Origin of the sequence: Mucilaginibacter flavidus (assembly GCF_024055575.1) — a bacterium.
Lineage (GTDB): Bacteria > Bacteroidota > Bacteroidia > Sphingobacteriales > Sphingobacteriaceae > Mucilaginibacter > Mucilaginibacter flavidus.
In genome coordinates this window covers 115344-206324 of record NZ_JAMXOE010000010.1, presented here as the reverse complement: position 1 = coordinate 206324, position 90981 = coordinate 115344, and the positions used below count along the sequence as shown (strand labels likewise).

The window sequence follows — 90981 nt, the reverse complement described above, 5'->3', positions numbered from 1 at the left end:
TAGAAACCTTTTTTTAATTCGCAAACTTTATTTTTTTTTATTTTCTAAAGCTTGTTTCCCGCCACCTTTCTCTCTTTTCTCTCCCTCGTTTGCGGGCTGCAAAGATGTGATTTTTTTAGTTATGTGTCAAGTATTATTTTACTTGTTTTTCACTTTATTTTAATCTTCGCAAATCATTCAAAAAACAACGCCTTTTTCCAAAGCGGTCACAAATGTACACAGATTTTGGCATCCTGCAAAAAGAATTTTGCATTAGTTAAAACAATTGTTGTAACTGCTTGTAAACTACCACCTATTTCATCCATCTATTTTTAACACCGGGGCTATAACAATGGCTATTGGCTAATTTGTATCTTTGAAACAGCTATGAGTGAATATATTTTTCCTGAAAATTTTCTTGCTTCTTTAAATAACGAACCGGGTTTTGAGCGCGAAAACTTCGTGGATGCCCACGAAAATATTGCAGCGCCTACATCTATCCGCCTCAATCCTTTTAAAAAATCGGCAGTGAAAACTGGCCGGCAAGTGCCATGGCGTGCCGAAGGGTACTATTTAGACGTGCGTCCATCCTTTACTTTCGACCCGCTTTTCCATGCCGGGTGCTATTATGTACAGGAAGCGTCGTCCATGTTTATCGACCATATATATAAACACATCAACCAAAATAATGACGAGACGCAAAAGGTGCTTGACCTTTGTGCTGCCCCCGGCGGTAAAAGCACGTTGTTAAACTCGGCCATAAAAAGCACCGACCTGCTGGTATCAAACGAAATAATAAAAACGCGCGTGCCTGTTTTATGCGACAACCTTAACCGCTGGGGCACCGCCAACACCATTGTTACCAATAACGACCCGCGCGACTTTACCCGGCTTAGCGGCTTTTTTGATACCATACTGGTTGATGCGCCATGTTCGGGCTCGGGCATGTTCCGTAAAGACCCCGCCGCCATGAATGAATGGAGCGACGCAAACGTGAACCTTTGCCACCAGCGGCAGGAACGTATACTGGCCGATGTTTACCCTGCATTAAAAGAAGAAGGACACCTTATATATAGTACATGCTCCTACTCGCACCAGGAGAACGAGGAAATTGTGGATTGGCTGTGCCGGGAATACAATATGGAAAGCATCCGCATACCTATATATAAGGAGTGGGGAATTGTTGAAACGCAGTCGCCGGAGCATAAGGCCTGGGGCTACCGCTTCTACCCTGGCAGGGTTGAGGGTGAAGGCTTGTTTGCAGCATGCTTAAAAAAGAAGGAACAAACTGATGAAATGCCAATGGTTAAAACCAGGGGGCACCAGAAGCTGGCCCTACAGGAAATTGAGTTGATAAAGAAATACATTATTGAGCCCGACGCCTTTTATTATAATAAGGTGAACGACGACTGGCTGGCGATAAGCCGCGAGCACAAAGAAAGCCTGGACACTTTGCAACGACACCTATATATAAAGAAGTCGGGCGTCCGGATTGGTAAACTAATGGGCAATGATCTGATACCCGACCATGAGTTGGCATTGAGCCTATATATTAATAAGGATAGGGTGTTGCAAACTGAATTAAACCTTAACCAGGCCATCCAATACCTGCGCCGGGACAACATCGACATAAATATTACCGACAAAGGCTGGAGCTTGATGAATTTTGAAGGACAGGCTTTGGGGTGGGCTAAGCTATTGCCGAACAGGATTAATAATTATTTTCCGAAGGAGTTGAGGATATTGGCTAGCGCCCCGGCCCCCTGAAGAGGGAGTTTATTAGCACATGACTTCATACAATTAATACTTTTAGGAACTGGCTTACAGTTGGCCAAGGTGTTGCCGAACGGTATCAATAACTATTTTCTGAAGGTGCTGCGGATATTAAGTTCTTTGCAAATTTAGGATTGACTAATTCAGGTGTCTAATCCAATAGCCGTTGAGGCAACTGCTTAAGTTTTTAAAAATACTGTATTTGTATTCGCGAAAATCGTAGCCGTTTTTACGTTTCTTGATTGCCTTATAGTCTTTGTCAGTAAGCCTATTTATTTGTCTAATATTCTTAAAGGTCTCATCATAATAATTCAAAAGGATTTCCCTCACAACACCGCCTTTAACATTCTCGTCAAACACCGACTCCTCTTTACTGAATGCAAAAGTAAGGCCCTGTTCGTCAAAATAATGTTTATATTCAATATCCCAATCGCCGCTTTCACTAAATGGAATTTGTGCGATAAAGATTATTTTCCCTGCTGGGTTTTTATAAATATTATAAGTATATTCTACCTCGTCGGGCCAATTTTCATTTTTAACCGGGACTAAATTTTCCTTTCCCGGAACTTTTACAAGTATTATTACAGATTTAGTATGCTTACTAATATATTGGTCAATAGCCTCCTTATTGCCCTTTTTCTTTGCAAGAATTGAATCCGTTTGTGGCAGGCGGTATCGCACAGCATGTTCTTTTTGACCTGATAAAAATAATCCGATAATGGCTAATAGTGACAAACAATAGATTTTCATACTTGGGTGGGCCTAACTGTAATTAATAAGGCTTGGACTAAATTACGGCAATACACTCTATCGAAACCAGGATGCCGCCCGGAAATGGCATCACCTGCGGCGCACTTCTGGCAGGTGTTACATTGGGGAAAAAACTGGCGTAAGCCCTGTTGCTAATGGAAAAATCCGGATCAGACCCTGCTACCATAAACATGGTTATCTTCACCACTTTATCCATCGAGCTGCCTGCATCCTCCAAAATGGTTTTAATGTTTTTATAGGCCTGAATAATCTGTGCCTCGTAGCCGCCCTCGGCAAGTTTACCTGCAGTTATATCAACCCCTGTAGTGCCTGATACAAAAACAAAATTGCCGGCAATTACTGCCTGCGGCACAAATGCATTAGGGCGCGGGGCATTGGGGGTGTGAAAAACCTGTGGTTCCATTTGAGATTTGGTAGTTATTATCGCGGCAAAAGTATAAAAATTGGCCTCATCTTCCCGGCCTCAAAATAAAATGCTACAAGCCATTTGGTCTGCAAAATATGGCATCACCAAATGTCTTATTGTTAAAGGCGAATCTATTTCGTTTTCTTCTCGTAACTCTTTGGGTCAAGCGCTTCGGGCGACCAATTCTTAAAAAACTCCATTACTTTTTCTTTGCTGTGGCCCTTCCCTTCTTCCAGGTAGCCTGAGTTTTGGGTATGCAGGCGGGTTCCTTTATCATCCAGCACAATAAAGACAGGGAAACCAAAACGCTGCGGATAGCCAAGTTCGGCAAGCAACGCTTCGTTCTCGTTTTCTTTGCTGTAGTTTACGTGTACGATAACATAATTGGCGCGTACGTATTTATCAAGCTCGGGATCGTGAACAACCAAATCGTTAAAACGTATGCACCAGATGCACCAGTTACCGCCAATTTGCAGTAACACATTTTTGTGCTGCGCAGCAGCCTGCTTCACGGCATTGGCAATATCAGCCTTGGCATTAGCATTGGGGTGATATAATTTGGCGGTATCAGTTTGCTTAACAGTGGGCGTAGTACCTGGAATCTGCGCATGGGCGGCAAGGCCTATAGTGATGAATGCTACAATAAACAATAGTTTTTTCATGTTTTATTTATCTTGATGTAATGATTTACTAAATTCTGCAATTTAATTGATTTGTGCAACCCGGCACGTTTTGTTCGTATGAGTGCATCGCATACACCTTCGCAATCAACCGCTGAATAACGCATAGGGCCTATGCAATACGCCTCTACAATATGTTTTTCCCGCCATCCCATCGATGGTAAATGAACCTGTCAGCGACCTACCAAAAAATAACGTTTTCAACACTGTTAAATCATTGTAATCTAATTATTTAATCAACCCTTCAGCACTAGGGGGCACCTTCTCCACCCGGTGTGGAAAACTCTGCATTGGATTCCCTTATAATGAGTAATAGATTTACTCAAAACCCCAAAGTTTTTTAAACTGACACTTCTGTTTTACTACACACGCATCGATATGAGAGAAGATATTTACAAGAAAAAATCAGCCGACAACAATAAAGGATTAAAAGTTGACAGGTACTTCACTAAAGAAGGCGTCAGTGTTTTTGATTTATTTAAATTCGAAAAACGCTCATCAGTAATCCGCAATCCATCGGGCGACGCTGTATTTGAAATGAACGACGTGGAAGTGCCGGTAACCTGGAGCCAGGTTGCAACCGACATACTGGCGCAAAAGTACTTCCGTAAAGCAGGCGTTCCGCTGCCTGATGGCACCACAGGTTCGGAAAAAAGCATTAAACAGGTTGCCAACCGGATGGCAAAATGCTGGAAGGACTGGGGCATACGTTATAATTACTTTGCCACACCAAAAGACGCCGATATATTTTACGATGAAATAGTTTACACCATTACCGGGCAGCTGGCAGCGCCAAACTCGCCGCAATGGTTCAATACGGGGCTGCACAACTCATATGGTATTACCGGCAAACCACAGGGACATTACTTTGTTGACCCGACGACCGACGAGTTAAGTAAATCAACTTCGGCTTACGAGCGCCCGCAACCCCATGCCTGCTTTATACTTTCTGTTGATGACGACTTGGTGAACGAAGGCGGTATAATGGATTTATGGGTGCGCGAGGCCAGGATATTTAAATATGGTTCGGGCGTTGGTACCAACTTCTCGAAAATACGGGGCGATAACGAAAAACTTGCAGGCGGTGGTTACTCATCGGGATTGATGTCGTTTTTAAAAATAGGCGACAGGGCTGCGGGTGCCATCAAATCGGGCGGAACAACCCGACGGGCGGCCAAAATGGTTTGCCTGGATCTGGACCACCCCGAAATTGAAAGCTTTGTAAACTGGAAAGTTGAAGAAGAAAAGAAAGTGGCTGCGCTGATAGCTGCCGGTTATTCGTCCGATTATGAGGGCGAAGCTTACCGCACCGTATCTGGTCAAAATTCAAATAACTCGGTACGTATACCAAATAGCTTTTTTAAAGCCTTAAAAGATGGAAAGCCATGGGACTTAACCAGCAGGATATCCGGCAAGGCGATAAAATCGGTGGCATCACAAAAATTATGGGATGATATAGCATTTGCTGCATGGGCCTGCGCCGACCCCGGCGTTCAGTTCGACAGCACCATTAACGAGTGGCATACCTGCCCCGAAGGCGGCCGCATCAATGCCTCGAACCCCTGCTCAGAGTACATGTTTTTGGATAACACGGCCTGTAACCTGGCATCTATTAACCTTGCGCATTTTTTCGACACAAAAACACGCGTATTTGATGTAAAAGGCTTTGAACATGCCTGCCGGATATGGACGATAGTATTGGAAATATCAGTGTTGATGGCACAGTTCCCATCAAAAGAAGTTGCGCAATTATCATATGATTACCGCACCCTAGGTTTGGGCTATGCTAACCTTGGTTCGGCCCTGATGGTTAACGGCATTCCTTACGACAGTAACAAAGCCCGTGCAATTGGCGGCGCTATCACCGCTATCATGACCGGTACCGCATACGCAACTTCGGCCGAAATGGCAAGAGAACTTGGGACGTTTAAACGTTTTGAAGATAACAAACAGCATATGCTGCGTGTAATGCGCAACCACCGCTATGCTGCCTATAACAGCACCGGAAATTACGAGGGACTGGAAATAGCCCCTCCCGGAATTGAGCAGGCTGATTGCCCGGATTACCTATTATCTGCAGCCTGCAATGCTTGGGACAAAGCCGTTGAAATGGGCGAACAATATGGCTACCGCAATGCACAAACCACCGTTATTGCCCCAACCGGCACCATCGGTTTGGTGATGGATTGCGACACCACCGGCATCGAGCCTGATTTCGCTTTGGTGAAATTTAAAAAACTATCTGGCGGCGGCTACTTTAAGATAATTAACCAGGCCGTGCCCGAAGCTTTGAGCAACTTAGGTTATGCGCCACACGAAGTTACTGCCATAGTAAACTATGCAAAAGGCGCAGCCACGCTAAATGGTGCACCGCATATAAACAACGGAACTTTAAGGGCGAAAGGCTTAACCGATGATGAACTTGAGAAACTGGATAAGGGCTTAATTGCCGCTTTCGAGATCAGCTTTGCATTTAATATATGGAGCTTAGGCGAGGAATGTTTGAAACGCCTTGGCTTTACCGCTGAACAATACAACGCGCCGGACTTTAATGTGCTGCGCGGACTGGGCTTTAGCCGTAAGGAAATTGCCGAAGCCAACGAGTTCATCTGCGGCACCATGACCATTGAAGGGGCGCCGTATTTAAAACAAGAGCACTATCCGATATTTGATTGTGCCAACAAATGCGGCGCAAAAGGCGAGCGTTATATCCACTCACATGGCCACATCAAAATGATGGCGGCGGCACAGCCGTTCCTATCGGGTGCTATATCAAAAACCATTAACCTGCCCAACGAGGCCAATGTTGATGAGATAAAAGATTGCTACGAGCTATCATGGAAACTCGGCCTTAAAGCCAATGCGCTTTATCGCGACGGTTGTAAACTATCGCAGCCGCTATCCACCAAATCGGATACTAAGGAGGAAAAAGAAGAAGTTACCGAAAAGCTTGATACTGTTGAAGAAGTATTGGGCGAAGCTGCAAACGTTAAACTAAGCGATCTGACCAGCGAGCAGGTAATTGAAGCGGCCATGGCGATCATGGAAAAATCGAAAGACACCAACTTTATGCGCCAGCTGTCGCGCGTGGTCCAGAAAAAGAGCCTGCCATTTAAACGGCGTGGCTATACGCAAAAAGCAAGTATTGACGGGCAAACGGTGTTTGTTCGTACCGGTGAGTATGAAGACGGCACTTTGGGCGAAATCTTTGTCGACATGCACAAAGAGGGTGCCACCTTCCGCTCACTGATGAACTGTTTTGCCATTGCAGTTTCGGTTGGTTTGCAGTATGGCGTACCGCTGGAAGAGTATGTAGAGAAGTTTACCTTCACCAGGTTTGAGCCGGCAGGTATGGTGGTTGGCCATGCCAATATTAAAAGTGCTACCAGTATTATCGATTACATCTTCCGGATGCTGGGCTACGAATACCAGGACCGCACCGACCTTGTACACGTAGTAACCGAGCAAAAAGGCATCACCGGCAACCCGCAAATGGACAATAGCGATATTAATACAGACGAAAGCAACGTTTATGCAGCGCCTGTTGTTAATAAATTGTCAACAGAAAATGGGAATTTGAAAAAATATAGTGTAGATTTAAGCATGGGAGTGCAAAGCGATGCCCCGGCCTGCAATACCTGCGGCCATACAACCATACGCTCGGGCACTTGTTATAAGTGTTTAAATTGCGGAGCATCGATGGGATGCTCGTGAAAGAGGTGAAAGGATAAAGGTTGTGTTGAAGAAGAGAATACATAAGGTTAAAGCTGTAGTGGATAACGGATGGAAAAGCAATGACTAATGACTACTGAAAAATGACCTTTTTCAATCAGGCGTTTTGTGTTCAGTTTTATAGTTTACTTTAGTTGGCCCCGGAGTAGTTAACCGGGGCTTTTTTGTGGGGTTAAAGTTAAGTTTAGCCAGTTTATCTGCCTGAGTTAATAATCGCCTGCACCGTACCTCGCCCTGGAAAAAGGTTAGCCTTAGCGGATAATTCTACGCCACAGTAAGGGCTGATACCAAAATTACGTCCGGCTATTGATATGCTTATCTATCAATAATCAATAAGTATTTCTTCACTACAGCGCCGGCGAATTTTACGAAGTGCCAGTTTGGGTAACCTCATTTTCGGCCGATGATGCTGCCGCCTTTAACCATGTGTCGCAGTTGAGCAGTGCGTTAAATTCGGCAATAGCTGGTAATTTTAATGATATCATCAAATTAATACCCGACTCGCTCAATTCGTACGCCTGTTACAACAACCTGGTTACCGAAGCCAAAAATGACGAAGCCGCTATCGCCGGCCAGGCCACCAGCCAGGCCAATACCTTTATAACGGCCTTGCAGGCTAAACTTACGGCTGTTTATACCGCTATTAAACAGTTTCAGAAGCAAAAAATGCGACGGGCGCAAACCCGATTCTGCAGTTCAGCCAGTAGGGCAACGCATTTATCACGCTGGCAGGCAGTTTACCCGCCGAGGTGGACAGCCTTAAAAACATGGTATCGGCGACCGCTTTTGCAGCCAGCGCAAACGCCCAAAAACTTTATACCGATTTCAAGGCCTGTAACGCCATTCTGCAGGCCGATGTAAAGCTGGTATCGGGTGTTTATTATGCCGTAGCAAACCTGCTGCAGCCCATGCAGAGCAATGCCACCGCCGCCCAGCAGCTAACCGGCAGCGTTTTCGATGTAAATATTAACCAGATACCGCCGAAAGGCTACATCGATTTAAAATATTCGGGCAACCGTCAAAATGGCGACGAAATTGAAATAAAGCTGGTAACCCGCTCAAAGGATGATATCGCCAAAAACCAGCCCGGCTTAACGCTTGACGACCAGATTATTGAAATGCAGCAGATATCCTTCTATTCCGAATCTACCATTGGGGTAATTTTGGCCAGTCCGCCGGGCAGCAGCAGCCAGGTGACGCTTAAAAACAAGTTCCAGTTTGCCCCTTCCGGCAGCCTGGTAGTAAAATTTGGCAGTCGAACCAACCGGTTCTGGAATACCGTTAACCCCGGCGTAGGCTTTAATATATCCACCCCCGATTTTAACCTGGATGGCACCCCTGATGTTAGCTACGCTGGCGTGTTTACCCTATTCCATAATTCTGTGAGTGCCGGCTGGGCGTACAATACCAAAACCAGCAGCCAGTTCTGGTTCTTCGGTCTGTCGCGGCCGTTTACAACCTTTGGCCTGCCGCCCGGCATGTTGATCACCTCACCGGCACATATTCCAGGATAAGAACGCTGTTGGTGATAACCGAGTGTTTAAGCTCAAATTTCTTTAATTCCCGGTTGTCATCGAATATCTTCAATCCGCCGCCTACGGAAAGCGGATACACCATCAGCCGCAACTCGTCGACCAGGTCGTGGTGGATCAGGGCCTTTACGAGCGTGGCGCTCCCATAAACCAGGATATCGCCCCCCTCGGTTTCCTTAAGGGCCGATACATCTTTGGCCACGTCGCGAAGGATATGGCTGTTGTTCCAATCCGCTTTTTCAAGGCTCCGGGACACCACATATTTCGGATACCGGTTGATGGGGTCGGCAAATGCGTTGCCGGCTTGGGCGGGCCAGTAACCGGCGAACTGTTCATACGTGTTTTTACCCAGCAACAAGGCGTCAACGCTGGCAAGCTCGTTAATCTTGTAATCCCCTGTACCCGGGGCTTTATGGCCCGCTTGCCAACCGCCATGAGGATGAGGGGTTTCATCACCGCCCGGCGCCTCTACAACACCATCAAGGGTGATGAATTCGGTTACTATAATTTTTCGCATGATTCCTTTTTTGTAAAGGTAGCGCACGTAGTTTGCCCAAAACGGGGGAGACAGAGCCATTAAAAGGGGGGATTTGCGCCAGCAGACCGGGCTTTATTTTTGCTGTTTTCTGTCCCCGCAGGGTCTCTCGACAGAGGACCCTGTGGCGGGTTTGAAGAAATTTATGAATTAGAAAAAACTTATACAATTATTGTGATCAGCTATTTTACTTTCCATGCTCGTAAAGCGTTCCATTTTTACACGCGGAACACCCGGAACGCTGTGAAACATACTGATTATCAGGCGTTATATTTAAAACTATGGCTAAATCACGTAAATGTATTCATTCCAAATAGTGACCACCGTCATCTTCTGGTATGCCAGCAATCATTACCTATACGGTTGGTTAACCCTAAGTTTGCTATCATTTATTAATCGCAAGTCATGAAAATATTACCCCTTAACAAGTTTGCCAATTCAAAATCAATGAGTTACGTATTTTTTATTGCCGTTGCATTTTTTGTGTTAATGAGCAATAAAACCGTAGCCCAGCGTATTCCATGGAACGCGCCCCAGGTGGCTAAAGACGTAAAAAATCCGCTAAGCGGCGAAAAAACCGCCCTTATTGAGGGCAAAAGCCTGTATATGGCTAATTGCGCGCCCTGCCATGGTGATAAAGGAACAGGCAATGGCCCCGCGGCCCAGGCACTGACTCCCAAACCGGCCGACCACTCGTCAGCTGTTGTGCAAAGCGAGACAGATGGGTCATTATTTTGGAAACTTTCCGAAGGGCGTAACCCGATGCCATCCTACAAGAAAATATTGACAGACAAACAACGCTGGGAACTGGTTGACTATATCCGCACCCTTGCGAAGGCCGGCAAATAAATTACTCTCAACAGATTATAAAACACTTAAATCTGATTTTATGAAAATTCTTATAAAAAAAGCCAGGTACGTGGCTGCGGCATTTATGCTTACGCTATCCGCAAATGCCGTTGTGGCACAACAAGGCGCTATAGATACAACTGTAGTGAACCGCATAGCCGCGCTGGAGCAACAAGTAGCCGACCAAAAACCGGGCGAAAGCCATTTTATGGTAGCTGGCCTCGCAACATTTGGTTATGTTAGAAGTAAAACAACATTTACCCCTCCGGGCGGTGTAAGCCAATCAGTAAAAGCTAACAGCTTTGGCGATGCTGATCACTATGAGTTAAGCCCTATGCTGTTATGGCGCCATGGCAATAATTTATTGGTGGAATTTGAGCCATCATTTGATGGAAAAGCACTTGGGGTAAACTGGGCGAACGTATCGTATTTTGCCGCGCCGGGACTTATTATTCACGCTGGGTATTTTGTGGTTCCGTTCGGAATTTATAATAAGCGCCTGGCCGCCGGGTGGATAGACAAACTTGCAGGCGACCCCGCAGGTTTTGATTTACCCGGAACTGATTTCGGTATAGGCCTTAGTGGCGGCCTGCCTTTGGGTGATATGAAATGGAGTTACGATGTGAGCCTTACCAACGGACTGCAGCTTTTGCCCGACGGCGAGCTTCAAAACGCAGGCATAGTTGACAATAACAAGGGCAAAATGGTAAGCGGGCGTTTTTCGTTATTGCCGCTGTCAAATTCAAGTCTCGAAATTGGCGTTTCGGCATTGTATAGCGGCATAGGCGATGAAGGCTCGGGCTATAATCATCCGCAAGCAAAAATGTTTGGCGCCGACATTAATTTTGTGCGCACATTCGACCCGCTATTGGTAAACGCTAAAGCGCAATACAACAAAATTAATGTAAACAACCAAAGCTATTTCGCTCCCGACTCATCCTTGTATTCTTTTACAAATAAAACCTCTTCTTCATTCGCCCAGTTATCCGTACGACCGGTAGGGGTTTCGGGTAGTTTTTTAAAAGACGTTGAATTTGCTTTCAGGTATTCTAATTATACAACACCCAAAAGTTCGGCATGGGGACAAAATTTTCATGAAGAAGATTATGGCGTAGATTATTGGCTAAGCTGGCGGACCGTTTTAAAATTCACCTACGCACGGTCGCACGGGTTAAGCACCGCCAGCACACTTGCCGGGGGCACCCTGGGCATAACAAACACTAATAGCATTTATTTACAGTTTGCAATTGAGCTTTAAAAAGATTTTTTTATGAAAAAGTTTGAAATTAAACCTAAAACATGGTTATTGATAGCCGGTATAACTATCGTTATAGCCACCGTATCGGGCAGCTGTGTCGAAAGTAAAAAAATTGCTTTAAAAAGCGGCGCCCAGCTTTGGTCCGAAAATTGCCAGCGGTGCCACAACACACCATCGCCGACCTCGTTTTCGCACCAGGAATGGATAACAGTCGGCATGCACATGCAAACACGGGCGCAGCTTACCGATAAAGAAAGAGACAAGATAATAGCCTTTTTGTGTCAGTAAACAGCCCCTGGTAAACCTCACGGTTTGTGGCTTGCTGACAGGTAACAAACCGTGAGGTAAACGGACAAATTCGTAATATTACTCTTAGTTAAAAAGCAGCCGACCTTGACGCGGGCCAAAAGCCTGGAATCTTGCAGCAACTGAAAGATCGCTTGCGACAGCAGCGAATTGTTGCCAGTAGAAAAGGGTTGGTGAAGAAAATGGTTTAAGAAAGGTCTAGGTGAAAGCGCTAGCAACGGGCTGCATGCACCCAAAGCGTTCCATTTTCCCACGCGGAACACCCGGAACGCTGTGAAACATGCTGATTATCAAGCATTCTATTTTTGCTTAACGGCTAAATCATTGTAATTAACAAATCAACAGCTATAAAATTCCTGCCGTTGTTGGTGACAACACCATAGAGCTTATCGCATGTTGGTCACAAAACCAATATGCGAATCGACTCCGCAAAGAAGCTGGTTTATCTAATGAATGACGTTGACTATTTGCATTTTTAACCCGTTAAAGATTATTTCGGAAAAAGTTGCAAATGCCAAACAAAAGATTAGCTTTGGGTGGTCCTAACCCTTATAATATGAAACCCAAAACCAATCACACTAAACAAACATTCGCTATTGCTATTCGCCCCGTATTGGACGGGCTCACCATGTATTTTCATGAAAGCAACTCCGCACTCTTAAAAAAAGGCAGCGCCGCAAACAGGGTATTTTTATCCCTCATTATCATGGTAGCTCTTTTCATGACGGGGTGCAACAACAGCCCAAAGTCGTTATCGTCTGGCGCTTATACTACCGCTGTTGCCAAAACCGATACGCCGGCTACGGTTTTGTCGCCCGTTATTCCCGGCGATGTTCAGATTCCGGCAGGCACCAAAGTGTCGCCGATTGTTTTTTTTAACGATTACTCCTGGAAAATTTTTGTTGCCCTTACATGGCCCGCCAAACAAGGCGAAAGGGGCGTAGCCGACAGCTCAAAGAAAATTACCGACCCGGGGCCACGCGTGTTCGAAACCTATAAAACAGTATCTGAAGTATTTCAGCCGGATGCATCCGAACCTTCGGACTGGAATGTGTATGATGCTAAAAACCCGGCGCATATTACACCCGCGTTCGGCGAGATTGTGCTCGGGTCCTACAATCACCTGGATTTCCTGGGGCAGGCGGGTATGGTAGCAGGCGAGCTTAATGGTCCGGTGGCCACTTCGAATGATAAATATACCATGGTGCTTACCGGTTACAACGAAAATGAATTTAACGAGATAAAGGGCAAAAAATGGTTCTTAAAAGTAAACCTTAAAGACGGCCTTAGATTTCAAAACGGGGCAATAGATGTAAAAACTGCCTGGATGGATATGGAAGGCCTGAGCGATGCAAAGCGTGCGCGTTATTATACAACCATGGCATGGGTAATGAACCAGGACCCCAAAGGCGATTTTAAATATACGAAACGGTTAGTAGGCCTGGTAGGAATGCACATAGTGCAAAAGACCCCGACACGCCCGCAATGGATATGGTCGACATACGAGCAGGTGGATAACATTAGCGGGGAAGAAGGGGCGGAAACACCCTACAATTATAACAGGGCGGGTGCCGATACTGCCGATATTACTGGCCCGAACCCCAATGTGCTGCTGCCTTCGTTAACCTGGCCTGCTAAATTCTATAACTTGAGCCGTGCCAAACCGATTAACCAGTACACCAAAATGGCTAATGCCCGTTACCAAAAAGCGCTGAAAGATGCAGGTTCTGTGGGGGCAATATTACAAGCTGGTAATGACACAGTGGCCCACTCCCCCCAATAAGCCCGATATGAACGGCAAGGCTAAGAATACTATTCCGGGTGCTAAAAATAATGACGACCCGGCAAACCCCAGGCTAAAAAGCGACTCCACCTCTTTCGCGAACATTACGATGGAAACATACGAGCAGTCGCTTATTTCCACCGGCTGCATGAATTGCCATGATATAGCAAGAAATAACGCCGATTTTCTTTTTACCATGTTTAACCATGCAGGGCCGAAACCGGAAATTCCAAACGACCCGGTATTATTATTCAAAAGCTTACGGGCGGCGGGCCACCCGCAAAGTAAGCAGATGCAGGAACTTGAAAAACTGCTTACACCCGAACCGAAAAAAGCAAAGCACTAATTATGCCACTTATACACTAAATCTTGTTTAATAAAACCACATCATGACAAAAATTAATTCTTACAAAGAGTTGCAGGATTTCCTTACCAAGGTAATTACTGACAACGGCCAGTATGACGATACCGACGGTGCGCCACATGGCGTTTTCTGGAAAGACATGACTTATACGCAATTCACTACCGGTAATGTACCCGTGGTGGGTGGCGGCAGGCTACGCGTACTTATCCCGGGAAACCCGGACGGATCTACGCTTATCAGCATTTTGAAAGCTCCTTTTGGCGGTTACCGTCGGATGCCCGCTGTGGGCCCGCCATTTTTTACCGACGACCAGGTTGCATCGGTTGCCGATTGGATCAGCCGCAATTGCCCAGAGAACTAGTAAGAAAATATTTCCGGTAGCCCGGATAGCAAATTCAGGTATCCGGATTAGGCTCCCTGGCCGCTATCCGCTAGTCTCCGACTACGGATACACTATGCTTGTAGTCTTCGACTACAAGCATAGATAGGCAAAAACCCCTTTATTAAGCAATCTTTTTTAATAACAAGTCGGCCTGTCGCCGTTGTTGGTGTTGTCACCAACAACCGACGATTTTTGTATTGTGCACGATACGGCATCATTGTCCGCGACTTTTTGCACACCATACAGATTATCGCAAACTACACGCGTAACTAATCCGCAGTCAGGGCGGACAGCAGGTTCCACGCCCGAAAAGCGTTCCATTTTTACACGCGGAACACCCGGAACGCTGTGAAACATGCTGATTATCATGATATTGGAATAATTTCCGTATTCATGCGTGAATTTCGCTCGCAGATTTTACTCACCCGGTCGACGCTGCGCTGGACCACCCTCTCTACCGCGGGCCGTAAAGAGGGAAGAAAAAAATCAAAAAATTAAAAATTTCTCCTTCCCTCTTTTTTGCTTGGTGATCGTTGCACAACTATTGGTAACATCATACAGTCGTGAGACTGTACAGACGTTCTTTAAACTATTGATTAAAACGATAAGTGCAAGTTGGCATTATAAGACTGTTTATAAGCCCTACCAAGCCTCGATAGTTGATTAAACAGGGTTTCCAAGTCAATTATAGCTGTCGTTAGTGCAGCTATTAATGGCTTGAACTTACATTTGAGCAGTTTTTTGATATTATAAGCGACGGCAGCCATAAGCATACATTTATTGGCTTGTTTAAGTCCTTTGGCATTTATCCGATTTAGGTTCGTATAATTAATCAAGGAGCCGAATACGGGCTCGACGGTACTTGAGCGAAGCGCCTTCATCTGTTTGCCTTTTGGACTTTCCACCCGCCGCTGCATATATTCATAGAGTTGTTTGTCTGCCGAATCAACCAGCTTTTTAAACCCCTTTTTATTGGCACAAATTTCTTTAAACGGGCAGTTTTTGCAATCACTGATGTTAGACTCATAGATCCTTTTGAGGACGGTTGGATCGTCATATGCGGATTCAATGCGTTTGAAGGTCAAATGAACGCCCATTATACAAACGTACCGGTCATAATTAGCATCGTAGGTGAACCCTTCGTCTTCCCTTGAGGATTTATAGGTTCCAGGCACAGGAATGTATCCTTTCATACCATTGGCGGTTAATGCCCGTATGGCTTTACCGCTACTGTAACCTGTATCTGCCAGAATTTCTTCAACCTGAATGGCATGTTCAGCCATATTACCTGCAATCTGCGGAAGCATTATTGGCAAAGAGGTTTTATCCGCTTCGTTTCCCTTAAATGCTTGTATATAGGTAATACAATGACTCGCTGTATCCACACTCATTTGTGCCCGGTAATATAACCTCATCGGTTTACCCGGCTTGGTAGTTAAACGGGCATCGGGGTCCGAAGGGCTATAATGTGTTTGATTGACCGGCGCCACTTTTTTGTTCTTTTTATCCGGATCGCCCTGTTTATCCGGTTTGTTTCCTTCACCTTCTTTCGGCTTTTTGGGCACTACAGGCTCATCCTCGATATTATCATTCAATTCCCGGCTGAAAACAGATGCATCTTCCATCACTATCCGCTCAACCATACTTTGTTTAGCAGCATTAGCAGGTATTAAAGCACTGTCCACAGCTTGCCGTTTGCCGTTAATCATCCCGTTATTAATGCAAAGCTTCAACACTTGCTTAAACAATTCAAGGAATGTTTCCTCTCCGTAAAGCTTGCGGGTGCGGCTTAACGTAGAATGCCATGGCAATTCCTGGCCAAGGTCATAGCCGAGAAAATAAAGGATGTCCATCCGCATTCCCGATGAAACAACAATCTGGCGGTCGCTATTGATATTTTCGAGGTAACCAACGAGCATCAATTTCATAAACACAACCGGGTCAATGCTTTTTTGACCTTCCTTGCCATAATACTTCAAAGTAGTCGGGTAAAGGAAGTCTAAATCAAGCAAACTTTTTAACCGACGGTAGAAATTATCAGCCGGAACATAGTCTGAAAGCTGAAACTGTATGAACAAACTTTCCTGGTGAGTTTTCTTTCCTTGCATAGACTAATATACTAATAATCAATGTTTTAATCAATATTTCAAAGAACTTTATTTACAAGTCGACATTGACCTGCTTAGTTGTGCAACGACCACCTTGCAAAAGAGAGGGTGGTCCAGCGAAGCGTCGACCGGGTGAGTCCTCTTGAAGCGGCGTTGACGATTTTTGTATTTTCCAGGATGCCACATCATTGTCCACAACTTTTTGCACACCATGCAGATTAATCATTACATTAGTTCATCGCGGTATCAATATGAAATATAAAATCGGGAGGTATGTACTAAGGGTTTGGCTGGCAAGTGCTTTACTAACAGGTGGCTTGTTTATGTTAATTTTTGGACTCACACAGCAAACATTCCACGATTTAACATTCAGCCGTTTTATATCATACGAAGTGATTGCGATGATGTTTGTTTTTGTCAGTTTGCTTTTTTCCATCCCAGCGCAGGTAATATTTTACTATTCAGCCCGCTTGCTGGTAAACTGGGTTGACGACCCTGTGAAACAAAAAATCTGCTTTAACCTAATAGCCGTTGCTGTAATGATTGGAACATTTGCCGAGCTATTCATTAAAGAACCCGGCTACGATAAAAGCTTCTATTTCCCGCTGATGGCTGGCTATTGCGTAGTTATAAGTGGCTGCGTATGGTGGTTTAAACTGTTGCCGATAGAAGTAACACTGCCAATGCCGGCGCAACACAATGATGTGGTGTGATTATAACGGCAGCTTAGCCAATAATTTCGGGGATAGATGTGAAAATTCGCTTGATCCGGCGAATATTATAAACAGATTTGACAACCGTAAACGGGCAAATACAACCTAAGTCAGGGTTTCTTTAGCTGTTTTTTCACTGCCTCAAACGAGTCTCCCACCTCGGCAACAGCCGCCAGTAATTTAACTTTCGTAGTATTGAGTTCCTGCATCCAATAGCTTAATGCATAGTCATCACCGGTATCAATGCTTCTCGTATCCGGCATGGGGACTTTCCTTTTAACTTCCATCGGCCGAAATTACACTTTATGCGGGTCACCCAATGGGTTTTCTGCTTGTTTAATTAATGCCGCCTCACTTGCCGAAGGAATGTGCTTTTCAGTTTGATCCGGCACCGGGGTGTTCATGCCATCATTCAAAGGCACAGGTACTATTCGCTTCCTTTTTCGTTTTCCTGGTTTTTCCATTGCTTTATTGAGGACCGTCCCTGGTTCATCGGCATTATTTCGGCAGAAAGGGGGTGATAACTCGCCTGTACAAGCAAAAATAGACTGTTTTGTTTGCGCAGCGCCAATATTCCGCCGTTGTTGATGTTGTCACCAATAACCGATGTTTTTTGTATTTTGCAGGATGCCGCATGCTTGCACACGATACAGATTACGCAAAAACTAAAATACCATGAAATTCTTAGAGGTAAGTAAGGAATTAACGGAGACCGAATTAAAGGACGTTGAAAACCAATTGGATATTTCGTTTACCAACGATTTTAAGGAGCACTATTTGAAGAATAATGGTGGCTACCCTGTTAAGCGGTTTTTCCTGTGGGACGATGGAGCTAAAACAAGAATAAATCATTTTTTTTCGATCAGGCACAAAGGTTTTAGCCAGTTAGAGGATGCGTACGATAATTTATTGATTACGGAGCAGATACTGCCGGTGGGTTTTTTACCCTTTGCAGCAGATGATGGCGGCGATTTGTTCTGCGTTTCAACATTGCCAGGTTCTTACAATGAAGTATTTTTTTGCGACATGCATCATTATGATGATGAAATAATTGAAAATTATGTTACGCCGGTATCTAAATCTTTTAAAGATTTCATTGAAAATTTAGTTGACGAATAAATGAACAACCTAGACCGCTTGTTAACAAAGCTGGCTACCTAAACGCGGCCACAAGTCAGGAGTCTTGCGGTAGCGGAGAAATAATGGTAAATTTCAGCTTTACAGTAGGTTACATAACTAAACTTGGCTATATTACAATTCAATATTGTTCTCCTTCAAATAGTTTTGAAAGTCTTGTTCCCAGGATATATCACCACTTCGCATTTTTCTTGCTATTGGGTGATAATAATTTAATTCATCGAAAATATAATTTATTGTTTTTTTATATTCTGATTGTGATTTTAGAAATGCACTTAGCCAAGAAAAATCTCCGTTAAGAACATTTTTCAGGTATTCGCAAATCACTTTGGCATATTTAAGCAATTGTGATGTAGGATTTATATAACTACCATTTGTTTTTACATCAGAATGAAGAAATTTCAGAACTTGAAAGACGCCATAACCTAACGTATGGATGTTATCCGACGGCTCTTTAAATTCGCAAAAAACGTCGCCGCGATCAAACGTAAATTTTAAAATACAATTTGCCCCTCTTAAAATATATAAGCCGCCCCTAACGCAAACCAATTCTAAATCAAACTCACTGATAAGTTCAGAAAAACCATTTTCAATGTCTTTTTTGAAATCAGCATAATCAATTAAATTATCCATGATCTATTTTTTTGGCATAGCTTTAAACGTATCCGATCAATCCCAATTTAATTAGGATACCCCTACCTGGAGAATGTCGGCGTGGTACATATTTAATAAAACTTTTTGTAGGATAATTTTCAAGGTTTATATAAGCATTGTAAAGCTTAACTAAATCAATATCCCAGATTACATTTGGGCTTGAATCTACTCTAATAAACTTCATTATGTCCCCATCAATTTCAGTAACGGAGTAGTTTTTACCCTGGGAGCTAATGAATTTTTTCAACTCTTTCGCTTTGGCTATAAAATTTGCTTTTGAAAGCGGTGATTTTATTTTTTGAAATTGCATATTAGTGAGGGCTTGGTTATTTCCAAAAATACAAAATTATCATTAACCCGTAAACGCTTCCTTATCAGGCGAGACATTCTCGAGGAATACGATGGGGAGAATCTTTCTTGATAAGAATTTGGATTTCCCCCATTCTGGCGCGAGTATGCAGCGCAGGTTCAAAGAGATGGAGTTTTCGTGCCCCGCTTTTAGGTAGCAAAGATACCATAACCAACTACTACCTCTTGTCCGCGTGCTTGACAATGCGTAAAGGTCACTGCGCTCATTCTTCGAGTGCCTTATAATCACATTTTTATAAAACCTGATTATCAATTTCATTTTTAAACTTAGGTATCTTGTCTTTGGGTTTCCGTCAGCAGAGAAGCTTCGGGCAAAAGCCGAAAAAACTGCCGGCCTGTGCGTCGGGCAGGGCATAGGAAATTTTTGCATTGCAGGGTCTGCATCGGAAAGGGTCATCCGGCAAAAAGATTCCAGCCCGCAGTTTTTTCGACTTTGTGCGTGAGAGGCCCCGTGCACAAAGAAGCATTTCTGCTGACTTGATTTTTTGGTTACTTTTTTATCAAGAAAAAAGTAACAGCCTCCGCGGCAATTGAGCGGAGTGAACTATAAGTTGTAAGAAGAAACAAACCTTCGAAGCTACCGCACTTCATTATGGGATTGCTTAGCAAGGCGTAAAGGCCACTGCGCTCATGCTTCGAGTACCTCAGCATGACACCCAATGGTGATTCCGGCAGGGAGCACTCGCACCCCCCTAACCAATCTTTCCGTCATTTCCCAATTCAAACCGCCAAATAATGCTTAATATCATACTATTTTCCACAAAATTCCCTATTTTTGCAACCTCTAAAAATTGAGGTGGAATTTACTGATGTACAAGGAATATAAGCAGTTAAACTTATCGCAGACAGGCAAGGATGTACTGGAGTTCTGGAAACAGAACAACATCTTTGAAAAAAGCATCAGCAGTCGCCCGGCAACAAACCCTTATACTTTTTACGAGGGGCCGCCGTCTGCAAATGGCATGCCCGGCATTCACCACGTAATGGCGCGCGCCATAAAGGATATTTTTTGCCGTTACAAAACCCTTAAGGGCTACCAGGTAAAGCGCAAAGGCGGCTGGGATACCCACGGCTTGCCCATTGAGCTGGCTGTTGAAAAGGCTTTGGGCATCACCAAGGACGATATCGGCAAAAAGATCTCGGTAAAGGATTATAACGATGCCTGCCGCAAGGAGGTGATGCGTTATACCGACATCTGGAACGACCTTACCGAAAAAATGGGTTACTGGGTGGACCTTGAGAACCCCTATATCACCTACAAAAACGAATACATCGAGTCGCTTTGGTGGATACTGAAAGAGTTTCATACCAAGGGGCTTTTATATAAAGGTTATACGGTACAGCCGTATTCGCCAAAATCGGGCACCGGACTTAGCTCGCACGAGCTGAACCAGCCGGGCACCTATAAAATGGTGAAGGACACCTCTATCACCGCACAGTTTAAGGTTAAAAGGGATAAGGATTCGGAGTTTTTGTTTGAGAACATAACCGGCGACCTTTTCATTTTAGCATGGACGACCACCCCGTGGACGCTCCCCGCAAACTGCGCACTTGCCGTTGGAGAAAAAATAGATTACGTAAAAATAAGCACCTTCAATCCCTACACTTTTTTACCGGTAACGGTAATATTGGCTAAGGATTTGGTGGGCAAGCACTTTAAGGCCGAAGGCGAAAATGCTTCGTTTGCCGATTATAAGGGCGGCGATAAAGTTATCCCCTGGGAAGTTAAAGGCACTTATAAAGGCAGCGAGTTTTTAGGCCTGCATTATTACCAGTTGATGCCTTATGTCATCAATGAGGATTTGGAGAAAAATGCCTTCCGCGTTATCCCTGCCGATTTCGTAACTACCGAAGACGGTACCGGCATCGTGCACACCGCCTCTGTTTTTGGTGCGGACGACTTCCGGGCCTGTAAAGAAAACAACGTGCCGTCGGTAATGGTAAAGGACGAGTTTGGCAAAGATGTACCGCTGGTAAACAAGCAGGGCCGCTTTGTTGACGAGGTTACCGATTTCGCCGGTCGTTACGTTAAGGAAGAATACTACAGCAAAGAAGAACGCGAAGCCGAAGGGTTTAAGGCTACCGATGTATTGATATCGATAAAGCTGAAAACCGAAAACAAGGCCTTCGACGTAAAAAAATACGAGCACAGCTACCCGCATTCGTGGCGCAGCGATGAGCCGATTTTATATTATCCGCTGGATAGCTGGTTTATCCGCACCACTGCCGTTAAGGACAAAATGGTGGCACTCAACAAAACCATCAACTGGAAACCGGAATCAACCGGCACAGGCCGCTTTGGCAACTGGCTGGAAAATTTGGTGGATTGGAACTTGTCGCGTTCACGTTACTGGGGTACTCCGTTGCCTATCTGGCGCGAGGAAAACGGCGGCGAGGAATTATGCATTGGTTCGATACAGCAGTTGAAGGATGCAATAGAAATCGCAGTGAAGAGCAGCAGTTTGAGTGCCGAGGAAGTTGCGAAGAATAAATCAATCCTTACGTCGCTTGACGATTCGGAGTTCGATTTGCACCGGCCGTATGTTGATGAAATTGTTTTATCAACCTCAACCGGCAAGCCAATGTACCGCGAGCCTGACCTGATCGATGTTTGGTTCGACAGTGGTGCCATGCCGTATGCGCAATGGCACTTCCCGTTCGAAAATAAAGAAGCATTTAAAAATGCCTACCCTGCCGATTTCATAGCCGAAGGTGTTGACCAAACCCGCGGCTGGTTCTTTACCCTACATGCCATTGCGGTAATGCTGAGCGAAACCAGCGATGAGATTAAAGCCATCAATGCCGAGGTTGGCAATGCGGGTGTTGCGTTTAAAAACGTAATCTCCAACGGTTTGGTGCTGGATAAAAACGGCAACAAAATGTCGAAACGCCTGGGCAACGGCGTCGACCCGTTTGAAACTATCGAAAAATTCGGGGCCGATGCGCCGCGCTGGTACATGATCAGCAATGCTGCACCATGGGATAACCTGAAGTTTAACCCCGAAGGTATCGACGAGGTAAGGCGCAAGTTTTTCGGCACGTTGTATAACACGTATACATTCTTTGTAATGTATGCCAACATCGATAAGTTTACTTACAGCGAGGCAGAAATTGCAATAACCGGCAGGCCCGAAATTGACCAGTGGATCATCAGCCTGCTGAATACCCTGAGCAAGGAGGTGGACGCATTTTACGCTGATTTTGAGCCAACTAAAGCAGCCCGCGCCATACAGGATTTTGTGGATGCGCATTTAAGCAACTGGTACGTTCGGTTAAGCCGCCGCCGTTTCTGGCGTTCGGATAATTCGGATGATAAGCTGTCGGCCTACCAAACGCTGTACACCTGTTTAACTACCGTCGCAAAATTGATGTCGCCAATTGCGCCGTTTTTTGCGGAGCGCTTGTATACCGATTTAAACAGCATTACCAAAAAAGAAGCTTTTGAATCTGTCCACCTGGCTTACTTCCCCGAATATCACGCAGATTTAGTAAACGCCGGACTGGAAGAACGCATGCAGATGGCGCAGGATATATCGTCGCTGGTGTTGTCGCTGCGTAAAAAGGTAGGTATCAACGTAAGGCAGCCATTAAGCAAAATTTTACTGCCGATACTCGACAAAAAATTTAAAGGCCAGATTGAACAGGTTAAGGATTTGATATTATCCGAAACCAACATAAAAGGCATTGAATACATAACCGACACCGCCGGCTTTATCAAAAAGAAGATAAAACCAAACTTTAAAGCGCTTGGCGTAAAAGTGGGCAAGGACATGAAGGTTGTTGCAGAAGCCATAGGCAATTTAAGCCAGGATGATATTGCAAAGCTGGAAGATAATGGCGACTTATTGTTACCAACCCAGCATTTGATAAACCTTACCGATGTTGAAATCATAGCAGAAGATGTTCCGGGATGGCAAGTTGCAAATTTAGGCAAACTAACCGTGGCTTTAGATGTTACCATAACCGACGAACTGAAACAGGAAGGTTTATCGCGCGAACTTATCAACCGGGTACAGAATCTGCGTAAGGGAAAAGAATTTGAAGTTACCGATAAGATAAATGTGAGGCTGGCTAATCATCCTTTTATTAGCACAGCAGTGAATAATAATTTATCCTATATTTGCGCCGAAATTCTGGCAGACACCTTTGTGCTTGAAAATGAGCTTAGTGAGGGTGAACCAATTGAGATTGATGGAAATGAAATTTTGATTGTTATTAGTAAAATTTAAATGAAACAAGAAAACGAAAAAACAAGGTACTCTGAGTCAGACCTGCAGGAATTTAAAACGCTTCTGCTTGATAAATTACGCAGCGCAAAAGAAGAGCTGAATGCACTTGCAACCTCTTTGAGTTCACCTAACGCAAACGGAACCGACGATACTGCCGGTACTTATAAAACCCTGGAAGATGGGTCGGCTACGCTGGAGAAGGAACAAATAAACCAACTGGCTGCACGCCAGAAAAAGTTTATAGAGCAATTGGAAGCTGCCCTGGTACGCATTGAAAACAAAACTTATGGCGTTTGCCGCGAAACCGGTAAGCTTATCCCTAAGGAGCGTTTACGTGCTGTACCGCATACTACCTTGAGTATGGAAGCAAAATTAAAGCAATAAATGAAGGCGGTTTACTTAAAACCTTTTCTTGTAGCTGCAATTATTGTATTGGCCGACCAGGTAATAAAAACCTGGGTACGCACACATATGGATTTTAACTCCGAGATCCACTTTATGGGCCAGCATGGTATGCTGCGCTATACCGAAAACAACGGCATGGCTTTTGGCTGGGAACTGGGCGGTAAAGTCGGCAAACTTGCGCTCACTTTGTTTCGCATTGTTGCTGTTTGCGGCATAGGGTATGGCCTTGTCCACTTAATAAAGCATAAGTACCACCGCGGGCTGATTATGTGCGTGGCACTGATATTTGCCGGCGCACTGGGTAACATCATCGACTCCACGTTTTATGGCCTGCTATACCAAAACGGCCATATATTTGAAGGCCGGGTAGTTGATATGTTTTACTTCCCGTTATTTAAAGGCACCTATCCATCCTGGGTTCCGGTATGGGGTAATCAGCACTTCGAGTTTTTTGAGCCGATATTTAACCTTGCCGATGCATCTATTTCGGTGGGTGTAATAGCCATACTGATATTCCAGAAACGCTACTTTAAGCGCGAAGTGCCCGAAGTGGCCAGCCCGAATAGCGAGATGGAGGAAGTTTGAATTTAGTCGATAGTCTTGAGTCGTAAGTCCAGAGTCCGGTTTGGTTCTTTTTGACTTACGACTCAAGACTCCTGACTTAAGACTATTTTTCAAATGATATTTCTAACATTCTTCATCGGTGTAATAGCAAACTTCATCGGTTATGTGCCGCCCGGCAACATTAACCTTGCCCTGGTAAAAATCACCATCAACCGTGGCTTCAAACAGGCCATGATGTTTATCATATCCTTCTCCGCTGTCGAATTCTTTTTTACCTGGTTTATTATGCACGCCGCCAAATGGCTCGCCACGCAGGTTAAACTGGATATGATTATTGATTGGATTATGCTGGTATTGTTCACAGTGCTGGGTATAGTAACCTGGATTAACCGCAGCAAAGCCCCAAAAACAAATTATTCTGAAAGCGCCAGCATTAAATACGGCATACTGCTAGGCATTGTAAACCCGGTGCAGATACCCTTCTGGATGATTACCGGCACCTATTTGATCACCCATGAATGGATCGTAGCCGGGCAAATAGCATTAATAATTTTCAGTGTTGGCGCCGCCGCAGGGGCATTTTTAGCACTTTTCCTGTACGCTAAGTTTGCACAATATATTCAAAGCAAATTTGCCTTAAGCACTAAACTGATTAATACCAGTATCGCGATTTTGTTTTTTGCTTTTGCGGGGTATGATTTGGTGAAGCAGGTGTATCATTTGGTTCATGGTTGATGGTTTATGGCTCATCGTCTCGTCATTGCGAGGAACGAAGCAATCTCTATGCTATGCAAATCATGGAACTTAATGCTGTGGAGAGCAAGCAGCCGCGTGCTTCACACAAAGACACAACTCCCCGATTGTCCTGTGTAGAGTTTGCTTCGTTCCTCGCAATGACGGCGTTGGTTTATATTTTTTAATCAACCACCACCCTGCTCCTAAAATTCCAGATCTTTTCCGCCTTTCTTCCGATCAGCCAAAACGAAGCGCCCAAAATAGCGAAGAACAATGCCTTGTTGGTGTGTTCCCAAAAATACTCGAAGTATTTGGTGTAGATGAAAATAAGCAGGAACGTAATTCCAAACTCGCGGGCAATCACATCTTTGGTTTTTAAGCCCAGCAGCAAAAATCCGCCGGCCACCACCGCCGAAATAATGCCCCAATAAAACAGGCTGATTTGTTTGATATGCCACCAGGTATCCAAATTGCCCAGGTTGCCAAAAACGCTCAGCATCCAAAGCGATAAAAACATATACAGCAAGCCAACAACATAAGTAAGCTCCCAAAACAGCGCAAACCATTTGCGGTTCTTAAGCAAATAAATAGCACTTAAACAAACCAGGCCGAACAGCACAAAGCGCAGCGGGTAATTCATCCCCAAAAAGTAATCGGCCCAATGGGTTTGATAGCCAGTCTCGGTGCCGAACCAGCTGCCCAGCGATACCAGCGCAAACAACCATATCAACCGCGACTCCAAACGGTACGCCAGAACCCCGTAAACAAATATGGATAGCAAAAATAAGAGTGAATAGTGACCCGAGCCGTTATCAAATGTTTTACCCAGGTAGGCTATACAGCAGGCGGTCGACAGCACCCCACTAAAAACTATCGCTTCATTGCTGAATACTTTTTCAGGATATTTCTTCTCCCAGCGCCTGCCGAAATAAAACAACACCGCAGCCAAAACACCGGTTGCTATGCTTATAACAATATCCGGCGTATAGTACAGGCTTTTTAGCCACGCAATAACTTTATCATCAATAATCAGCGAACCGGCTGCAATAAAACCACAGGCCAGTGCTATCCAAAACGAATATTTTGCCAGCCGCATCCAGTCGAAACCCTTCACGTCATACGAACCGCGAAGCTTATCCGCAGCGCCGGCATCAATCAAATGCTCATCTTCCCAGTGCTGTATGGCACGGTTCAAAAATTCGCTTTCTTGTTTATCCAGGTTAAGTTTGGGCATAGGCGGAGTCCGTGGTTCATGGTTAGTATAACTAAAACGGTAAATGTAAGGTAGTTATTTTAATACAAGTATGATAATGAAGCTGCTTTATAAAGCGCCTCCCGTTTTGTCATTGCGAGCGAGGAACGAGCGCGGCAACCGTGAACTTTACAGAGCGGGCAGAAAGGTGGGTAACTTGCATTGGCGGTTGCGCACGGCGTGCGGTTGCCGCGCTGCGCTCGCAATGACAAGTTTTTTTACTACTCACTTCCTAAAAGCGCTTCCACATCCAATTTATCCTTCCTTATCTGCTCCTTAAGCGCTTCCAGCGAATCAAATTTCATATCATCGCGCACAAAGTTGTAAAACTCCATGCGGATCTGCTGGTTGTATATCTCCCTGTCGAAATCAAAAATATTAACCTCGATGTTACGGCGGGTACCGTTAATGGTAGGCCGGGTGCCTATGTACGCCATGCCGTCGTAAACTTCACCATCAATTTTCACCCTCACGGCAAAAATCCCATCCAGCGGAACAAGCTTATATTTTTCGCTGATAACAATATTGGCGGTCGGGTAGCCAATGGTGCGGCCCAATTGGTCGCCGCGAACCACCCTGCCGGTAATAAAAAACGGGTAGCTCAAAAAAGTATGTGCAAGCTCTATGGCGCCATTCAGCAGCGCCTCACGAACGCGGGTTGAACTGATGGCAACCTCGTAAATATCCTGCTCGGGTATTTCAACCACATCGAACCCATAAACTGGACCGAGCCGCTGCAAATCTGCAAGACCACCCTGCCTGTCTTTGCCAAAACGGTGGTCGTAACCTATAACAATTTTTTTTGTGCCGATTTTATTCACCAGCACCTCACGGATATATTCCTCGGGCGACTGATTGGAGAAATCGCGCGAAAACGGCGTAATAATCAAATGGTCGATACCCAATTCTTCAAGCATTTCGGCTTTTTCGTCGATGGTATTAATCATTTTGATGCTTTCGTCTTCCGGGTGCAAAATCATCCGCGGATGCGGAAAAAAGGTAAGCAGCACCGTTTCACCGCCGGTTTCGGCAGCAAGCTGTTTTAAATCCGCAATAATTTTACGGTGACCGGTATGCACGCCGTCAAATGTGCCGATAGTGACAACGGCGTTGTTCAGGCGGGTAAATTCGTCAATATTATGATAGATCTTCATTGTTGTCAGTTCACAAAGATACTTTTGATTTCCAGTTTAAGTTGCCCGGTTTTAGATTTGTCACCTATAACCTATTCAGGTATAACAGATGCCGCCTTTAGTTCGCGTATGGTGGTAACTAATTCCATCACTTCCCAGGCATCATCAACATTATAATCCCCGCTGCGCGTACGCCTTAATTTTGAAAGATAGGCTCCGTTGTTCAGCGCTTTCCCAAAATCGTTTACCAACGAACGGATATAAGTACCCTTACTGCACACCACCCTGAAGCTCACTTCAGGCAAAGCAATATTAGTAATTTCAAATTCAGTAATCGTAACTGTGCGCAGGCGTAACTCAACATCCTCGCCCCTGCGGGCTTTTTCATATAACCGCTCGCCATCAATCTTAATAGCAGAATGCGCCGGTGGATATTGCCCAATTTCGCCGATAAATTGCGCACAGGCGGCCGTTATTTGCTCTTCGGTAATATGGCTGATGTCGAATTTCTGATCGGCTTCGGTTTCCATATCGTATGATGGTGTGGTTTCGCCCAATATCATAGCACCGGTATATTCCTTTTCCTGCGCCTGGAAAGTATCAATCTGCTTGGTCATTTTTCCGGTACAGATAATAAGCAGGCCTGTTGCCAATGGATCGAGCGTGCCCGCATGGCCCACCTTTAATTTTAACGGTTTAAATGAGTTGCGGATTTTGCCGACAACATCAAAGCTGGTCCAGTTATAAGGCTTGTTAACCAATAACAACTGGCCTTCGGCAAATTCGTCTATGTTTTTGTAAGTTGATTTCATTTATTGGGATTACACCGATTGGAACCGCTGATTAGAGATGATTTAATTATTACGCTGATTTAATAGAAACGGATGTAAGGTTTTGCCTGTTGTATGCCGCTTCATCCAGTAAATCCATTAATCTATTAATCCCGGTTCAGACAAAAATATGCCTTCCTTCACTTCCGGGATTAGCTTATTTTCCAGCGCTTTGTCAAACAGTATCCGTATCGCCTTTTTTCCTTCGGCGCCCAAATCTACGGAATACTTATTTACATACAGCTCAATGTGCTTATACATCACTTCTTCGCTCATTTCCTGGGCATGCGAGCGGATAAACTCAAGTCCCGATTTTGGGTTTGCAAAAGCAAACTCAACCGAGCGGCGTATAACGCGATTTATTTTATGCTGAACATCCAACGGTAGCCGGCGGTTGGCAACGATGCCGCCCAGCGGGATGGCGCACCCGGTCTGCTTTTCCCAGTAATCCCCCAGATCGATAATTTTTTTGAGGCCCCTATCCTGGTAAGTAAAGCGGTTTTCGTGGATAATTAGTCCAACATCTACCCGGCCTTCTAATACGGCATCTTCAATATCTGAAAATACCAGTTCAACTTTATTGGTTGCGTTAGGAAACGCGGTGCCTAATAAAAAGTTAGCCGTAGTGTATTTACCGGGGATGCCGATTAAAGGATTTCGGATTTCGGATTTCCCATTTCGGATTTCTCCTTCTTCCAAATCCGAAATCGAAATTTCGACACCCGAAATTAGTAACGGTCCTACCCCAAAACCCAGCGCGCTGCCCGCATCCAGCAAAACGTATTTATCAGCAACATAAGCAAAGGCATGGTAGCTCAGCTTGGTAATATCCAGCTCGCCGCGCATGGCTTTCTGGTTAAGGGTTTCCACGTCATCATAAAACACATCGAAGTCAAGTCCTTCAGTGTCAATTTTATGATGGATCATCGCATCAAAAATAAAGGTATCGTTTGGGCAGGGCGAAAAGCCGAGGGATAGTTTCATTGTTTGGTTGATTAGGTAAGTGGTTGATTAGGTTATTGGTTGATGGCGGATTAACAACCACCCACCTAATCAACCATTCACCATAAACTAACTCACGCGTACAGCTTCAAAAACTCAACCGCAAAGGTATTCAGATTTTTTATGGCGAGCCCTATGTTCCAGGCGTCGCGATTACGTTTTTCAACATAATTTGACACAGCCCTGATTTGCAGGCACGGCACATTAAACTGTTTACAAGCATAGAAAAAGGCTGCGCCTTCCATACTTTCAATTTGCGGGCTCAGCCTTTCAGCTACTTTTTTTATTGAAGCTTCATTACCGTGTACCGTATTTACTGTAATTGCTGTCGCTTGTCTTAGGTTAAACGTATTGAACAGATTATACAAATCAGCCAGTTTTTTTGAGGGATAAAACGTTGCTTCGCCAAAGCCCATATCGGCTATTGGTAAAAAGTTAAGATCATCTTCGGCACCAAGTTCGGCAAAAGTATCTTCGGTTATTTCAACTACATCGCCCAGGGCAATGTCCTTGTCAAAACTACCTGCTATGCCCAGATTAACCACCAAATCGTATTTATTTGACGAAAGATGCCTCCCGAGAGAAAAAGCCGTCGCTACCATTCCTACTCCGGTTATAAGAAGTTGGCAGTTGGCAGTAAGCAGTTGGCAGTCGGACTCCGCGGGAATATTAGTGTTAATATTCTGATTTTCAGTTTTGCTTAAATCCGAAATCGAAATTCCGAATTTCGAAATTAATGGACCAACTTCCTCTTCTGTGGCAACAACCAAAAGTATCCGCATATTATTGCATTTTTTTGACGGCTAAGTTAAAACATAACGCCTGATTTTGTTTTGTATATTTGCACCATTATTTGTTATGATGATACATATTACGCGCAAAGAACATTTTAACGCGGCACACCGGATGTACCGCGAGGAATGGAGCGAAGAGAAAAATGCAGAAGTATTCGGAAAGTGTGCCAACCCAAACTGGCACGGCCACAATTACAATTTATTTGTTACGGTAAAAGGCGAAATTACCCACGCCACAGGCTACCTTATCGACCTTAAGGAGCTTAAAATAATAATAAACGATTATGTAATTGAAAAGCTCGACCATAAAAATATCAACAAGGATGTCCCTTTTATGGCAGGCAAAATGGCATCGACCGAATTGCTTTGTATCGAGATCTTTAACCAGCTGAAAGCGCCGATTGAAGCCTACCCTGGTGTGTTTTTACATTCGGTTAAATTATACGAAACTGAAAATAACAGCGCCGAGTACTTTGGCGATTAACCCAGCACAATGAAGGACGACGACGATTTCCCGGATAGGGATGAATATACCGACGGCTACGTAAAAATCGACCGTTACAACCCGGATTTGATACAGAGCCTATCGGGTCATTACCACGAGGTATTGAAACAAATTGGCGAAAAACCCGAGCGCGAAGGCCTGTTAAAAACCCCTGAGCGTGTGGCAAAGGCATTGTTATATCTAACCCAGGGCTACGACCTTGATGCCAAAGAGATACTTAACTCGGCCATGTTTAAAGAAGATTACAGCCAGATGGTGATAGTAAAAGACATTGAAGTATACTCGATGTGCGAACACCACATGCTGCCTTTTTTTGGCAAAGCCCACGTGGCTTATATCCCCAACGGGCACGTTGTTGGCTTAAGCAAAATACCTCGTGTGGTTGATGTTTTTGCAAGGCGCCTGCAAGTTCAGGAAAGGTTAACCAACGAAATACGTGATTGCATTCAGGATACACTTAACCCCTGGGGCGTAGGTATTGTAATAGAATGCCGCCACCTTTGCATGAGCATGCGCGGCGTACAAAAGCAAAACTCAGTAACCACCACATCGGCATTTACCGGCGAATTTTTAAAGGAAAAAACGAGAACGGAATTTTTAAATCTTATCTCAGCGAAGCTGGGATAATGTTCGTTCGTTAACTGGTTCATTAGTTCATTAGTAAAATAAAGTTTTTTAACTTGCATGCTGTTGGACTATGCACCAATGAACTAATGAACTAATCAACCAATTTAACCAACTAATGAAAGCATACATCTTCCCGGGACAAGGCGCCCAGTTTGTAGGAATGGGTAAAGACTTATACGAAAAGTCGGAAAAGGCAAAAGCAATGTTTGAACAGGCCAATGAAATACTTGGTTTCCGCATTACCGATTTGATGTTTGAAGGCACCGAAGAGGATCTTAAGCAAACCAACGTGACCCAACCCGCTATATTTTTGCACTCGGTAATTTTGGCCAGTGTTTTGGGTGATGACTTTAAGCCTGAAATGGCTGCCGGTCACTCTTTAGGCGAGTTTTCCGCTTTAGTTTCCTGTGGCTCACTTTCGTTCGAAGATGGTTTGCGCCTGGTAGCAGCGCGTGCCAACGCCATGCAAAAAGCCTGTTTGCTGCAGCCATCAACCATGGCGGCAATTATAGGGTTAGATGATTTTACAGTTGAGGATATTTGTCATCGTATAAGCGATGTTGTTGTACCGGCAAATTACAACTGCCCGGGCCAGCTGGTTATTTCGGGCACCATAGCCGGTGTTGACAAAGCCTGCGAAGAACTTACAGCCGCCGGCGCCAAACGGGCGCTAAAGCTTAATGTTGGCGGTGCGTTCCACTCGCCGTTAATGGAAGCAGCCCGCGTTGAGCTGGAGCATGCCATAGTACACACCGAGGTTAAGGAACCCATTTGCCCTGTCTACCAAAATATTGATGCCAAACCATATACCGACCCGGCACAAATAAAACATAACCTTATAGCACAACTTACCGGCCCGGTACGCTGGACACAGACTGTTAAACACATGATGGAAGACGGCGCAACCTCGTTCACAGAAGTTGGACCGGGCAGTGTATTGCAGGGCTTGGTTAAAAAGGTCGACCGCCATATGCCTACTGAGAGTGCAGTTGTGGAGTAAGTCTTTAGTCGGTAGTCTAAAGTCAAAAAAAGAGCGACTTAAGACTGGCGACTAAAGACTTTAGACTTAAACCAAACTTAGGACTGTTTTTTTGGTTACATTTGGTGTCACTACAGATAAATTCATTGGCTACCTCCGGGAAAATACGTTTAATGCTGGCGCTACTGTGTGCCAGCTTGCTTTTAACGGCAGTAATTGTCCGTAGCACGTATACTCCTGTAACCAATCTCGACCAAACTGCCAAACTTCTTGAGCATAACCTGCGGCAGAAAGAGGACGATGTTAACTCCTTTATAAATAACAAAAGCAATTTCAGCAGCTTAAAAACACTGCCAACAGCACCACAGCTGTCGTTGGACCTTATAAAACAATTTACTACCGATAAAAGCATTTGGTTTATTACCCTTACCAATAACAGGCTAAGCTTTTGGAGCGGCATAAAAGTGATCCCTGACAGGCCGGAAACTATTAAAGAGGGTTACAGCTTTCGACAGGAGGCTAATGGACGTTACGAAGTAATCCGGAAAAACGAGGGCGATTTTTCGGTGATTTTTTTTATCCCGGTTAAATTAGACTACAATTTCCAGAACGAATACCTTCAAAACACGTTTGCTGTTGATTTATTAAAAGACAACAATATTGAAATAGCCGATTTTACCGATAAAAGCGTTTATGAACTGCACAGTACAAACGGAACCTATTTATTTTCGGTAAAGCTAAAACAGGGCGAGGTTAGCCATTCTTTTTTTTATTACGAAATAACCATCTGGCTGTTAACGCTGTTATGCTTTTGCGTATTAATGAACAATATATGCAATTACATAGCAGCCAAAGGTTATCTTATCATCAGTTTAATAACACTGGCAACATTTATTGTGCTGATGCGATGGGTAAACCTTTACTTCGGCTTGCCCGAGCTAAGTTATAAGGCCGATATTTTTAGCCCCATGCTATATGCATCGAGCATGGCTTACCCCTCGCTGGGCGATTTGTGTCTCAACATACTCTTAATCTGCTGGTTTGTTAGCTTTTTGTATACCAGGCGGCGTGCCTTGCTAAGAGCAACTTCGGGCAAAGCTGCAAGCTACGCTATTTTAATAGGCGGCACATTGATACTACTTGCAGTAGCAACGCTATTGCTAAATATTTTTAGCGGACTGGTAGTAAACTCGCGCATTAACTTTGACGTTAGTAACGTACTTAACCTGTCGTTTTTCAGCGTATTGGGCTTAATTATGCTTTGCTTCAGCTTCCTGATTTTCTATCTGCTGATCGAAGTTTTTTTAACCGTTATAAGCCGCCTTTCTATTTCTAATTTAAACAAGGTATTGGTGGTGCTCTCGGGAGTGGTTTTGGCAACCGCGATTGATACTTATTACCGCGACTTTAGTTTGTTCTATGTTTTTTGGGCGATACTGCTTTTTGCGCGGGCCTATGCTCACAGGTATCACAGTGGCAGGTTAAATGCTATCTCGCTGTCGTTTATAATTTTAATATGCTCGCTGGTGTCGGCCATAAAACTCAACTATTTTGAGTCGAAAAAGGAAAACGACACGCGCAAAACTTTTATTCAAAAATTGGAGGCGCCTACCGATGCAAATGCCGACTTCACCTTCAAAAAAGTTGAACACCAGATCATTACCGACCCATCTATAATTGCCTACTTTACAGATAGCATCCACAACACAAACTACATTAAAACCCGGCTGCAAAAACTATACTTTAACGGCACCATGTCGGTTTATGATTTTACCGTTCATGAATTTGACGACCTGGACCAACCTCTTTCTGCCGATAAGACGTACCTGTTAAACGTGTTTAAAGACATGGTGCAATACAGCTCATTAAAAGTGTCGGATTACTTTTACAAGGAGAATGAATCGTTCGGGTTTCAAAATTACTTTGGGATATTACCCATCGCAAAAGACAATAAAAAGCTGGGGACAATTGTAGTTTACCTAAAATCTAAACCCCAGCAAACAACTATGTCGTTCCCCGATTTGCTTGTCGACGGGCACATTAACCGCGATGACGAATTTAAGAATTACTCGTATGCATTTTATAGCGACAATAAGCTGGTTACCCAAAGCGGCTCTTATGTTTATGATCTTGAAAACAACCAATTTAAGGGCCTATTAAAACAGTACGAAACCAAGACCACACGTGGCAACAAGCCGCAATGGTACCTGTATTTTACAAACTACAACCACCTGATTTATAAGCCAAGTGAGCGCTATTTAATAGTGGTGAGCAAAGAACAAAACCTGCTGTTTATTGCCATAACCTCGGTCACCTTCTTTTTCGTTGTGTTCCTGCTGTTTAGTGTTTTAATATTACTGACTGGCTGGCTGTGGATAAGGATAAAAATATTTAATGTAAAGAACAACCGCATCGGGTGGGCGTTCAAAATAAATTTCGACCTGGTACTTTATAAAACCCGCATACAGTTTTCAATGATATTTGCCGTAGTGGCAACCCTGATTGCGGTGGGCTTTATCACATTTTTTTCGATAAGTACCCAATACCAAACCCAGCAGGATAAAGCCATTCGCGAAAAAATAACCCGGATAGCGTCGGCGTTCGAAAATAACCTCAACAAATATTTATCGGGTGTTAATGAAGAAACGCAGGTTAGTTTTAACGACTTCGCCAATACCTATGGCGCCGACCTTACGTTGTTCGATCGGAATGGCGCTGAGTTGATTAACACCCAGCCCAAAATATACGAGTTTGGCCTGCAGGCCCGACGTATGAATGCAAAGGCCTTTGTAAACCTGGGCAAACTGCAAAAGTCGGAATTTTTGAACGATGAGATTATAGGCCGATTAAACTATAAAGCCGCGTATGTGCCCATACGCAATGCAAACGAAACTGTGGCTTATTTGCAGTTGCCCTATTTTGGTAACGAGGCCGAATATAATGAGCGGATAGGTGCACTGCTCAATATTATGATAAATGTTTATGCATTAATTTTTATTGCGATAGGCCTGTTTGCAGTAATTATTGCCCGCCAGATAACCGCTCCCTTAAACTTTATACAACTTAGTTTAAGTAAAACATCGTACGGGAAAAAGAACGAACCGATACGCTGGGACCGTAACGATGAGATAGGCGCTTTGGTGAAAGAATACAACAAAATGATTGCGGCGCTCGAAAACAGTGCGCAAAGGCTGGCGCAAAGCGAAAGGGAAAGCGCCTGGCGCGAAATGGCAAAACAAGTTGCTCATGAAATTAAAAATCCGCTAACGCCTTTAAAACTTGGCTTGCAACTGCTCGATAAATCGTGGAAAGACAAGGACCCTAAGTTTGATCAGAAATTTGAGCGTTTCAGCAAATCGTTTGTTGAACAGATAGAAAGCCTTTCGAACATTGCATCAGAATTTTCGGCATTTGCAAAAATGCCAGATACCCGGTTGGAGCGGATAAATATTTTTGAAATATTAACACAGGCTGTTACCATTTTTAAGCAGATGGATAACATTAAAATTGTTTACCAGGCCCCTGAACTTCCGTTTATAATTAACGCCGACCGCGACCAGTTGTTGCGTTGCTTTAACAACCTGTTAAAAAACGCCATTGAGGCCTCCCCTTCCGACAGGATGGGTATAATTGAAATAAGCCAGATGATAACAAATAAAAACATTTTGCTTACCATAAAAGATAATGGTAACGGTATACCCGAAAACGTGCGCGAAAAAATATTTGAACCAAACTTCACCACCAAAAGTTCCGGCACAGGTTTAGGACTTGCCTTTGTTAAAAACTCCATTGAAAACGCCGGCGGTAAAGTTTGGTTTGAAACAGAAATGGGCAAGGGCACCACATTTTACTTCAGTTTGCCGGCAGCTTTGGCGTAAAAACAGAGTCAAGAAATCAAGAACCAAGAACCAACAGTCAAGAATTTAAAAGTTGAGAAAGGCTTTGCTAACTTTTGGCTATTGTGTACCTGTTTTGTCCATATCAGCGTTCTCGCTTTTGCGTCTTGATTCTTGGTTCTTGATTTCTTGAATCTGACTTCTCCACTCAATTATTATCTACGGTCACCTTCTTCTTATAGGCTATCCACACATAAAACGGCAAACCGGCCATCAGGCATAAAAAGCCGTAATAAACCGTGTCGGGGCCCGAGCCGGCTATGGCCCAGATGGAATAACAAAAAGCCATAACGCCTACTAACAAGCCAACAAACAGGCCACCCTTGTAAAGGTGTTTGGTTTGCAAACGCACAATCATAAACGCGGCCGAACAAAAAAGATAAGGCACCAAAGTGGTAAACGTCGACAGCAGGATTAAAATTTTGAATTGCTCCACCAGGCCCTTGGTGTAGTTCATCAGCATAAACAATGACACAAACGTACTGCTCACTGCTATACCGACAAAAGGCGCGCCTTTTTTGTTTTGCCGTGCAAATATTGCCGGGAAAAGTTTATCCTTCGCTATTGCATAAGGTAGTTTGCCTTGTATAAGCGTCCACCCGTTAAGCGCACCAAACGCAGCAACAGCCATACCCGCGGCGGCCCAATAGCGGGCGTTGTTCCCAAACATGATAGCCGCAGCATCCGCATACGGCGTAGGCGATTTGGCCAGCGTCGCCGCCGGGATAATGCCCATAATGCTTATACTGCCCAGCAAATACACCACGGTGCAAATCAGCAAGCCGAGCATGGTTGCACGCCCAATGGTTTTACCGGGATTTTCCACGCTATCGGCTGGTATCGTAGCACATTCAATCCCCACAAACGAAAACAGGGCAATAGTAGCCGATTTATTGATAACATTATAAATGGAATCGCCGCTGCTGTTAAACGGGTGAAAATTCTCCAGCCTGATAAAAAACAGCCCGCCGACGGAGATAACTACCAATGGCGTTAACTTCAGGATAGTTGTAACCAGTTGCATTTTGCCCGATGCGGTAACCCCGCGCATATTTACCCATGCCAAAAACCATATGGCCACCAACCCCGTCGAAACAGCCAGCACCGGGCTTTTAGTCAGGATCGGGAAAAACGTACTCATGGCACTAACAAACGAAATGGTTATAGCCGCATTAGCAGTAATTATTGAAATATAATATCCCCAGGCAATCATAAAGCCGGCAAAATCGCCGAAACCATAATGGGTATAAGCATATGGGCCACCGACGCTTTTGGGCACCATCTCGCTCAGCCTGCTAAAAACCCGTGCAACAAAAAATGCCCCGATAGCAGAGAATAGCCACCCCAGTAAACTTATACTGCCGAATGAGGCCATTGCCGCAGGCACGAGGAACACTCCCGAACCAATCATGCTGCCAACTACCAGCGAGGTGCTTGTCCAGATACCTAATTTTTTTGATGCGCCGGCCATATACTATAATTGGGTTTTTACGTTTAAGTGCGGGTAAAGTAATTTTTAAATATATTGATATAAGTTTGAATTTGCGCTGAATGTGAACATGTTGATTTTTAGCGATTCTTTCATTTATCGAAAATTATTTACCTTTACCTGATTAATTTAAACTTGGGACAAAAGATTAAATGAGAATAACCCTTCTTATTATTTGCTGCTTATATGGCTTTTCGGCATCCGCTCAGTGGTATCGCCTGGATTTTAAAAAGCATGTTCGCTACCCCGAAATTGAGCGCACCAATATCAATTTTGTTTCGCGCGTAAATAGTAAAATGGCTTTAAAACCCGTTAAAATTCAAAAAATTACACTTAGCCGCAGTGCGTATAGCCTGGAGGCTGCCGAAAATATGGTAATGCGCGATGCCCAGCACAATATGCGGTTCAGGGTATATGCCGATGCCAGCTATAACTTTAGCGAACTTGCCAAACTTTATATCCAGCAAAACCGCTATTCGGAAGCTAAATGGTATTTACTGCAAAGCAACATTATCTCGCGCCAGCAAAATGATGATAAACACACCATTGCCAATTTGATTGACCTGGCCATGATAAAATCAGACCTTGGCGATTTTGAACAGGCTAAGCAGGATCTTACCGAAGCGCATGATATGGCAGCCTTACGCGGCTTTTCAACTGATGTAGCCACCATCGAAAAAAAGATGGCTTACATCAAACTCAATAAAAATAACGCTCCTAAAACCGATGTTCGCTACGCCGAAAATGCGTTGCTCAATACCAAGGCAGAATAAAGGTGTGCGAATCTCACCTTTTTATGCGGGTAAATCATACTCGCTTAGTTAATGCCTGCTATTCAATTTGCAACTACACAATAAATTTGTAACATTACCGTAAAATGTATGTGTATTTTGTAAAAACAATACAAACATTATTGTAATATTGTTATTCATTATTAAGACGGCACATTAGCTGTCTTTTTTTGTATTTAGATTAGTAAATGGAATTTTAGGCACAAGTATTGATGTTTTATAAAACCCCCGACTTAAAGCAAGTAAAAGATATGTTCAAAAAAGTTTATTTAGTGCTGGTGCTTGGTGCCACACTGGCCTGCAGCGCTAAACCAGCCAAAATTTTAAGGGTTGATGGCGTAAAAAACATACAGCCCGACGAGCAGCAAAGCATTGTTTGCAAAACTATTGCAACGCTGATATCGAAATACAACTACAAAAAAGTTGAGTTGAACGATTCAATTTCGGTAGTTATTTACAACCGCTATTTAAAAACCATGGACGAAAGCCACAACTATTTCCTGGCGTCGGACATACAGGATTTTGATAAGTATAAAACTGTTTTGGATGACGATGCTAAAATCGGCAACCTTAACGATGCTTTCTACATTTTCAACGTTTATCAAAAAAGGTATATCGAGCGCATGACCTACTCGATAAGCCAATTAGATAACAATTTTGATTTTTCGAAAAGCGACAACTTTACTTACGACCGCGATAACCTGCCGTATGTATCGTCGGTAGCCGAAATGAATAAGTTGTGGACAGAGCGCGTAAAATACGACATGCTCAACTTAAAATTGGCAGGTAACGATGTTGCAAAAAGCAAAGATTTACTGAAAAAACGTTACGAAAATTTGTTATCGCAGGCTAATAAATTAAACAACCAGGATGTGTTCCAGGTGTTTATGGATGCCTTTACCGAGTCTATCGACCCACACACAAGCTATTTTAACCCGGCAAACGCAGCCAATTTTAATATCGACATGTCGCGTCAGTTGGAAGGTATTGGCGCCGGTTTGAATATCGAGAATGAGTTTGTGATCATTAAATCACTAACAGCTGGCGGCCCAGCCGAGAAAAGCAAGCAGGTAAATGTTGACGACCGTATTGTTGGCGTTGCACAAGGCCCGGGCGGCGAGTTCCAGAACGTAGTAGGCTGGCGCATTGACAATGCTATTGCCCTTATCCGTGGCAAAAAAGGAACAATCGTACGTTTAGAGCTTTTACCAAAAGGCCAGAGCGTAGGCAGCAAACCTAAAATTGTGGAGCTTACCCGCGAAAAAATCATCCTGAAAGACGAATCAGCGAAAAAGGAAATCCGTACATACAATCAAAACGGTAAAATTGTTAAGATAGGTGTTATCTCTGTCCCTGCATTTTATATCGATTTTAACGATTACAAATCGGGCAACCCTAATTACAAGAGCACCACGCACGACGTTAAGTTATTGATTGACTCGTTAAAACAACAAGGAGTTGACGGTATAGTAATGGACATGCGCCAAAACGGTGGTGGCTCGTTACTTGAAGCTGTTGACCTTACCGGCCTGTTTATTAAAACCGGTCCGGTAGTACAGGTACGCAACCCAAACAACGAAATTGAAGTTGATAAAGACGAAGACCCAAGCGTAGCCTACTCTGGCCCGCTTGCTATTTTAGTCGACCGCTTTAGTGCTTCTGCAACCGAGATATTCTCGGGCGCGATACAGGATTATGGTCGTGGCATAATTTTAGGAACCCAAACTTATGGCAAGGGTTCGGTTCAAAATGCTATCGATCTGGACAGGGTTATCCCGCCATCGATGCTGGAACGCGCCGCTGCACTTGTAGGTAAAGACAAAAAATCGGTTAAAGTAAGCACCGGCAGCCAAAGCGTGTTTGGTCAGCTGAACTTAACCATAGCCAAGTTTTATCGCATCACCGGTAACTCTACACAACATAAAGGCGTAACGCCTGATATTACTTTCCCTTCGGTTATCCCAATGGAAAAATATGGCGAAGACACCGAGCCATCTGCAATGCCGTTTGATATAATTGCCAAAAGCGATTACACCAAGGTCGGCGACTTTACATCCGTGTTACCGCAGCTTACAAAACTTCACGATGCACGCATGGCAACCAGCCCTAACTACAAATTTATGCTGGAAGACATTGCCGAAGGCAAAAAACACGAAGCTGAAAAAAGTGTGACCCTTAACGAGCAAAAGCTTAAAGACCAGCGCGATAGTGACGAAAAGAAACAATTTGACGAAAACAACCAGCGTCGTGTAGCCATGGGTCTGCAGCCGCTTAAAAAAGGTCAAACCCGTCAGCGTGGCGAAGACCTGGACTTCCTGAAACGCGAAGCTGGCCAGATATTGACAGATTATATTACCCTGGATAACAAATTTAGCAGCACAACAATACCAGCTGGTAACTAAAAAATTATCCTGATTGAAATATCGCAAATCCTGGCTTAGGCCGGGATTTGTTGTTTAAAAGGTTTTTTCTCCACGTGCGGGCAAAACAAATAGGCGCACAATTTCCGTTAAGTTGCAGGAAATACTCCAAGCCGCAAAGGGGCGCTATCCACCAGCGCAGGTCGCAGGCCTGCGCTAAATAGGGTAGCTTCCATTTAAAACCAATTTCCGATAGTCAGGTTATTAATCTATGGCAAAAAAACCGCTGCTTGAGTTTACCGATAAAGGGATTTACTGCGCTACCGGTAAATTCTATATCGACCCATGGAAACCGGTTGACGATGCAGTGATAACCCACGCCCACGCCGACCATGCTTATTTGGGCCATAAACGTTACCTGGCGCATCATTTCTCACGAGAAGTGCTCTTGTATCGCCTCGGCGAAATCAACCTGCAAACTGTTGAGTATGGCGAAAAAGTGATGAAGAATGGCGTAGAGGTTAGTTTGTTCCCTGCCGGGCATGTCATCGGCTCGGCGCAGGTGAGGGTGGAATACAAAGGCGAAGTCTGTGTGGTATCCGGCGATTATAAAGTGGAGGATGATGGCATTTCCACGCCTTTTGAGCCGGTGCGCTGTCATCACTTTATATCTGAATGTACCTTTGGTATGCCCGTATACCAGTGGAAGCCACAAGCCGATGTTTTTGCCGATGTGAACAGTTGGTGGCGCAGCAATGTGGAGCATAACCTGGCAACTGTAATTGTAGGCTACTCGCTGGGTAAAGCGCAGCGCATTTTGCAAAACCTTGATTTATCTATCGGAAACGTTTACACACACGGCGTAATCGAAAATACCAACGAAGCACTGCGCCGCAATGGCATAAAACTTAACCCGACAATCCGGATAACGCAGGATATGCCGAAGGAAGAGGTTCGGAAGGGTATCATCCTTGCGCCGCCATCATCTGTAGGCACGCCATGGATGCGAAAGTTTAACCCTTACAGCTTTGGCTATTGCTCGGGCTGGATGGCCATTCGTGGTGCCAAGCGCCGCCGTGCGGCCGACAGGGGCTTTGTACTATCAGACCATGCCGACTGGGACGGCCTCATAAGCGCCATTGACGCCACGGGCTGCGAAAGCGTTTACCTGACGCATGGCTACACTGCGACTTTTACGAGATATTTGAACGAAATAGGCTTCGATGCACATGAGGTACACACCCTTTACGGCGACGATGAAGGAATTAACAGTGTGCCGGAAGAAGAACCAACGCCTCATCCAATCATCTCGAAGGCAAATGGCTTTGAAAAGAGCGAAGCCCAAGTCCTCTCCTTTGGAGAGGACTTAGGTGAAGCTAAAAAGGAGGTCAAAATATGAAAGCCTTTGCCCAACTATTCCTTTCCCTCGATGAAACCAACAAAACCAACGAGAAGGTTAAAATTCTGAAAGACTATTTTAACACTGTACCTGATACAGACAAAATGCACATGCTGGCTTTGTTTTCAGGCCGCAAGCCTAAACGGCAGATAAATTCCACACTGGTTCGCAACTGGGCCATCGAGGCGTCAAAAATCCCGGCCTGGCTGTTTGAAGAAAGCTATCATGTGGTGGGCGATCTGGCCGAAACCATGGCCCTGCTGATGCCGCAAAACCGGGGCAGCAGCCACAAAACACTTACGGAGTGGATTGCCGAGATCAATGCGCTCGGCACCAAAACCGAAGAAGAGAAAAAGCTTTGGCTCATGGATTCGTGGGCGATGCTGGATAGCAGCGAACGCTTCGTGTTTAATAAATTGCTTACGGGTAGTTTCCGCGTTGGCGTATCGCAAAGTTTGGTTATAAAAGCGCTGGCTGACATTACCGGCATAGAAGCTCCCGCCCTAACCCATCGCATAATGGGTAGCTGGATGCCCGAAACCTATACTTACGAACAACTGGTGCAGGAACAAAGCGCATCCGACGACATATCGCGCCCCTACCCCTTCTTTTTGGCTTACCCCATACAGGAGACATCCGAAAAACAAAAATCGACAGATGAATTGAAGATTGATTTAGGGGAGGAAGGCCAATGGCAGGCCGAATGGAAATGGGATGGCATTCGCTCGCAACTGATCAAACGTGGCGGTGAGATTTTTATCTGGAGTCGCGGCGAAGACCTCGCAACCGACAAATTCCCCGAGTTACACCCTTTTTTACAAGCCCTGCCTGATGGAACGGTGATAGATGGCGAGTTGCTTAGCTTTCAAAACGGGCAGCCCATGCCGTTCAATGTTTTGCAAACACGCATCGGCCGTAAAAACCTCAGTAAAAAAATTCTGGAAGAAAGCCCGGTTGCAGTTATTGCTTACGATTGCCTGGAATATAAAGGCGAAGATATCCGCCATAAAACCCAGGCCGAACGCCGGGTAATTCTCGAAGGATTGCAGGCGGCAACACCCTTCCCGGAAATGTTCCGCTTATCTGCCTTGATACAATTTACTACATGGGAGGAATTGGGAAAAACGCGTGAACAATCGCGTGCCATGATTGCGGAAGGTATTATGCTAAAACGCAAAAACGCCGCCTACCAGGTTGGCCGCAAACGCGGCGACTGGTGGAAATGGAAGATAGATCCGCTATCTGTCGACGCCGTAATGATATACGCCCAAAAAGGCCACGGCCGCCGCGCCGACCTTTACACCGACTACACCTTCGCCGTTTGGGACGGCGACAAGCTGGTGCCCTTCGCCAAAGCCTACAGCGGCCTCACCGATGCCGAAATAAACAAGGTCGACTACTTCGTCAAACGCAACACCCTCGAAAAATTCGGTCCCGTACGCACCGTAAAACCCGAGCTGGTTTTTGAAATTGGTTTTGAGGGCATAAATAAATCCACCCGTCACAAATCAGGGATTGCTCTGCGTTTCCCGCGCATTTTACGATGGCGACTTGATAAGCCGAAAGAAGAAGCCGACACAATTGAGAGTTTGAGGGCGTTGTTGGGGGAGTGAAAGGTTGGCATTAATATATTCAATAGGTTGCGTACCTGCGGCACGCAGGTATTTATGTTATATTTTTCTACCAATATGTGGCACAAATGTTTTTCGGCCACATCGGGGCCAAATATTGGTAGAAATCAGCGAAACAAAACAATCCGCGCCCTAGGTGCGTAACTCAGCGTTCAGTCTTGGAATGCCATAATTCACTCGCCCCAAAAAACTACTCGCTGGACTAACCAGCGAAGCCTTTTCCGCCCGGTAGCTCACCATAATATCAGTAATTACCAATGCCGCAGTTTTCGTATCCACCAACATTTAATATATCAATTTGACTTAATAATTATATACTGCGACTGCAACATTTAAATATTTATCATTCCTTTGCATAAAAAACACACCTATGTCAATACAAACAGGCTCTGCCGCACCACAGTTCACTTTGTTCAACACCGAAAAAAAGGAAGTTTCGCTATCTGATTTTAAAGGTAAAAAGGTAATACTGCATTTTTTCCCTTTAGCGTTCACCAGCGTTTGTACCGAACAATTATGTACCATGCGCGATAACTTTGGTTATTATGAAGGCTTAAACGCGATTGTTTTAGGTGTTTCAGTAGATTCGCTTTTTACGTTGGGCAAGTTCAAAGAAGAAAACAACTACCAGTTCGATTTACTTTCCGACTTCAACAAAGAAGTTTCGGCTGCCTACGGGGCCTTATATAACGAATTTGCTTTTGGTATGAAAGGCGTATCAAAACGTGCTGCTTTTGTTATAGATGAAGAGCAAAATATAATTTACGCTGAGGTATTGGAGTCGGCCGGCGACTTGCCAAATTTTGAAGCAATTGATGCTGCAGTAAAGTAATTTGAAAAAAATTACAGCTGTTTGAAAAGAAATTCTATCTTTGCAGTCCGTTTGAAAAAGTACTTGTACCTGCCTGCCGGCAGGCAGGGCTCAATTGGATAAAGCACCTGACTACCATATATGTTCTATGTATATGTTTTATTAAGTGAACAATATGGACGCAGGTATATTGGTATGAGTAACGACTTTGAAAAAAGACTTATTCAACACAATGCAGGATACACAAAATCGACTAAAGCATATAGGCCTTGGAAGATTGTTTATACAGAGAGCTTCGATACGTTGTTGGAAGCTGTAAATCGCGAAAAATACCTTAAAACAGGTGTTGGGCGCGAGTTTTTAGATAGAGTATTGCACTTGTAGCTCAATTGGATAGAGCACCTGACTACGGATCAGGAGGTTAGGGGTTCGACTCCCTTCAAGTGCACATTAAAGAAGTCGAAAGTCTTTAGTCTCAAGTCGAAAGCACTTAGGATTAACGACTCCGGACTCAAGACTAATTAAGCCTTTCTGTATAGTACCGAAAGGCTTTTAATTTGATAGAAGCATGCTGAACCTGGTATTGTTTGGTCCTCCCGGAGCTGGGAAAGGGACTCAATCACAAAAGCTTATAGAAAAATACGGCCTGATACACCTTTCAACAGGCGACCTTTTGCGTGGTGAAATTGCGCAGGGAACCGAACTCGGTTTAGAAGCTAAAAAGCTGATGGACGAGGGTAAATTAGTTCCCGATGCGGTAGTTATCGGGATGATTAGCCATAAGCTGGATGCCAATAAGGATGCTAAAGGGTTTATTTTTGACGGTTTCCCCCGTACAGTGGCACAAGCCGAAGCTCTGGACGAATTACTGGCGAGCAAAAACGCACCGATATCGGGAATGGTTGCACTGGAGGTTAATGACGACGAGCTGGAGTCCCGCCTATTATTGCGCGGCAAAGATTCCGGTCGCCCTGACGATGCAAACCCGGAAGTTATCCGCAAGCGAATAAAAGAATATAACGATAAAACCGCACCTGTTGCGGGTTTCTATAAAACTCAAAATAAATACAAAAGCATAAATGGCATCGGTTCTGTCAGTGAAATATTTGACACAATAGGCGGCATTATTGCTACTTACTGATTTCGGATTTCGGAATTCCCATTTCGGAATTTTATATTTTGGATTTATCAGGTAAATCCGAAATCGAACATCCGCAATCCGAAATAAAAATTATGTCTCAAGGTTCAAATTTTGTTGATTATGTGAAAATCTGTTGCCGCAGCGGCCACGGAGGGGCGGGTTCATCTCATTTGCACCGGGATAAATTTACAGCTAAAGGCGGCCCGGATGGTGGCGACGGCGGCAGGGGCGGTCATGTTATTGTTAAGGGCAATGCCCAACTATGGACACTTTTGCACCTTAAATTCCGTAAGCATGTTATAGCCGGTGACGGCGGCGCTGGCGGCAGCTCGTTGAAGAGCGGCAAAACCGGCATGGACGAAATATTGGAAGTGCCGCTGGGTACCATAGCCAAAAACGCCGAAACAGGCGAAACACTGTTTGAAATAACTACCGACGGCGAAACAAGAATATTAACAGACGGCGGTCGCGGCGGCCTGGGTAACTGGCACTTTAAAACGCCAACCCTGCAAACCCCGCGGTTTGCCCAACCCGGTGAAGACGGCAAAGAAGAGTGGAACGTACTGGAGTTGAAAATACTGGCCGATGTTGGCCTGGTGGGCTTCCCGAACGCCGGTAAATCAACCTTGCTTTCAGTAGTATCGGCTGCGAAGCCCGAGATTGCCGATTACCCGTTCACTACTATTGTACCCAACCTGGGTATAGTAGCCTACAGGGGTGGAAAGTCGTTTGTCATGGCCGATATACCGGGCATAATTGAAGGTGCATCACAAGGCAAAGGTTTAGGTTTTAGGTTTTTGAGGCACATTGAACGCAACTCGGTATTGCTGTTTATGGTGCCTGCGGATACCAATCGCAGCATAAAAGAAGAATACCACATATTACTGCACGAACTGAAGGAATATAACCCCGAAATGCTCGATAAACCAAGAGTGCTGGCCGTAACCAAATCGGATATGCTCGACGATGAGCTGATGGCAGAAATGAAAAAGGAACTTCCAACGGATGTCCCCTCTATTTTTATATCATCAGTAGCCCAGAAAAACATCGATGAGCTGAAGGATTTGTTGTGGAAAGAGATTAATGGGTAAGAAGTTGATTAGGTTGATTAAGTGAGTGGTTGATTAGGCTAAGAAATCAGACCCGCACAAAAACTTAATCAACCCAATCAACTACCTCTTCATCCTCGCCTCATACAACACGTACTTATCGCTTAACATAGAAAGGTTAAAACCAGTATAACCTGGAAAACTCTTCATTACCAGCTTCTCCTTTGGTCCATTGTAGGTTTCGGGCAGTATAATGAACAGCGGACCGGCAAAACCATCATACTTGTAATCATCTATGTCGATTTTGTAGTCGTCGCCAATCGGCGAAAGGTTGATGACACGATTATGCATTACCTCCAGGCTAACGTCGTTGGCTATGAAAACAAATGTTGCGTCTTTGTTCTCCCTATCCAATTTCATGATGGCGTTTAATGATTGTTGGTCGATGTTAATCTGGGATATACCGGTTGTGCCTTTTGCGCTTTGATTTTGGTTAATATTATACCCTTTGATCACATAATTAACGCTATAACCTGCAATGCCCAAGCAAACCACCGTAAACGCCAGTTGATACCCACGCTTTAACCTGCTTACCACGTAAATCAATCCCGGCGCTATCAGTATACCAATAATACGGAAATGCCGGGCCTCGTAAGATATGTTAAGTTGCTTTAGATAAGCAAATCCAAAAAACAATAATGCACCGAAGTAAAAAACGAAAATAAAAAGCCGGTAGTTATTATTGTGGACAGATTTTATCAATGTCCAAATCAACAACAAGCTTAATATGGCCAAACTAAATACAATCGCAACCGACCAGAAATGACTAAACATGGGTTTCCCAAAATTATACAACAGCCCATGAAAAAAATCATCCAATGAGAATCCTGAAAGCAGCGGGGTTGACAGCGGGAAGCTAAATGTAGCTGTAGTTAGTTTAAACCCTTTTGAAACCGTCGCCGGGCTTTGTCCTTTTGAAAGGAATAATATATAAATAGCTGCAAGCGATAATGCAGCAGGCACACCTATCCATAACCCCTTCTTTAGCCATTCAACTATACCTTGGCTACTTAATGATAGCCGTGCCCACAAGCAGAAAAGCCCTGCGATATACATCCATAAAAAAGAAGATTTAAAGAAGAAGCCCATCCAACCGGATAGAAGCACGAAAAGCAACAGCTTCCAATCCTGCTTTTGCAGCGCAACACATCCATATAAGAACCAACCTTCAAAAGCAAAAAGCAAAACCTCTCCCCCGGTATAAAAAACATATGGAACAAAAAACGCAACTTGGCAGATGATAAATAAAAGGCTTAACGCTGATATCGTCGGCGTAAACCCGATTTTTTTAAAGAAGCTGTAAAAGCCGGCCAATCCGCACAGTTGTGCCAACGCCACAGTTATTGCCATGGCTTGCCCTGTATTAACGCCTGCAATCAATTTAAAAAAATACGGCACCAAGTATTGCCCTGGGGCCCACCATGTGATAAATTCAGTATAGTTTTGGGCGATGTCGCTTTGGTCGGGCGCTACCATGGTATTAAAAGGCCCGCCCAGCTGCATGCAGCGCAAAACATGGAAACCGTTGGCCGGATCAGGAAAAAGCGCCGGTGGGATTAAAACCAGCAGCACGCCCAGCAATACCACAACCACACTAATAATTATTAAAATAGTTTTGTGAGGGGATTTTTGATTAGCGCTCATATTTTTCAAGAAGGAATAGCACGTTGTTATCGTTTATGTTATAAACCGGCCTTTTATTTGTGTTAAGCTTTAAATCTTCGAAATGTATACGGTATTTTTCCGTCAGCGTAGGGTCGGCGCCGTAGTGCTTTAAAAAGAACGTTTTGTTTAACGATATGGCATCGGAATAAGCCAAACTTAAAAAACCGAACGAGATATAAATTAACAGGGGGATAGTTTTGAGGTAGCGCACCTTAATAAACTTAACCAGGTAAGTATACAAAAGGTACATAAACACAGGTATTACCGGTATCAAAAATCGGGTATCGTTTGTTTTAACGCCGAAAGCACCATAAAAAGCTGCATTGAGTCAGTTAAAAGCCAGAATTATACCGACATCGAATATATAATTATCGACGGAGGTTCGACGGATAAAACTATCAACATCATTAATAATTATGCACATTATGTAAATCATTTTGTTTCGGAGCCGGACCTCGGGATATACGATGCGATGAACAAAGGCATCAAATTAGCCACCGGGGATATTGTTGGCATGTTGAATGCCGATGATTATTTTACCGATAATTCGGTATTAAGCCATATTGCAGACGCTTTTCGCAAATATAATGCAGATATTATTTATGGCGATCTTGATTATATAAACGAAAAAGGTGCTGTTGTCCGAAAATGGCGCTCGGGACAAATTTCGCGCAGAAAGCTCGAATTCGGATGGATGCCACCACACCCAACGTTTTACTGCAGACGCAATTTATTTGATCAATTCGGCCTTTATCGCCTTGATTATGGAACTGCAGCAGATTATGAATTAATGACAAGATACCTGTATGTCAATAAGTTAACTACATTTTATTTAAAAAAAATAATAATTAAGATGAAATTAGGCGGAAAGAGCAACAAAAGTATAACCGCCCGCGTAAAAAGAATGTTCTTTGATTTGAAGGCCATGAGGAATAACGGTATCAGGCTCCCTTTTATAGCATTAATAGTTAAGCCGATACGTAAGATAACTCAATACTTTTAATCAGCATGAAATAATGTTAATATGTTAATAATAAGTGGATGGGTAACTTAACAATTGTTATTTACTTGCACTCACTAAATTTAACTATTGTATAATTAGCGTAAACGATTAAAGATGATGGATTTTCTACATAATTACACATTTATATATTACATTTTCATTATCGCCGTATCCCTGCTGATAACTTCATTTGCAATCCCATCAATTTTACACGTAGCCCGCTTTCGCCACCTATACGATGACCTTGGACATTTCAGAAAAGAGCATGACCACGGTATACCAAGGTTGGGCGGGGTAGCTATTTTTGTTGGTTTTACTATAACTTCACTCCTGTTTTGTATGACTGATAAATCGTTACCGATAAATTACTTGCTTACTGCATGTATTATATTGTTTGCGATGGGTATAAAAGACGATCTTTCGGGTGTAAACTCTAATACAAAATTTGTAATACAATTTGTTGTTTGTGCCATATTGGTGATACTGGGCGATATTCGCCTTACGGGTATGTATGGAGTATTTGGAATTTACGAGATGCCATACGTAGTAAGCGCCGGTCTGTCAATTTTATTAATCCTGCTGGTGGTTAACGCTTTCAATTTGATTGATGGTATCGACGGTCTCGCCGCTACTACCGGAATCATAGCAAACGGCGCCTTTGCAATATTATTCATATACATTAAGCAGTATGAGTTGGCGGCAGTTTCATTTGCAATGTCCGGCTCAATTTTAGGCTTTTTACGCTTTAATATTACGCCCGCTAAAATATTTATGGGCGATACCGGCTCATTGCTGATTGGCTTAATATCGGCAGTAATGGCATTAAAGTTTATCCAGGTAAATATGCTTGCCCCTAACAATCTGCCCGGAATCTACGAGGCCCCGGCACTGGCAGTTGCCATTTTGATAGGCCCCATATTTGATACAATCAGAGTTTTTGTTGTGCGTATTGCAAACGGCGGCTCTCCTTTTGTAGCCGATCGTAATCACATACATCACCGCATGTTAAAACTGGGTTTCAGCCATTTACAAACTACGCTTATTTTAACTGCCGCTAATATTTTAACCATATTTATGGTACTGTTATTAAAAGAATATGGCAATACAGTACTTATTATTTTAATTGTATTAATGTCCATGGCGTTTAACTGGTTGATCACCTTTTTTCTTCGCTCAAAAGAACGCGAAAGCCTGGCACTCCGGAATTTATTTGTTTGATTGCAAGCAATAAATAACAACAACAACGGAGCCGGGAAATATCCCGGCTTTTTTATTTTATTGTAATATTAAAATCCTATTGCCACGGTTCTTTCTTGTCTCTGATTGTTAAACCGTAAATTTGTTGCCATATAAACCGCTACTATGAGAATTGCCATAAACGGCTTCGGGCGTATAGGCCGTGTATTTTTACGTAATATTTTAACCCGGGAAAATATAGCAGTTGTTGCCATTAACGACCTTGCAGATACCAAAACCCTTGCACACCTTTTTAAATACGACTCAGTACATCGTGGCTTTAAAGGAACAGTTGATTTTGACGAAAACCATTTAATTGTTAACGGCCACGCTATAAAAATTCTTACCGAAGCGAGTCCGTCAAATTTGCCGTGGAAAGAGCTGGATATCGATTTGGTAATAGAATCAACCGGCAAATTCACCTCAAAGCAGGGTGCCGAACAGCACTTAGTAGCCGGGGCTAAGCAAGTAATTATATCTGCTCCCGCCAGTGATAAAGGTATACCTACAGTTGTACTCGGCGTTAACGATGGGCAAATTGATCTTACGTCACCAATTTTATCAAACGCATCATGTACCACTAATAATGTTGCAGCCATGGTTAAAATACTTGACACTAACTGGGGCATTATTGATGGTTATATCACCACCGTGCACTCCATGACGGGCGATCAAAGCCTGCACGATGCGCCGCACAAAGATCTACGCAGGGCAAGGGCCGCGTCCGGTTCAATTATTCCAACTACCACCGGGGCTGCTAAAGCCATAACGGCCATCTTCCCGCATTTGGAGGGCCGGCTCGGTGGGGCGGGAATACGAGTACCTGTGCTAAATGGCTCACTAACTGATTTTACCTGCAGCCTCAAAAAACAACCTACCGTTGAAGCTATAAACATAGCTTTTAAACAGGCGGCAGAGGGCGCAATGAAGAATGTTTTGGAATACACCGAAGACCCAATCGTATCGACTGATATATTAGGCAACACCCACAGTTGCATCTTTGATGCTCAGCTTACTTCGATAGTTGGTGGCCTGGTAAAAGTTGTGGGCTGGTATGATAACGAAATGGGCTACTCGGGCCGCCTTGCTGATTTGGTGGAGAGGATTAGTTTATATATTGATAAAGTTGGATTAAGTTGATTGAGTTAGGTGAATATTGCAGCCGTCAAACATTACATGCTACGAAGTACATAACCTAATCAACCAAGTCAACCTAATCTAACTTAATCAACTTACTTCACATACTGCACGTACGCAACAGCGCTGGTAACAGGGTAATTTTTCTGATTATAATAGGTGTACGATGAAAAAGTAATCAACTCATCGGTTTTGGCAAGCAGCAGGTTTTGCTGATCAGTTGCCAGATCGGCCGACCCGTAAACTTTAGAAAAAGTAAGTTTGCGGTGAACATTAACTTTTTTTACATGGACCCCGTTTATGGTGGTATCTGATATAGTCTTAAACTTCACATTGTTTAAGTTATCATCTATTGAGTTAAATGTGGTTTGGCCGTCTTGGTTTACCGTTGTAAAATCAAAAGCTGCCAGCGACGTTTTTTTCCAGTCCTCGTTCAAATGTATGGCCGAAGTTTTTTGATACCCTTCAGCCAGTAAAAAAATATTCACATTTTCGTCAAACGCCATCACCAGGATTTTGCCCGATACGTTGGTTTTAACTTTTTGGGCATAGATAATAAAGGCGGCCATATGTGCGGTGTCGTCATTTGTTAATTTTACAGTCGAATCTGGTTTTGCCGAAATGGGATTTGTAGGGCCGGCAGTTTTGCTCGTATCTGTTGATTTTACAGGCGTTATATCAGCTTTCTTGCTGCAGCCCCAAAGAATAACGGAAATTAATAATAACGAAAATACTGTTTTCATAATATTGTGATTCTATAGGCCCTGCGTAAATATTAATGCAATACTTGTGCTATTCTTACCGAAGCTGTAAAAAACCGCCTATTGACGCCGAAATGGCACTTATTTGCCCGGAGACCGCGTTTGTGGTAGCATTAACTCGTGGCGATAAGTTAGCACCGTTGGGGAAAAATTGGCCATTTTTGCCTCGCGGGAGTTATTTAAAAACCATGATTAAGTTTATTAAGATTGATAATACACTATTAGCCATACGAAACAACGTTTTGCGCGAAGGGAAACTAAGCCACGAAGAATGCATTTTTCCAACTGACACGTTACCCGGTGCATTTCATTTGGGTTATTATGTTGGAGATGAACTTGTTTGCATAGCGTCCTTTCATCCGCAGGCTTATGGAGAGTTTACAGGCGTTGGGTACCAGTTACGCGGCATGGCGACAGTCGATGAATACCGGGGCAGAGGCCTGGGTAACCAGTTGTTAAATTTTGCAATAGTTTATCTGCACGGGCAAAAAGCAAATTATTTGTGGTGTAATGCGCGTAAAAGTGCCCGCCAATTTTATTTGAATATGGGGTTTGAAACAATTCCCCCTGAGTTTGAAGTACCCGACATAGGTCCTCATTATGTAATGTATGTTAAAATTCAGTGATGTTTTTATTAATTAAAACACCTTTTTAACATTTACTTTCCAATTTGGAATTAAAATGCTGAATTTGGCGGCTCGAAAAATCGCTTGCATTAACCATTTGCATTAACCATTTGCATCAAACATTATGAAAACAGTAGATCAAATTAGCTTTTCAGGAAAAAAAGCCCTCATAAGGGTTGACTTTAACGTTCCTCTTGATGAAAACTATAACATTACCGACGATAACCGGATGACGGCAGCATTGCCGACGATAAAAAAAATATTGAATGACGGCGGGGCAGTTATCCTGATGTCACACCTGGGCAGGCCAAAAGGCGGACCTGAAGAAAAATATTCATTGAAGCATATAGTTTCGCATTTATCTGATTTATTGGGCCAACAGGTTCAGTTTGCAGATGACTGCATTGGCGCCGCCGCTGAAAGCAAAGCAAAGGCCCTGGGTAAAGGCGAGGTGCTGTTGCTCGAAAACCTACGCTTTTATAAAGAGGAGGAAAAAGGAGACAAGGATTTTGCTAAAAAACTTTCAAAACTGGGCGATATTTACGTTAACGATGCATTTGGTACAGCACACCGCGCACACGCTTCGACAGCTATAATTGCACAATTTTTCACTAATGCCAAATACTTTGGCTACCTGATGGCTGCCGAATTGCAAAACGCCGAAAAGATATTAAACAATGCCCCAAAGCCATTTACTGCCATTATGGGCGGTTCAAAAGTGTCTGACAAGATCGAGCTGATAGAAAAACTGCTTGATAAAGTAGATAATCTTATAATAGGCGGTGGCATGGCTTACACTTTCGCTAAAGCCGATGGCGGTACTATTGGTACATCATTGGTTGAAGCCGACAAACTTGATCTGGCTCTTAGCCTGGTTAAAAAAGCAAAAGAAAAAGGCGTAAACCTGTTATTACCCGTAGATAATGTTATTGCCGATGCATTTTCGAACGATGCAAAAACTGATATTGCAAAAACAGGCAAAATCCCGGATAACTGGATGGGATTGGATATTGGCCCTGAAACTATTAAACTATTCAGCAAGGTTGTTGAAGAATCAAAAACTATACTTTGGAACGGCCCGATGGGCGTTTTTGAAATGGAGAAATTTTTGGCGGGTACAAAAGCCATTGCCGATGCAGTGGCTAAAGCTACCGACAATGGCGCATTTTCGCTTATCGGCGGTGGCGATTCTGCTGCAGCTGTGGCCAAATTTGGCATGACCGATGACGTGAGCTACGTGTCAACCGGCGGCGGGGCATTGCTAGAGTATATGGAAGGCAAGGAATTGCCGGGTGTGAAGGCGATTAATGAATAATTTGATGATTTGAAAATGAGCTGATTTGAAGATGATAAAGCGCTTGCAATCTTCAAATTACCAAATCTTCAAATCAACTCATCAATAACGTAACGATTTTATGAAGACAACCCAAACCGGTTGTCTTTTTTGTTTAAATGCTTACTTTTAAGCGTTAATAACGGATAATGAAAAAACTTTTACTTCTTGCTTTTTGCTTTACGCTTTTAGCGCCCGTAACCTTCGCCCAGCCAGGCGGCAACAACGCCGAAGCCACGTACGTAAAGGACAACTACACAAAATACGAATATCAAATCCCGATGCGTGATGGCAAAAAGCTATTCACTTCGGTTTACGTGCCTAAGGACCAATCGAAGAAATATCCTTTTATGATGGACCGCACCCCTTACAGCGTAGGTCCCTATGGTGCCGATAAGTATAAAGGCAGTATTGGCCCTTCGCCGGCCTTTGTGCACGATGGTTATATTTTTGTTTACCAGGATGTACGCGGCCGCTACATGAGCGAAGGTATCTTTGAAGAAATGATGCCCGAAAAGGAAGACCACAGCGCCAATACCGATGTTGATGAAGGCACCGACACTTACGATACCATCGAGTGGCTGCTAAAAAACATACCGAACAATACAGGGAAAGTGGGTGTTTGGGGTATATCGTACCCTGGTTTTTATACAACCGCTGCCTTGTTAAGCCGCCACCCGGCTTTAGTAGCGGCATCACCCCAGGCACCTATGTCTGATTTATGGCGCGATGACGGCTGGCACAATGGTGCATTCTTTTTGGTAGCCAACTTTGGGTTTTACCCAGGTTTTACCAACAGGCAGGATGATAAACCAACCCAACGTCGCGGCGGTCGGTTTAACCCGGGCACTAATGATGGGTACGACTTCTTTTTGAAGATGGGCCCAATGAAAAACACAAACGACAAGTATTATAAAGATACCATCCGCCTTTGGAACGAAATGATGGACCACCCGGATTACGACCAGCACTGGAAAGACCGCAATGTGTTATATCACCTGCACGATATTAAAACCGCTGTATTAGTTACCGGCGGCTGGTACGATGCCGAGGATTTATATGGTGCCATAAACACCTACAAAACACTGGTAAAGAGTAATCCTAAAACACCAATTTACTTTGCCATGGGTCCCTGGGTACACGGCGGCTGGGCACGCGGCGCAGGCGATCACCTGGGCGATGTTGATTTTGGCGGCCCAACCGGCCCGCATTATAGGGACGATATCGAATTTAAATTCTTTAGTCATTACCTGAAAGGTACAGATATGAACATTGCCCCGGTCAATACTTTTGAAAACGGGCGTAAACAAATGGAAAGAGTATAAAACCTGGCCACCAAAAGAGGCCGAAGAGAGGCAACTGTATCTACTGCCCGGCGGAAAACTGTCGTTTAATGCACCTGCCGATGGCAAGGATAGTTATGATGAATATGTATCAGATCCTAATAACCCGATACCATTCCTGAATCATAAAAGCATGGACATGGACCGCGAATACATGACCGCCGACCAGCGCTTTTTGGCTGACCGGAAAGATTTGCTCAACTATACAACAGATGTACTGGACAAGGACGTTACTATAGCCGGCAACATTTGGGCAAACCTAAAAGTATCAACCACCGGCACCGATGCCGATTTTGTGGTGAAGGTTTTGGATGTTTATCCCGATACGGCATCGAACAATAAATTTACCGGAAAGGATGTAAAGATGGCTGGTTACCAGCAAATGGTACGCAGCGAGCCGATCCGCGGCAAGTATCGCGTCTCAATTGAAAAACCGGAACCGTTTACCCCCGGCAAAGTCACCCCGGTAAATTGGGAACTGCAGGATGTATTGCATACCTTTAAAAAAGGCCACAAAATAATGGTGCAGGTACAAAGCACCTGGTTCCCGCTGATTGACCGCAACCCGCAAACTTTTGTAGACATTATGAAATGTGACAGCACTGCCTTTAAAAAAGCAACACACCGGGTTTACACATCAAAGGCAAACCCAAGTTTCTTGAAGGTAAGGGTAACAGAATAATTAAATAGTGAAAAATAACCCGGCGAAATCATTTGCCGGGTTATTTCTGATTGTTTTTTCATTTCGCCAAATAAAACTTCTCCCAAAAATCTTCAGATGCAAACAACGCGCTGCGGTCTTGGGTTCCGCCGGCCCCGCCCATGCCCCCGCCACGGCTCCCCCTGCCGCCTCCGCCACCGTGACTTCCACGACCTCCGCCACCACCACCACCACCACCGCGTCCGCCGCGGCCACCTTCCTGCCCTTCGCCCTGTGTTGCAGGCCTGGTTATGCCATTTATTTTAAAATTGAATGCCCATTCGTTTTTTGCTGAATCGCCGTCTGCGTGAAAAAGCACCAGCGGAATAGCCACTTCGCAAACCAGATAACCCTTATCGTCGTAATCCAATGCTGTTTTTATACCATAAGTGTTGCTGGTGGTAATCATATCATCTTCAATGTCTTTAAAGCCATCGGCTTTTATACCGCGCAGTACGGTTAAAACGGCCTGCATTAAAGCTTCATGATTTTCCTTTCCATCGCCATCTGTTGGGGGATTTAATGGCGATGTATTTCCGTTTGTTGCCAGTGGAAATGTTATACTAAAGCTTTCTTTCTTTTTCCCTTTGGTGTTAATACTGAAGGTGGCACCGGCCTTTAATATCCGGATTTGCTCGCTGCGATCGTTAACACGCATGGCCATATACAAGGTGTCTTTGCTGTTGGCAATGGCATAGCTAATCCGCTTTTCGGCATTATAATACCTTAGGCTGTCGCCCCACTCTTTAATGGAGCCATCTATCATAATATTAGTGGGCGGGGCTTGTAATGTTGTAATTGACTGGGCGTTTAGCCGCAAAGTTGTTACCTGCAAAAGCAAGCCAAAGGCAATGTAGGGGATATATGCTCTCATCAAATAAAATTATGGCTTTAAAGCCGCAATAGAACATTATTATGACTGCTTTATTATAGATTTTGAGTAAATTTGTAGATACGTATGCCAACTGAAGTACAGGAAGAAACCCTCACCCTTGAGGAGATTTTGGCGGGGCTAAAGGAAATGCACCGCCTTATTTTATGGAACGACGACCACAATACGTTCGACCACGTGATTTTTTGTATGATGAAGTACCTCGACTACTCAGAATCGCAGGCCGAAAAGATAGCGTGGAAAGTTCACAACGAAGGTAAATGCGCGGTTTTGGAAGGTTCGTTTACCGAAGTGGAAGTTTACCGCAAAATTTTGCAGCAGGAAGGTTTAACCGTAAGCGTAGAGTAGCGTTCAAGGTTATGATAAAGAAAAGGTCAGAAACCAGGCTTGTTCTTTCCTGATTTCCGACCTCTGGTCTCTAACCATTGGTGCTAACTACACCATATAATTCCATCCATGTGTATCAGCAACACGGCCGTATTTAATGGCATCAAGTTCGCTTAACACTTTTTGCGAAAATTCGCGGGTTTTCGGATCGCTTAAAAAATATTCTTCACCATTATAGCTTATCGAACCTACAGGGGCAATGGTAGCGGCAGTACCTGCACCAAAAGCATCCTGTAGTTTACCGGTCTTTGCACCCTCAATAATTTCGGCAACAGATACACGGCGTTCTTCAACTTCCATACCCCACTCGCGGGCAAGGGTTAATACAGTGTCGCGGGTTACACCATCTAAAATGGTATCGCGGGTTGATGGAGTTATCAGTTTACCGTCAAGCACAAACATTACGTTCGCAGCACCCATTTCCTCAACATATTCATGATTCTTGGCATCGGTCCAAATCAACTGGTCAAAGCCTTCTTCTGTGGCCTTTTTGGCAGGCAGCATGCTACCGCCATAGTTTCCGGCCGACTTTGCATAGCCCATACCGCCCTCTGCAGCGCGGGTGTAATGTGTTTCAATCTTAACTCTCAGGGTTTTTGAAAAGTACGGACCAACCGGACCAATCAATACCATATATTTATAGGTGGCTGATGGTGCTACACCCAAATAAGGGTCGGTGGCAAACATAAACGGCCTTATATACAAAGCGTGATGTGCTTTTGACGGCACCCAATCGCGGTCGATATCTACAACTGCGGCTATTGACTGTATAAATATTTCTTCGGGCAGCGCAGGCATGCACAAACGCTCAGCTGATTTGTTAAAGCGGATAGCGTTTTTTTCCGGGCGGAAAATAGTAACCTGCCCGTCGGCATGCTTGTACGCTTTTATTCCTTCAAAAAATGCCTGGCCATAGTGTAATGCCGAAATAGCGGGGCTTAAACCAATTTCGCCGTAAGGCACAATCTCAAAATTTTTCCATTCGCCGTCAATATAGTCGGCCACAAACATATGGTCTGAAAATGTGCGCCCAAAGGGCAGATTACTGAAATCCGTTTCTTGTAAACGGGAATGATTGGTTTTAGTGATTTTGATGTCCAGCGTTTCGGTCATGGCCTTAGTGTATTTAATTCGAAAAATGGCAAGGTAGGAAAATTTTTGCTCATAGTAGATGATTCACAAGCCATTGCCGATTTTTTTTACAATTGCAAAATGAATTTTGTCAGGATGCCCGGTTAAAATCCATTAGTTAATCTACCTGAATTCTTTGAGCACTTTCTCGACCCAGGCCTTCCCCCAGTTTTCAAACTCCTGTTCATTCCAAAGCGATGGATAAAAGATACGTTTCTGAAAACGGGGAGGCAGGTATTTCTGCCAGTTAGTGCCGCCAGTTGCTTTAATTTCTTCCGGCTCACGGTTAAGGTACCGTACGGCCGATTTGTAATGCACCAGCGGCCAGTTTACATTTACATTTACGTCAAGCTGTTTTAACTCCGCCTCAAGTTCCGGCGTAGCCAATCCATTGGCTTTTAATTGATGATATAACGAATAAAAATTACTCGTGGCATTGGCCTTGCCGAGACTGATGAAGGTTGCAGCATATTTTTTCTCGAACTGTTTGAGCGTTAAGGTTTTTTTACCTGTTGAAAGTTCCGTTGCTCCAAACTTCCAGTAGATATACTCAAACTGTTCTTCAATAGATGCGGCCCCTAACTCCCCGCGTTTATCTTTAGCAACCAGGTTTATGAAGTCGGTGGCATAAATTTCTATCATCCTGTACTGGCCCGACTGGAAGCCGCTTGCCGGAAGGAGTGACATCCGGAATTTTAAAAATTGCTCCTTCTCCATACCATCAACCATAATACCAAAAGATGCCGTCAAAGCCTCAAAGTATTGGTTGATACGCTTTAGCCGAGCCGTAAAAAATACCGGGGTTAAAGGCTTGGCTGCTGAGATCTGCTTACACTCATGCAATACCAGCTTAAAATATAGTTCCGTAATCTGGTGGTACATAATGAAAATCTCCTCATCAGGGAACGGCGTTTTTGGGCTTTGCAAGCTTAAAAGGGTATCCAGGTGGATATAATCCCAATAAGTTAAAAAGTCGGCGAAAAGCAAGCCATCAAGATAGGACACCATGTCCTGGCCCATCGCTTCATATTTTTCCTGCAGTTGTGCCAGGCGTTCTTCAATTTCGGGAGAGAAATGCATGGGCAAATGTAGGAAGAAAAGTTCTAAGTCAGGAGTTGACGGGCTCAAGTGATTGGGTTAAAATACCAGCATAAACAAAACTTATTGTTGCCTGTTTGTTATTATATTTATAGCCAATCCTTCCAGATATGAAAATCAGCAAAATACTAATAGGTATAGACGATAGCAAATACGCCGAACATGCCGCCGAATATGGTTTTGATTTAGCACATAAATTTAATGCTGAAGTTGGTGTGGTAAATATCATTGAACCAATGCTGATACCACAGACATCCGCCGCGATCGACCCTTTATTAGGCGCCGGCATGGCCTCTACAATGGCTGAAGATATGGAAATAATGGACATCCAGAAAAGTCATGCGGGCACGATTGTAGAAAACATTATTAAAAAATTTGGAGCCGACATGCCGGTAACGCACTTTACGGAATATGGCTCCACAGCCGATGGCATAATCAATTGCAGCAAAGAATTTGGCGCCGACCTGGTAGTTATAGGCACCCACAGCCGCAACGGGCTCGACAGGTTACTAATGGGAAGCGTAGCCGAACACGTGGTGCGTCATTCTGAAGTGCCGGTGCTGGTGGTGCCGTTTAGTTCATAGGTTATGGTTCATAGTTCATAGTAGAACTGGCGCGATATAAACAGTTTAGTTCATAGCTCGGCGTAAAGCTGCAGCGGCTATGAACTCTAATACAGCAACCTAAACTTAATGGTATGTTCTATCGCTTTCAATTCGTTTAACACTTCTGTATCATATCCTGTGTTAACATCGGTGATAACGTAGCCTATTTGCGGGTTGGTCACCAAAAATTCACCCACTATATTAATATTGTGACGGGCAAACACGTCATTGATTTTAGCCAATATGCCCGGCACGTTTTTGTGAATGTGAATTAAGCGGTGTGCGTTGCTTACGCGCGGCGGCTGCAAATCGGGAAAGTTGCAACTGGTATGGGTTTTACCTTCATTCATAAATGCCATTACCCTTTTGGGGATAAAATCATCGTTACGCGGATTGTTTTTAGGGTCGTCAAAAATAATAACGCCGTTTTCGCATGCAGTTTCGGCTAGTTTGCGGCTGTTTATACGGCCGAAAATACCGATTACCTTCAACCGGCCCGCATTTTGCACCTGTTCAGGAGTAGGCTGATGTGCCTCGTCACAAAATAATATGCCGGCTTCTTCAAGGTATTTTTCGTCTATGCTATCACGATGGCGGATGTTATAGCCTTCCTTTTTCATTTGAGCCAGGGCCTCTTCCTCTACGTCGCCCACCACCAAACATTTGATGCGGTTTTTAGGGTATGATATTGCCCGCGGCAACTTATTGATAAACAAAAACTCGTCGAAACTGGGTGTAATGTGATCGGCTTTTTCCGCAACGGATTTGCGCTCGATATTTTCGGTGAAAGCAAAAAACTTCTTAATCATTCCAGATTCTTTCAATTGAAAATCCGAATAGCCATCACCTATACCGTATATTTCGCCCGGTAAGTTTAATTCCTTTAGCAGCTTAACCTTGCCGCCCTCCTGGCTTAGCGGGTTTTCGCGGTCGTAGCCGATAATGTTACCATCGGCATCAAACACGAAGGTATTGGCGTAAATATTTTCCTTTTTTATGTGGTACTCAGTTACCACTGGTATTATAAATTCCTTAAATCCGCCTGACACAATCAGTACTTCATCTGCATGATTTTTGAAAAATATGGTATTACGGCTAAACGACGTGGAAACTTTTTTCTTTAAATGAGTAATTAATTGCTTCAGATGCTCGCGGTTGGCTTGCAGAAGTTTAACCCGATTTTCCAAACTTTGGGTAAAAGACAGCCGGCCTTCCATGCTGGCATTGGTTAAATCTTCTATTTGTTTGTATATGCTTTCGCGGTCGGGGTGGTGTCTCAGTGAAATGCGGGCCAGTTCGTCCAAAGCCTCAACCTGTGTAAACGTGCTGTCGAAATCTATAATAAAGTATTGATCCATTCTTTATTTATGCGTCCCGCAGGTGCGGGATGCGGATATGCAAATGTGCGAATTATTTAAATTGATTTGGAAAGATGTTTATAAAGTTGATAGAATGAGTAGGGTAATGTGGAAAATGAAGTCAATACGATTTATTACAACGGGTATAATGTTTTAACAATTATCAAATACTAATTAAACTTTGGCTTCGTTATTGTAGTCTATTTGATAACAAAAAAGTTACAATATGACAACATTAAGAATTTGTTGGGATTACTATTTCGCCAAGTTAGAAAAGCTTAAAGTAAAAGCTTGCAGGGCTGAGATTTACTAAGATTGTAAAAATTTTAAACGTTACAGGCGTTAAAAAAAAAAGGTTGTATAGCTTAAACTATACAACCTTTATAATATTTATAACTCTTACAACAGCCTTAATCAACCACAGTAACCTTCAGCATATTTGTTTTCGCCTTTTTCAAAATTGGCACCGATGCTGTGTTAATTACCACATCACCTTCCTGTACCAGGCTGGCTTCTTTAAGCATGTTATTTACATCAGCAATAGTTTGGTCGGTACTTTCATCTTTATCATAATAAAAAGTACGTACACCCCATAACAAACTTAATGCATTTAACAGGTGCTTGTTGGCAGTAAAGATATAGGTGCCTGCTTTAGGCCTGTAGCTCGATATTTCAAAGGCAGTATAGCCCGAGGTAGTCATAGAAACGATACCGGCTGCATTGGTGTGCTCGGCCAGGTACACTGCCGATCCGCAAAGCGCATTACTCAGGTAATCGGGTGACGAAGCATCTGTAACGTCACTCTTGCTGTTGAAAGGATACCCCAGCTCTTCAACGTTACGTATAATTTTAGCCATAGTTTCAATAACTATTACCGGGAACTCCCCTACCGACGTTTCACCGCTTAGCATTACTGCGTCTGCACCGTCAAGCACAGAGTTGGCCACGTCATTCACTTCAGCACGGGTAGGGCGCGGGGTGGTTATCATCGACTCCAGCATCTGCGTTGCCACAATTACCGGTTTTGATGCCAGGCGGCATTTGCGGGCAATCATTTTTTGCAACAAAGGCACTTCTTCAAGTGGCATCTCAACACCCAGATCGCCGCGCGCAACCATAACGCCATCAGTAGCAGCTATAATTTCATCTATATTATCAATAGCCTCCGGCTTCTCAACCTTGGCAATTACTTTGGCGGCTTTGCCGCTTTCAGCTATAATCTTTTTAAGTTCCAATATATCCTGGCCGGTACGCACAAACGAAAGTCCCACCCAATCAACATCCCATTCCAACGCATATTTAAGGTTCTCAATATCTTCTTCGGTTAAGCTTGGGATAGACACCTTGGTATTTGGCAGGTTAACGCCCTTGCGCGATGTTAAAATGCCACCATGTACCACTTCGCAAACAACTGTATCTACCCTGTTGGTGCTGATAACGCGCATTTGTATTTTACCATCATCAAGCAAAATAATTTCGTCGGCTTTTACGTCCTGTGGAAATGTAGGGTAAGTAATGTATATCTGGTTATCGTCACCTATAAGCTCGTGGGTGGTAATATTTATTGAGGTTCCGTTAACCAGGTGTATGCCGCCATCTTTAACCAGGCCGATGCGGATTTTTGGGCCCTGCAAATCGGCTAATATGCCAACGTTGGTTTTATATTCTGCATTTATTTCGCGAATTGTATCAATTACTGCTTTGTGGTCCTGCGCTTTACCGTGCGAAAAGTTTAAGCGACAAATGTTAACGCCGGCCTGGATCATGGCCAGCAAAACATCTTTTTTTGCCGAAGCGGGGCCCATTGTGGCAACAATTTTAGTTCGGTTATAATATAATTTCATATTTGTAGGGTTAATACTGGCTTACAGGCGTGTTGAGTGTACCTATAACACTTTTAAAAATTTGCGCTAAAATAAGAGATTTTCGCGTGATTTTATTTTTTTAGGATCAATCTTTACTGCGGCAACAATTTCGGGCACCTTATTAATGGCCGAAATAAGGCTTTCCAGATCATTTTCATCGATATAATTTTTTATCAACAAAAAATAATCCGCCTTTCGCATCTCCGGTACCAGGTAACCATCCGACCCTTTATTGCCGATAAAGTAAAAATCCGTCTCGCTTGCCTCCCAATTATAGTGGTATATAGAGAATAAAACAGGCTCAGCTCCGTGATGAATGTCAACTTCAAGGTCGGGAATTTTTATCAAATTAAAGCTTAAAGCCTTGTTAATGAGATAACAAACGCGATAGTCTTTTAGTGATGTGGTAACCGCTATGAGAACAAAATCAAGATCGATCTCAAACTTTAAAAATTTCCTGTTCAAAATCATTACTTTTGCGCCGGTAAAAATACAAAATCGAAACAGATGCAATAAAATATTGTTGCATATAATGCAAATGTTTTTAGATTTGATAATTAACAGAATTTATTTTTCCTTTGCACTGAATTTTATTTAATCATTTAAACTGTAAGACTATGTCTGATATCGCTTCAAGAGTAAAAGCTATTATCGTAGAAAAATTAGGTGTTGACGAAAGTGAAGTAACACCCGAAGCTAGCTTCACCAATGATCTTGGTGCTGACTCGTTGGACACCGTGGAATTAATCATGGAGTTTGAAAAGGAATTTAACGTGGCTATACCTGATGACCAGGCCGAAACTATCGGTACCGTAGGTCAGGCTGTTGCTTACCTTGAAAAAAACGTTAAATAAGAACTCCCCCAAACCTAGTAAATGGAGTTTAAAAGAGTTGTTGTAACCGGGCTTGGAGCACTCACCCCAATTGGCAATACCGTTCCCGAATATTGGGAATCATTGATAAATGGTGTGAGTGGCGCTGCCTTAATTAAGAGTTTTGATACCGAAAAGTTCAAAACCAAATTTGCATGTGAAGTAAAAAACTTTGATGCAGACGCTTTTTTGGGTCGCAAAGACGCCCGGAAGCTTGATCCTTTTGTTCAATACGCATTATTTTCTACAGAAGAAGCGGTAAAAGACGCCGGACTGGATTTTGACAAGCTTGATGTTAACCGCATTGGGGTTATCTGGGGTTCGGGTATCGGCGGTTTAAAAACGTTTTTAGACGAGGTTGTGAATTTTGCAAAAGGCGACGGCACACCACGTTTTAACCCGTTCTTTATCCCAAAAATGATTGCTGATATAGCCCCCGGGCATATCTCTATCAAATACGGTTTGCGCGGACCAAATTTTTCAACTGTATCTGCCTGTGCATCGTCAAATAATTCGCTTATAGATTCATTTAACTATATCCGACTGGGTAAAGCTAATATGTTTATCAGCGGTGGCTCCGAAGCCATTATTAATGAAGCTGGTATAGGTGGGTTTAATGCAATGCATGCGCTTTCGACCCGTAATGACGACCCGGCAACAGCCTCGCGTCCGTTTGATTTGGACAGGGATGGCTTTGTAGCTGGTGAAGGCGCAGGAACTATTATTTTGGAAGAATTGGAGCACGCAAAAAGACGCGGCGCAAAAATATATGCCGAAATGATTGGCGGTGGCATGAGTGCTGATGCTTACCACATGACGGCCCCCCATCCTGAAGGATTAGGAGCTGCCCTGGTAATGCGCCACGCTTTGGAAGATGCAGGTATTACACCGGCCGACATTGACTATGTAAACGTTCACGGCACATCAACCCCTATCGGCGATCCGCAGGAAGTGAAAGCTATACAGGATGTTTATGGCGACGACATTTACCGCATAAATATCAGCTCAACCAAATCAATGACCGGGCACCTTTTGGGAGCTGCTGGCGCTGTTGAGGCAATTGCTGCTATTTTAGCTGTTAAAAACGGTATAATTCCACCAACCATTAACCATTTTACCGACGATCCGGCTTTTGATCCAAAAATTAATTTTACGTTCAACAAGGCACAAAAACGCGAAGTGAGAATAGCACAAAGCAATGGATTTGGTTTTGGCGGGCACAATGCTTCTGTGATATTTAAAAAGTACGAAGAATAATTAACTGGATGCCTATAAGTCGTTTTTACAAACTATACCTATCTCCCAACAGAAAATACGTAAAGGTTTTAAAAAATTTGCTCGGTTTTGTACCGGGCAATTTGTCGTTATACAAACTTGCCTTTCGTCATAAATCTGTTGCCCAAAACATAAAAAAGGGAGTTAAAAACAGCAACGAAAGGCTTGAGTTTTTAGGCGATGCAGTGCTCGGCAGTGTTGTTGCCGAAGTACTTTTTAAACTTTACCCTTACGAGGACGAAGGTTTTTTAACCGAATTACGCTCCAAAATAGTTAGCCGCAATAACCTTAACGCGCTTGCCCGCAAACTGGGCTTTGATAAGCTGATTGAATACGATAGCCGCATGCTCAACTCATCGCGCCAGGGTTCGTTGCTTGGCGACGCCTTTGAGGCGCTTATAGGTGCTGTATACCTCGACAAAGGCTACGACTTTACCAGAAACTTTTTGGTGAATCACATCATCAAAGCGCATGTTGACATCCGCACACTTGAGCAAACCGAAACAAACTTTAAAAGCAAGTTGATTGAGTGGTGCCAGCGTCACGGTAAAGACATTACATTTTACCTGGTTGGCAACCTTGAAGGCGAAAATAGTAAGTTATTTACCATACAGGCCATTATTGATGGCGAGGTAATGGGCCAGGGTAAAGAGTTCAGTAAAAAGAACGCGGAAAAACTAGCTGCGGAAAAGGCCTGTGAAAGTTTAGGGATCTGATCAGCAACCCAACCCTAAAGAATAGTAAAAAGAAATTTCTTTCGGTTTATAAAGGTTTTTCTTCTTTTGGTGTTAAAGACGGGCGGTTCAATTGCTCCAACTGCTTCCTGTCAGGCGCCTTCTCATAATATTCGAAGTTTTTCTTAACCTGTTTTATCAGTTCGTAATCGTTCCACTGTTTCAGATCTTCGTAGCTTGGGGTGTAATATTCCATAAAACCTTTAGCAGTAGTGCTATCGGTACTGGTTACCCGCATTACCATTGCCCTGTTATAGCGGCGCCTTACTTCAGCAAATTCGAGCTCTCCTTTTGAGAAAGCTGCAAAGCGGCGGGCCTGGCCGGGGCCCTTTCCAAATAATTCATATAAGCCTGTTAATGGCGATGTTAGAAATGACAGTACCGGCGGCTTCCCGTTATAATAAATTCCCTGCCTGTGGTAGTCCTTCATTACATCATTCAACTCCTGCTTTTTCGATTGCCCGTTAATTGTTACCTGGTCGAGCTGGATAACAGGCTGCATATAAACCGGGATGTCGCCTTTTTCTTTAATTACCACCTTCAGGTCGGTATAGTTGCTTTTATTGAACAGCAAGGTATCACCAATGGATGCATTAATAGAAAACCACCCCAACTCATCGCTCATCATCACATTTTTTGTGCGCAAGTTGGTAATTAATACCTGCGCAAGCCGCTCCACACTTATGTTACGGGATATTACCCCCTTAAGCACGAAGTTATCCTGCGCCGAGGCATTAAGGCCAAGGCACAAACAAATAAATGCCAATATGATATATCTGCAGCGCATGTAAACTATTCCGGCCGCAAACTTAAAGATTGTATTTGAAAGCAAATGTGAAAAAGTGTTAAAGCAGCCCATTAATTGTAGCAACATGCCAGCGTAATAGCATTAACCGTACCAAGTTTGACCAGGGTAAATTCTAACCATGTTAAAACTACTGCCGGAATTTTGACAATTATTTAAAATTCCCTTTTACAATCTTGTATATCTCACCAAGTTTAGGAATCACTTTGCCGCGTTCGATACCTTTGGTATCAAAGGTTATCATGCATGTACCAAGCACAAATTGGGTACGCACCGCATTGCCGGGTGAATATTGATCACCGGGGGCAGTCATGAAAAATGCCGATTCACCACCCTCTGTAAAGCCTTTTATATCCTTATAAAAACCCGTTGCTACTCCCCCTTTTGCAATACTCTGCGTATTACCATCGTATACACTTTTTAACATGGACGCGGCGCCATTAACTGTGTAGAAATCCACATATTGTACAATTACTTCAGTTTTATTGTCCGCCGACCTGCGCGAACAATACTTGCCGCCCATTTTGCTGGGGGCGTCTTTTACATCACAGCCCAAAAGCTGGTTAATTTGAGCAGTAGTAATAAATGTGGCGGCATCTCTTTTGGTTTGGACTACGCTTGTTAAAAGCAGCAGTGCCAACATTAGCGTGGTTTTCATTGCTGAGCGGGTTAAAGTTTTAATAAAGTTAACCGAAATTATCATTCAATCAAACAGTTAGCTTTTTATGAATAGCTAATTAGCGGCGAAGGACATACAGTTGAAAATTACAATTTTGTGCCAGGTGGCCCTGACTGCTCGGAGTTTCCGACTAAAACACCTATCTTTGCGCATGATAAAATCCATGACCGGCTATGGAATTGCCAGCATTGACGCTGATGGGGCAAAATATACTGTCGAAATAAAATCCCTGAACAGTAAATTCCTTGAGCTATCACTACGCTTGCCAAAAACTTTTGCTGAAAAGGAATTCCAGCTGCGTAATGACTGCAGTAAGCAAATTGAGCGCGGCAAGGTAAACCTGTCGGTAAATGTTGAAAAGGCAAACACCACCAGCAATGCTGCCGGAATTGATAAAGAGTTGCTTAAGCATTATTTTGAACAATTAAAGGCGGTTAGCCTTGATTTGAATGAGCCGACCAATAATTTATTACAGCTTGCCCTTGGCCTGCCCGAAGTTGTGAAATACGAAGAGGAAACAGCATCGGAGGAAGAATGGAAGGTTGCCGAAAAAGCATACCAACAGGCACTGGCGGCATTTCAACAATTCAGAAGCGACGAAGGCAACGTACTTGAACAGGATTTGAAATACCGCATAGGTATCATCATGAAAAACCTCGAACTCGTTGAAATTGAAGAGCCGAAACGGGTACCTGTAATAAAGGAACGCCTTAACCAGTTTTTAAGCGAAGCAGTTGGCCGCGAAGCTATTGACCAAAATCGTTTTGAGCAGGAATTGATATATTATATAGATAAGCTTGATATCACCGAGGAAAAAATACGCCTACGCACGCACTGCGACTACTTTATCGAAACGTTGAAAAACGATGACGCAAATGGCAAAAAACTGAGCTTTATATCGCAGGAAATTGGTCGCGAGGTAAACACCCTCGGCTCAAAAGCAAACGACGCCAATATGCAAAAGCTGGTAGTCGGAATGAAAGAAGAGCTTGAAAAAATAAAAGAACAACTACTAAACGTGTTGTAATGTTGCAACGTTGTAAGGTTGAAATGTTAAAAAGTCAACTTTACAACATTTCAACATTCAAACTTTACAACAAATATGAACCCTTCAGGTAAACTCATTATATTTTCGGCACCGTCTGGCGCAGGCAAAACAACTATAGTACATCACCTGCTTAAAAAAGTGCCTGAACTTGAGTTTTCCATTTCGGCAACAACACGTAATGCGCGCGGTGAAGAAGTAAACGGCAAAGACTATTACTTTATAAGTAAAGAGGAGTTTTTGCACCGTATTGCCAAAAAACAGTTTGTTGAGTTTGAAGAAGTGTACAACGGAACCTTCTATGGCACCCTCCGCACGGAAATTGAACGGATCTGGGAAAAAGGCAAAACAGTGATATTTGATATCGATGTAGAAGGCGGTCTTCACCTTAAACGCAAGTACGAAGAACAGGCGCTGGCGATATTTGTGCAACCACCATCATTAGAAGTGCTGAAAGAACGGCTCGCTGGCCGTGGTACCGACAGCCAGGAAAAACTGGCCGAACGCTTTATAAAAGCCGAAAAAGAATTGAATTACGCCCCTCAATTTGATATTATCCTGAAAAATTACGATCTTGAGACTGCTTGCAAAGATGCGGAAGATTTAGTCGTTAATTTTCTGAAGAACTGAAAGGTTCAGCGTGGTATCCAGACAAATTTATTAGATAACTAACCTTAACAATGAGCTAAAATGAAGATAGGTTTACTATTCGGTTCATTCAATCCTGTACATGTTGGTCACCTGATAATCGCCAATTACATGGCAAATTACACCACCCTCGACAAAGTGTGGCTGGTGGTGTCGCCCCAAAATCCACTAAAAAAATACGGCGACCTTATTAACACCTACGACCGGCTGGAAATGTGTAAACTGGCTACCGATAACTCTAAAAATATACAGGTTAGCGACGTGGAGTTAAAGTTGCCCCAACCATCGTACACGATCGATACGCTCGCCCATTTAAAAGAAAAGTACCCGCAGCATGAGTTTGCGTTGATTATGGGTTCGGATAACTTGGTGTCGTTACCCAAATGGAAAAACTACAAGCTGATACTGCGTGACTACCAGATATTTGTTTACCCGCGTCCAGGCTATGAAAATACTGATTTAGCTACCCATCCATCGGTGACTATCACCATGACGCCGTTGATGGAGCTATCGGCGACCTTTATCCGGCAATCGCTTAAAGACAAAAAAAACGTGCAATATTTTGTGCCTGATGTTGTGTTGGATTTTATTGAGAGCAAGAACCTTTATGGACGGTAAGTAATAAGCCAGTGTTTCCGTTTTAACTTAATCAACCTGATCTAACCCAATCAACCATTCAACTCAAACGCTTATCTTTACCCTGTGAGCGAGAAAACAATCCTTAAGCTGCAATTGCCGACCGACCCGCTATGGGTTAAAAACGTAGTGGAAAGCAATATAGAAGAGTTGCTGACCGACCATGCCTTCTGCGAACAAAAGGCTGCCAGTAACGCCATAACGCTTATTGTGCAGAACCCCAATCTATCAGACCTTGTGCAGGACATGACCATGCTGGTGATGGAGGAAATGGATCATTTTAAACGCGTACACGACATAATACTCCAACGTGGCTTTGTATTGGGCCGCGAACGCAAGGATAATTATGTAAACGAGTTGCGTAAGTTCATTGTAATTGGTGGTGGTCGCGAAGCGCAACTGATAGACCGGCTTCTGTTTTCCGCAATGATTGAAGCCCGCAGTTGCGAACGGTTTAAAGTATTATCGGAAAACATCAATGATGAGCAGCTATCAGCTTTTTATCATGAGCTGATGATAAGCGAAGCTACGCACTACGCGATGTTCATCCGCCTGGCAAAAAAATATGCCGTGGATATTGATGTAGATGCACGATGGAAACAATACCTCGAATTTGAGGCACAAGTGGTAAAGAATTACGGAAAGGCGGAGACGATACATGGATGAATGATTTGATGATGCGTCGATTTGAAAATGAGGCTCCTGAATTCATATATGGCCAAAGTCTTAATCTTCAAATTAGCACATTTTCAAATCTTCAAATCGACGCGTCATCTACACATCAAAAAAAAATCCCCGGCCAAACGACCAGGGATTTTATATTTTAAATTAGGGAAAGGGCAATTATTTTTGCTGAATCCCTTCGGCCAGGATAACAACTTTATTGTTAGAAGCCTCAACAACACCGCCTTTTATAAACAAAGTTTCCTCTTTGCCGGCACTGCCGCCACGTATAGTTACTTTGCCATCCTCTAAAGTAGAGATAATTGGCGCGTGGTGATTCAGTATTTCAAAAAATCCCAAAGTACCAGGAAGAGTTACCGAGGTAGCTTCACCTTCGTAAACAGTTTTATCGGGAGTAAGGATTTCTAATGTCATATTTTTATAGAGTCAAGAGCCAAGAGTCAAGAATCAAGACTTGGAGTTTTCTTCCTGGTTCTTGACTCTTGGCTCTTGATTCTAATTCTTAATTATTCGCTTCTTCTATAATCTTCTTGCCTTTTTCTATTGCTTCTTCAATGCTTCCTACAAGGTTGAACGCTGCTTCAGGATATTCATCCACTTCACCATCCATAATCATATTAAAGCCTTTTATGGTTTCTTTAATATCAACCAATACACCTTTTAAGCCTGTAAACTGCTCAGCAACGTGGAACGGCTGTGATAAGAAACGCTGAACACGACGTGCACGCGATACAACCAATTTATCTTCTTCACTCAACTCATCCATACCCAGGATGGCGATGATGTCCTGAAGCTCTTTATAGCGCTGCAAAGTTTCTTTAACGCGTTGTGCAGTATTGTAGTGCTCATCACCTAAAATAGCAGCGCTAAGGATACGCGAGGTTGAATCCAAAGGATCCACCGCAGGGTAAATACCTAGCTCGGCAATTTTACGCGAAAGTACTGTTGTAGCATCTAAGTGGGCAAAGGTTGTAGCCGGCGCCGGGTCAGTCAAGTCATCCGCAGGTACGTAAACGGCCTGTACAGATGTAATTGAACCACGTTTGGTTGATGTAATACGCTCCTGCATGTTACCCATCTCTGTTGCCAGTGTTGGCTGGTAACCTACCGCCGATGGCATACGACCAAGCAACGCCGATACTTCAGATCCTGCCTGTGTAAAGCGGAAGATGTTATCGATAAAGAATAAGATATCACGGCCTTTACCTTCAGCATCACCATCACGGAAATATTCGGCAATAGTTAAACCAGAAAGCGCCACACGTGCACGTGCACCAGGAGGCTCGTTCATTTGTCCGAAAACGAAAGTTGCTTTTGAGTCTTTTAATGCTTCAGGGTCTACTTTAGATAAGTCCCATCCACCTTCTTCCATGGAGTGCATAAATGCATCGCCATATTTTATAATGCCTGATTCAAGCATTTCGCGCAGTAAGTCGTTACCTTCACGGGTACGCTCGCCTACACCGGCGAATACTGATAAACCAGAGTATGCTTTTGCAATGTTGTTGATCAATTCCTGGATCAGTACGGTTTTACCTACACCCGCACCACCGAACAAACCAATTTTACCACCTTTTACATAAGGCTCTAACAAGTCGATAACTTTAATACCGGTAAATAACACTTCGGTTTCGGTAGAAAGATCTTCGAATCTTGGAGGGGCAGCGTGAATAGGGCGGCCATTGGTATTATCCAGGTTAGGGATACCATCGATAGCATCGCCAACCACATTAAATACTCGTCCTTTGATATCTTCGCCAACCGGCATTTTTATCGCCGATTCCAAATCTAAAACCTTCATTCCGCGAAGCAGACCGTCAGTTGAATCCATGGCGATTGCGCGAACGCGATCTTCACCTAAATGCTGTTGAACCTCTAAAATAACCTTCTGACCATTTTCCTTTGTGATCTCTAATGCATCATAAATTTTAGGAAGATGAGCGTCATCAGCGAAGCTTACGTCAACTACCGGACCGATGATCCGTGATATTTTTCCAATGTTTGGCATATATTACCTGGTAATTTAAAGTATTTATTACAAAACAAAAGATATCATAAAAATACCGCCTGTTTCGGAGCGCAAAGTTATGATTTATAAACAAATATTAAAATAGGAGAAGTAAGATTTTTTGACTGAATATTTAGCAGGCAGTTTCCGGCTATTAGTTCGCAACTTTTTTTTGTTAAATATGGAGATTTTTTTTGTCTTTAATGCTGCAAACCAGCACTAATACCAACTCAGCACTATCTTCCCGGTATGCCCGCTGCTTTCCATCAGCCGGTGCGCATCAGCAGCCTTTTCGGCAGGGAAAGTTTTATAAACAATGGGCTTTATATCTCCCGATAAAACTAAAGGCCAGATATTTTTTTCGAGGTTATTAGCAATCTCTGCTTTAAAAGCTACCTCCCTCGAGCGCAGCATAGAACCTGTTATAGTTAATCGCTTTCGCATCACAACTGATAGATCAACCTGCACATCCTTGCCGTTCATGGCGTTAATCAACACCAGGCGGCCTTCATCAGCCAATGAAGCAAGGTTACCCGGGGTATAGTCACCGCCAATCATGTCCAAAACAACATCAACCCCTTTGCCGTTGGTAAGCTGCTTAATAACATCCGGAAAGGTCTCTGTTTTATAGTTTATGGCTTTTGCAGCGCCCAGTTTCTCACAAAACCGGCACTTTTCGTCGCTGCCGGCAGTTGTATAAACGGTATGTCCCAAAGCTTTTGCCATTTGGATAACAGTAACCCCAATGCCGCTTGAACCGCCGTGTACCAGCAGCGTTTCATCGCCTTTTAATTGCCCTCTGTCAAAAACATTGCTCCAAACGGTAAAAAATGTCTCGGGTAGCGATGCTGCTTCTTCAAAGGTTAAATTACCGGGCACCGGCAGGCATTGTCCTTCGGGCACGCTGCAATATTCTGCATAGCCGCCGCCTATTACCAGCGCACAAACTTTGTCGCCAACTTTCCAGCGGCTAACTTCGGCCCCAACCTTCTCAACCACACCGGCTATTTCCAAACCAGGAATATCAGCCGGTGCCCCTTGTGGCGGCGGGTAGTTTCCTTTGCGCTGGTAAACATCCGGCCGATTAACTCCTGCTGCGTGCACTTTTACCAGGACGTCTGTTGGCGCATATTCGGGCACCGGGCGTTCTGCAAGCTGCAAAACATCAGCGCCTCCGGGTTGGGTTATTACTATGGCTTTCATCAGGCTAATATAACTTTAAACCGTTTCAGAATGTTTTTCATTTCAAAATCATAGTTTTGTTATTGCCTCCTTAAATATTAAAAACATGAGCATTCTCCACATTCTCAACGGCGATTCTACCCGATATGGTTTCGAACAAACAGGTATTGAAGGCGATATTATGGTTTGGCGCGAGGTACTTTCAGAGGGTCCGGTTGAAGAAAATATTTCAGCAGCCAGTTTCTGGCACAATCGCGAAGAATGGATCCTCAAAACCTTTAACGAACAACCCGAAGACTATCAACATAAAATGCTCGACGAGTTAAGCAAACTTAACGGGCAATATGATGAAGTAAATCTATGGTTTGAGTTTGACTTGCACTGCCAGGCCAATCTATTGGGTGTGCTGGCATACATGGAACAAAAAACCGACCTGTCTTTACCTGCCGTATATTTGATTTGCCCCGGTGATTTTCCCGGCAAAGCAGATTTCAGGGGCATGGGCGAACTAAATGGTGAAGAATTGGAATACCTGTTTGATAACATACAGGAACAACTTAGTCAGGAGGACTTTACCATAGCAGCAGCCGCGTGGAAAGCTTATGTAAGCAAGAATGCGGAAGTGCTGCGTAAATTTGTTGACGGCACCGAGTTTTGGGGCAGCCATCATTTTTTAAAGCCTGCTTTACAGGCACAGCTTAATCTGCTCGAGATAAACGAAAACGGATTAAATTATATAGAACAAACATTGCTTGACATCTACCAATCCGGGATAAGAACCAAACCTGAAATTTACCTGGAGTTTTGGAAAACCGAAAAAATATATGGGATGGGCGATGCGGAGATAGATATCTATGCCAGGAAGCTAAACCTCGAACTAAAGTAAAGTCCATCAAAAACGCAATACGGAATTTTTCCGAAGCAGGTTATTCAATAACCTCGTAAATGGTAACCGGTTTAGCCTTATTTTTAAGCACAACCTCCCCAATCTTCTCGCATTTGAACGATTCTTTGGCTTTGTGGTAAACCTCTTCACTAATAATTATCTGCCCGGCTTTGGCGGCTGACTGCAGGCGCTGCGACAGGTTTACAGTATCGCCAATTACAGTGTAATCAAGCCGTTTTAACGAGGCGGAACCGATATTACCCGACACCATTTCGCCGGAATTGATGCCGATCGAAACTTCCGGTTTATAGGATATATCGCCAAGCTTTATTTCAGGCATGTTTTTCAGCTGTTCGCGCACCACCAGTGCCACATCTATTGCTTTATCTAAATGGTAATCGCCACGAAAAACCGACATAACGGCATCGCCCATAAATTTATCGACATGACCTCCCTGGGCAAGAATTTCTTTTACAATATTATCAAACAAGCCATTAAGCAGGGTAACTACGGTGTTGGCAGGCACCTGTTCGGTAATGGCGGTAAAACCACAAACATCGATAAACATTACCGTAGCGTCAATCAGCTCGTTTTTCATCAAGGTGCCTTCAAACTCCTTGTGGTTCATAAAGTTCAACACGTTCTCGTCAACATACATCTTCAATATGTTGTTCTCTTTGATGGCCTTCATGGTCTCCTGCAGTTGGCGCACGTGTACTATGGTTTTTTCCATAGTAAGATCAAGGTCTTCAAAATCAACAGGCTTGCACACAAAGTCGAAAGCACCGCGGTTCATGGCGGTGCGTATATTCTGCATATCGCCATAAGCCGATACCACTACCGCTTTTACCATTGGATTGGCTTCGGGCAGGCGGCTAAGCAGCGTTAGCCCATCCATAACGGGCATGTTTATATCGCTTAAAATAACATCCAGATCCGGGTGCTCTCTTACGCGCTCAAGGGCTTCTTCACCATTTTGGGCAAATACAAACTCATAAACGTTTTCGCGTATTTTACGGCGAAATTTTTGTTTTACTAATAACTCCAAATCGGCCTCATCATCAACCACTAATATTTTAGCCATTATTCACCAAAGGTTTTAAGTTTTTCTTTTAATAAACTGAAGTCGAGCGGCTTTGTCAAAAAATCATCGGCGCCATTTTCCATAGCCTGCCTGTGGTTTTCCTCATCGCCGTAAGCAGTAATCATCATTACTACCGGCGGAGGCGGCGGGTTATGAAAATCATGACGTATATGGGTAAGCAATTCAAGCCCGCTCATACCCGGCATGTTGATGTCCGATAATATCAATACTATTTCTGAATGTGCTTCATGTAAAACATTAAGCGCTTCTTCGCCCGATTGGGCAAAGGTAAATTCAATTTCGTTATTTTTTATTTCTTTACGAAAGCGCTGTATAAAAAGGGGTTGCACATCGGCTTCGTCGTCAACTACTAATATTTTCATGGCTGTTAAATATAGGTATTAAAATTTATATGGGTATTGATATTTTGAACTCAGTGTACTTTCCTTCCTCGCTCTCCACTTCAAGTTTACCGCCATGCCCTTTTACAACAATATCATAGCTTAATGACAGACCTAAGCCGGTTCCTTCGCCTGTGGGTTTAGTGGTAAAAAACGGCTGCATGATCTTTACTTTGATCGCGTCTGGTATGCCAATGCCATTATCGCGCACTTTAGCGCCCCAGCCCCCTGAAGGGGGAGCAAAAGTCTTTATTTCAACAGTGGGTTTATAATTTGAGCCTGCAGTTTTTGCCTTTTGGTTTACTGTATAAAAAGCATTGTTGAACAGGTTGAGCATCACCCTCCCAATGTCTTGCTGCACCACTTCTATTTTGGGCAGACCTGGATCAAAATGAGTGATCAATTCAGCATTGAAGGATTTATCTTTTGCCCTTAAGCCATGGTAGGATAGCCGCATAAACTCCTCAGCTATTACATTCAGGTCGGTAGGTTCCTTTTGCCCGCTATTGTTACGGGAGTGTTCGAGCATGCCTTTCACAATGGCATCGGCGCGTTTGCCATGCTGGTTTATTTTCTGTTGATTTTCCTTTATATCGTTGGCGATGGCCTTTACCTCATTATAATCGCCTTTATCAATCTCCTCCTGCATTTCATCTATCAGCTCGGTATTTACTTCGCTAAAGTTGTTTACAAAGTTCAGCGGATTTTGAATTTCGTGTGCTATGCCTGCGGTAAGCTCGCCCAGCGAAGCCATTTTTTCTGATTGAATCAGTTGGGTTTGGGTCGTTTTAAGTTCGGACAGTGCATTATTTGTTTGATCACGCTGTTGCTCAATCACTTTCTTTTGCTCCTTTAATAGTTTATTAGCTTTTTGCTGCTTTTTATAACTTATCAATAAAATAAAAGCAATAATAACAGCAACTATCAAAACGCCAATAGCGGCATAAAACCTTATCCGGTCCTGGTACGCGATAGTTGCATTTTTAATATCTGTTTGCCGCTGCTTCTCGTTGAACATAAGGTTCGATATTTGCTGAACCTGGCTGATATTGTACAAACTATCATTAGTTTTAATACCCATGCTTTGATATTCAAACGCCTGCTTATACTGCTTTTTTTCCCGATAAATATCCGCCAAAACCTTATATAAGTGATTGGCTGTACTCAAGTCCGGATTTGCAGTAAGATGGTTTTGCACTTTGGCAGCATAAATGAGCGCCGAGTCGGGCCGGTGGGCATCAACTAGTTGTTCCGCATAAAAAATCTGAACCTGGTTTAGGTAAGGATCTTTCGTAGCAATAGCCAGTTGTAAAGCTTCCCGTATCACTTTGACAGTAAGCTCAGGCCTATTCATTTTAGTGTACACGGTGGCCAGATACAGTAATCCAAACGGCCTGCTCACAGCAAGATGCCGCTGCTGTTGTATATCAACGGCCTGCGTTGCATAGAACAATGCCGAATCCAGCTGGTTATTTTTTCGAAAATACTTACTGAGGTTAGCACTTGCCCAATACCAATTAAAATAGTCCTTGATTTTTTCTGAAATAATACGGCAGCTGGTAAAATACCTGTAAGATGTACGGGTGTCGTTCAAACTATACAAGTGCCCCATACCCAGGTAGGTATTGGCAATCTTCGAACTATCGTTAAGCTGCTCAAAAATTTTTAATATCTTAAAATCCAGATTGGCAGCCAGTACGTAGTTTCCCTGGTTCATAAAAACTTCCGCCATGTCACCCGTTGCGTAGGCTTCCGATCTTATGTCATGGGCTTTTATTGCTTCAGCTATTGTTAGTTTAGCGTAATATATACATGTGTCTGCATTAATCCCATCATAATAATCAGCTAATTTAGTGAGCGCCCTGATCCTCATTTCACTATTTTGTGCGTATTTACCTGCATGCTTCAAACTGTCGGTATTGATAATTTGCGCTGACACTGCAAGCGGCAAGCACGGCAATATTAAGCTTAGCAGCGTCCGAAAACGGCGTAAATATCTTTTCATTGGGTTACTATTTAAAAGGCTATTCGATCATACAACAATATACTCTTTGAGGCGATAAAATCTTAATATGAAGGGGAGAAATCTCACCCTCGTACAATTTAGTTCTAACCTAATGGAAGCGAAATGACAAACTCAGTAAACGCACCTTCTTTTGTATTTACTTCTATTTTACCCCCATGCCCCTTCACCACCATATCATAAGTTAAACTCAAACCTAATCCTGTGCCCTCACCCGTAGGCTTCGTGGTAAAAAAAGGCTGCATAATCTTCTCTTTAATGCCATCCGGAATGCCAATGCCGTTGTCTTTCACTTTGATAATTACCTGCCCGTTTTCTGCGGAAGTGGTGACTGATACTTCCGGCTTATAGTCATTCCCTGCTTTTTTTTGTTTTTGGCTAACCGCGTAAAAGGCGTTATTAAACAAATTAAGTAATACCCGCCCAATATCCTGCTGTACAACGTTTACAACTGGAAGTTCATCGTCAAAATTTGTAACTAATTCGGTATTAAAGGTCTTGTCTTTCGCCCGCAAACCATGATACGACAGTTTTAAAAATTCATCTGCAAGCGTATTTATATTGGTTAGCTGTTTTTCGCCGGTGCTGGTGCGGCTATGCTGTAGCATCCCCTTTACTATAAAATCGGCCCGTTTGCCATGCTGGTTTATTTTCTGTTGATTTTCCTTTATATCGTTTGCTATTGCCTTTACTTCTTCAAAATCGCCTTTATCAATCTCCTCCTGCATTTCATCTATCAGCTCGGTATTTACTTCGCTAAAGTTGTTTACAAAGTTCAGCGGGTTTTGGATCTCGTGGGCAATACCTGCGGTAAGTTCGCCCAGCGAGGCCATCTTTGCAGATTGTACCAACTGATTTTGCGCGGCTTTGAGCTCACTCAACGACTGGCTCAGTTCGGCAGTGCGTTTGGTTACCAACAGTTCCAGCTTTTCATTTTGCCCGGCCAGAAGCTCCTGCTTTTCCGCCTGGTACTTTGTATTTTGGTGCAAAAGTTCCTGAACTTCAACAAACTTTAGTTCAAGCGAGCGATAGGTGATCGCAGTTCTTATTGCCAGGAAAACTGTCATGCCAACTGGCAGACTTATCTGTGAAAACATAAACAGCAGTTCGCCCCAATCACCTGGAATTAAATTTGACAAAACAAGCAACGATAGAAACAAGAAGCTCCCTGCAATTATAAACACCGCTCCGCTTTTTTTAGCTTTTAACGCCCAAATACCAATGCGCAGGCACTCCAGTGCATTAACCAGCGGCGTAACATAAAAAAGCAGGTAATAGGCGTAAGTAGTGTTTATCCAAATAAAAGAAACGCAAATAACGGAAAAAGATAAAATTATTTTAATAACCAGTCGGCCCCGGTAATCAAATAACTCATAAATGGTTAAGGGCAGGAAAACGAAACCAATAAAGCCCAAAAAGGCGATCAAACTAAGCCAAAATATCACCACGGGCGAATGCTGACCAGTGACTGTAAAATTGGTAAGGGTGGCAAAAAGCAATATGAAGGTTATAATGGCATAATAGAGGTGTGCCTTTTGCTTACGATAATACAGATATGAGGCAAGATGCGTAATGGTAAGAATGAAGAACATGCCAATAAGCAGCAAGTTATGATCACTAAATTGCCTGTCTATAGCGGAAACTATCGCATGATTATTTTCGGCGTTTGTTTTGGCATTAATCTCAAGGCTAAAAGTGAGATAAAGGCTGCCAATATCCCTGTATTTTAAAAGGAATTTGCTGGCGACTAACTGAACAGCAACAACATGGCTGCCTGCGGACAGTTTTACCGGTATAGGATAACCAAGTGGGTCATACATTTTTACCGGCTCAACAATGGAACCATAGCTTTTAACGGGCTTACCGTCAACGTAAATTACAGAAGCGACGTTCTGGTAAATTATAAATGCAAAATCCGTTGTCTTTAAACTACTGTCAACCAATAAATGCAGCCTGAGCCAGAAGTGGTCACTTTTACTATCCAGTATTATTTGCTCCAATAACGAATCGCAATTTGCCCACTTATGATCATCAAACCCGGGCTGTGCCCATTGCGGGTTGTCGCCGGGGCTAATTTTCCAACCCTGTGGCAAAATATCCTGTTGGGATAATTTATCCAGCTTAAAAACCTTGTCCGGCACTTGCTGGGCCAAGGCCTTTACCGGCAAAATCAACAACAGTAATAACGCGAGGTATATTTTTTTCATCAGCCTTGTTTTAGCGGTAGTGTAACTGTAAATTCAGAAAATTCACCCTCACTTGCCTCCACGATAATGCTTCCCCATGCCCTTTTACTATTGTATGGTAGCTTAACGATAACCCAAGACCAATATCTATCCAGATGGGCCAACACAATAGCTGAATAATCCTGGTTCAGCCGTTTATTAAATCAATATTATTTCAAAGGCAGCCTGATGGTGAATATGGTGTACTCCCCTTCCTTACTTTCAATATCAAGCTTGCCGCCATGCGCCTTAACCACAATGTCGTAACTTAAACTCAGGCCAAGGCCTGTGCCTTCGCCGGTGGGTTTGGTGGTAAAAAACGGCTGCATTATTTTTTCCTTGATGTCATCGGGGATGCCGGTACCATTATCTTTAACGGTTATCACCAGCATTGGCGCTGCTCCTTTTGCCGGTGGTGGGGCTGAGGTGCTTACTTCAACGGTGGGTTTAAAATCGCCACCTAAGGCTTTGTGCTTTTGCTGCACAGCATAAAAGGCGTTATTAAACAGGTTCAGCAAAACGCGGCCCACATCCTGCGGTACCAGGTTGGCCATCGGTAAGTCAGGCGCCAGGTGGGTTTCCAAATGCGCGTTGAATGATTTGTCTTTCGCCCGCAATCCATGGTACGATAGGCGCAGGTATTCGTCGGCCAGCTTGTTGATGTCGGTTGGTTCTTTGGTGGTGCTGCTGGCGCGGCTGTGCTGCAGCATGCCTTTTACAATGCCGTCTGCACGCTGACCATGGTGACGTATTTTTTCAAGGTTTTGTTTAATATCGGCAGCTATAGCCATAGCTTCATCTTTGTCGCCTTTTTCCAGCTCTTCGGCCATTTCATCAATCAACTCCATACTCACTTCGCTGAAATTATTTACAAAATTCAACGGATTTTGTATCTCGTGAGCAATCCCTGCCGTAAGCTCGCCCAGCGAGGCCATTTTTTCTGATTGAATCAGTTGATCCTGCGTGGCTTTCAGTTCTTCAACAATATCCTGCAGGTTTTCTTTTTGTTTAACAAGCTCGGCAGTGCGGGCATTTACCAATGCTTCCAGTTCTGCCTTGCGTTCTGCCGCTATGCGGAGGGCTTCGTCCTGCTTGTTCGAGGTAGCCCATTTGCCAAAAATCCAAACAAAAGCCGCAAGCGTAGCAAATTGAAAATAATTCTCATGTTTGTCGTGAAAGCTTTCGGCAATAAATAGGGTAAGCCCGTTGATAACGCCAACCGCTACCAACGGATAATTTGCTTGCAAGTATGGTTTTTGTGTAACAAAATCCGGTTCGTTGTCTATATACCATAGCATCCCGAACAGCATCCCGGCGCCCAAAATGTCGGAAAAAGCTTCATAGTTATCGAGCCAAATGGCGTTTGCAACATAAACCACGGGTAAAATCCAGGTGGCTGTTTTAAACATTCCCTGCCATTTGGGGAACAATGACGTGAATTTATAACGCTTTACTAAGCGCCGTACCAGTAAAAAAGCTGCCAGGAAATAGAAAACATTCATGTTGTTATGTAGATATTACGAACTAAAGTTAAATATTAAAAGTTTAACCGGTTACCATTATGCGTTTGTAACTTTATTTAAGGGCAGCCAAACCGCAAACTCGGTGTATTCGCCCACTTCGCTATCAACATCAATTTTACCGCCATGACCTTTAACCATTATATCATAACTTAAACTAAGTCCCAAACCTGTGCCTTCGCCAGTTGGTTTGGTGGTGAAAAAAGGTTGCATTATTTTTTCTTTGATGTCATCAGCTATGCCTGTGCCGTTGTCTTTAACCCGCAAATAAATACCCTGGCTGCCGGACGGCGGCGTAAACAGGCTGGTCGATACTTCAACGGTAGGTTTATAATCATCACCGGCTGTTTTTTGCTTTTGCTGAACGGCATAAAACGCGTTATTAAACAGGTTAAGCAATACCCTGCCAATATCCTGCGGTACAACATTTACCAACGGAAGGTCGGAGTCAAGGTGCATTACCATTTCGGCGTTAAACGATTTGTCTTTAGCCCGCAACCCGTGATAAGCCAACCGCATAAATTCAGATGCCAGGTTATTTATATTGGTGGGCTCTTTGGTACCGCTGCCGGCTTTGCTGTGCTGCAGCATGCCTTTTACAATTCCGTCGGCGCGCAGGCCGTGGTGGCGTATTTTTTCCAGGTTTTGTTTAATGTCGGTAGCAATTGCAATCGCTTCATCTTTGTCGCCTTTACTTAACTCCAGCTCCATTTCACCAACCAGTTCCATGCTCACCTCACTAAAGTTGTTTACAAAATTCAGCGGGTTCTGTATCTCGTGCGCAATTCCAGCGGTGAGCTCGCCCAGTGATGCCATTTTTTCGGACTGGATGAGCTGGTTTTGCGTAGCTTCAAGTTCATTTAATGTTTCTTCTAACTGGTCTTTTTGCTCCTGTAGCAGTTCATTGGCTATTTTTCTTCGCCTGCTGCCGCGCCATAAAATAATCGCCAGCAAAATCAAAAAGGCGGCTACAATCCCAAGGCCATAAAGCTCAAGGTCGGCAACGTATTTTTCCTGTTTCGCTTCAACTTCACGCCGGTTTTGTTCGTCGGCAAACGCCAGCGCCTGGGCACGCTGGGCTTTGTTAAAGTTTTTCAGGCTGTCGCGTATCGTATAATATTCAATGGTGTATTTAAGTGTACTATCGGCGCGGGCAGGAAAGCATTTTGAAAGTAAAAGCGTTGGTGCAAGCAAGGAACCTAAAGATGAACCTTTCGACATCTGATAAACCATTCGCGCATAAAATAATGCCGAGTCGCGCTTATTGTTCTTTAAATAGTAGCGCCCAATATTAATCAAAGCTTCTGTAGTATTTGCAGTGTCGCGCCTTTTTGCGGCAATCATAGCCGCCGCCCGGTAATATCTAAGTTTAGTTTCATCGGGCATAAACCAACTTAAGGTTATCAGCGCACGCGGCACCTCGCTTTTGTAATTATCAACACACCACCTGATAAACGTTAAAGCGGAACTTTTAGCAGGCCCCGGCTGATGGAGTTGCAGATAGTAGCGTGTTAAATTCCCCAAAGCATAAGCAGTGCTCATGGTATCATTGGCAGCCCGCGAAAAACGAAGCGCCTTTTCTATATATGCTTTGCTCAGCGTTAGGTTATTATCTCCATAGCAAATGCTCAGGTTACCATACGCAACGCCAAGGGCCTGTTTATAGCCGGTTTGCTCTGCAAGTTTAAGCGCCGCAAAGCACATTTTAACGCCTGCGTCCTTGTCGCCGTTTTCCGAAATATTGTAGCCAAGCTCTGCGGTAATAACGGCCTCGGTTACCCGGTCGTTATTTTTTTTTGCCCAATTGAGTATTTTATAATGATAGCTTAACCCCTGTACCGAAAAATCAATACCATTATTTATAATTTGATATACAAGCTTTAGCCGTTTGGCAATTGGTTTTGCCGAAGGCAAAAGTCTGAAAAGACTATCCTTATTGGGTGCAACCTTTTTTTTCGTAGTATCGTCCAGCGTAACGCGTACTACGCTGTCGACATTTACGCTGGGCGTATCAATTTTTTGTGCATTTGCCGATACAATGGATAGTGTAAAAAATAAAACCAGGTAAAATATCTTCATTAAATTAAATCTGTCGGTAGTGAGTAAATATACCATCGATGTACATTTTCCATCAAGTAACTAAATAATCGGCTAATAAACAAATATAGGGGTGCAGGGCAAATAAAACATTTAATATATTAGCCGCAAAAACCCTTATTGTATGCAATTGGATGATGCCGGTAACTATATTATTAATAAATTGAATGACGAGCTACCGGAGTATCTGAACTATCACAATTCATCACATACGCTTGACGTATATGAAGCCGTCAAACGCCTTGCCCAAGCCAATGGAATTGCCGGCGACGAAATGACCCTACTATTAACCGCCGCCTATTATCACGACAGCGGTTTTTTGGTTAAGGCAAACGGCCACGAGGTAGAATCATGCCGTATTGCCCGGGAAACATTGCCGAATTTTGGTTACGACACCAACGAAATAGATAAGATTTGCGGAATGATAATGGCAACCCGTTTGCCACAGTCGCCAAAAAATCATCTGGAAGAAATTCTGGCCGATGCTGATTTGGATTACCTTGGCCGCGATGATTTTTCTTTTATTGCCAACCAGTTATTTTTGGAAAATTCCTTTTTCGGAACTGCGGGTGATATGGATGCGTGGAACCGCAAACAGGTAGCTTTTATGGAAAAGCATCAATATTTTACCAAAACCGCCAATAATTTGCGGCAAGCTAAAAAGGATGCTAACTTAGGGCGCATTAAAGCACAGGTAAAATAACAGATGAAGAATTTACAATTGCCATCATGGTTGCAGGACACACTTTATGTTGTTATCGGTATTTTATTTTGCGGCTTTGCACTAAAAAGCTTTTTAGTCCCTAACAGTTTTTTTGATGGCGGGGTAACGGGTATATCGCTGTTGTTGCACGAGCTTTACCACTGGAACATCGCCTATGTTATAGTAATAGCCAATATCCCATTTATTATTATGGGGGCATTCCAGATAAACAAAACCTATGCAATAAAAACAGTTATCGCGATCATCGGCCTTGGGCTTTGTTTGTCGTTTATAAATTATCCGCTGGTAACTTCCGATAAGCTGCTTACGTCAATTTTCGGCGGAGTATTTATGGGGATCGGCGTCGGCCTGGCCATACGTGGTGGCTGCGCGCTGGATGGCATCGAAGTACTGGCGCTGTACACCGGAAAGCGGATTGCATTTACCATCAGCGAAATAATATTGGGCATCAATATCGTTATCTTCCTGATAGCGGCTATAAAACTGGGACTGCCAACATCACTATATTCTATATTAACTTACTATACCGCTTCAAAAACCATCAGTTTTGTTATTGAGGGGCTGGAGGAATATACCGGCGTGACTATCATTTCGGGTCAGAGCGAGCAAATAAAACGCGAACTGGTAATGACCCTTGGCCGTGGCATAACCATCTACAAAGGCGAGCGCGGCTTTTTAAAAGACAGCTTTGACGTTAGCGCCCCGGTTGATATTATCTTCACCGTAGTAACACGCCTCGAAGTTAGGCGCCTGCGCAACGTGGTTTACGAAATTGATGCCAAAGCATTTGTGTTTACCAGCACCATAAAAGAAGCTGCCGGCGGTGTGTTGAAGAAGAGGGCGAGGCATTAACCCAAACCCCACTGTAACTCTATTCCAGTGCTATAGTATAGTTTTGCGTTCCTGTTCACAGTGGAACATAAGGAACAGGGTGGAACAGTGAATAGTGGGCACAGGACAGCAAAAAGCCTTTTTCCGAATCAATAGGGCACTTTTTACTCTATCTGCGACGCTAAAAAATGCAAAAAGTGCTGACAAATTAGTGTCAGCACTTTTTGTAAAAAAATTGTTTATGACGTAGGTGTGCCGGTCGGGGTTTGCTTTAAAACAAGAGCGGGGAAGGCATTAAAATATTTACAAAGTCTTAAAAACTTCGTAAATCTGTCTTCCATTTAACAAATCCAACATCCGAATTCTGAAATCAAAAATTACATATTAAACGTTCCGTTCCTCTCCTGTTCCTGGTAATTCTGCACGGTTTCAATTGCGTTATCAATCACATCGCTTAAAGCCACTATAAAAGTCCCAGGCCTTGCCAAACTCATGGAATGTTTAATCGCGTCAATTTCATTCGGCACAATTTCGTAGGTTTTGTTTTTATCAACGGAGTCAATCCCTTCAATAAGCAGGCCCACAATATTTTCTGCCGTACGGCCGCGCAGGTGTTTTTCCTGCCGGATGATGATATAATCGAACATCTCGGCTGATAACTTGCCCAACTCGCGGATGTCTTCGTCGCGCCTGTCGCCGGTGCCGGCAATGATGCCAATTTTCAGAGGCGAATCGACATGGTCTAAAAACGCTTTGATGCCCCTAAAGCCGGCCGGGTTATGGGCAAAGTCAATCATAAAGCGGAAATCTTTAAAATTAAAGATGTTCATTCTGCCCGGTGTTTGCGCTGCGGATGGGATAAACGTTTCCAGCGATATTTTGATGTCGTCGGTTTTAAAATCGTAAAGGTAGGTGGCCAGTGTAGCAGCCAGCACGTTCTCAATCATAAATGGCACGGTGCCGCCAAACGTTACCGGGATCAGGGTCGTGCGCTGTACGCGTATTTTCCAATCGCCTTTCTGTATGGTGATAAAGCCATTTTCGTAAATGCAGGCTATACCGCCCTTTTTGCAATGCGATTTAATAATGGGATTATTCTCGTGCATGCTAAAGTAAGCCACTTTGCAATGCGCATTTTTGCCCATCCGCACACAGTATTCGTTATCAGCATTCAGCACCGCCCAACCATCTTTTTTAATGGCATCAACTACTACACCTTTTACGCGTGTAAGGTCGTCAAGGGTGTGGATATCGGCTAAACCAAGGTGGTCTTCCTGTATATTGGTAACCACGCCTATATCGCAAAAGCCAAAGCCGAGTCCCGCGCGCAAAATGCCGCCGCGTGCTGTTTCCAGTACCGCAAAATCAACGGTCGGATCTTTTAAAATAAATTCGGCGCTTACCGGGCCGGTGGTATCACCTTTCAGCATCATCGTGTTTTGCACATACACCCCATCGGATGTGGTGAAACCCACCCTATGACCATTGTTTTTAACAATATGGGCTATCAGTCGTGTCGTAGTGGTTTTTCCGTTGGTGCCTGTTATCGAGATGATCGGGATACGTGCCGACTTTCCCGGGGGGTACAGCATATCTATCACATGTCCCGCAACATTGCGTGGCAAGCCTTCGCTTGGCGCGATGTGCATCCGGAAGCCAGGCGCGGCATTCACCTCTAAAACCACGCCCCCATTTTCGGTAAGCGGTTCGGTAAGGTTTTCGGCCATAATATCGATGCCGCAAATATCCAGCCCGATGATTTTGGAGATACGTTCGCAGATAAATATGTTTTGCGGGTGCACATGGTCGGTAACATCAACAGAAGTGCCGCCGGTGCTCAAATTAGCGGTCGACTTTACAAAAACCTTTTCGCCTTTTTTAGGTACAGTTTCTAAAGTATAGCCTTTCTTTTCCAGCAAATCCAGTGTGTCCCGGTCTATCGAGATTAAAGTAAGCACATTTTCGTGCCCGTAACCGCGGCGTGGATCAGTATTTTCTTTGTCGATAAGCTGTTGTATTGTCGATACGCCATCACCTTTAACATGGGCGGGATCGCGCAGGGCGGCAGCCACCATTTTGTTATCAATTACCAATACCCTAAAATCGTACCCGGTTATAAATCGTTCAACAATTACCCGGCGCGATATTTTGGCTGCAAACTCATAAGCGGCAACAGCATCTTCGCTGGTGCGGATATTGATGGATATGCCGCGGCCATGATTGCCATCCAATGGTTTAAATACCAGCGGAAAGCCAACTTTGCGGATAGCTTCGTCCACACCTTCAAGCGATGATATAGTAATCCCTTTGGCAACGGGTATGGCCTGCTCCAAAAGCAAACGCTTGGTTTCGTCTTTATTACTGGCAATATCAACGGCAATGCTGCTGGTTTTCTCCGTCATGGTGGCGCGGAAACGCACCTGGTTTTTTCCGTAGCCCAATTGCACCAGCGATTGGTTGTTCAGCCTAATCCAGGGGATATCCCTCGCTATGGCCTCTTCAACTATCGATCCTGTGCTTGGGCCCAGGCGGGTATTTTCGCGTATTTCGCGCATTTTCTGTATGTCGCGGTCAAGGTCATAATCTTCGCCATTAATAACAGCATCGGCAATGGCCACAGCGCTTTCGGCAGCAAAAATGCCCACCTTTTCTTCCAGGTAGGTAAACACAACATTATAAACACCCCTGGTTTTTGTTTCGCGGGTGCGGCCAAATCCCGTTTCCATCCCTGCGAGTGATTGTATCTCCAACGCAATATGCTCAATTACATGCCCCATCCAGGTGCCTGCAATAACCCGCTGAAAAAAGCCCCCCTCAACACCCGGCGAACAACGGTGCGTGTAAAGGCTTGGCATCAGTTTCTCCAGCCGATCGTAAAAACCCTCAATGGTATTAGTTGGGCGATCTTCCATGTCCTCGAGGTTCAGCCGCATTTGTATTAATTTTTTACGACTAACACTCCAGATGTTCGGGCCGCGCAATACTTGTATATTTTCTATCTTCATAAAGATGATGCTATCAATGTTTGGGGGTAATTTTCTTTTAAAACTAAATAACTTAAGCGTTTAATAAAACTTTTGCCACAAAAAAGGCATTATTATTTACAACAACCTGTGTTTATGGCGGTTTTTATTTTAATTTGTAGTGCGATAGGCGAAGGTTGATTACGTGAGTAAGTTGATTACGTTGAATTGAGTTAATATAGTTAAACTTAATGGACATTGTCAACTGAAGCAATCATTCAGCCTAATCTAACTTAATTAACTAAAAATGACTGTCCCGAAAGGTAAATTAATAATTATTGGCGGCGCCGTTGACATGAACACAAATTTGGGCGCACAGGAGCAATTGATAAAACCAGATCACCTTAAATTTTTTGAACAGGGAATATTGAGGCGGATAATTACCGAATCGGCAAAGCAATCAGGTTCAATTGTTGAGGTTATTACTACTGCATCGCAAATCCCCGACCTTGTGGGCGAGGAATATACCGAGGCCTTTAATTATTTGCTGGCAAACCCGATTGGGGTAATGGATATCCGCAAGCGCGAGGACGCATCAAACCCCGAATACCTGGAACGCATCCGCAAATGCGATGTGGTGATGTTTAGCGGCGGCGACCAGCTGAGATTAAGTTCGATTTTTGGCGGCACGGAATTTTTGCAGATAATGAAGAGCCGTTACGAAAAAGAGCATTTTGTTATAGCAGGCACATCAGCAGGGGCAGCAGCGGCATCAACCAATATGATTTATCGCGGCCAAAGCAACAAGGCGCTGATTAAAGGCGAGGTGCAGATAACCGCCGGACTTGGTTTTATTGATTCTGTTATTATTGATACTCACTTTGTACAGCGCGGCCGCATAGGCAGGCTGTTATATGCGGTAGCCAGTAACCCGGGCATGCTGGGTATCGGCTTGGGCGAAGATGCCGGTTTGTTGATCACCGAAGGCACCATGATGGAAGCCATCGGCTCAGGCCTTACCATTTTGGTTAACGGCCGCAAAATGGCCGAAACCAATATTTATGATGTGGAAATGGGCTCGCCGGTATCCATAAAAAACATGCGGGTAAGCGTAATGTCGATATTTGATAAATACGATTTATTGACCAACCAGTTAATGATAAAGAAAAGCGTGAAAGCCGAAGATACGGTAGCACATGTGCCGGGTATAGGAAGCTAAGAAGAGAGTCAAGAATCAAGAAGTCAAGAGCCAAGAAAAGAACCAAGAGTCAAGAGCCAGAAAAAGAGAAATTTTTAGAGTTGAGAAGAAAAGTCACCACGTGTATCTTTCGTCTTGATTCTTGACTCTTGGTTCTTGATTCTCTACCATAATACATGTTTACCATGAAAATAATAATCCACGGTGGTTTTTTTAGCGAATCGCAAACTAACCAGGAAGTAAAAAAAGCCAAGCAGGATGCGCTTGCCGAAATAGTGAAGCTGGGCCATAAATACCTGCAAAGCCAT

86 protein-coding genes and 1 tRNA gene (1 of these 87 cut by a window edge) are annotated in these 90981 nt (G+C 43.7%); 50 read left to right on the top strand and 37 right to left on the bottom strand.

Annotated elements, in window-relative coordinates; all coding sequences use genetic code 11:
- The first annotated feature begins 366 nt into the window (after positions 1-366).
- Positions 367-1746: a methyltransferase RsmF C-terminal domain-like protein gene (locus NAF19_RS16440; RefSeq protein ID WP_252791179.1), complete on the top strand. Its 1380-nt coding sequence runs from the start codon at positions 367-369 to the stop codon at positions 1744-1746.
- Positions 1747-1890: 144 nt separating this feature from the next.
- Here the strand turns inward: NAF19_RS16440 and NAF19_RS16435 are convergent, their stop codons facing one another.
- The 3 genes from NAF19_RS16435 to NAF19_RS16425 all read right to left on the bottom strand — a co-directional run bounded on the left by NAF19_RS16435 (position 1891) and on the right by NAF19_RS16425 (position 3591).
- Positions 1891-2502, bottom strand: a complete 612-nt coding sequence (locus tag NAF19_RS16435; protein ID WP_252791178.1) for a hypothetical protein — start codon at positions 2500-2502, stop codon at positions 1891-1893.
- A gap of 37 nt (positions 2503-2539) precedes the next feature.
- The gene (locus NAF19_RS16430) at positions 2540-2926 is read right to left on the bottom strand and encodes a RidA family protein (RefSeq protein WP_252791177.1); all 387 of its coding nucleotides are present in this window, start codon (positions 2924-2926) and stop codon (positions 2540-2542) included.
- A gap of 134 nt (positions 2927-3060) precedes the next feature.
- On the bottom strand, positions 3061-3591 hold the full coding sequence (locus NAF19_RS16425; RefSeq protein WP_252791175.1) for a thioredoxin family protein: 531 nt from the start codon (positions 3589-3591) through the stop codon (positions 3061-3063).
- A gap of 396 nt (positions 3592-3987) precedes the next feature.
- Between NAF19_RS16425 and NAF19_RS16420 the strand changes: the two genes are divergently transcribed.
- The 3 genes from NAF19_RS16420 to NAF19_RS16410 all read left to right on the top strand — a co-directional run bounded on the left by NAF19_RS16420 (position 3988) and on the right by NAF19_RS16410 (position 8855).
- On the top strand, positions 3988-7323 hold the full coding sequence (locus tag NAF19_RS16420) for a vitamin B12-dependent ribonucleotide reductase (protein ID WP_252791174.1): 3336 nt from the start codon (positions 3988-3990) through the stop codon (positions 7321-7323).
- Between the two features lie 390 nt (positions 7324-7713).
- Positions 7714-8202, top strand: a complete 489-nt coding sequence (locus NAF19_RS16415) for a hypothetical protein (RefSeq protein ID WP_252791173.1) — start codon at positions 7714-7716, stop codon at positions 8200-8202.
- Entirely contained in the window at positions 8109-8855 is a 747-nt protein-coding gene (locus NAF19_RS16410) for a hypothetical protein (protein ID WP_252791171.1), read from the top strand. Before NAF19_RS16415 ends, NAF19_RS16410 begins: the two co-directional genes overlap by 94 nt.
- On the opposite strand, the gene NAF19_RS16405 is transcribed toward NAF19_RS16410, so the two are convergent.
- Complete coding sequence (locus tag NAF19_RS16405; RefSeq protein WP_252791170.1) at positions 8827-9390, bottom strand: dihydrofolate reductase family protein; 564 nt, start codon at positions 9388-9390, stop codon at positions 8827-8829. The two genes, NAF19_RS16410 and NAF19_RS16405, sit on opposite strands and share 29 nt — an antisense overlap.
- Before the next feature lie 423 nt (positions 9391-9813).
- On the opposite strand from NAF19_RS16405, the gene NAF19_RS16400 reads away from it, so the two are divergent.
- The 6 genes from NAF19_RS16400 to NAF19_RS16375 all read left to right on the top strand — a co-directional run bounded on the left by NAF19_RS16400 (position 9814) and on the right by NAF19_RS16375 (position 14329).
- Complete coding sequence (locus NAF19_RS16400; protein WP_252791169.1) at positions 9814-10257, top strand: c-type cytochrome; 444 nt, start codon at positions 9814-9816, stop codon at positions 10255-10257.
- Positions 10258-10297: 40 nt separating this feature from the next.
- Entirely contained in the window at positions 10298-11515 is a 1218-nt protein-coding gene (locus tag NAF19_RS16395; RefSeq protein ID WP_252791167.1) for a hypothetical protein, read from the top strand.
- A 12-nt stretch (positions 11516-11527) separates the two neighbouring features.
- The gene (locus NAF19_RS16390) at positions 11528-11803 is read left to right on the top strand and encodes a c-type cytochrome (RefSeq protein ID WP_252791165.1); all 276 of its coding nucleotides are present in this window, start codon (positions 11528-11530) and stop codon (positions 11801-11803) included.
- A 574-nt stretch (positions 11804-12377) separates the two neighbouring features.
- Positions 12378-13604 carry a hypothetical protein gene (locus tag NAF19_RS16385; protein ID WP_252791164.1) on the top strand — a complete coding sequence of 409 codons (1227 nt, stop codon included), beginning with the start codon at positions 12378-12380 and terminating at the stop codon, positions 13602-13604.
- The gene (locus tag NAF19_RS16380; protein ID WP_252791163.1) at positions 13576-13950 is read left to right on the top strand and encodes a hypothetical protein; all 375 of its coding nucleotides are present in this window, start codon (positions 13576-13578) and stop codon (positions 13948-13950) included. The genes NAF19_RS16385 and NAF19_RS16380 overlap by 29 nt, the downstream gene beginning before the upstream one ends.
- Positions 13951-13993: 43 nt before the next feature.
- Complete coding sequence (locus NAF19_RS16375; protein ID WP_252791161.1) at positions 13994-14329, top strand: hypothetical protein; 336 nt, start codon at positions 13994-13996, stop codon at positions 14327-14329.
- Between the two features lie 156 nt (positions 14330-14485).
- Here the strand turns inward: NAF19_RS16375 and NAF19_RS16370 are convergent, their stop codons facing one another.
- Both NAF19_RS16370 and NAF19_RS16365 read right to left on the bottom strand, forming a co-directional pair.
- On the bottom strand, positions 14486-14719 hold the full coding sequence (locus NAF19_RS16370) for a hypothetical protein (RefSeq protein WP_252791160.1): 234 nt from the start codon (positions 14717-14719) through the stop codon (positions 14486-14488).
- 227 nt (positions 14720-14946) lie between these two features.
- The gene (locus tag NAF19_RS16365) at positions 14947-16458 is read right to left on the bottom strand and encodes an IS1182 family transposase (RefSeq protein ID WP_252791159.1); all 1512 of its coding nucleotides are present in this window, start codon (positions 16456-16458) and stop codon (positions 14947-14949) included.
- A 251-nt stretch (positions 16459-16709) separates the two neighbouring features.
- Here NAF19_RS16365 and NAF19_RS16360 point away from each other — a divergent pair, with 251 nt between their 5' ends.
- Positions 16710-17171, top strand: a complete 462-nt coding sequence (locus tag NAF19_RS16360) for a hypothetical protein (RefSeq protein WP_252791157.1) — start codon at positions 16710-16712, stop codon at positions 17169-17171.
- A gap of 110 nt (positions 17172-17281) precedes the next feature.
- On the opposite strand, the gene NAF19_RS16355 is transcribed toward NAF19_RS16360, so the two are convergent.
- Both NAF19_RS16355 and NAF19_RS16350 read right to left on the bottom strand, forming a co-directional pair.
- Complete coding sequence (locus NAF19_RS16355; protein ID WP_252791155.1) at positions 17282-17434, bottom strand: DUF3606 domain-containing protein; 153 nt, start codon at positions 17432-17434, stop codon at positions 17282-17284.
- A gap of 33 nt (positions 17435-17467) precedes the next feature.
- Positions 17468-17635, bottom strand: a complete 168-nt coding sequence (locus NAF19_RS16350; RefSeq protein ID WP_252791154.1) for a hypothetical protein — start codon at positions 17633-17635, stop codon at positions 17468-17470.
- Positions 17636-17846: 211 nt separating this feature from the next.
- On the opposite strand from NAF19_RS16350, the gene NAF19_RS16345 reads away from it, so the two are divergent.
- Positions 17847-18290: an SMI1/KNR4 family protein gene (locus tag NAF19_RS16345; protein ID WP_252791153.1), complete on the top strand. Its 444-nt coding sequence runs from the start codon at positions 17847-17849 to the stop codon at positions 18288-18290.
- Between the two features lie 132 nt (positions 18291-18422).
- On the opposite strand, the gene NAF19_RS16340 is transcribed toward NAF19_RS16345, so the two are convergent.
- Positions 18423-18941 carry a hypothetical protein gene (locus NAF19_RS16340; protein ID WP_252791151.1) on the bottom strand — a complete coding sequence of 173 codons (519 nt, stop codon included), beginning with the start codon at positions 18939-18941 and terminating at the stop codon, positions 18423-18425.
- Positions 18942-18963: 22 nt separating this feature from the next.
- Positions 18964-19272, bottom strand: coding sequence for a hypothetical protein (locus NAF19_RS16335; protein WP_252791149.1), 309 nt, complete (start codon positions 19270-19272; stop codon positions 18964-18966).
- Between the two features lie 868 nt (positions 19273-20140).
- Between NAF19_RS16335 and ileS the strand changes: the two genes are divergently transcribed.
- The 4 genes from ileS (at position 20141) to NAF19_RS16315 (ending at position 25264) form a co-directional block, all read left to right on the top strand.
- Complete coding sequence (ileS, locus tag NAF19_RS16330; protein ID WP_252791184.1) at positions 20141-23560, top strand: isoleucine--tRNA ligase; 3420 nt, start codon at positions 20141-20143, stop codon at positions 23558-23560.
- Positions 23561-23944, top strand: coding sequence for a TraR/DksA family transcriptional regulator (locus NAF19_RS16325; protein WP_252791147.1), 384 nt, complete (start codon positions 23561-23563; stop codon positions 23942-23944).
- Positions 23945-24550: a lipoprotein signal peptidase gene (locus NAF19_RS16320; RefSeq protein ID WP_252791146.1), complete on the top strand. Its 606-nt coding sequence runs from the start codon at positions 23945-23947 to the stop codon at positions 24548-24550.
- A 93-nt stretch (positions 24551-24643) separates the two neighbouring features.
- A complete protein-coding gene (locus NAF19_RS16315) occupies positions 24644-25264 on the top strand; it encodes a LysE family transporter (RefSeq protein WP_252791145.1) in 621 nt (206 codons plus the stop codon).
- Positions 25265-25445: 181 nt separating this feature from the next.
- Here the strand turns inward: NAF19_RS16315 and NAF19_RS16310 are convergent, their stop codons facing one another.
- From NAF19_RS16310 to mqnB, 5 genes are all read right to left on the bottom strand, one after another.
- Positions 25446-26498, bottom strand: a complete 1053-nt coding sequence (locus NAF19_RS16310; RefSeq protein WP_252791144.1) for a DUF2157 domain-containing protein — start codon at positions 26496-26498, stop codon at positions 25446-25448.
- Between the two features lie 239 nt (positions 26499-26737).
- Positions 26738-27670, bottom strand: a complete 933-nt coding sequence (locus NAF19_RS16305) for a bifunctional riboflavin kinase/FAD synthetase (RefSeq protein ID WP_252791142.1) — start codon at positions 27668-27670, stop codon at positions 26738-26740.
- A 71-nt stretch (positions 27671-27741) separates the two neighbouring features.
- Positions 27742-28461 carry a tRNA pseudouridine(55) synthase TruB gene (gene truB, locus NAF19_RS16300; protein ID WP_252791141.1) on the bottom strand — a complete coding sequence of 240 codons (720 nt, stop codon included), beginning with the start codon at positions 28459-28461 and terminating at the stop codon, positions 27742-27744.
- A 117-nt stretch (positions 28462-28578) separates the two neighbouring features.
- Positions 28579-29463: a menaquinone biosynthesis family protein gene (locus NAF19_RS16295; protein WP_252791139.1), complete on the bottom strand. Its 885-nt coding sequence runs from the start codon at positions 29461-29463 to the stop codon at positions 28579-28581.
- A 92-nt stretch (positions 29464-29555) separates the two neighbouring features.
- The gene (gene mqnB / locus NAF19_RS16290; protein WP_252791138.1) at positions 29556-30263 is read right to left on the bottom strand and encodes a futalosine hydrolase; all 708 of its coding nucleotides are present in this window, start codon (positions 30261-30263) and stop codon (positions 29556-29558) included.
- Between the two features lie 79 nt (positions 30264-30342).
- On the opposite strand from mqnB, the gene NAF19_RS16285 reads away from it, so the two are divergent.
- The 4 genes from NAF19_RS16285 to NAF19_RS16270 all read left to right on the top strand — a co-directional run bounded on the left by NAF19_RS16285 (position 30343) and on the right by NAF19_RS16270 (position 36264).
- Complete coding sequence (locus NAF19_RS16285; RefSeq protein ID WP_252791183.1) at positions 30343-30759, top strand: 6-pyruvoyl trahydropterin synthase family protein; 417 nt, start codon at positions 30343-30345, stop codon at positions 30757-30759.
- Between the two features lie 9 nt (positions 30760-30768).
- Positions 30769-31407 (top strand): GTP cyclohydrolase I FolE, encoded by a 639-nt coding sequence (folE, locus tag NAF19_RS16280; protein ID WP_252791137.1) that lies wholly within the window; start codon positions 30769-30771, stop codon positions 31405-31407.
- 115 nt (positions 31408-31522) lie between these two features.
- On the top strand, positions 31523-32407 hold the full coding sequence (gene fabD / locus NAF19_RS16275; RefSeq protein ID WP_252791135.1) for an ACP S-malonyltransferase: 885 nt from the start codon (positions 31523-31525) through the stop codon (positions 32405-32407).
- Between the two features lie 152 nt (positions 32408-32559).
- Positions 32560-36264, top strand: a complete 3705-nt coding sequence (locus NAF19_RS16270) for a sensor histidine kinase (RefSeq protein ID WP_252791134.1) — start codon at positions 32560-32562, stop codon at positions 36262-36264.
- Positions 36265-36430: 166 nt separating this feature from the next.
- Here NAF19_RS16270 and NAF19_RS16265 read toward each other — a convergent pair whose 3' ends face one another.
- Complete coding sequence (locus NAF19_RS16265; protein WP_252791132.1) at positions 36431-37753, bottom strand: amino acid permease; 1323 nt, start codon at positions 37751-37753, stop codon at positions 36431-36433.
- Between the two features lie 170 nt (positions 37754-37923).
- On the opposite strand from NAF19_RS16265, the gene NAF19_RS16260 reads away from it, so the two are divergent.
- From NAF19_RS16260 to obgE, 9 genes are all read left to right on the top strand, one after another.
- Positions 37924-38544: a hypothetical protein gene (locus NAF19_RS16260; protein WP_252791131.1), complete on the top strand. Its 621-nt coding sequence runs from the start codon at positions 37924-37926 to the stop codon at positions 38542-38544.
- 269 nt (positions 38545-38813) lie between these two features.
- Positions 38814-40964, top strand: coding sequence for a carboxy terminal-processing peptidase (locus NAF19_RS16255; protein ID WP_252791130.1), 2151 nt, complete (start codon positions 38814-38816; stop codon positions 40962-40964).
- 229 nt (positions 40965-41193) lie between these two features.
- A complete protein-coding gene (locus tag NAF19_RS16250; protein ID WP_252791129.1) occupies positions 41194-42321 on the top strand; it encodes a ligase-associated DNA damage response exonuclease in 1128 nt (375 codons plus the stop codon).
- Positions 42318-43934: an ATP-dependent DNA ligase gene (locus tag NAF19_RS16245; RefSeq protein ID WP_252791128.1), complete on the top strand. Its 1617-nt coding sequence runs from the start codon at positions 42318-42320 to the stop codon at positions 43932-43934. The genes NAF19_RS16250 and NAF19_RS16245 overlap by 4 nt, the downstream gene beginning before the upstream one ends.
- A 388-nt stretch (positions 43935-44322) precedes the next feature.
- Positions 44323-44784 carry a redoxin domain-containing protein gene (locus NAF19_RS16240; protein WP_252791126.1) on the top strand — a complete coding sequence of 154 codons (462 nt, stop codon included), beginning with the start codon at positions 44323-44325 and terminating at the stop codon, positions 44782-44784.
- 120 nt (positions 44785-44904) lie between these two features.
- Positions 44905-45147, top strand: coding sequence for a GIY-YIG nuclease family protein (locus tag NAF19_RS16235; protein ID WP_256484322.1), 243 nt, complete (start codon positions 44905-44907; stop codon positions 45145-45147).
- A tRNA-Arg gene (locus NAF19_RS16230) sits at positions 45138-45211 on the top strand. The genes NAF19_RS16235 and NAF19_RS16230 overlap by 10 nt, the downstream gene beginning before the upstream one ends.
- A 120-nt stretch (positions 45212-45331) precedes the next feature.
- Positions 45332-45904 (top strand): adenylate kinase, encoded by a 573-nt coding sequence (locus tag NAF19_RS16225; RefSeq protein ID WP_252791124.1) that lies wholly within the window; start codon positions 45332-45334, stop codon positions 45902-45904.
- Between the two features lie 92 nt (positions 45905-45996).
- A complete protein-coding gene (obgE, locus tag NAF19_RS16220; RefSeq protein WP_252791123.1) occupies positions 45997-46995 on the top strand; it encodes a GTPase ObgE in 999 nt (332 codons plus the stop codon).
- Positions 46996-47076: 81 nt separating this feature from the next.
- On the opposite strand, the gene NAF19_RS16215 is transcribed toward obgE, so the two are convergent.
- Together NAF19_RS16215 and NAF19_RS16210 are read right to left on the bottom strand one after the other, a co-directional pair.
- On the bottom strand, positions 47077-48657 hold the full coding sequence (locus NAF19_RS16215; RefSeq protein WP_252791121.1) for a hypothetical protein: 1581 nt from the start codon (positions 48655-48657) through the stop codon (positions 47077-47079).
- Positions 48647-48928 carry a hypothetical protein gene (locus NAF19_RS16210; protein WP_252791120.1) on the bottom strand — a complete coding sequence of 94 codons (282 nt, stop codon included), beginning with the start codon at positions 48926-48928 and terminating at the stop codon, positions 48647-48649. Before NAF19_RS16210 ends, NAF19_RS16215 begins: the two co-directional genes overlap by 11 nt.
- Between NAF19_RS16210 and NAF19_RS16205 the strand changes: the two genes are divergently transcribed.
- From NAF19_RS16205 to gap, 3 genes are all read left to right on the top strand, one after another.
- Positions 48914-49681: a glycosyltransferase family 2 protein gene (locus NAF19_RS16205; RefSeq protein WP_370362886.1), complete on the top strand. Its 768-nt coding sequence runs from the start codon at positions 48914-48916 to the stop codon at positions 49679-49681. The genes NAF19_RS16210 and NAF19_RS16205 overlap by 15 nt on opposite strands.
- A 114-nt stretch (positions 49682-49795) precedes the next feature.
- Positions 49796-50899, top strand: a complete 1104-nt coding sequence (locus NAF19_RS16200) for an MraY family glycosyltransferase (RefSeq protein WP_252791119.1) — start codon at positions 49796-49798, stop codon at positions 50897-50899.
- Positions 50900-51043: 144 nt separating this feature from the next.
- Positions 51044-52057, top strand: coding sequence for a type I glyceraldehyde-3-phosphate dehydrogenase (gene gap / locus NAF19_RS16195; RefSeq protein ID WP_252791118.1), 1014 nt, complete (start codon positions 51044-51046; stop codon positions 52055-52057).
- Positions 52058-52149: 92 nt separating this feature from the next.
- On the opposite strand, the gene NAF19_RS16190 is transcribed toward gap, so the two are convergent.
- Positions 52150-52797 (bottom strand): hypothetical protein, encoded by a 648-nt coding sequence (locus tag NAF19_RS16190; protein ID WP_252791117.1) that lies wholly within the window; start codon positions 52795-52797, stop codon positions 52150-52152.
- A gap of 206 nt (positions 52798-53003) precedes the next feature.
- Here NAF19_RS16190 and NAF19_RS16185 point away from each other — a divergent pair, with 206 nt between their 5' ends.
- From NAF19_RS16185 to NAF19_RS16170, 4 genes are all read left to right on the top strand, one after another.
- Positions 53004-53441, top strand: coding sequence for a GNAT family N-acetyltransferase (locus tag NAF19_RS16185; protein ID WP_252791116.1), 438 nt, complete (start codon positions 53004-53006; stop codon positions 53439-53441).
- 124 nt (positions 53442-53565) lie between these two features.
- The gene (locus tag NAF19_RS16180) at positions 53566-54756 is read left to right on the top strand and encodes a phosphoglycerate kinase (RefSeq protein ID WP_252791114.1); all 1191 of its coding nucleotides are present in this window, start codon (positions 53566-53568) and stop codon (positions 54754-54756) included.
- 167 nt (positions 54757-54923) lie between these two features.
- On the top strand, positions 54924-56099 hold the full coding sequence (locus NAF19_RS16175) for a CocE/NonD family hydrolase (RefSeq protein WP_252791112.1): 1176 nt from the start codon (positions 54924-54926) through the stop codon (positions 56097-56099).
- Complete coding sequence (locus NAF19_RS16170; RefSeq protein ID WP_252791111.1) at positions 56065-56799, top strand: CocE/NonD family hydrolase; 735 nt, start codon at positions 56065-56067, stop codon at positions 56797-56799. The genes NAF19_RS16175 and NAF19_RS16170 overlap by 35 nt, the downstream gene beginning before the upstream one ends.
- Positions 56800-56857: 58 nt before the next feature.
- On the opposite strand, the gene NAF19_RS16165 is transcribed toward NAF19_RS16170, so the two are convergent.
- Positions 56858-57691 (bottom strand): hypothetical protein, encoded by an 834-nt coding sequence (locus tag NAF19_RS16165; protein WP_252791110.1) that lies wholly within the window; start codon positions 57689-57691, stop codon positions 56858-56860.
- A gap of 84 nt (positions 57692-57775) precedes the next feature.
- Here NAF19_RS16165 and NAF19_RS16160 point away from each other — a divergent pair, with 84 nt between their 5' ends.
- Positions 57776-58057, top strand: a complete 282-nt coding sequence (locus NAF19_RS16160) for an ATP-dependent Clp protease adaptor ClpS (protein WP_252791109.1) — start codon at positions 57776-57778, stop codon at positions 58055-58057.
- 87 nt (positions 58058-58144) lie between these two features.
- Here NAF19_RS16160 and NAF19_RS16155 read toward each other — a convergent pair whose 3' ends face one another.
- Both NAF19_RS16155 and NAF19_RS16150 read right to left on the bottom strand, forming a co-directional pair.
- Complete coding sequence (locus NAF19_RS16155) at positions 58145-59209, bottom strand: branched-chain amino acid aminotransferase (protein ID WP_252791108.1); 1065 nt, start codon at positions 59207-59209, stop codon at positions 58145-58147.
- A 141-nt stretch (positions 59210-59350) separates the two neighbouring features.
- The gene (locus NAF19_RS16150; RefSeq protein ID WP_252791107.1) at positions 59351-60307 is read right to left on the bottom strand and encodes a tryptophan 2,3-dioxygenase family protein; all 957 of its coding nucleotides are present in this window, start codon (positions 60305-60307) and stop codon (positions 59351-59353) included.
- 128 nt (positions 60308-60435) lie between these two features.
- On the opposite strand from NAF19_RS16150, the gene NAF19_RS16145 reads away from it, so the two are divergent.
- Positions 60436-60909 carry a universal stress protein gene (locus NAF19_RS16145; RefSeq protein ID WP_252791106.1) on the top strand — a complete coding sequence of 158 codons (474 nt, stop codon included), beginning with the start codon at positions 60436-60438 and terminating at the stop codon, positions 60907-60909.
- 86 nt (positions 60910-60995) lie between these two features.
- On the opposite strand, the gene NAF19_RS16140 is transcribed toward NAF19_RS16145, so the two are convergent.
- The 3 genes from NAF19_RS16140 to NAF19_RS16130 form a co-directional block, all read right to left on the bottom strand.
- The gene (locus NAF19_RS16140; RefSeq protein ID WP_252791105.1) at positions 60996-62288 is read right to left on the bottom strand and encodes an HAD-IB family phosphatase; all 1293 of its coding nucleotides are present in this window, start codon (positions 62286-62288) and stop codon (positions 60996-60998) included.
- A 410-nt stretch (positions 62289-62698) separates the two neighbouring features.
- Positions 62699-64132, bottom strand: a complete 1434-nt coding sequence (gene pyk, locus NAF19_RS16135; RefSeq protein WP_252791104.1) for a pyruvate kinase — start codon at positions 64130-64132, stop codon at positions 62699-62701.
- 66 nt (positions 64133-64198) lie between these two features.
- Positions 64199-64624, bottom strand: coding sequence for an IPExxxVDY family protein (locus NAF19_RS16130; RefSeq protein WP_252791103.1), 426 nt, complete (start codon positions 64622-64624; stop codon positions 64199-64201).
- A gap of 146 nt (positions 64625-64770) precedes the next feature.
- Here NAF19_RS16130 and NAF19_RS16125 point away from each other — a divergent pair, with 146 nt between their 5' ends.
- From NAF19_RS16125 to rnc, 3 genes are read left to right on the top strand one after another with little or no spacing between them, the layout of a single operon-like run.
- Positions 64771-65007, top strand: a complete 237-nt coding sequence (locus tag NAF19_RS16125; RefSeq protein ID WP_031266521.1) for an acyl carrier protein — start codon at positions 64771-64773, stop codon at positions 65005-65007.
- Between the two features lie 21 nt (positions 65008-65028).
- A complete protein-coding gene (gene fabF, locus NAF19_RS16120) occupies positions 65029-66282 on the top strand; it encodes a beta-ketoacyl-ACP synthase II (RefSeq protein WP_252791102.1) in 1254 nt (417 codons plus the stop codon).
- Between the two features lie 8 nt (positions 66283-66290).
- Positions 66291-67016, top strand: coding sequence for a ribonuclease III (gene rnc / locus NAF19_RS16115; protein ID WP_252791101.1), 726 nt, complete (start codon positions 66291-66293; stop codon positions 67014-67016).
- Positions 67017-67062: 46 nt separating this feature from the next.
- Here rnc and NAF19_RS16110 read toward each other — a convergent pair whose 3' ends face one another.
- Both NAF19_RS16110 and NAF19_RS16105 read right to left on the bottom strand, forming a co-directional pair.
- A complete protein-coding gene (locus NAF19_RS16110; protein ID WP_252791100.1) occupies positions 67063-67908 on the bottom strand; it encodes a hypothetical protein in 846 nt (281 codons plus the stop codon).
- Positions 67909-67990: 82 nt separating this feature from the next.
- Complete coding sequence (locus tag NAF19_RS16105) at positions 67991-68497, bottom strand: hypothetical protein (RefSeq protein ID WP_252791099.1); 507 nt, start codon at positions 68495-68497, stop codon at positions 67991-67993.
- A 172-nt stretch (positions 68498-68669) separates the two neighbouring features.
- Here NAF19_RS16105 and NAF19_RS16100 point away from each other — a divergent pair, with 172 nt between their 5' ends.
- The 4 genes from NAF19_RS16100 (at position 68670) to NAF19_RS16085 (ending at position 71513) form a co-directional block, all read left to right on the top strand.
- Positions 68670-69545, top strand: coding sequence for a YicC/YloC family endoribonuclease (locus tag NAF19_RS16100; RefSeq protein ID WP_252791098.1), 876 nt, complete (start codon positions 68670-68672; stop codon positions 69543-69545).
- Positions 69546-69620: 75 nt separating this feature from the next.
- Entirely contained in the window at positions 69621-70193 is a 573-nt protein-coding gene (gmk, locus tag NAF19_RS16095; protein WP_252791097.1) for a guanylate kinase, read from the top strand.
- Between the two features lie 60 nt (positions 70194-70253).
- Entirely contained in the window at positions 70254-70829 is a 576-nt protein-coding gene (gene nadD / locus NAF19_RS16090; RefSeq protein WP_252791096.1) for a nicotinate (nicotinamide) nucleotide adenylyltransferase, read from the top strand.
- An 84-nt stretch (positions 70830-70913) separates the two neighbouring features.
- Entirely contained in the window at positions 70914-71513 is a 600-nt protein-coding gene (locus NAF19_RS16085) for a MiaE family protein (protein WP_252791095.1), read from the top strand.
- 177 nt (positions 71514-71690) lie between these two features.
- On the opposite strand, the gene atpC is transcribed toward NAF19_RS16085, so the two are convergent.
- The 3 genes from atpC to NAF19_RS16070 form a co-directional block, all read right to left on the bottom strand.
- The gene (gene atpC / locus NAF19_RS16080) at positions 71691-71945 is read right to left on the bottom strand and encodes an ATP synthase F1 subunit epsilon (protein ID WP_252791094.1); all 255 of its coding nucleotides are present in this window, start codon (positions 71943-71945) and stop codon (positions 71691-71693) included.
- 88 nt (positions 71946-72033) lie between these two features.
- Positions 72034-73539: a F0F1 ATP synthase subunit beta gene (atpD, locus tag NAF19_RS16075; protein WP_252791093.1), complete on the bottom strand. Its 1506-nt coding sequence runs from the start codon at positions 73537-73539 to the stop codon at positions 72034-72036.
- A 219-nt stretch (positions 73540-73758) separates the two neighbouring features.
- Positions 73759-74742, bottom strand: a complete 984-nt coding sequence (locus NAF19_RS16070) for an NAD(P)H-quinone oxidoreductase (protein WP_252791092.1) — start codon at positions 74740-74742, stop codon at positions 73759-73761.
- Between the two features lie 85 nt (positions 74743-74827).
- On the opposite strand from NAF19_RS16070, the gene NAF19_RS16065 reads away from it, so the two are divergent.
- Positions 74828-75607: a DUF1835 domain-containing protein gene (locus NAF19_RS16065; RefSeq protein WP_252791091.1), complete on the top strand. Its 780-nt coding sequence runs from the start codon at positions 74828-74830 to the stop codon at positions 75605-75607.
- Between the two features lie 40 nt (positions 75608-75647).
- On the opposite strand, the gene NAF19_RS16060 is transcribed toward NAF19_RS16065, so the two are convergent.
- The 6 genes from NAF19_RS16060 to NAF19_RS16035 form a co-directional block, all read right to left on the bottom strand.
- Positions 75648-76691, bottom strand: a complete 1044-nt coding sequence (locus tag NAF19_RS16060; RefSeq protein WP_252791090.1) for an adenylate/guanylate cyclase domain-containing protein — start codon at positions 76689-76691, stop codon at positions 75648-75650.
- Entirely contained in the window at positions 76691-77074 is a 384-nt protein-coding gene (locus NAF19_RS16055; protein ID WP_252791089.1) for a response regulator, read from the bottom strand. The genes NAF19_RS16060 and NAF19_RS16055 overlap by 1 nt, the downstream gene beginning before the upstream one ends.
- Before the next feature lie 25 nt (positions 77075-77099).
- Positions 77100-79097, bottom strand: a complete 1998-nt coding sequence (locus NAF19_RS16050) for an ATP-binding protein (protein WP_252791088.1) — start codon at positions 79095-79097, stop codon at positions 77100-77102.
- 104 nt (positions 79098-79201) lie between these two features.
- Entirely contained in the window at positions 79202-81322 is a 2121-nt protein-coding gene (locus NAF19_RS16045) for a sensor histidine kinase (protein ID WP_252791087.1), read from the bottom strand.
- Positions 81323-81510: 188 nt separating this feature from the next.
- A complete protein-coding gene (locus NAF19_RS16040) occupies positions 81511-82842 on the bottom strand; it encodes a sensor histidine kinase (RefSeq protein WP_252791086.1) in 1332 nt (443 codons plus the stop codon).
- A gap of 57 nt (positions 82843-82899) precedes the next feature.
- Positions 82900-84939: a sensor histidine kinase gene (locus NAF19_RS16035; protein WP_252791085.1), complete on the bottom strand. Its 2040-nt coding sequence runs from the start codon at positions 84937-84939 to the stop codon at positions 82900-82902.
- A 142-nt stretch (positions 84940-85081) separates the two neighbouring features.
- On the opposite strand from NAF19_RS16035, the gene NAF19_RS16030 reads away from it, so the two are divergent.
- Together NAF19_RS16030 and NAF19_RS16025 are read left to right on the top strand one after the other, a co-directional pair.
- Positions 85082-85660, top strand: coding sequence for an HD domain-containing protein (locus NAF19_RS16030; protein ID WP_252791084.1), 579 nt, complete (start codon positions 85082-85084; stop codon positions 85658-85660).
- A 3-nt stretch (positions 85661-85663) separates the two neighbouring features.
- Complete coding sequence (locus NAF19_RS16025) at positions 85664-86533, top strand: YitT family protein (RefSeq protein WP_252791083.1); 870 nt, start codon at positions 85664-85666, stop codon at positions 86531-86533.
- Positions 86534-86889: 356 nt separating this feature from the next.
- On the opposite strand, the gene cphA is transcribed toward NAF19_RS16025, so the two are convergent.
- Entirely contained in the window at positions 86890-89517 is a 2628-nt protein-coding gene (gene cphA / locus NAF19_RS16020) for a cyanophycin synthetase (RefSeq protein WP_252791082.1), read from the bottom strand.
- Between the two features lie 265 nt (positions 89518-89782).
- Here cphA and NAF19_RS16015 point away from each other — a divergent pair, with 265 nt between their 5' ends.
- Together NAF19_RS16015 and NAF19_RS16010 are read left to right on the top strand one after the other, a co-directional pair.
- On the top strand, positions 89783-90694 hold the full coding sequence (locus tag NAF19_RS16015) for a cyanophycinase (RefSeq protein WP_252791081.1): 912 nt from the start codon (positions 89783-89785) through the stop codon (positions 90692-90694).
- A 164-nt stretch (positions 90695-90858) separates the two neighbouring features.
- A protein-coding gene (locus NAF19_RS16010) for an isoaspartyl peptidase/L-asparaginase (protein ID WP_252791080.1) crosses the window boundary here: on the top strand, positions 90859-90981 show its start. Its footprint extends 720 nt past the window's final position; only the first 123 of its 843 coding nucleotides appear in the window; its start codon is at positions 90859-90861; the stop codon falls past the right edge of the window.

Coding starts and splice junctions, on each gene's coding strand:
- NAF19_RS16035 (WP_252791085.1), bottom strand. CDS start 84,939: ATGAAGATATTTTACCTGGTTTTATTTTTTACACTATCCATTGTATCG.
- NAF19_RS16185 (WP_252791116.1), top strand. CDS start 53,004: ATGATTAAGTTTATTAAGATTGATAATACACTATTAGCCATACGAAAC.
- NAF19_RS16200 (WP_252791119.1), top strand. CDS start 49,796: ATGATGGATTTTCTACATAATTACACATTTATATATTACATTTTCATT.
- NAF19_RS16255 (WP_252791130.1), top strand. CDS start 38,814: ATGTTCAAAAAAGTTTATTTAGTGCTGGTGCTTGGTGCCACACTGGCC.
- nadD (WP_252791096.1), top strand. CDS start 70,254: ATGAAGATAGGTTTACTATTCGGTTCATTCAATCCTGTACATGTTGGT.
- NAF19_RS16325 (WP_252791147.1), top strand. CDS start 23,561: ATGAAACAAGAAAACGAAAAAACAAGGTACTCTGAGTCAGACCTGCAG.
- NAF19_RS16245 (WP_252791128.1), top strand. CDS start 42,318: ATGAAAGCCTTTGCCCAACTATTCCTTTCCCTCGATGAAACCAACAAA.
- atpD (WP_252791093.1), bottom strand. CDS start 73,539: ATGCCAAACATTGGAAAAATATCACGGATCATCGGTCCGGTAGTTGAC.
- NAF19_RS16260 (WP_252791131.1), top strand. CDS start 37,924: ATGAGAATAACCCTTCTTATTATTTGCTGCTTATATGGCTTTTCGGCA.
- fabF (WP_252791102.1), top strand. CDS start 65,029: ATGGAGTTTAAAAGAGTTGTTGTAACCGGGCTTGGAGCACTCACCCCA.
- NAF19_RS16320 (WP_252791146.1), top strand. CDS start 23,945: ATGAAGGCGGTTTACTTAAAACCTTTTCTTGTAGCTGCAATTATTGTA.
- gap (WP_252791118.1), top strand. CDS start 51,044: ATGAGAATTGCCATAAACGGCTTCGGGCGTATAGGCCGTGTATTTTTA.
- NAF19_RS16315 (WP_252791145.1), top strand. CDS start 24,644: ATGATATTTCTAACATTCTTCATCGGTGTAATAGCAAACTTCATCGGT.
- atpC (WP_252791094.1), bottom strand. CDS start 71,945: ATGACATTAGAAATCCTTACTCCCGATAAAACTGTTTACGAAGGTGAA.
- NAF19_RS16065 (WP_252791091.1), top strand. CDS start 74,828: ATGAGCATTCTCCACATTCTCAACGGCGATTCTACCCGATATGGTTTC.
- NAF19_RS16395 (WP_252791167.1), top strand. CDS start 10,298: ATGAAAATTCTTATAAAAAAAGCCAGGTACGTGGCTGCGGCATTTATG.
- NAF19_RS16360 (WP_252791157.1), top strand. CDS start 16,710: ATGAAATATAAAATCGGGAGGTATGTACTAAGGGTTTGGCTGGCAAGT.
- NAF19_RS16420 (WP_252791174.1), top strand. CDS start 3,988: ATGAGAGAAGATATTTACAAGAAAAAATCAGCCGACAACAATAAAGGA.
- gmk (WP_252791097.1), top strand. CDS start 69,621: ATGAACCCTTCAGGTAAACTCATTATATTTTCGGCACCGTCTGGCGCA.
- NAF19_RS16025 (WP_252791083.1), top strand. CDS start 85,664: ATGAAGAATTTACAATTGCCATCATGGTTGCAGGACACACTTTATGTT.
- NAF19_RS16125 (WP_031266521.1), top strand. CDS start 64,771: ATGTCTGATATCGCTTCAAGAGTAAAAGCTATTATCGTAGAAAAATTA.
- NAF19_RS16110 (WP_252791100.1), bottom strand. CDS start 67,908: ATGTTGCTACAATTAATGGGCTGCTTTAACACTTTTTCACATTTGCTT.
- NAF19_RS16375 (WP_252791161.1), top strand. CDS start 13,994: ATGACAAAAATTAATTCTTACAAAGAGTTGCAGGATTTCCTTACCAAG.
- NAF19_RS16350 (WP_252791154.1), bottom strand. CDS start 17,635: ATGGAAAAACCAGGAAAACGAAAAAGGAAGCGAATAGTACCTGTGCCT.
- NAF19_RS16210 (WP_252791120.1), bottom strand. CDS start 48,928: ATGTACCTTTTGTATACTTACCTGGTTAAGTTTATTAAGGTGCGCTAC.
- pyk (WP_252791104.1), bottom strand. CDS start 64,132: ATGAAATTATATTATAACCGAACTAAAATTGTTGCCACAATGGGCCCC.
- NAF19_RS16140 (WP_252791105.1), bottom strand. CDS start 62,288: ATGGATCAATACTTTATTATAGATTTCGACAGCACGTTTACACAGGTT.
- NAF19_RS16265 (WP_252791132.1), bottom strand. CDS start 37,753: ATGGCCGGCGCATCAAAAAAATTAGGTATCTGGACAAGCACCTCGCTG.
- NAF19_RS16385 (WP_252791164.1), top strand. CDS start 12,378: ATGAAACCCAAAACCAATCACACTAAACAAACATTCGCTATTGCTATT.
- NAF19_RS16390 (WP_252791165.1), top strand. CDS start 11,528: ATGAAAAAGTTTGAAATTAAACCTAAAACATGGTTATTGATAGCCGGT.
- NAF19_RS16370 (WP_252791160.1), bottom strand. CDS start 14,719: ATGATAATCAGCATGTTTCACAGCGTTCCGGGTGTTCCGCGTGTAAAA.
- NAF19_RS16365 (WP_252791159.1), bottom strand. CDS start 16,458: ATGCAAGGAAAGAAAACTCACCAGGAAAGTTTGTTCATACAGTTTCAG.
- NAF19_RS16380 (WP_252791163.1), top strand. CDS start 13,576: ATGACACAGTGGCCCACTCCCCCCAATAAGCCCGATATGAACGGCAAG.
- NAF19_RS16435 (WP_252791178.1), bottom strand. CDS start 2,502: ATGAAAATCTATTGTTTGTCACTATTAGCCATTATCGGATTATTTTTA.
- NAF19_RS16225 (WP_252791124.1), top strand. CDS start 45,332: ATGCTGAACCTGGTATTGTTTGGTCCTCCCGGAGCTGGGAAAGGGACT.
- NAF19_RS16355 (WP_252791155.1), bottom strand. CDS start 17,434: ATGCCGGATACGAGAAGCATTGATACCGGTGATGACTATGCATTAAGC.
- NAF19_RS16405 (WP_252791170.1), bottom strand. CDS start 9,390: ATGCGAAAAATTATAGTAACCGAATTCATCACCCTTGATGGTGTTGTA.
- NAF19_RS16240 (WP_252791126.1), top strand. CDS start 44,323: ATGTCAATACAAACAGGCTCTGCCGCACCACAGTTCACTTTGTTCAAC.
- NAF19_RS16165 (WP_252791110.1), bottom strand. CDS start 57,691: ATGAGAGCATATATCCCCTACATTGCCTTTGGCTTGCTTTTGCAGGTA.
- folE (WP_252791137.1), top strand. CDS start 30,769: ATGAAGGACGACGACGATTTCCCGGATAGGGATGAATATACCGACGGC.
- cphA (WP_252791082.1), bottom strand. CDS start 89,517: ATGAAGATAGAAAATATACAAGTATTGCGCGGCCCGAACATCTGGAGT.
- NAF19_RS16070 (WP_252791092.1), bottom strand. CDS start 74,742: ATGAAAGCCATAGTAATAACCCAACCCGGAGGCGCTGATGTTTTGCAG.
- NAF19_RS16045 (WP_252791087.1), bottom strand. CDS start 81,322: ATGAAAAAAATATACCTCGCGTTATTACTGTTGTTGATTTTGCCGGTA.
- NAF19_RS16150 (WP_252791107.1), bottom strand. CDS start 60,307: ATGCATTTCTCTCCCGAAATTGAAGAACGCCTGGCACAACTGCAGGAA.
- NAF19_RS16215 (WP_252791121.1), bottom strand. CDS start 48,657: ATGAGCGCTAATCAAAAATCCCCTCACAAAACTATTTTAATAATTATT.
- NAF19_RS16050 (WP_252791088.1), bottom strand. CDS start 79,097: ATGAAAAGATATTTACGCCGTTTTCGGACGCTGCTAAGCTTAATATTG.
- NAF19_RS16400 (WP_252791169.1), top strand. CDS start 9,814: ATGAAAATATTACCCCTTAACAAGTTTGCCAATTCAAAATCAATGAGT.
- NAF19_RS16335 (WP_252791149.1), bottom strand. CDS start 19,272: ATGCAATTTCAAAAAATAAAATCACCGCTTTCAAAAGCAAATTTTATA.
- NAF19_RS16345 (WP_252791153.1), top strand. CDS start 17,847: ATGAAATTCTTAGAGGTAAGTAAGGAATTAACGGAGACCGAATTAAAG.
- NAF19_RS16030 (WP_252791084.1), top strand. CDS start 85,082: ATGCAATTGGATGATGCCGGTAACTATATTATTAATAAATTGAATGAC.
- NAF19_RS16105 (WP_252791099.1), bottom strand. CDS start 68,497: ATGAAAACCACGCTAATGTTGGCACTGCTGCTTTTAACAAGCGTAGTC.
- NAF19_RS16180 (WP_252791114.1), top strand. CDS start 53,566: ATGAAAACAGTAGATCAAATTAGCTTTTCAGGAAAAAAAGCCCTCATA.
- NAF19_RS16310 (WP_252791144.1), bottom strand. CDS start 26,498: ATGCCCAAACTTAACCTGGATAAACAAGAAAGCGAATTTTTGAACCGT.
- ileS (WP_252791184.1), top strand. CDS start 20,141: ATGTACAAGGAATATAAGCAGTTAAACTTATCGCAGACAGGCAAGGAT.
- NAF19_RS16055 (WP_252791089.1), bottom strand. CDS start 77,074: ATGAAAATATTAGTAGTTGACGACGAAGCCGATGTGCAACCCCTTTTT.
- NAF19_RS16160 (WP_252791109.1), top strand. CDS start 57,776: ATGCCAACTGAAGTACAGGAAGAAACCCTCACCCTTGAGGAGATTTTG.
- mqnB (WP_252791138.1), bottom strand. CDS start 30,263: ATGCGGATACTTTTGGTTGTTGCCACAGAAGAGGAAGTTGGTCCATTA.
- NAF19_RS16440 (WP_252791179.1), top strand. CDS start 367: ATGAGTGAATATATTTTTCCTGAAAATTTTCTTGCTTCTTTAAATAAC.
- NAF19_RS16155 (WP_252791108.1), bottom strand. CDS start 59,209: ATGACCGAAACGCTGGACATCAAAATCACTAAAACCAATCATTCCCGT.
- NAF19_RS16270 (WP_252791134.1), top strand. CDS start 32,560: ATGCTGGCGCTACTGTGTGCCAGCTTGCTTTTAACGGCAGTAATTGTC.
- NAF19_RS16305 (WP_252791142.1), bottom strand. CDS start 27,670: ATGAAGATCTATCATAATATTGACGAATTTACCCGCCTGAACAACGCC.
- NAF19_RS16130 (WP_252791103.1), bottom strand. CDS start 64,624: ATGATTTTGAACAGGAAATTTTTAAAGTTTGAGATCGATCTTGATTTT.
- NAF19_RS16060 (WP_252791090.1), bottom strand. CDS start 76,691: ATGGCTAAAATATTAGTGGTTGATGATGAGGCCGATTTGGAGTTATTA.
- NAF19_RS16040 (WP_252791086.1), bottom strand. CDS start 82,842: ATGAATGTTTTCTATTTCCTGGCAGCTTTTTTACTGGTACGGCGCTTA.
- NAF19_RS16145 (WP_252791106.1), top strand. CDS start 60,436: ATGAAAATCAGCAAAATACTAATAGGTATAGACGATAGCAAATACGCC.
- NAF19_RS16425 (WP_252791175.1), bottom strand. CDS start 3,591: ATGAAAAAACTATTGTTTATTGTAGCATTCATCACTATAGGCCTTGCC.
- rnc (WP_252791101.1), top strand. CDS start 66,291: ATGCCTATAAGTCGTTTTTACAAACTATACCTATCTCCCAACAGAAAA.
- fabD (WP_252791135.1), top strand. CDS start 31,523: ATGAAAGCATACATCTTCCCGGGACAAGGCGCCCAGTTTGTAGGAATG.
- NAF19_RS16235 (WP_256484322.1), top strand. CDS start 44,905: ATGTTCTATGTATATGTTTTATTAAGTGAACAATATGGACGCAGGTAT.
- NAF19_RS16250 (WP_252791129.1), top strand. CDS start 41,194: ATGGCAAAAAAACCGCTGCTTGAGTTTACCGATAAAGGGATTTACTGC.
- truB (WP_252791141.1), bottom strand. CDS start 28,461: ATGAAATCAACTTACAAAAACATAGACGAATTTGCCGAAGGCCAGTTG.
- NAF19_RS16190 (WP_252791117.1), bottom strand. CDS start 52,797: ATGAAAACAGTATTTTCGTTATTATTAATTTCCGTTATTCTTTGGGGC.
- NAF19_RS16410 (WP_252791171.1), top strand. CDS start 8,109: ATGGTATCGGCGACCGCTTTTGCAGCCAGCGCAAACGCCCAAAAACTT.
- NAF19_RS16340 (WP_252791151.1), bottom strand. CDS start 18,941: ATGGATAATTTAATTGATTATGCTGATTTCAAAAAAGACATTGAAAAT.
- NAF19_RS16430 (WP_252791177.1), bottom strand. CDS start 2,926: ATGGAACCACAGGTTTTTCACACCCCCAATGCCCCGCGCCCTAATGCA.
- NAF19_RS16295 (WP_252791139.1), bottom strand. CDS start 29,463: ATGAAACTATCCCTCGGCTTTTCGCCCTGCCCAAACGATACCTTTATT.
- obgE (WP_252791123.1), top strand. CDS start 45,997: ATGTCTCAAGGTTCAAATTTTGTTGATTATGTGAAAATCTGTTGCCGC.
- NAF19_RS16175 (WP_252791112.1), top strand. CDS start 54,924: ATGAAAAAACTTTTACTTCTTGCTTTTTGCTTTACGCTTTTAGCGCCC.
- NAF19_RS16100 (WP_252791098.1), top strand. CDS start 68,670: ATGATAAAATCCATGACCGGCTATGGAATTGCCAGCATTGACGCTGAT.
- NAF19_RS16285 (WP_252791183.1), top strand. CDS start 30,343: ATGATACATATTACGCGCAAAGAACATTTTAACGCGGCACACCGGATG.
- NAF19_RS16015 (WP_252791081.1), top strand. CDS start 89,783: ATGACTGTCCCGAAAGGTAAATTAATAATTATTGGCGGCGCCGTTGAC.